This is a genomic window from Aquaspirillum soli (assembly GCF_054781915.1).
In genome coordinates this window covers 115,344-230,686 of the sequence record NZ_BAAGTM010000002.1, presented here as the reverse complement: position 1 = coordinate 230,686, position 115,343 = coordinate 115,344, and the positions used below count along the sequence as shown (strand labels likewise).

The following is a 115,343-nucleotide window of genomic DNA, read 5'->3' as shown; positions in this document are numbered from 1 at the left end:
GTTTCTAATTCTCTGCAAGCCAAACGAACCAAGCAGCATTCGGCTTTGGTGGTTTGGGCGCATAAATCCAACAAACGTTTTTTGAGTTGTAAGCAATCAGGGTGGCTATCTTGATCGCGTAAGACAATAAAACGGGCTTGTTGGTTTTGGTAAACCCTGATTTTTGTGACGAGTTGTTTTTCGAGGTCTTGTTTTCCTTCAAAAGGAATCAAACGGTAGCGCGTTTCTGGTTGGAGCAGTCTAGGTAACAAAGACTCCAGCATGGCTTTAGCTGACAGTTCTTCTAGTAAAAAAACCAGCTCTTTCATTCTGGGTCTACCCCATCAAAAAACCCCTGCTTCCACAGGTAACCTAATTGATCACCCTCGGCAACATAAGCGGCAACTTGAACATTATCCTTCGCCCGACGAATTTCAGTGCAGCCTTGTTGTTTGACTAGCCAGCAAACTTCATCTAACTCCAAGGCATTTAAAAAATCTGGGGAGTGAGTAGAAACAAATACCTGGCCACCCCGATTGGAGTAGCTACGAAATTCTTCAGCAAGCTCTCCCATCAATCGAGGATAAAGCTGGTTCTCTGGTTCTTCAACACACAGCAAAGGATGTGGTTTGGGGTCATGCAATAGCACTAGATAAGCAAACATTTTGATAGTGCCGTCAGAAACATACCGATCCAGAAATGGGGTTTTAAATGAGCCATCCTGAAACTTCAGCGTCAGGTAACCATCATCCATTAACTTCGGTTCCACTGATGACACACCCGGTACACGCCGAGCCATCGTTTTTAGGATGCTGTCAAATACAGAGGGATGTTGCTCGTGCAGGTAACGTGCCACCAACGGCAGGTTGTCGCCAGACTCCGACAAGTGTTCTGTCTCACCTGATGCATCCTTGCGCCCACGCGCTGCACTGATATGGAAGTCAGAAACATGCCAATTTTCGATCAGTCGCCGAAACGCATTCGCCGCTTTAAAGCGTTCGAATTGTCCCAGTCCCTTAATAGCAAGGGTATCGGGGGCGACTTGCTCTGTTTCACGCTCTAGCTCTTCATCCGATTTATTGAAGTCTTCTTCGTTGATAATGGCATAACCATGCCCCTTTTCAAAGTCGAGAAAGTGAAAAGGCTTACCATTTTTTCCACGCTTATAGCGAAGTATTTCCCGTTTTACGATGGGAGACCCATTGCGTTCGACAATTTCTAGGAAGTAAGTCACTAAGCGATTGACGCCGCTAATATCCATGCGGTATTGCAGTTCAATCACGATGGAATCTTGTTTGGGGTCACAGCCACGACTTAATACTTCCGAAAATCGGCCACGCTTATCTAAGGCCTGCCGAACATTGCCTTTTAGGCAATCATGCAAAAAACCAAAGACATCAAATAAGGTTGATTTTCCAGAGCCATTGGCACCTACCACCACCATAAAAGATGGAATATTCTTTAAGTGCACAGCTTTGAACGCTTTAAAATTTTGTAACCTGATTGACTCAATTTTCATGTGTCACTCCGTTCTAGTTCTGGCTGTGGCTTTTTTTTCTCTAGATTTCTTCACCGCCCCCAGCGCCGCCCGTTCAGCGCGGATGCGCTCCAACAGCACACTGGCCGGTTCGTCGTTCGGGTCTTGTGGTACGAGTTGGCCGGAGAAGGCAGCGCGCAGGATGTTTTGGCGTTGGGCATTGGATCGCTTGAGGGAAATATCAACGCTCTTTAACTGGTCAGCAATTTCGCTGGTTTGAGAGTGGAGCACTGAGATTATTTCTTGCTGCTCTTTAAACGGCGGAACTGGCACGGCGAGTGCGGATAGTTTGGAACCATTTACATTGGCCTGCCCGACTTGCTGAACCACAACCGATTTAATCCAACGCCTCCCATATGCCGAATTGATAAATGCTGATGCGAGCTCAGAAATGTAGCCGTCAGAAAATCGAACGCTAATCAAATAAGAGGCAAACGAGCAGGGTGAGATTTGCGATCGATACACAGCAGTCTTGCCAACCAGTTCAGGACTGTTTGTTCGATTAAATAGCAAATCACCATCTTGAAGATGGAGGCCAGGAAATTCGTCGTGGTCGACGGGTAAATACTTCAAGTTTGAAAAATCCAGATCACCGTCTTGAATATTCCCCATGCGCAAGACCGGAACGCCGACTGGGTCTTCATTTGTTTTTGACGAAGATCCGTATTTTTTCTCAACGGTAAGCTGATCGATGCTCGCCCAAACCCACCCCTCCGGCAGTTCCGGCAAATCGGTTGTATCTGGTTGCACTGGCTCGGGGTATTTCTTCTGCCAATCCTTGGGCGGGGTTTTGCCTTGTTCTTTGAATTTGGCTAATTGCTTGGTTTCCCAACGGGCGCGGCGCTCGGTCAGGATGCGTTCGAGCAATTGCGCGCCGGTTTCCGATGGCTTGTTGTTTGCTCGCCATTCGGCAGTCAACGCACCTTCGACAGCGGCTTTTAGCAATGATTGGCGGTATTGCTTGAGTTTTTTCTGTGCTGCTTTGAGCTCGGCTACGCCGGCATCGAGGTCGGATAACAGTTCTTCGAGTTTCGCGACGATGCGGGTTTGTTGCGCTGGTGTTTCGAAGGCAAAAGTGAACGCAGCAATGTCTTTCGGTCGCACTGCGGGATACAGCGCGCCCTGCACGAGGGCCGACATCTCGTCGACAAAACGTTGCGATTGGACCAGACGAAGCAAGAACCCCGGGCGCAGCCAACGAGACCGGAGAACATGAAAGCCTGTGGAGCCGATTGCGCCATCAAGCTGCTCGGGAACGAGCGCGACTGCATTCAGATTGGGACGCGTCATTGAAACCAGCACGTCACCAGCGCGAAGAAGCTGCTTGGCTCGACTTGGAGCCTGCGCCAGCGTCAAGGCCTTGGCTTCGGTGATTTTTTTGGTTTCACGGTCGATACTACTGATATCGACATAAAAGAAATCGCTCATTGGCCCAGTCTGTTCTACAGGCTCGTCTGCCAATTCACCAAGGGTAGCGAGGGGGCGTTGATTCAATTCACTCACGCCACCAACTCCCTATTCATTTCATTCATCAACATGGTTAATTCCTTGCGATTCATTTAGATGGCTCCCTTCGACTTCGCTCAGGGAGCGGTTAGGTGCAATGCCCCCTGCTGGCTGAGCGCAGTCGAAGCCAGCACTATCAGCTTTCAAATACGAACTCTCGTTTCTACAGGCTGCCAGTTGGTGCAGTCGGTCAAAATCCCTTGCCATCAACGCTTCCTTTTTCTTTCTACTCCACCCCTGTATTTGTTTTTCACGAAAAAATGCCTCGTCAATTCGTGAATACTCTTCAAAATACAACAATTCAACTGGCAGTCTTTTGGCCGTATGACGAGCTCCTAAACCTTGCTGGTGCTCCCAAAGACGTTTCTCAATATTCCAAGTGCTTCCGGTGTAATAACTGCCATCAGCACAACGCAAGATGTACATATAAGGCATGAAATTTTTTCTCTTTATTAGATACTACCTTCGACTTCGATAATTGCTCCCTTCGACTTCGCTCAGGGAGCAATTAGGTGTACCGCCCCGCTGGCTGAGCATAGTCGAAGCCAGCACTGTCAAAATCAGAGCAACCAGCCCGCTAACTCCCCTCGACTTCGCTCAGGGAGCAATTAGGTGTACCGCCCCCCGCTGGCTGAGCGCAGTCGAAGCCAGCACTGTCAAAGCCAGAGCAACCAACCCACTGACTCCCCTCGACTTCGCTCAGGGAGCAATTAGGTGCAGCGCTTCCCGCTGGCTGAGCGCAGTCGAAGCCAGCACTATCAAAGCCAAAACAACCAACCCACTGACTCCCCTCGACTTCGCTCAGGAAGCAGTTAGGTACAATTTCATTACGCCACCAACTCCATATTCATTTCATTCATCAAAGTGTCCAACTCCTTGCCAAACAAGCCCCAAGCTTTTTGCAATCCACCCTTGTCGGCCAATTCAGCATAATCAAAATCATCACGGCTAATACTACAACTGCTGGCAATGTGCTCTTTCATCAGCCGCAGCCATTCCGTTTGCTCCGGCGTAAAGGCCGTTCCGCGCTGGGCGTTGTGACGAAAAATCCAAGTTTGAAAACGCTTATCCACTTCTTCAGCAAACGGTTTAAGCTCACCATCCAGGCCCAAAGCAAAACGCACAAGCGACACCAAATCAGTAAGCTGGCGCTTACGGTCAGCGCCTTTTACAGCCGCATTCTGCACACGGGCATAAGCACTCCACAGCCGCTCGGTCGTCAACATCAACGGCGGTTTACTCAAATGATCGTACAACTCTTCAAGCATATCGAAGGTAAGTGCACGGAGCTGGTAAGGCTGTTGATAAAAAAATCCCAGTGCAGTGATTTCATCTTTATGCGCGGCAATGTAATCCGCAAAGCTTTGAATCGTTGCTTTGGCTTGTGCTTCAGCATCCGCTGAAAAACCACTGAAAATAACCTGATCAAGGTTGATATGGTCGATAATTTGCTCCCGCTCACGGCGCGCATTCTCAATTTCATCACGCAGCGCGGGATTGTCAAAAGGCGCACAAGCGGTGGCCACGCGCGCGGCACGAGCAGCTTCTATTTCTTCTGGCAAGAGGCTTTCTTCTGAACGAACCATACCTTTGGCTTTTGCAGTTACCAGTGCCGTTTGCACAATGGCATCAGGGTCAACCGCTGTTATCAGCGTTTTACCAAGTTCTCCGATTGGAATACCCCCACTGGCTTTTTCAATCCGTGCCTGAGCTTTATCATCCAGTTGTTTAGCCAACCGTACCAAACGATTCGCAAGAGAAAGCACAGTATCCTCATCACGGCTACCCATCGCCACGCCTTGCAATAGGTCTTTTAACGCCACTGTAGGTTTCTTTTCCAAAGGGCGGCTTTCGGTTTTCAGCGACTTTTCGACACCGACAGCATCAATTAACACAAAGCGCGTCTTATCACCGTCAGCGGATTGACTCACCCGTTTAAGACTTTCACCATTCAAACTACGTACGCCTCGGCCTTTCATTTGTTCGTAGTAACCTTTAGAGCGCACATCACGCATAAACAGCAGCACTTCCAACGGTTTCACATCGGTGCCGGTGGCGATCATATCCACGGTAACAGCGATGCGCGGATTGTAGTCGTTGCGAAAACTGGAAAGGATACTGTCGGCGTCTTCGTCGGCGCGGTAAGTCACTTTTTTACAGAAAGCATTTCCTTGTCCGTAAACTTCGCGCACGATATTGATGATGTCATCAGCGTGGCTGTCGGTTTTCGCGAAAATTAGGGTCTTGGGCGTTTCTTTGCGAGATGGAAAAATTTGTGTTTCCACCGCTGTTTTCATTGCTGAAATCACTTGGCGAATTTGGCTCACATTGACGACAGATTTATCCAACGCCTTGCCACTGTAAGCAATGTCTTCTTCTGTCTCCGCCCAACGCTTTTTGCGAGTGGCCCGATCACGATGATCTACCCATTGTTTAGCTTTGACTTCCGCGCCTTTTTGGGTGATTTCTGTTTCAATGGTATAAACGTCATAGCCGACGTTGACACCATCAGCAACAGACTGCTCGTAAGTATATTCAGCAACAATATTTTCATTGAAAAAGCCGAAGGTGCGTTTATCCGGCGTGGCGGTTAGACCAATTAAACTGGCATCGAAATAATCCAGCACTTGTTTCCACAAGTTGTAGATACTGCGGTGACATTCATCAATGATAATAAAATCAAAGGTTTCCACCGGCACAGTGGGGTTGTAACGCACAAATTTTTCTTGCTTGGCCGTTTGTTGGATTTCGTTGAGGGATATTTCTTCTGCCGATTCATCAATCGGCTCGCCGCTCAGAATCGAATACATCCGCTGGATGGTACTAATACACACCTGTGAATGTGGGTCGATATTTGGTGAAGTAAGACGTTGCACATTATAAAGTTCAGTAAACTTACGAGCATCATCGGGAGGGGTATAAGCCATGAACTCTTGATGTGCTTGTTTACCAAGGTTGCGAGTATCCACTAAAAACAGAATACGTTTAGCACTGCCAAATTTGAGAAGGCGGTAAACCGATGTGATTGCTGTAAAGGTTTTACCTGCGCCCGTCGCCATGTGTACTAAGGCACGCGGCTTGTTCTGCGCCAGTGATTTTTCAAGGCCAGTCACAGCATTAATCTGACAATCACGTAAATTTTGGTTTGGTAACGCAGGCATTTGCTTAGCTAAACGCTGACGTAAGGTGTCTGGCTGAGCTAACCATGTAGCCAGTGTTTCTGGTTTGAAAAAGTGGAAGATTTCGCGTGAACGTGGATGTGGGTCGGCACCATCGGTAAAACGGATAATTTGGCCAGTGGCCTCGAATAGAAAACGCAAAGGGGTGTTGTCTTTGCGCCATTTCAGATTTGACGTAGCATAACGATGTGTTTGTTCTTCAACGACGGTCAAATTTTCGCCAACGCTATCTCTCTTGGCTTCAATCACACCAACGGCTTCACGATTAACAAACAAAACATAATCCGCCGGCCCTGTGTTAGTGGGATATTCGCGCACCGCAACGCCCACCGCCGCACCAAGATTGAGTTGTTTCATATCCTGGATAATCCAGCCGACTTGTTCAAGTTTTTGGTCAATCTGTAAACGTGCTGTAACTTCCTTTGCCATTTTTGCGCCCTCTAATTCGATATTGTGGTTATTTTCTGTTTCAGCATGAAACAGTGACCCAGTTAAGCAATTTTTACCTGTATTCAAAATAGTGAAATTATATCCCGAACATATTCTATGTCAGTAATTTATTAGAAAGAATGTAAATGATTGGTTAACTTGGCTTCAAAATGAGAAATGGCCTCGGATAATTCCGAGGCCATTCTTAACACACTATCCGAATTGTAAGGACTTACATTTCTACAGTGTCAGCCACTTCTTGGAATGCTTCAATCTGGTTGAAGTTCATGTAGCGGTAGATTTCGGATGCTTTCGCATTCACAACCGCCACTTGTGCCAGATATTCCTCTGTTGTTGGGATTTTGCCCATCAAGGCACAAATTGCTGCCAACTCGGCGGAACCCAAGTAAACGCGGGTGTCGAGACCCAAACGGTTCGGGAAGTTACGAGTCGAGGTCGACATGGCGGTCGAGCCTTTGCGGATTTGTGCTTGGTTACCCATACACAGCGAACAACCAGGCATTTCCAAACGTGCGCCGGAACGACCAAGGATACCGTAGTAACCTTCTTCATTCAGGATCATTGCATCCATCTTGGTTGGTGGTGCAATCCACAGACGAGTTGGGATATCCGATTTACCTTCCAGCACTTTACCCGCTGCGCGGAAGTGACCAATGTTGGTCATGCAAGAACCGATGAACACTTCATCAATCTTGTCGCCAGCCACTTCGGACAACGATTTCACATCATCAGGATCGTTCGGGCAAGCAACGATAGGCTCTTTGATGTCGGCCAGATCAATTTCAATCACAGCAGCGTAATCGGCATCGGCATCTGGAGACAACAATTCGCCATTTGCAATCCACTCTTCCATCGCTTTAATACGACGGCGCAGGGTGCGTGCATCTTCGTAGCCATTTGCAATCATCCACTTCATCAGCGTGATGTTGGATTGCATGTACTCAACGATAGGCGCTTTGTTCAGATGCACTGTACAACCAGCAGCAGAACGCTCAGCGGAAGCATCAGACAGCTCGAATGCTTGTTCCACTTTCAGGTCTGGCAAACCTTCGATTTCCAAGATGCGACCGGAGAAGATGTTTTTCTTACCTTTCTTCTCAACAGTCAACAGACCTTGGCGAATTGCGTACAACGGAATTGCATTTACCAGATCACGCAAGGTGATACCTGGCTGCATTTCGCCTTTGAAGCGAACCAACACAGACTCAGGCATATCCAATGGCATCACACCAGTTGCAGCGGCAAACGCCACCAAACCGGAACCCGCTGGGAAGGAAATACCGATTGGGAAACGGGTATGGGAGTCACCACCGGTACCCACTGTGTCAGGCAACAACAGACGGTTTAACCAAGAGTGAATCACACCATCGCCTGGACGCAGCGATACACCACCACGGGTCGAGATGAATGCAGGCAATTCTTTGTGCATCTTCACGTCAACCAGCTTCGGATAAGCAGCGGTATGACAGAAAGATTGCATCACCAAGTCGGCGGAGAAGCCCAAACAGGCCAAATCTTTCAACTCATCACGAGTCATTGGGCCGGTGGTATCTTGCGAACCAACGGTGGTCATGCGTGGTTCACAGTAAGTCCCTGGACGAACGCCTTGACCCTCTGGTAAGCCACAAGCGCGACCAACCATTTTTTGAGCTAACGAGAAACCTTTGCCGCTGTCTTCCGGTGCCACAGGCAGGCGGAACAGGGTCGAAGCTGGCAAGCCCAGTGCTTCGCGTGCTTTTGCCGTCAAACCACGACCGATAATCAGAGGAATACGGCCACCGGCGCGCACTTCATCCAAAATCACTGGGGTTTTCAGTTGTGCTTCAGCAATCACTTCGCCGTTTTTCAGCGCAGTGACTTTGGCAGTCGCGGAATCGATGTTCAGTTCGATTTCATCGCCCATGTCCATTTGGGACACGTCCAGCTCGATTGGCAATGCACCAGCATCTTCCATGGTGTTAAAGAAGATCGGAGCAATTTTGCTACCCAAGCACACGCCACCAAAACGCTTGTTCGGTACGAAAGGAATGTCTTCGCCGGTGAACCACAACACAGAGTTGGTTGCTGATTTACGGGAAGAGCCAGTACCAACCACATCACCCACATAAGCCACCAAGTTGCCTTTGGCTTTGAGGTTTTCTAATTGTTGCACTGGACCACGCACACCCGCTTCTTCTGGCTCGATACCAGGACGTGGGTTTTTCAGCATGGCTAAAGCGTGCAATGGGATGTCTGGACGGGACCAAGCATCAGGTGCTGGCGACAGGTCATCAGTATTGGTTTCACCCGATACTTTGAACACAGTCAGTTTTTGTGTAGCTGGCACTTCTGGGCGGCTGGTGAACCACTCGGCATCGGCCCAAGATTGCAACACAGCTTTGGCGTTGGTGTTGCCTTTGTCGGCCAATTCTTTCACGTCATGGAAAGCATCGAACACCAACAAGGTTTTTTTCAGGCCATCAGCAGCAATCGCACCAACGGCTTCATCAGCCAACAGGTCGATCAATGGCTTGACGTTGTAGCCACCCAACATAGTGCCTAACAACTCGGTGGCTTTTTCGCGGGAAATCAGGGGAGAGGTCACAGAAACTTCTGCAACTGCAGCCAAGAAAGAGGCCTTCACTTTAGCCGCATCATCCACACCAGCAGGCACACGGTAGGTGATCAACTCAACCAGAGTGGCCTCTTCACCAGCAGGAGGATTTTTTAATAATTCGACCAGCGATTCGGTCTGTTTTGCATTTAATGGCAGGGGGGGAATACCTTGAGCAGCACGTTCAGCGACATGGGCACGATAAGCTTCTAACACGGCTTGAATCCTCTCTCTCGAATATAGATATAGCGTCGCTTTTGGGATAACACTTCGCCCGACCGTACGCTGCGAATAAGAGATGCGCCGGCGAAAACGTTCGGGCTGCAAAAAGCTTGCTTATTCTATACGGATGTGGTCCCGCTGTGAAGAAAAGCGTAGGTACTTTGCTAAAAAAGCAGAAAATTGCGAGCCCCTTGCAGATTCCGCACCTGTGGTTATTGCATTAACGCAATGTTGCAAAAGTTTCGCTTAGTCATGGTGTTGTTGCCAATCCGCCAAAATAGATTGCCAAGGTTGTGGCGATGCAGGTGATTGTGGCAAAGGCAGTTGTGGATATTGGCTAAATCGTGGGGCGGGTGCTGCTTGCGCGATGCCATTGACCGAAATGAAAGTCCCTCGCGATTGATTGTGGCTATTTTGAACGGCCTCGGAGGTATTAAGCACCGGTGAAACACAGGCATCCGTTCCCTGAAAAATCTCCCACCACTCATCGCGGGTCTTTTGTAAAAACACCGCAGCCATTTTCTCTTTTAAGCGTGGCCAAGCGTCACGGTTCCATTGTTGTTCAAAATCGGGGTCGTCAATGCCTAACTTTTGTAATAACAACGCATAGAACTGCGGCTCAATCGCTCCGACCGCCACATATTCACCATCCGCACAACGATAAGTGTCATAAAAATGTGCCCCACCATCCAACAGATTGCTGCCACGCATCGGCTGCCATTGTTGCATCGCCATAAGCGTGTGCATCATGGTCATAAGAGTGGCACAACCATCCGTCATCGCTGCATCAACCACTTGGCCTTGCCCAGTCCGTTTTGCATCAAGCAGTGCAGCTAGCACACCAAAGGCGAGAAACATCGCCCCGCCGCCGCAATCAGCGACTAAATTCAGCGGCACCACCGGCTTACCACCATGCTCACCGATGGCATGTAACGCACCAGATAACGATAAATAGTTGATGTCATGTCCGGCGGCGTGGGATAACGCGCCATGCTGCCCCCAACCGGTCATACGGCCATACACCAGTTTTGGATTTTTCTCTAAGCACACCGCAGGCCCTAGCCCTAAACGTTCCATTACCCCGGGTCGAAAACCCTCGATCAAGGCATCGGCTTGGGTAATAAACTCTAGCGCTGTATTTAACCCATCTTGAGATTTCAGATCTAACGTAATCACGCGGCGGTTGCGGTTTAGGATGTCTAATTTTGGATCAAATAGTGCGCCAATATGTTGATTAGCACGCTCAATTCTCACCACATCCGCACCAAGATCAGCTAAAAGCATGGTCGCCATCGGTGCAGGCCCGAGGGCTGCAAACTCAACAACACGAATACCAGTTAGGGGGCCCATCATGTTCTCCTCATTTTTCTGTTTTTTTGATGTTTTTTTGGCATACTAACTGCAAATAGTGGGCTAAGTGAAGTCCTGACAAGGTTTTTCATTTTTGCAACGCAGCGTTCATAGACATATTCGCGTATGATTGGCGGCCATTCTTCCCTTTGCTTCTTTCCTTCGTTTTATGGATGTTTTCCCTTCTGTAACAGTGCCCTGCCACACCGCTAAAACCACAACCAGCGTTTTGATTGCAGACGATCATTTACTGGTTCGAGTTGGTATCACTGCGCTGTTGCAACAATTAGATGAGTTCACCATCTGTGGCGAAGCCTCAAATGGAGCAGAGGCCATTACACAGATTGAAATGCTCAATCCAGATATTGTGTTAATGGATGTGTTAATGCCGGGCATGACAGGCTTATCGGCCGTGCAACACATTAAACAATGTACGACGCATGCGACCTTAAAAATTGTCATGTTATCCAGCGTAGAAGCACCAGAAACGGTGATTGCGGCACTCAACATGGGCGTGGATGGCTATTTGTTAAAAGATTGCCTATTAGCGGAACTGGAACAGGCGCTTTATACAGTCAAGCAAGGGCAACGTTATTTAAGTCCTAAAATTGCGGATTTATCAACACAGCCCCATGCAGAAAAAGAATCCGCACATTTCGTGCTCACATCTCAACAGCAAAAAGTCTTAACTGCTATTGCTCAGGGACTCTCGGCAAAACAAATTGCCAAAAACCTAGAAATTAGCCCGAAAACCGTTGAGTTTCATCGCAATAAAATTGCACAAAAATTGGGATGTCGTGATCTTGCTGGCTTAGTGAAAGCCGCAGTCAAAATGGGCTTGGTGTCTATTTAATTTTTTGAGAATCAAATGGCTATTTTATCAATTGAAAAAGCAAGCTTGGCTTTTGGCCATCATCCTCTATTGGATGAGGTCAGTTTTAGTTTAGAACAAGGTGATAAAGTCGGTTTAATTGGCCGTAATGGTGCGGGCAAATCTTCTTTATTAAAAGCAGTTGCGGGAACGGTTCATCTTGACGATGGTCGGATTGTCTTTCAAGACAACATCAAGACGGCGTGGGTTCCGCAAGAACCAGAGTTTGATCTTAACCATACAGTATTTGAAGCTGTTGCAGAGGGATTAGGTGAGTTAAAAAACTTATTAACCGAATACCATCAACTAACCAAGTTACTACACGATCCTCAACAAGATCACGACGCTTTGTTAGAAAAACTTCACCACTTGCAGCATGAACTTGAAATCCGTCAAGGGTGGCAGTTTGAAAATATGATTGAAAATACCCTTCAGCGTTTAGGCTTAGATGCAGATGCACTGATCAGTTCTTTATCCGGAGGTTGGAAAAAGCGGGTTGCATTAGCGAGAGCTCTAGTCAGTAATCCTGATTTATTATTATTAGATGAACCAACCAACCACCTTGATGTTAATGCAATTGAATGGCTAGAAGAACTGTTAGCACAGTTTAAAGGTACCTTGTTATTTATTACTCACGATCGTACTTTTTTAGATCACGTGGCCAATCGTATTGTTGAGTTAGATCGCGGTTTTGTTCGTAATTACCCGGGTAATTTTGCTGCTTACCAACAGAGAAAAGCACAAGAACTGACCGTTGAGTCTATCCATAATCGTAAGTTTGATAAATTTTGGAAACAAGAAGAAGTCTGGATTCGAAAAGGTATTGAAGCTAGACGAACTCGTAATGAAGGACGAGTTCGCCGTTTAGAAGAACTGCGCCGACAACGCGCTGCGCGCCGAGAGGTACAAGGACGTGTTAATTTATCTGTTTCTATTTCAGAAAAAAGTTCTCAGTTAATTGCTGAATTAGAGCAAGTTTCTAAATCATTCGGCGATAAAAAGCTGATTGATCGCTTTTCAACCAGAATTATGCGCGGTGATAAAATTGGTTTAGTTGGGCCAAATGGTGCTGGTAAAACCACGCTGCTTAAATTGATTCTCGGTGAAATCCAACCAGACAGTGGCACAATCAAACAAGGCGCACGACAAGAAATTGCCTATTTTGATCAATTCCGTACTCAATTAGATGAAGATGCCACGTTGATTGATGTCATCAGCCAAGGCAGTGAATTTATTGATTTACCAACTGGCCGTAAGCATGTCATGAGCTATTTAGAGGATTTCTTATTCCCTCCTGCTCGCGCTCGTAGCCCTGTCCGGTCTTTATCGGGTGGTGAACGCAATCGCCTATTATTGGCTCGACTTTTTACAAAGCCAGCTAATATTCTTGTTTTAGATGAACCCACCAACGATTTAGATATTGATACGCTTGATTTGTTAGAGCAATTATTAAGTGATTATCAAGGTACGCTGTTCTTGGTTAGCCATGACCGCGCCTTTTTAGATAATGTCGTGACACAGGTGATTGCTTTTGAAGGTGAAGGCAAGTTAATTGAATCGCCTGGTGGGTGGTCTGATTGGCAGAATCTTAAGAAAAACCTCAACTTGACTGTGCCCCCTGCTAAGAAGGCACCCGAGGCCACAGTAAAAACCGAAAAAACGGAACGGGTTAAGGAAAGAAAAAACAAACTCACTTATAATGAAAACAAAGAGTTGACGCAATTGCCAGAGGAAATTTCACAGCTTGAAGCCGAACAAGCCGAATTACAAAACCGTTTACTAGACCCTAACGTCTATCGCCAGCAAATTGAACAGGTTAAACAGTGGCAACAAAGGATAGACGAAATTGATCTATTGTTAATGGAGAAATTAGAAAGATGGGAATGGCTAGAAAACAAACGCAGCTTATCACAGTAGCCATCATGGCTTTAGTGCTTGCCGCTTGTAGTTCAACACCGACTAAAACCAGCGGTAAAAAGCCACCAACTAAAATCACCAAAACAAAGCCTAATTTAAGTTTGGCTAATATTGAAGCTTCTGGTGATAGCAGAGAAATTGTGATGTATGCCTTAGGACTATTAGATGTGGGCTATCAATTTGGTGGCAAAAATCCAGAAGCAGGTTTAGATTGCAGTGGCATGGCAGCTTTTATTTATAAAAATGCTGTCGGTGTTTCTTTGCCACATAATGCGGCAGAAATTGCAGCAAGAACACGCCAGATTTCACGCGAAAAATTAAGAGCAGGCGATATGGTTTTCTTTAATACCATGAATCGCCCTTATTCGCACATGGGTATCTATATTGGTGATGGCAAGTTTATTCATGCTCCACGCACAAACAGCACAATTCGAGTGGAAAGTTTACAAAACAGTTACTTTGCCGCCCGTTTTGACGGGGCAAGAACAATTTTCGATTAGAAAGGGATAAAATGATGTCTCGTCGTCGTTGGTTATCTGTGTTGTTGGTGAGTGGATTAGGCTTATTATCAACCCAATTAACACAAGCACAAGCACAAGAACAAGACCAAATCATTGCCTTTTATCTTAAGATGAAGGAATTTGCTTCAAAACTGCCTGGGTTAAATCGGGAAGGGGTGGTTTTACCTAAAAACCTTATTTTGCAGAGACTGCAAAACAGTGTAAAAAGTGAATCACTTATTATCGAAGATATTCAGTTAACACCAGAAAAAGGCATTGTATTTTTGCGAAGCGACAAAGGCATCGCTGCAAAACATCAGCTGGAGTTTCAATTTTTGCCGGTAGATTGGCCGAATCGCACAGTGCATATTTCTTTTAAACAATCGTCGCAAGCAGTATCAGAAAATGCCCTCGTGCGCATTTTAGGTAATATGGCGATTGGTGCGGTGAGTCTTGCAACGGGCGATCAAGTGATGCGAGATTTAGTTGAGAAAATGCCTTATGCGCGGATACAAGGGCAGGTACTATCGATTCGTTTAGACCAAGTGCCTTCCCTTGCTCCGACATTAAATAGCCAGTTATTTGGCTATAATGCTTTTGATTATGTTGGGATCAGTGAATTAAAAACTGGGCAAGATGCCATTTACGTTAAATTGGCAATGCGGAAGCCATAGCAGGTGTTAAAGTCAACCGTAAATCTTGACCCAATGCACGAATATCATTCACCGTAAAACGATATTGTTGGGTCAGCGTAGTAAGCTCAATGCCAGCAAAAAGACCTTGTGCGCTGTCGCCCAAAAAAGTTGGTGCCAGATATAACACGACCTCATCAATCAAACCCGACTGCAATAAAACTGCATTAAGCGTTGCCCCCGCTTCAACCATGACTTCATTCATTCCCTCGGCAGCCAAATGCGTTAACACTTGAGATAAATCGACATGGAATGCTGCAGTTGCCGGTAATGCAATGACTTCTACACCTTGATTGCTAAATGCTTGTTGTTGCGCTGGTGTTTGATTGGTGGTGTAGAGATAAGTTTGTGCAACGTCTTGTTGTTGATAGATTTTTGCTGTTACAGCGGTTTTTAGCTTGCTATCAATGATGACTCTTTTAGGTTGTCTTATTGTTTCAAAATTTCTGACCGTTAATTGCGGATCGTCTGCAATCACAGTACCGCTGCCCGTCATAATGGCGCAATGGCGAGCGCGTAATTGATGCACATCTTGCCGCGCCGCTGGGCCAGTAATCCACTGGCTTTCTCCATTTTTTAATGCCGTTTTGCCGTCTAAACTGGCCGCAATCTTGAGCGTCACCCACGGTTTTTTTCTGGTCATGCGTGAGATAAAGCCACGATTGAGTTGCATCGCGGGTGCTTGTAACACACCCACGGCAACCTCAATCCCTGCCGCCGCTAAACGCGCTAAACCTTGTCCCGCTACCAGTGGATTGGGGTCGGTCATCGCGGCCACCACACGCTTGACCCCAGCCGTGATAAGCGCATCAGCACACGGCGGAGTTCGGCCAAAGTGACTACATGGCTCTAACGTGACATAAGCGGTTGCGCCTTGTGCTAAGTCGGCAGCCATTCGTAGCGCATGTACTTCGGCATGAGGCGTCCCAGCTTGGTGATGCCACCCCTCACCAACACACACACCATCACGCACAATGACACAACCCACGCGGGGATTCGGTGAGGTGGTGTAGATCCCTCGCTCAGCGAGTTGCAATGCCTTTGCCATCCATTTTTCATCGACATCAACAAATGCCATCACATTTTCACCTAGTTTAATTGGTCATGGTGCAATCTAAATGCTCACCTAAATAAGCAATCACAATTTGCTCATGGTCTTGTTCAACTTCAAAATACAAACGTAAATAGCTGTTCAAGCTCAAATGTTTTTGAAATAAACGCTTTTGTCCTTTGAAAAAGAACTCACGTTGTTCACGCATTCTTTTATCGTTTTTTACAGTATCTGATTCTCGCGCACTATAACTTTGTCCAAAGACATTACGTGCCACATTATCACCACCGGCCAGATAATTGGGCAAATACTCCAACGCCAATTTTAGCAAAGACTGCATCAAATCCTGTGGACTATACTCGTTACGCATGTAATTTCTTGCGCTATGGCGGGCACTATCTAAGACCAATAATTTATTTTCACAAAACCGACTGGCTGCATCTAATACCGCCTCTGGGCTTTTATCTGAGCCTAACATTCTGACTAAGCCACTGGCCAAATCAGCCAACGTATTTCCCCCCGGCAGCGTTAAACAAGCAGGGCGGGTTTGTTCAAGTTTGCGGCATTCGCTACGCAATTTCGCTTCAGTTTCTAGCCAATGCCGCTTTTGTTTTTCATATCCTTCAATCGAACGATTGAGGTCATGAATCACTTTATTGGCTTTATCTAATTTTTTCTGAACTTTACGCACTTGCTCTTGGCTATTAGCAGCATTATCTGGTTCAGCAAGTTCGGTGATTTCATTTTCAATGGGTGCCAATGTTTGCAGTGGAAATTGCAACGGTAATTGCACAATTTTTGCTGTTAAATCAGCCAGCGTGTGTGCCCATTGTTGTTGGCGATGATCGGTAATATGGCACAGATGTTGAAAATCTTGGTTGGCCTGTTCAAGTACCGCTTGTAACTGTTCAAGCGAAGGCAATTGCTGCTGTTGCACACGCGCTTGATAATGTTGTTGCCATTGTTGTAATGCACCACGCAATGCGCTGGACAGTTCTGGCCTCGCCAATAAATCGCGTAATTGCTGTTCACTATGCGCTTGATTATCAACGGTTTGTAATTCAGGGAAAAAGGTGCTCAACACGGTTTGACTATGTTCATGTAAAGCAGCCAACGTGGTTTTCAGCTGATTTTTTCTGCGTTCATCCGCTTGGGCATCGTTTTCTTCTGCCGTCAGCTGTTGCAAAGTGTCTAATTTTTCGTGCCATTGTTGTTGCCATTGTGCAAAGCTATGCGCTTGTTTCAAACCAATATAGGCCTGTGCTTGTAACAGCTGCTGCATCAATTGTGTAATCGCGCTGTGGTGTTGATGCTCAGGCAGCAATTTGGTTTGTAAACCAATCAACCCCGCCAAACTTTGCTTTTGCAATGCCAACGTCAAACTTTGTTGTGACCAATCCGAGCAAAAATCGACCACGGCTTGTTGAATGGTCAACACCGCCAATTCTGTCATCCGCAAAACAGCGGGGGCCAGTGCTGTTGCTTCAGTTTGGCCGATGGTGATTTGAATATCATCCGGCGCAATGGCAAACAGTTGGGCAAATTCCACCTCTTCAGCCAAACGCTGCGGCAGTAATTCAGCAAAAGTTTCCGCTAAATGACACACTGCAAAAGAGAAGTAATCGAATAGCGAGGGTAAAAGCGGTTGATCAGTTTGGCTATCAGGAAATAAGGCTTGTTGCAGATAGGCACGTTGGAAACCACCGATTGCACTTGGGAACAGATTGCTGTCGATTTCTAAACAGCAAGCCTCTTCTCCGTGTTCAAAACGCGCTTGTTGTGCGGGATGCAGCGGGGCAAAGTGAAACAATTCAGTGGGATAGACGAGATTATCGCGATACGCTTTTGCAATCTCTTGTGCCTCAGCATACGGCACACCCCATTCGGTTAATAAAATATGTTCGGTGACACCAGACGAGCCATGTGGGGCACATAAGAGTAATAGCGCCCATAAGGCATCAAGGGTGGCGGATTTTTCATCGGTGCAACGTGATGACCAATTTTGTAGGACATCAACGATTTTTTGCAAAGCAAAAATGGCGTAAGGCCAATCGAGGGAATAGCTGTTCAGTAATTCTTGATCAAATTGCTTTCCCCCCCACAGCTGGGTTTGATTATGCAAACTTAACCAGATCTCCATGCCTTGCAAGGCGGTGGTTTGCTCTGCCAGTGGTAATGTGGTCGGGATATCGAGGTAGCGCAGCAACATGCGATGTGGTAGTAACAGCGTATTTGGCTGCTTACCTTTTCCTGCATTCTTATCGCCAGCTTCAACGCTAAATTGAGCGCGGTGCACAAAAGCCAGCTCTTTGTGCATATATGACACATACACTGCGGCATGGCGGAAACGGTGTTGATTGTTACGCTCGGCGAGTTTACCGCGCAGTAAGGCCGCTAATGGACTTTGCTCCAGTGCTTTTTCAATACCGGGACAGGTTTGTTCAAGGCGCGTTGCCTCGATATCAAAGCTATCACACAGCGATCGAAAACCCTCTGCCCCTTGTTCGGCCAAACTGCGAGGCATTCCGCGCACATCGTGAACCAGTAATTGCTTACTTAATGTTTTCACTATTTTTATTTTAGGCGGGGGAGGCATACCAATATCCATTGCAAGAAAAAATAAACACACACATAGCCGTCTTGGCTATGCACCACGCGATAATTCTTCTATCGCCTCGGAGAACTCTGAGACATCCTCAAAACTTCGATACACCGAAGCAAATCGCACATAGGCGACTTTATCTAAACGCCCCAATTCTTTCATCACCATCTCACCAATTAAGCGCGATGTCACCTCGCGTGCGCCGCTGGCCAGTAATTTTTGTTGAATGCGGCGCACTGCCTCATCGACCGATTCAGTGGAAACCGGCCGTTTATGTAACGCGCGCGAAAAACTGACTCGCAATTTTTCTTCTGAAAAATCGGCACGATGACCGCCTTGTTTCACCACTTGTGGCATACGCACTTCGGCAGTTTCAAATGTGGTAAAACGCTTCTCACACGCTAAACATCGACGGCGACGGCGAATAGCGTCTTTTTCTTCGGTCACACGCGAATCAATCACGTGTGTTTCAAGGTGTCCGCAGAACGGGCATTTCATGACGGCGATTTACCCTAATCAAAAAACAGCAAAAGCGGCGGACTCACGCCCGCCGCTTTTTAATCAGTCAATCTGACAAATTAACGGGCATAGACAGGGAAACGACGGCACAACGCTGTCGCTTGTTCTGCCACCCGTGCAGCAACCGCTGCATCTTCCGGCGCATCCAACACATCGGCCACTAAATTCGCTACCAGGATGGCTTCTTCTTCTTTGAAACCACGGGTGGTAATCGCAGGCGAGCCAATCCGAATACCCGAGGTCACAAATGGGCTTTCTGGATCGTTTGGAATCGAATTTTTGTTGACGGTGATATGAGCGCGATTCAGCGCAGCATCAGCCGCTTTACCAGTCAGGCCTTTTGGACGCAAATCGACTAAGAACACATGCGATTCAGTGCGACCCGACACAATACGCAGGCCACGGCTGGCCAATGTATTCGCCATTGCTGCGGCATTTTTCAGCACTTGTTCTTGATAGGCTTTGAATTCAGGTTGCAGTGCTTCTTTGAACGCAATCGCTTTACCAGCGATAACGTGCATCAATGGACCACCCTGTAGGGTTGGGAACACATTAGAATTCAATGATTTTTCGTACTCAGCCTTCGCCAAAATAATCCCACCGCGTGGGCCACGCAGGGTTTTATGGGTGGTCGAGGTGACAAAATCGGCATGTGGCACAGGGTTAGGATACACACCGGCGGCAATCAAACCAGCATAGTGTGCCATGTCAACCATGAAGTAAGCGCCGACTTTTTTCGCAATCTGTCCCATGCGTTCAAAATCAAAACGCAAGGCATACGCAGACGCACCACCAATAATCAGTTTTGGTTTGGTTTCTGTGGCGACACGTTCCATGTCGTCGTAGTCGATTTCTTCGTTTTCGTTCAAACCGTAGGCAACGATGTTGAATAATTTGCCAGATAGGTTAGCAGGGCTACCGTGGGTCAAATGTCCACCATGACCCAAGTTCATGCCCATCACGGTATCACCGGGTTTGAGGATGGAGAAATAGACCGCTTGGTTGGCTTGTGAGCCAGAATGCGGTTGGACGTTGGCGTATTCTGCACCAAACAGTTGTTTGACGCGGTCAATCGCCAGTTGTTCTACCACATCCACATGGTCACAACCACCGTAGAAGCGTTTGCCCGGATAGCCTTCGGCGTATTTGTTGGTCAGTTGTGAGCCTTGGGCTTCCATCACCGCAGGGCTGGTGTAGTTTTCTGAAGCGATCAGTTCGATGTGGTCTTCTTGACGCTGGACTTCTGCCTCGATTGCTGCGGCAAGCTCAGGATCATATTGTGCAATGGTTTGGTCGGCTGCGAACATGGGTCTTTTCCAAGCAAAAAGAGATAAAAACGCCGCCGATTTTACCAGACTTGCCGCCGCTGCGCCCGTTTGCCCCCTGAATCGTTTTCATGTACTCGATTGGTGGTGCGAATCGTGCGCCATCTTGCACTGCATCAGCGTACAATGCCTCGGGTGTGCTTTTTCATTTTGCAAACAAACACCATGCATTCATTTGACGTTCTGATTATTGGTAGTGGGCTGGCGGGAATGACGTTAGCGCTGCATTTAGCCGAAACACGGCGCGTAGCGTTGGTCACCAAACGCAGTTTATTGGAAGGCAGTTCTTCGTGGGCGCAAGGTGGCATTGCGGCAGTATTAGATACTGATGACTCAGTTGAAGACCACATCGGCGACACCCTGATTGCAGGCGCTGGTTTGTGCAACCCCGATACCACCCGCTTCATTGTCGAAAACTCCAAATCCGCCATTGATTGGCTGATCTCACTTGGCGTTCCCTTTACTCGCGATGCCGACAGCGAAGTCAGTAGCTATCGTGGTTTCCACCTCACCCGCGAAGGGGGACACAGCCACCGCCGGATTATTCATGCTGCCGATGCCACTGGCGCGGCGGTTACCTCAACCTTAGGGCAAAAAATCAAAGCCCATCCCAACATCAGCCTATTTGAACACCATCTGGCGATTGACTTAATCACCGCTCGCCGTTTAGGACTCAAAGGAAAACGCTGCTTTGGGGCGTATGTGTTAGACAAACACACCGATAAAGTCATCACCTTATCGGCGGCGCATACGGTATTAGCCACCGGCGGCGCTGGCAAAGTCTATCTCTACACGACCAACCCCGACACCGCGACCGGTGATGGCATTGCCATGGGCTGGCGTGCGGGTTGTCGTGTCGGAAACATGGAATTTATCCAATTCCATCCGACCTGCCTCTACCATCCTCATGCAAAATCGTTTTTGATTTCCGAAGCCGTGCGCGGCGAAGGCGGTATTTTACGGCTGCCAGATGGCACCCGCTTTATGACTGCCCACGATGAACGGGCGGAGTTGGCACCGCGTGATGTGGTGGCGCGTGCGATTGATTTTGAAATGAAAAAACACGGCCTCGACTGTGTTTATCTGGATATTTCTTACAAACCAGAAAGCTTTATCCGCGAACATTTCCCCACCATCCACGCCCATTGCTTGAGCTTAGGCATTGATATTTGCAAAGAACCAATTCCGGTTGTCCCTGCGGCACACTATACCTGCGGTGGTTTAATCACCGATTTGCAAGGCCGTACCGATGTCGAAAGCCTATATGCCGTCGGTGAAGTGTCGTGCACTGGCTTACATGGCGCCAATCGTTTAGCGTCTAACTCATTATTAGAATGTATGGTCATTGGCCGCGCCGCCGCCAGCGCCATCCTCGCCTCTGGCCCGACCTTAATTCCAACGATTCCCGATTGGGACAACAGCCGCGTGACCGACCCCGATGAAGAAGTGGTAATTTCACATAATTGGGATGAACTACGGCGCTGTATGTGGGATTATGTCGGTATCGTGCGAACAACGAAAAGACTCGAGCGCGCATTACATCGTATTGAATTATTGCGGACAGAAATCACGGAATATTACCGTCACTTCCATGTCTCGAATGATTTAATCGAATTGCGTAATTTGGTCGATACCGCAGCGTTAATCGTACGTTCTGCCATGCAACGGCACGAAAGCCGTGGCCTGCACTTTAGCCGCGACTATCCCGATTTATTACCGGAAGCAGAAGAAACTATTCTTGCTGGCCGAGCCGATCATGTCCCGATTGCATAGCGGACTTTCATTTATTTGGGAAGGAAAACGGCGATGATTCAAACAATGAGCACTTCGTGGCAACAACAATTCGACCCGTTCGGCCTACAGGCGATTACCCGCAAGGCGGCACTGGCATGGTGGAAACACCCCGATGAACTGGCGGCAAGTTGGCAAGAATGGTGGCAACAAGTCGGTAAATTAAACAGCTATGCCGCAGCACGTTGTCTCGGCACAGAATTACCGCCGGTTTGTCCACCCCAAGCCGAAGATGAACGCTTTAAAGATCCAGCGTGGCAAGAGCTAGGCTGGGATTTGTTAAAGCAATGGTATCTATTAAACACCCATTGGCTGCAAGATGCGCTCTATCGCACCCCAGAATTAAGCGATAAAGAACGCAGCCGCAGCGCGTTTTGGCTGCGGCAGGGGTTAAATGCGCTTGCCCCCAACAATTTTTTCCTCACTAACCCAGTGGCGCAGCGCAAAGCACAGGAAAGCGGCGGTAAAAGTTTAAGCGAAGGCTGGCGTAATTTCTTACGCGATGCCGCACGCGGTGATATTGCCATGACCGATTTAAGTGCTTTCCAAGTCGGGAAAAATTTGGCTACCACACCGGGGGCAGTGGTATATCGTGGGCGGTTATTGGAAGTTATCCACTACGAGGCCACCACGCCTACGGTAAAACAAATCCCTGTAGTCATCGTATCGCCGTGGATTAACAAATACTATGTTTTAGACTTAGACAATAAAAAAAGTCTGATTCAGTATTTAGTCAGTCAAGGATTTTCGGTCTTTGTGACCAGTTGGAAAAACCCCGGCCCCGACGATAAAGAAGTCGGATTTGACGACTACATCACCGAGGGTATCGACCGCATTGTGCAGGTGGCCAAAGACATTCAGCAAAGTGAACAAGTGTTGCTCACTGGCTATTGCATTGGTGGCACGCTGACTACGGTGTATTTGGCGTGGTTGGCAGCACAAAAACGCGGAGATGAAGTTGCTGGCGCAACCTTGTTAACCACCCTGACCGATTTCTCCCGTCCGGGTGATATTGAAGTTTTCTTAGATGAAGAAGGGCTGTCTTTTGTCGAGCGTAAAATGCAGGCAAAAGGTTATTTAGATGGTAAAGACATGGCGGCCAGTTTCCGCATGTTGCGGGCAAATAGTTTGATTTGGAACTATTGGGTCGAAAACTATTTATTTGGTGAAACACCACAGCCCTTTGATATTTTGTATTGGAATATGGATAGCACACGGATGCCGTGTGCCATGCATTCTTTTTATCTGCGCGAGTTCTATCTCCACAACAAATTGACGCAACCGAATGCCCTGATGATTGCTGGGCAAAAGATTGATTTACGCAAAATCAAAACACCGTTGTTTATGGTATCGGCAGAGGAAGACCATATTGCGCCGTGGAAACAAACTTGGCATCTCACAGAACATACCCCTCATGCACCAGTCAAATTTACTTTGTCGTCTTCGGGGCATATTCTGGGTATTGTGAATCCACCTAAACCCAACTCGAAACGGCGCTATTGGCAAGGCGATGTCAAAGCAGGTGAACCTCATCCGACATGGTTTGCGCGACAAGAACCAGTTAATGGTTCATGGTGGCCATCGTGGGTGAATTGGATGAACGGCAAAGCAGAAACCGACATCAGCCCACAACTGAGCTCTAATCGTTACCCTGCCATTTGCCCTGCACCCGGACGCTATGTGTTAGAACACTAACAGGAGCCACCCATCATGGGCTACAAGACATTGAAAATTGGGATGTCAGCACGTTTATATCATCCAGAGGCGGGTAAAACCGGCTTGATGAGTAAGAGTTTGCAATATCTTGAACAATCGGTAGCCCATTGGGTGATGTCGCGCAATGTGATGGTGTTAATGGTGCCATCTATTTTGCATGACAGCCCCATGTTACGAAGCAATATCAGACTGTCAGACTATGCCGAATTTTTGGATGGTTTGGTGTTACAGGGTGGCGCGGATGTCAGCCCACACACCTATCATGAAGAAGCTATCGACCCGCGTTGGCAAGGCGATGCGGTGCGGGATGCTTATGAGATGGAGTTACTGCATGAATTTGTCGAGGCAGGCAAACCGGTGTTGGGGATTTGTCGTGGGATGCAGCTGATTAACGTGGCCTATGGTGGGACGTTATACCAAGATATTCCAACACAATTACCACAAAGCCTAGCACACGAAACCCCAGCGTATGACCACCATCACCACACCATCAGTTTTCAAGGCAATGGCCGCTTGGCAGGCTGTATGGGACAGGTCAGCGGCGAGGTCATTTCTATTCATCATCAAGCAGTTAAGCAATTAGGGCGCGAGATAGAGATTGAAGCAACATCAGCTGATGGCGTAGTGGAAGCGATTTCACGCAAAGGCCGCAGCTTTGTTTGCGGCGTGCAATGGCACCCAGAGTTTCACGTCTACCACGGCAATCGAGGATTACTCGATTGCACGCCAATTTTAGAAGCTTTTCTCGATGCCGCACGCCGTGCTCGTTAGCTGCGTTTTGGCCGCTTTTCGACAAAGGCGGTAATACCTTCTTTGGTGTCAGGATAGAAAAAGTTTTCTGCCATGATCGCAGCAGCCGTTTGGTAGGCGGTGGCCAAATCTTGTTCAATTTGTTGGTAAAAACCGCGTTTACCAATCGCAATCGCGGCGGCTGATTTAGCGGCGATATTCTGTGCAAGGGTTAGGGTTGTTTGATCGAGCTGGTCAGCAGGCACAACTCGATTGAGCAATCCCCATGCTAATGCGGTTTCTGCATCAATAAATTCGCCGGTAAACAACATTTCTAAAGCACGTTTACGACCAATATTGCGTGATAAAGCCACCGCAGGGGTCGAGCAGAATAAATCCAGTGTAATGCCTGATACGGCAAACCGTGTATGCTCTGCTGCCACCGCTAAATCGCATGCAGCAATCAACTGACACCCTGCCGCAGTCGCCAAACCTTGAACCTTGGCAATCACGGGTTGAGGCAGTTGTGTGAGCTGTAACATCACCGCGCTACATTGTTGGAATAGATCAAGGCAGGTATTTTGATCAGGAAAAGCACACATTTCCTTCAAATCATGCCCAGCACAAAACGCTTTTCCTTCTGCTGTTAACACAATGACTTTGATGTTTTTATCATTTTGAATTTCGGTTAATTGCGTTTGTAGTTCAGTTAGCACCTCACACGATAAGGCATTGAATTGCTGTGGGCGGTTGAGTGTTAGGGTGCAAATCCCATCTTGCTCGTGACGTAATACAAAAGACATGCGATTTCTCCTCTTGTTATTCGCTTAGCGAAAACAGAGGATAACAAAAAACGCCACAACAAAGCGTGGCGTTTTAAACGGAGACTTCGCGACAAGGTCACGATTAAGCACGTTTTTTGAATTCACCGGTACGGGTGTCGATCTCGATTTTGTCACCGATTTCCACGAAAGCGGCCACCGGCAATTCAAAGGTCGTCCCTTTCAAGCGAGCAGGCTTCATCACTTTACCGGAGGTATCACCACGCACGGCAGGTTCGGTGTATTCGACTTCGCGCACGATGGTGTTTGGCAATTCGACAGAGATGGCTTTACCGTCGTAGAAAGTCACTTCGCACTGGTCTTCCATGCCATCAACAATGTAGTTGATCGCATCACCGAGGTTGTCTGCTTCCACTTCATATTGGTTGTATTCAGTGTCCATGAACACATACATTGGATCGGCATAGTAAGAGTAGGTGCACTCTTTCTTATCCAAAATCACCACGTCAAACTTTTCATCGGCTTTGTAAACCGATTCAGTACCCGAGCCGGACAATAAGTTTTTCAGTTTCATTTTCACCACGGCAGCGTTACGACCGGATTTGTTGTATTCGGTCTTCTGCACCACCATAGGTTCGCCACCAATCATAATCACATTACCGGCGCGAACTTCTTGTGCTGTTTTCATGTTGTTTCCTATCGATATCAAGAACAAAACGCGGGACGCCCGCTTGATAGCGGGCGCCACAAAACGGCGAATCATATCGTATTTTATCTTGCTGCGCGACAAGTAAGCCGCAGCTTTCATTGCGAATTGGCTGATAGAGAAACGCGTGTCAAACAACCGTCGAGTTAAGCTAACATTCTCTTGTTACCCACCCAAACCCCACCACATTCCGCTGTTCACGGCTAAACTCAATCCCGATTAAGTGAATCGGTTCACCTCGGCTGCGGTATTTCTCGGCGTACCCTCTGTCCTGTAGTTGTTGTAAGGCTTTGCCTTGTGGTGTCGCTTCAACGACTTTGAATTCAAACAAATAGACTTGTTGATTAAATAACACCGCCATGTCAATGCGGCCTTTGTTGGTGATGTCTTCAAGGCGGATGTCTAAGCCAAGGGCAGCGAAGTAGCTATAGAACACGCTGGCGTAATAGCCTTCGTATTGGGCAATGGCGTTGTTGCGTTGCCAGTCATAGGGAATGCTGGAAAATAGGCTATGGAATAAGGCTTCCATGCCAGCAAAGTCATTTTTCAGTAACAGCTGCCCCAGTTGGTGTTTGGTGCGGCTGCTTTGACCCGCATCGGGTTGGAGTACATACAGCACGCTATTGTGAAAGCTTTGGTAGACCTCACGGTTTGGATAACGCAGTTGATACAGATATTCGCCAAACTGATACTCGCGTTTTGCAATCGTCAGATAACCCGTTTGGAACATCAAAGATTCCGTGAGCATCATGTCAACATCAAACGCTTGCAACAAATCACCACTGACACGCAAAGCGGCCAGTTCTGGCAGCCACACATGATGTGCTTTGATCCAATCGAGTAAGAACGTCGGTGTACCGGTTTCGAACCAATAGGGCCGGAAATCTCTCTCTTGAAATAAAAGTAATACGTCAAATGGGTTGTACACCGACTCACCCAACCAGTTATAACCGTTGTACCACTCGCGAATCTGTTCTCGGTCTAAACCGACTAATTCCGGCGCAAAAACGGTGTCAATATCGTGATCGGTATAGCCACAGATCGCAGAGTATTCTGCCGATAGCGTGATATCGCGGAGGTTGTTCAGCCCAGAGAACAAACTCACCTTGCTGAATTTTGATACCCCAGTCAGAAACACAAAACGAATCGAGGCATCGAGGTCTTTGATCACCGAATACAGATTACGCAATCGATTACGCATGGCCTTTGCCAATTCAGGATCAGTGAGATTGTCGAGAATCGGTTTGTCGTATTCATCAATCAATATCACCACTTTCTGACCGGTTTTCGCTTCTGCTGCACGGATTAAATTAGCAAAACAGGTTTCTGCTTCGCCCAACTCAATATTCAGCCCTAAACGCTCGGCATTGATGCGCATTTGCTCTGCAATTTTATTTGGTAGCTGAGTTTCCACATTCATCATCACCCCACCGCCAAAGCTGATACGAATCACCGGATAGGATACCGACCAGTCCCATTTATCGTGAATCCACAGGCCTTGAAATAACGCTTCATTCCCTGCCCACAGTTCAGCTAAGGTATCGAGGAACAAGCTTTTACCGAAGCGACGTGGACGAGATAAAAAATAATGGCTGCCCTCTGTTACCAGTTGATAAGCCATCGGGGTTTTATCGATGTAGTAATGGTTGTCTTCGCGAATCTTGGCGAAGGTTTGAATACCAATGGGTAGTTTTTTACGTTGCATACCTTCACCTCAAACAGCTAAGCAATCAGCAGTGGCGGCAAACCATGTATTGAGCGTGCCTTATTACAAGCAGGTTCAAATACCCCTAAATCTGTTCTAGCACCAAATTCACGACAGGGACTGGGACGTTCCCGATAGATGCCACAGGAAACCGATTCACCAATTTTGCCAACCAAGGCAATACACCGTGGGCGGGCATAGTCCGTTCCACGCATCCGGCGCGTGGAGTGGGTTTCTTCATCAGCTAAGCGATCAGGCACCATGCCCCCTTCACTTTCTAATTCCGAGACATGAAAACTGACACGAAATGCAGCACAACAAGCACCACATTGCTGACATACATTTACTGCAGCCATTTTTGTTTCTCTTCCTCAAAACACGGCATCACCAGTGCAGGCTCTTTTAGTTGACGGATGGTTAGGCAAAATGCTTTCGCCTCTGGATTATCACGTCCCAACATCGCTAACCATTGTTTTAGACGACTCAGCGCGAAACTAGGCCCTCGATGTGCAGCGCGATGAAAAAAGTCTTCCAACAGTTGTAAAGTATGTTGCCAGCTACAATCAGGCACGGTTTCACCTCGACAATATGCTTGAATTTCTGCTGCCAATGTTGGTCTTGCCAGTAAGCCACGACCTAACATTACACTTGCCTGACCACTTTCTTCGCGACACCGCAAATAGTCGGCAACCGACCAAATTTCTCCATTTGCCATCACCGGCACAGAGACCGATTCGGCAATTTTTGCAATCCATTGCCAATGTGCCGGTGGGCGATAACCCTCAATTTTAGTTCGCGCATGCACCACCAAAGAGGCAGCACCACCTGCCACCAGTGCTTGAGCACAATCAATTGCCAGCGTTTTATCTTCATAGCCTAATCGCATTTTAGCTGTCACAGGGATAGTATTTGGTACAGCCATACGCACCGCCGAGACAATTTCATATAACAAGGCCGGTTCTTGCAATAAAATGGCACCACCACGATGACGGTTTACTGTTGGGGCTGGACAACCAAAATTTAGGTCAATGACAGGCGCGCCCAACTCTGCTAGTCTTTTAGCATTTTCTGCTAGTAAATCAGGATTGGAACCCAGCAATTGGGCACGAACAGGCACGCCGCTAGGTGTCATCGCCCCCAATCTGAGTTCGGGAAGCATTCGGTAGAATTGTCGAGGAGGCAGAACGGTTTGCGTGATTCGAATAAATTCACTCACACACCAATCAATACCAGGGAGCCGCGTTAAAGTATCACGCATGAGGTCGTCAACGACGCCCTCCATAGGAGCAAGCGCAATCTGCACAATGTTGAAAAAGAAAGAATTTATCAAGTCGCCATTGTATGCGACTTTTGCCTCATTGAATCAATCAACCCGCTCAGTTACTTGTAAGGAAAGCCTTTCGCCATGGCCAATGCTGCCCATCAACACTATGAACCGTTACCGGCTGATCTGTTTGCGCAACATAACCTTGCTTTCACTGCGCCAGACCTGTATCGCTTAACCGATAGCGGACGACAGTTATTAAAACCTGAACGCAATGCCCCACCCATTGATACCGGCCAACCGTTATCGGGACATCCTTTTGACATCATTGAACACACCTATCGCACCTTAGCTATTTGGTTAGAAGCGGTTTCGCGAATGCCTGATTTTTATATCAAATTGCCGTTTATGGCGCGGCGGATTGCCAATTTGGTAGAAGAAGAACCTGATGCCGCATTGGCAGCAACTTTATTGGTTCCGATGGTGTCGTATACCGCAGGGCATTCGGTACAAGTTGCTGTGATGTTGGCACGTTTGGCCCCTTTGCTAAATATCTCTCCGGAAGACAAACAGAGCCTGTTATGTGCGGCATTAACGATGAATATCGGGGCAGCTGCGTTACAAAATACGCTTCATGAGCAAACCGATCCCTTAACTTCGGGGCAAAGCCAACATATTCGTTTACATCCATTGTTAAGTTCGGCGTTATTGCGTGAATCGGGTATTACCGATCCGCTATGGCATCGATTGGTCTGTGAACATCACGAGATGCCAGATGGTAGCGGCTATCCGATTGGCTATCCGGCTTCTTATTTACATCCCTTATCTGCTGCGTTGCGGATTGCGGATATCTTGGGTGCGAAACTATGTGGCCGACGTTATCGTAAACGGATGTCGGCAAAGAATGCGTGGTTGAGCCTATATCAACCCGGAGATACATCCAACCCTGATGCCGTTTTGGTACAGCGTTTTGTTCGTAGCATTGGGTTATATCCTGCTGGTTCGTTTGTACGGTTAGAGAATAAGAAAGTGGCGCTTGTGGTGGCACAAACTCAGGATTTACGACATCCTAAATTATTGGCTTTTGACCGTGGTGGTGGTTTTATTACCTTAGATCCACAACAAGAGGGGAATGCCATTGTGAGCCCTGCCGAATTTACGATTCCAGATAATGCCTTATTACAATTAGCGAAGGCATGGGATTAGTTGTATTTCTTCCAGCTGTCTGTCATGAAACAGATCGTGTGTGTTATTTAACCCAATTTCAGCAAGGATACATTCAAAATGTCGGTTAATTGCGAAAGAGCCGTTTTTGCCGGTGGCTGTTTTTGGTGTACCGAAGCCGTGTTTCGTGCGGTGAAAGGGGTGAAGACAATTCAGCCAGGTTATATTGGTGGTCAATTGGACCATCCGACCTATGAAGCTATTTGCACTGGTAATACCGGCCACGCCGAAGCCATCGAATTGTGGTTTGATCCAAGCGAAGTCGAGTATTCGACACTACTCGCCATTTTCTTTGCCACCCACGACCCCTACAGCCTCAATCGGCAAGGCCATGATATCGGCACACAATATCGCTCGGCGGTTTTTTATTGCTCAGACAAACAAAAACAACGGCTTGCCAGCGCCATCGATCATCTCAATGCACAAGGGTTAGGTACCGTGGTCACAGAACAGGTCGATGCCAGTCAACACACTTTCTGGCCGGCGGAGCGTGAACATCTCGATTACTATACCAATCACCCGTGGCAACCGTACTGCATGGCAGTGATTCGGCCTAAAGTCGAGAAATTGATGATCTCTTTTCCTGCTTATTTACAGGCAATTGAGCGATGATGCCCAGCGATAATCATGATTTATTTGCACAAAGCTATCAAGATTGGCTCAACAATCCGGTGTTAGCTTTCCATTCTTGGTTAAATAGACAAGATCTCAAAAGCAATTCTGCTACCGTTTATCACGCCATGTGGCGCAAATTTATTGAATGGACGGCCAGCAAAGAGATTGCTTTTGCACAGATTGAAGCGCGGCATATTGCGTGGTTCTTAGATGAAAATGGCTTACAAAAACACCATCGTTATCGCTATATCCGACTGATTGAACGCGTGTTTGAACACTTAGCCAGTTTGCGCCCTTGGCAAGAAAACCCAGCCAGCATTGCGGCGCAACAGCGAGTTGGGTTAGGAGAAAACGACCCGACTTCGTTTCTTACCTTTGCCGAGCGCGATGCTTTAATGGCTTTTTTACAACCCGCACCGCAAGCCACCACCACCGCAGCTTATTGGAAGGCCATGCGAGACCGTGCGCTGGTTGCCGTTATGTTAGGCGGAGGGTTAAAAGTATTTGAATTGCAACAGTTAAAAACGACAGACATCGATTTGCATCAGCATACGATTCAGATTATCGACGAGACACGCCAACGCACCCGCCATCTCACACTCCTTCAATTTGCGCACCAGCCGCTGCAAGATTGGCTCACCTTACGTCACGACAGCGCCACCGCCGGTCTGTTTGTTTTTGCCTCTAATCGCAAAGGCGGCATGATGCACGCAGCGTCTTTTTTCCGTCGCACACAGGCAATACTGGAACAAATCGAATTATTTTCCCAACGCCATGAACGCGCCTCACCACAAACCCTACGCAATACCTTTGCGGCCTTACATTACGACCAAGGCGTCGATGATCGTACGGTAGCAGAGTGGCTCGGTTTGATTGAGCCAGCCTCCGCCCGCCGCTTTTACCTCGCTTATCGTGATTGGCAACAACGGCATCTTGTTGCAGGAACACAAACACCTACTCTGCCGTAGTTTGCAATAATCGAAAAAAACGTTGCTCTAATGCTGGCCACCGCTGGGCAGCTTCTTCAGCTGCATTACGCGCTTGTTGGTCTAAATAACGTTGTTCCAAAAGTGGCAACTGTAAAAATTGCCCCAGATGATGAATGTCATATCCTTCTGGGGTCAGTGATAACACCGGCTCATCCATCATTACTTTTTACTCTCGGCTGTCACCCACACTCCATCGGGTGTTCGCATGTGATAACGTTTGTCGTTTGGCTCGGCCATCACGATGGTCTGTTCATTTTGAGCAACCAAAGCAGTCTGAGGCAAATCAGCCGTTAAGCTGGCATTTTGCAAACCCGTTTGTAGTGCATGGTTTTTGATCGTGTTTTCCAACAGCTTCACCAAAGCCAAATAGCTGCTAGGTTCCTTCACCAACACCGGGGCTTGTGGTTGGGTTTGTGGAAAGTTAACCAATTTCACACCAACCGGCACCCGCACAATACCGGGAGAGGGAATTTCCCGTAACCCTGCCATTTGCAACTCATCCCCTTCAACCGCTGCCCCATGCTCTGGTACGAACATCACGACAGCAGGCCGTTGACTGGCAGCAATCAGTTGAATAAATGCTTGCACATCAGTGAGTAAGGTATTTAATCGTTGCGGATAACTTTGCAAACTACTCAAACTGCTATTTGGCAACCGATTACCATCATGTAAAGAAATGGTGTTGTAGTACAACGCCGCCGGCGGCGCCTCTTTCGTTCGCTGATTAAACCAATTAAACAATACCTGACGATCTGACAAAATCGGAGAGTCATCAAACCCTCGCATTGCCACAGCGGCCGTGGTTGGCATCACCGGTTTTAGCCCTGGCACAGCCAAATTTTGACTGACTAATTCGAAGAAATTATCAAAGTGGCCATCATGGTTCATTAAGGCATAGGGTTGTAAACCCAGCTGTTGTAATTGTTGAAACAGATAGCATTGCTGCGGTGCAGCTTGATAGAGCGCAGTATGTTCTTGCTGACCACAGGCCGCACGCAATACGCGAATCGCTGCAGGGCCACTATAGCTGGCACCGGTGCTAAATTGCTCAAATACCACATCGAATTGCTGCCATAGCGGGTGTTTGTCTTGTTTTGCAAAACGCAAATCGTCCCATGCCAATGAACAAATATGCAGCAAGATCACATCAAATGCTGGCTTTTGGCCTAATTGTGTGAGATCAACCACCCGTTTAGCTTCTTGCTGCTGAAATGCAGTGAGCAGTTCTGCCGGTGATTGGGTCGGTGTTTTGGTTGCAGTGGTTTGCGTGGGTGTTGCCTGAGTGGCCACCGGAAGCGCAGCGGCTTTTTGCTGCCATTGCCACAATGGCGTTACTACAATCGCCACCAAAACAAAGCTGGTGATTCTTAACCAACGGTTGAGGACTAAATACAACAATAAAATGACTAAAGCAGCAACCGATAACTCCCAACTGATCACACGGCCTAATAATTCCTGCACATAAATCCAACTAAAACCCTGTAGATTTTCTATTTGTGACCATGCTCTAGCCAATGGTGGTAAGGGTAATTCACTGTATAATAACAAAGTCGCGGCAAGCAGCGCCAAAACAAAACGTAAGCTGCTTAAAAACCAATGGAAACTGGGCAAAATTAAAAATAAGGCTAAAAGCAAGTTCCAGCCCAGATGAAATTGTAGCGTGCCACCCAAAGCAAACAGCAATTTATAGATAAAATATAAATTCCATAAACCCATTATCACAACCTAACAAAAATTATTTTTTAAACCAAGCACTGCTGATTTCTTTAACATGACGGAACAAACGACCATAACCGCGCCATCCCATTCTAAAGACTTCAAACAAAGCAGCCAGTGGTTTATCAACCGGTTGACCTTCATCCCATGCTAACCAAGCATCGGCACGACCAAATGTGCATTGAACCAAGTTTTTTTCTTGTTCTGTTGATAACCCTTCAAACCGAACCCCAATTTGCTTGCCTTTTAGCATGACAATTTCACCGGGGAAACAGAATTCCCGATCACCGCGATTTAAACCAATATGAATGCGATCTTTCATTCTCAGATAGGGCGTTTCCTCTGGCAACACCAACCCTACCCCACCGCTAGAATAGTTATCGGTATAACAGGCCATGGTATAACCTTGCGGCAGATATAGCACCGCTGGAATTCGCATCGGAACACGATGCGATAAACGAATTTGTCGTGCTTCTGTCGCCACTCCGACAGCAGCCCCCAACATAATTAAGTTAAAACCAGTCCAAACCATGTTTAATAAAACAGTCGATAGTTCGTGCTGATTCCAAAACAGCAAACGACCTACACCAATCGCAAAACCAACCAGATTCAAAAACAACAGAATCAGGTAAGGCTTAGAGATATTCCAATCAAAATAGCTCTTTTCAATCAGCCCCCCTTTAGCAGTCACATTAAACTTGCCTAATTTCGGATTGATGAAGGCAATTGTAGTTGGTAATACGATATACCACGCCAAAACAGACTCATATACTTCCGCCCAAAAAGAATGGCGGTATTTTCCTTGCATGGTTGAGTTAGCCAAATTGGCGTGCATAATATGTGGCAAAACATAAGCTGCCAAACTTAAAGCCGCTGCGTTAATCACATGCAGTTCAAAATACAAGTACGAAAGCGGCATAGTGAGAAAGATTAAGCGTGGAATGCCATAGAAAAAGTGCAGCATTGCATTGCTATAACAAAGACGCTGCATGAAAGACAAACCTTTGCCAAGAAAAGGATTATCAGTTCGAAAAATTTGCGCCATACCACGCGCCCAACGGATACGTTGGCCAATATGCCCGGATAAACTTTCTGTTGCCAAACCAGCGGCCTGTACTAATTTCAAATAGGCAGTGGTATACCCTCGGCGGTGCATTTTTAATGCGGTATGGGCATCTTCCGTTACTGTTTCAACCGCAATACCACCCACCTCTAATAAAGGTTGTCGTTTAATAACGGCGCATGAACCACAGAAAAAAGTCGCATTCCATAAATCATTTCCATCTTGTACCAAGCCATAAAATAAACTGCCCTCATTTGGCACTTGTCGAAATGTGCTGAAATTACGTTCAAAGGGATCTGGAGAAAAGAAATGGTGCGGTGTTTGTAACATGGCACACTTCTTATCTTTTAAAAACCAACCCATGGTAGTTTGTAAAAAGGAACGAGTAGGAATATGGTCACAGTCAAAAATGGTGATATATTCACCCTGTGTTTTTTTGAGTGCGTGGTTAATATTACCTGCTTTGGCATGGAAGTTATCAGGGCGGATGATATACTCCACCCCAGCCTGTTCAGCAAATAATTTAAACTCTTCACGTCTTCCATCATCTAAGATATAAATTTTTAATTTTTCGTTTGGCCAGTCAATCCCACAGGCGGCATATACCGTTGGTCGAACCACTGATAACGGTTCATTATACGTTGGGATGTAAATATCAACACTAGGCCATAAATCGGTTTCTTTGGGGAGTGGGACAGGTTTTCGATATAATGGCCAAGCTGTTTGTACAAAACCAAACAATAAAATCAACCAAGTATAACACTCTGCCGCGTATAACAATAAACCAAGAAATTTCTCAATCGGCGTTTCTAAATCTAATGTATGTGTTGTGCGCCACCAAATATAACGAGCAGCGACTAAAATAGACAAACCGATTAACACCAAAATGGGCAATCGGCCCGGAATTCGACGAATACGTAACGCAATCCACCATGTTGCAGTAAAAAATAAGGTTTGTTCAAATAAGCTGAATGGTGTTGTGACAATAAGGGGTAGAACAATCGGCAATGTCACCAAAGTTGTTAGTAAAAATACCTGTGGATAACGCTCAAAAAATTGTTCAACCGATGATAGCGAACGTCCAATTTTTTCATAATTAAATTTAGGCAGCCTTGCAATTAACCAATCATAACAGCGGCGGATGAAAATCAATGGCCACAATATTTTTTCGACAACAGCCAATAGTTCCATGTTAAACCACCCCTTAACGAAAGCTGGAGGTTGAATATTTTGTTCTGGAGACGGAAATCGCCAAAATAAAGCTAGGAAAAACTTAGCGTCAACCCGATCTTTTTCCTCTAAACCCAGCTGAAATCGAAAGAAAAAAGGCAGGAAACACACATACAACCATAATGTGTCAGGTGCATTTTCTTTAGGTGCTCGAAAAAAAATCCGCCATATCATGACGTACCACTTCGTCTCAGATTGCATCTGGAGATGTTGTTTTATCAGACAAATAAAACGATTCATGAATCTAATTTATCTAAGGTTTGCATGATATAGGCACTAATACCATGTAAATCATGTGAGACTTGTGAGGAAGGCGCGTGATCAATCACCAATTTATTATTTGCAAAAGCTTCTGGCACCGCCTCATCTAAGTGTAAGCGATAGGGTAATAGCAGATTTGCTAAGTGGTTCTGGCTCATTAAAACCAAATCGTTATGTAAGGGCCGACGAACATCTAGTTTATTGACTAAAAACAGCGCAGGCTTTTTTATTTTTGCTAGAAAATTACTGACAGCAGACAGTGTCAGATAATGCAGAGGCTCAGGATTCCACACGACTAAAATTAAATCAGCTGCTTCACACGCTTGTTCAACATATAGCGATGGCCACGGTGGAGTATCAATTAAGAATACACTTTCTGGCGGCACCACAATATCGTGCAAGGCTATTTTTAACCATTGCGGATATTTATATAAGGCATGATCAAAAATTTGTTTGGTCATCGCATCCACTGCACCAAATGGCAAAAAAATCACTTGGTCAGCACTTTGATAAGCATGGGTGCACCACTTTTCCCGCTTGGCTAAATGTGCGGCAAAGCCTTGTTCTAATAATTCATTTAAACCAAGAAACAACCCCAAACGATTAGCGGGGTCTAGTTCAATAATGCCTGTTGTCCAATTTTGCCGTTGTAAAATAGTCGCCAGCGAGGCCGTCATGGTTGTTCGGCCTGTTCCGCCACAGGGTGAAATCACTGCAATGACTTTCATGGTGTCCCTTTCCGGTGAGATTTTTTATTTTTCTTATCAGACATCAAGTAACCCATACGGTATAAAGGAGACAGCACACGCCCATTACGTTTGCGCTGTAAACGGTATAAATGCCCTCGCAACCACGACAACTTTTTCAGTGCAAAAAAAACCATAATCAGCAAGGCTGTTAAAAAGAAGGTGGCGATTAAAGCATTAAAAAAGAGACTCTTTAACACTATTGGCCACCTTGTTCGATTTTCACATCGGCCTGTTTTTTCCGATTTTCTGAGCGCAGAGTAAGATCAATAGGACGTGCTTTAGTCATCATTTTTGGCAGCTCTTTATTGACAGCAGAGGAAGAAGCTGGCTCAAAAATATGCTGTAACATAGCAAATTGTCGTGTTGGTGAGGTTGGCGTGGGATTTTCAGCCGGGGCCGGTGTCGTTTGATTCGCAACGGCTTTGTTCTCGCGTTGTTTTTGCAAAAGCTCAGTATAATCTACAGCGGGATCTGATCTTAATTGTTGCTCTAGATCTGCCACCATTTCTAACATCGTCAAATCATCAATCCCTCGAATCTCACCACTAAATAGACTGTCCACTGGCTGTTTAAAAACACGGCTCAGCACACCGGCAATATCAGAGGGACGGCAGGCAAATAAGAATAAGTAAATCTGATTACGATGGGCAGTAACAATATCACCAGAACGAGAGAGTACACAGACTTGCAACGCATCTAAAATTGGAATGTGTGGCAATAAAGGCAATTGAATCAATGCCTGAGACAAACCCAGTTCTCGACTTTTTGCAATACTGACTCGCGCATGTTCAATAAACTGTGACACAGCCACATAACCCGAAATATCACTATTCATAGCAGCGGTCAGAACGCCTTCTAAATCGGCTGGCAAACTACGCTGAAACAGTTGGCCGCGTAATGATTCAATCGCAGAAGCAAGGCGAGAGAAAGAAGGATTTTGGCTGACAACTAAATTTGCCCCTACTCGCAATAATAATAATTCATAGTGATAACGCAGAGCGTGTTTTCCTTCACGCACCAGAATTTTTAATGCTTTACCACATTGTTTACGCAGTAAATAAATGGTTTTAGCGAGTTCTTGAATCTGATCACGATTGGCATGCAAAATCACCGTGGCAGTATGCAAAGTTTGGCATTTTTCTAAAATAGCTTCATAGTTTGCAACCGTTGTCCAATGAGGTGGCAACCACGACTCATCTTGCACAGCAATTTGTGTAGCGATCACCCATTCACTATCATGGGCAACTTTTTCATTTTCTTCATACTTAAAATAAGGACGGAAAGCATCTAACGCTAAATAGCCTGATTCATTTAACAGCAGTGGGTAATCATGGCCAAGCGCGACACCGTCTTCCGTGCGCCAAAATTCAACTTTCCATAGAAATTGGCGTTGATTTTCCTCGACCAATTCGGCCATACCCGCTAACTCGCCCCGCCAAGTTTCTGCCAACACCGGTAATTGTTGTGTTTCATCTGGCAACGGTTCACACAACAACACACCACAATGGCCACGTTCGCGAAACCAGCGAGATAATGTTTTTAACTGCTCACGTAGCAATTCACGGTCTTGTAATTGAAATAGCTTTTCGGCCCCTTCCAGCAAACAGAGGGATTGTGGTGGTAGGTGATAGCTTTCTAATTCGTTCAAAATCGCTTTGATGCCGAATTTTTTCACTAACTCAACAAAATCTGTCGGCAAAGAAAAGATATTTAAATGTTTTTGCGTGACTTCATCATCCAGCATCACATTATGTAATACCAAACTTTTTAATACCTGCTCTGGTTTAGCATCAGATATAGCGACAACTGTGCCCGTTTTTAAGTTACGTTGAATTGCTTCAAAGAAAATACTGTCGCGTGCCAGCCCTTTCATCGCAAAAACCATGTATAAGCGATGAGGTAATAGCGCATTCAAATGATTAGGCAACCCAGCGATACCAAGCTGATAGGTTTTTTTCTCTTTTTTCAACCATGATTGAATTGGCCGAACTAATTGCTGGATCATTTTATTCATAATGTGATTCACCTCATCATCAATATTGTGAATAAGGACGTGCCGAACCTAAACTTGGATAGCTCATCTTATCTTTTTGTGGTGAGAAATGATAACGTAGATAAATACCAGCCCGATTAGGCTCATAATCTTTTGAACGATCTATTTCTGCTGTTGCACCAATGGTTAAAGCCTCATTGACACGATATTCGATAGCACCGCGTACTGAATAACCAAAACCCCCACCTTTGCCCCCACTATGGCGAGGAGGAGAAAAGTTTTCAACACTGGCACGTTGCGCGGCCAATTGTTGTAATGTGGCGTGATTTGGAAAAAAGGGCGCTTCTTTTTCATTATTATTGGAATAGGAGAGACTGCCACCAATGCGATATGACCAATTATCTCCCCTCGCTTGCCATTCAACAGGCAAGGCTAAAGAAACATAGCGTTGTGGGCTGTAATACCCACCGTGGCCGAATTGATAATGACGCAAGTTTTTCTGGAATTGCCAATAGGTTAAAGTCGCGCCAGTGGATAAGGTATAAAAGGGATGGTCAATGACGTCCCAATTGATCCCAGAACGGATATTCAATTCCCGATTATCTGGGATATTTTTTCCGGTTAACTTTGCTGCTGTAACATCCGTAAATAGCCGAATATCACCACTGCGCCACCCCACCCCACCGGCCACACCCTGCCGCACCACACCGCCCCACGTTTCACCGGTAATCGGATCGGTTTTACCCGCAAAAGATAAAACACTGCTGGTCACCGGACGGCGGAATGCCTCAGCTTGCCACGACCAAGGCCCCTGTTGATTTTGGTAACGCACCCCGCCTAACCAAGATGCCACGGGGAAATCACTCGGCAACTTGCCAATATCCACACGCCAATGGTCATTTTGATAGCCAAGCGCAAACACTGTCCCGCGATACACTTGGCGTAATGGACCCGCCAAACGATCGGCACCAAAAGCAGCGATGGTGGCAAAGTCGCGGGTTTTGCGATTATCAGCACGGTCTAATTGCCCCCCATCCAGCACCACCTGATCGGCGTGGGCAAAAACATGGCCATCATAGCCAAGTGGGAACTGCATATAGATCGGCGTTTCTTGCAGTGAGAAATCCGAGGCCCCCGCATCACCGGCCTTACGGTTAACTTGAAACGCTGTCGCTACCAGTGGTTGGCGGCGTTTTTCTAAATCGGCAAGGGCATTTTCTGCAGCAGTCAGCCCAACTGGATTATTCACACCTTGCGCCAGCTCATACGCTCTTGCTTGTTGATAATGTGCCAGCGCGGTTTGATAAGCGCCTTGTTGCTGTTGAGCACGGCCTTGTTGAATCACCACTTCCGGTTCAGTTGGGAAAGTCTGCTGCAGTTCTTGAAGCAGCGATTCGGCCTGTTGGGTATCCGACAAGGCCAATAGACGACGCGCAACTGACAGCCGATTTTGTAAATCGGTAGGAGAAAGTTCGGGTAACAGATTGGCCAATACCTGTTGCGCTTGTTCCGCTTTGCCGCGCTCTTGCCACAACCGCGCTTGTAATAACTGCGCATCGGTGTGTTTTGGCTGTTGCTGCAACACTTGTTCAATCATTTGTTGTGCTTGCGGATAACAGCCTTCTGCCAACCACAGTTCGGCACGCGCCAGCTTTAACTCATCTTGCGTGTCAGTTGCTAATGCAGGATCGGCTTGCACTGTGTCGAGGCTAGCATGTGCTTGGCGAAAATCCCCTTTTTCACGGGCCTGACGTGCTTCGCGTAAACTTAAATCAACCTGTAACTGTTGCAGGGTCTTTTTTTGTTCGCTGGTCAACGGCCGTTCGGCCAATTTTGCCAGCCACGGTTTGAGTTGTTGATCGCGCTCGACCTGCGCCAACAATCGCGCATAACGAATCTCTAATTCGTCACGCGCTGGACTGGCCGGTGTTTGCACAATGGTGTTAAGCAACAAGGTTAAACCCTGCTCAATCTCACCTGCCCCCACCCGACGATCAGCCAATTCAGCAAGCCAATCAGGATGATGTTGGGCCAGCGTTTCGGCCTGTTGTCGGTGTTGTTTGGCAGATACGTCCTCACCTGCTTGCGCTAATAAATTGGCTTGCTCATGGTGATAGCGCATATCCAATGCCTGCGCCAATTCACGCGCCGCTGCGGTTTGTTGCGCCTTTGGAAACACGGTCAATGCCGCACGCGCTTGTTCGATGTCGCCCTGACCGTTTAAGAATAAAGCTTGCGCATAGCGCAGTTCGGCACTGTCAGCAAGGCGCACCCCTTCTTCGAGGACATCGCGCCCCAGCTCTGGCATCTGTAGACGCTCGTAGAGCCGCGCCAACGAAAAGCGTGTCCATGCGGCTTGGGGATTGAGTTTGACTGCTTGCTCTAATAATTGGATAGCGGGACTGGTTTCGCCCTGTGCCAGATGTTTTTCTGCTTCTTGTGACAGAAAATCGGCCTCGATCATATCAATGTCTTGTCGGGAAGCCGTAAATTGCTGCCGCAAGTTTTCTAACAGTCCATTGGCCTCGGCCAAACGCTGCTGTGCCAGAAACACCGTCAACACACCACGCAAGGCGGTTTGATTCAGCGTCGGTTTGCCCTTATTCCCTTCGGCATTATCCGCAGCAACAGGCGCAGAGAGCGCCAAGCGAAACAGTCGCTCTGCCTCGGCATATTCTTTCATCCCGAGGTGAATGCTGGCTTTTTCAGTGAGCGCATCGACATCGTGCGGCCGCATGGCCAAGGCTTTACTCGCATGTTGCGCCGCGCTCGCCCAATCACCCGCATTACGCGCCCGTTCTGCCTCTTTTAACGCACCCCAAAAACCAGCGGTTTCAATCAACCCTTGCCATTTGTCGGTTTGATCGGGCTGTTGTTTTGCTCCTCGGACAAACCACGATTTTGCCTCAGCATGGCGGCCTTGCCGCATCCGCAACAGACCAAGCCCCTGTAACAAATCAGGGTCATGTTGGCGCGTTTTTAAGGCTCGTTCAAACTCGCGCTCGGCAATATCCAGTTTGTCTTTGTCCAGCGCAGCCAAACCCCGCTGTTGGGCTTGCCACGCGGGATCAGCTTCGAGCTTGCGTTGTTCCTCGGCCCGTTGTTGTACCCGTTGTAATTGATCTTTCAGCGACGCATCATCGGGATTGTCTTTGAGAAAAGCCTGTAAAACCGCTTGGCCCTCAGGTTCGTCGCCGAGTAAGACTAAGCCACGCCGCCAGACCTGTAACGCGCGTTCATGATCGACGTCAGGGCGTTTTGCCAGTGCCTGTGCCAGTTGCACCCCTTTGAGGCGATGATCTGGACTGTCGATATACACATCAGCCAACGTCAGCCGGACAGACATATTCTTTGGTTCGGTCCGCGCCCACCGTTCCAACCCACGCCGCGCCCGCTGCATCCCCGTGCCGGTACTGGCAAGGATGCGGTAATACTCTAGGCCAAGCTCGCCCTTAGGGACACCATGTGGAAATAAGGCTTGTAAACGAATCCAAGCTTCTTGCGTTTTGCCCGTCCGCGCCAGCAAGCGCACCATGGCCATTGCTTTTTTATCACGGGTCGCAAGACGGTAGCTGTCTTGTAACCGCGCTGTGGCCGGATGTTTTGGGTGCTCACGTTGCAGAAACAGCAAATGGGCTTCAGCTTTTTCTGGTTCGTTCGAGCGCAGCTCAAGCTCAGCTAAAGCTTCTCTGACCTCGGGATCGACCGGATCTAACAACAAGGCCTTATTTAATAACTGTCGTTCTAAATCACCGCGATTTTTCTGTGCCCACATACGGGCATTGGCCAGCAATTGGACAATTTCATCCGGCTGTTCAGCGGCATGTTGTTCCGGTGGTTCCCATTCTGCAGTTTGACCATAGGCCACGCCACCAAATAAGAGCCCCATGCCTCCGGCAAGCAGAGGCGCGCGCCGTGTCATTCGGACAGGGCGAAACATGTTGCATTCCCTTTAGGATGGCCACGCCACGCTGGTAGCAAACGACCATTGACAGCAAAGCGGTAATACCCCTGATACCAGCCTTGTGCAAACAAGGTCAGCACCTGACCGTAATAACCAGAACGCTGTTCTGTCTCTAATTTTTGCGAACGTTGCCACTGTTGTTGTGCCAATTCTGGCGCTTTCGCAGCAAACAGAAACGGCACCACCGAAGCCGAGAAGCTGGCATTGCCTAGATTGCCGTTGGTGGTGAGGTTTTGAATATGAATACGCTCGGGCGGCGCACCGTGTTGTGCCACATAGTCACGCATCGGTCGATACGTGGCGATCAAAGTCGCCAGCGAGGGATCGTCGCGGTGCATCAACCCTAGCCATAAATAGACACGGATGGCGTTATAGCTGCCCTCGGCTTTGCTTTCATCGTCAATTAAAAAACCATTTTTGGCATGCCATTGCACCCACTCGCCAGCAAACCCCTTTGGTGCAGATTCATGCAGCAAGCGCAGCGAGCTTTTTAATAATCCTGTCCATTGGGTTTGGGTGGGAAAACGATCGACAAAACGACGAAAAACTTGCGGCGGCACATAGCTTGGATTCAGCCGCCACACCTCCGGCTTCGGATGAAAACCCTTGGGAGCAGGCAGCAAGGTGAGCCCAAGTCCGGGCAAAGTGGCCGTTTCTTGGCGCAAAATATTACGCAACAATAATTGACCCAATGCAGTGTAGCGGCGTTCTTGCCACAGATCACCGGCTTCAAGTAGCGCATACGCAATCCAAATATCGGCATCCGAGGCCGGATTGCTATCAATCACCCCCCACTTTCCTTGGTCGTTTTTTCCCCAAATCCAAGCGGGCAAATGTTTGCTTAAATCACCTTGGGCAAGATTGTCTTCCGTCCAACGCAACAGGCGTTCAAATTGTGGTTTGTCATTGGCCACCATCGCAAAAAACATGGCATAAGCCTGCCCTTCCGAGACGGTATGTTCTTGCGGCGAACCCACATCAATCACTCGACCGTCGGCACTGACAAAATCACGCTTAAACTGTTGCCATTGCGGCCATACTGCACAGGTGTTGGCGCTGGCGGAAGCCGGCACACATAGACTCAACACCGCCATCATCTGCCAAAAACGTTTTTGCATCGTACTTATTCTCCCAAACGCTGACGAGCAATGCGTTTCAGCGCCATAAACATGCCAATGGCGATTAACAAACCTGAAAATCCCCCTGCGACAGCCATCAACAGCGGATAGCGCGAAAGCACAAACCAAATCTGCATCCACCATGACAGGTCGCCAACATAGTACGGTTCATTGAGGCGGAAACTGGCGACTTGTTTTTCACGCAATAACACCAAATCACCCCGCATCAAGCCAACACGGGCACGGTCTTCTAGGGCATCGGCCACCCACGGCAATTGCGCTTCATCATTGGCGGTGACCACTAACACACTGCGCGCTGATTGCAAGGGCGACTCAAAGCCAAATAAAGCAGCCAGTCCACCCTGACCTTGTAATAGCAAGCGGGCATTTTTATCCGGCACAATGTCGGCTGGATCGGCCAGCCATTGATGCCAAAATGGTGTTTCACGGTTGACATCCCCCACCTCACGCTGACCTTGTTTCAGCCACAACGGCAATGATTGTCCGTATTGTTCCAACCAAGGTTGTGCCCCTGCTGCACCAATCACCAACCAATCGCGTTCTTTGACGCTATCACGTTGAGCCGCCGTGCGAACTGCCACCCGCAAAGCAGGAAATCCCGTCCATTTTCCCATTTGCGCCATCATCGAGGCAAACACGGACAAATCAGTATAGCTAGGACGGTCTGGCAAAATCACCGCTGTTTCTGCTAAATCAGCTAAACGGGTAAAGGGAAAACCACTGTTGGCAAAAGCAGCGATATCTGGCAAAGCCATAAAATGTGGCAAACCACTGAAATCAATGGTGGAATCGGGGTCGATAGCAGCGGTAACACCATCGCTAGGTGCGCTGGCACACAAACCTTGTCGTTCTGATACCAAATGGAATTGGAACTGGAGTTGGTTGTCGCTGCCCACGCGGAAGGCAGGCACCAACAGCGCCTCGCTACGGGTGGTTTCACCGCCAAAAATTGGCAAGTTAATGCGGTTTGCTTCACCGGTTTTTTCATCGGGTTTCAGACGATACGAGCGAATCAACTGATCGTTAATTTGCACGTTGAGCAAGGAATCATTCATCTGCCGTGGTGGGGTATAGCGATATTTCAGCTCTAACGGCACCCCACTGCTATTCCATGCCAATAGATCAGGCGGCAAGCGCAGGTTGACATTTAAGTAGCCGGTGTCAAACCCTCGGGTTTGTAGCTGACTTGGGTTGTCAATCAACTCACCCAAACGCACAGGGCGATGTGTCGGCAACCAGTTAGGAGCGTCATAGGGTTGACGAGGCGGGGTTAATTCGACTTTTTTCACCCCAACGGCCTCACCACTCAATGCCGCTTGCCCCATCACCAACCCCAAAGCTGCCTGCTCCATCTCCACCACATTACGGCCACGCAACAGCAGTAGCTTGCGGCCATTGGCCTGTGGATGGTCGATGATGCGTAATTCTGGGCCTTGCAGTGGCGGCAACTTCACTTCGCCAATCGTGGTTGCATCTTGCAACCACACCACCGCATGTTGATCGGCAGGTAAATCGGCTTGCACTGTGACTCGTGTTTCGCGATAGCTGGCAAGAGAACCAAACCACGACGCCACCGCCGCCATCGCTTGTAACCGCGCCGGCTCGGTGAGGCCTTGACCCTGTGGTAAGACCATCACTAAATTTAAACGGCTTTGATCACGGCGGTCGAAAAAGGGCGCGGGCAATAATGCTAAATCGTTTGGCAGTTTAACGGGGGCTAATTTGAGCTGTAATTCACTTTGTGGACTGACTTCGGCCCATAAGCTGGAGTGCAACGGATCTTCACAACCATTGCTATAGTGGGCAATCCATTGCAAACGCAATTGGTTGAAATCGACAAAAAAGCGAGGATCAAGTGGGATTTCATGTGTTACCAACGCCCCTGCTTGTTCAGGCTTTAACGAAATCGTGGCCAGCGTTTCTTTGTTGAGCTGCACTTTCAGGTGTGAAAGTGGAAAAATCAGCGCTGGTGAGTAGCTAAATTGCAGCTTGAGTTTTGCTTCTTTCACCGATTGATCTAAGCGCACGCCAAAGGGAATTTCCCGCGCCACATCAACCCCGCGTAAGCGGATAGGTTGGTAGGCGCCCATTTTTTGAAATGGCAGCACTTGATTTTGCCACGCAGCCGGCAAAGTAGCGGTGGTGGCGGGTGTTTCCAGCAGCGGCGGCAAAGGGGGCGGGGCTTGTTCCACATTCGCCCCAGCCCACATAGGGAATGCCAACAAGCCAACGCAACATAGACCACGCTGTAACAGTCGGTGCCAACGCGGCAGAGAAAGAGAGAACAAGGTCGTGGTTTTCATAGCAGGTTATCAGTTGGCAAACACAAAAAAAACACCCCACTTGTGGCGAGGTGGGGTGCATTTTCTCACAAAAATTAGGTGAGTAAATATTAAAACTGATAACAAACGTCAGAATAAAAGTTTTTTACGCGCAATGAAAAGCAAACTTGGAATATCAGCAGTTATTTTATCCCATAGAATTAAAAATGGGGTCGTACATGCAATAACTCACGAGCGCGCTCGAGTGCAGCAGCCAAATCGGGTTGTAAATTACGTTCGCCCATCTGTAAGGCAATGCGCGAATGGATCAACATTTCTGCCGTTTCTCCACCTGCGCCACATAACACCAGCGTTTTTCCTGCCTCGGTAAAATGTTGATGTAGTGCAGACAACGCCAGCAAACCCGTGGTATCCAATAGCACCAAACGATGCAATTGCAAAATCACAACCTGAGCCTCGCCACTGCGTTCTAACAGATCGTCTAAGCGATCCACCGCCCCAAAAAACAACGCCCCTTCGACCCGAAACGCGATACAGCCGGTGGGAATGTCTTTACCGGCAATAGAATGGCGTTCAAATACATAGCCATATTCTGGTGACAGCTGTTGCACTGAAGTGCTGGTTGCCATGCGCTGAATAAAGAATACCGCAGCCAATAACATGCCGATTTGTACCGCTACAGTAAGATCAAACACCACCGTTAACACAAAGGTCATCACTAAAACAATGGTGTCTTGTTTGGGGAATTGCGCTGCTTTGCGAATATCCCAATCGCCCATTTTCAAACCGACCGCAATTAAAATAGCCGCTAAAGCCGCCAGTGGTATGTATTTAGCCAAAGGCGCCGCCACTAACACCACAACCAATAACAAAGCAGCGTGAACAATGCCGGCTATCGGTGTTTTGCCGCCGTTTTGGATGTTGGCAGCGGTGCGCGCAATCGCGCCTGTCGCCGGAATGCCGCCAAAAAACGGCACCACCATATTGGCAATGCCCTGTGCTAATAGTTCTTGATTGGAGTCGTGGTGATCGTGGGTTTGTGCATCCGCCACCACTGCGCACAGCAACGATTCAATCGCACCCAATAGCGCAATGGTAAACGAGGGCAATAATAGGTCGGATAAATTGGCCAAGTCCAAGGTCAACATTTGAAACTGGGGCAGACCTTGAGGAATGCCACCAAAGCGGCTGCCAATGGTTGCCACCGGCACATCCAACACCAGCACCAACACACTGGCCATCACCAGCACCACAAACGGCGCCGGCAAAAACTTCCCCCACCGTTTTGGCCATAACAAAATCAAGGCGAGGCACGCACTCGATAGCAATAGAGTGGGTAAATCAAAATCGGCAATATGTTGTTCAAGCGTTTGCAGGGTGGCGAAAAAGCCGGACGGCATCGTCACGGTTAGCCCGAGAAAATCTTTTAATTGCGTCAGTAAAATCAGGATGGCGATGCCGTTGGTGAAGCCGGTAATCAATGGCATGGGAAAGAATTTAATAATCTGCCCCATTCGCAGCAAGCCCATTGCCACCAACATTACCCCCGCCATAAAGGTGCAGATCAAGAGATTTTGTAAACCATAGCGCGACACAATCGCGTACAGAATCACAATATAAGCCCCCGTCGGCCCACCGATACAGACGCGGGTTCCACCGAGGGCGGAGATGAGGAAACCGGCAATGATGGCGGTAAAAATGCCGGATTGAGGCGAGACACCGGAGGCAATCGCAAATGCCATCGCCAGCGGCAGAGCAACGATGCCGACTGTGGTACCAGCAAAGAGATCGTTGCGGAAGGCCTGACGATCATAACCACGCAATGCCTCGTATAAACGAGGCCGAAAAGCAAACCAACTCATCATACCCCTCCGCAAATAGAAAGGCCGACAAGCCTAACGCATTTAGCATGAAGGTGACAAATTGTTTCAGCCCAGTTCAGTGTAAGATTCCCCCAATTCAGACAAGGAGTCATGCGATGACAGGACTCATCGAAAAAATGATGAATGATTTTTTCAAAGCCGATCTGCTGAAAGCAAAGCTAGACACCTACCGCCCACTGAATACGCAAGTGGTGAACAACCTACACGACAATCTGGTGTTGCAATGGACTTATCACAGCAATGCGATTGAAGGGAACACGCTCACTCTCAAGGAAACTAAGGTGGCGTTGGAAGGGATTACCATCGGTGGCAAAACCCTACGCGAACACTTTGAGGCCATCAATCACCGTGATGCCATCCTTTTTGTCGAGGAACTGGTCGGCCAGCAGCAAACCCTGAACGAATGGACAATTAAAGCCCTGCATCAGTTGGTATTGAAAAATATCGACAGCCACCATGCTGGATGCTACCGACAAGTGAATGTCTTGATCTCTGGCGCAGAACACCGCCCACCCCATGCCTTGCAGGTGCAGGAGCAGATGGCCGCATTTATCCACTGGTGCAATCATGAGGCTCAGGTATTGCACCCGATCGAACGCGCTGCGCGTGTGCATGGTGAATTTGTAAAAATTCACCCTTTTGTCGATGGCAATGGTCGCACATCGCGCTTATTGATGAATCTTGAGCTGATGAAAGCAGGTTTTCCTGCAACGGTGATCAAGGTGGAACAGCGTTTGGATTATTATCAAGCCTTGGATAAAGCGCATTGTACTGACGACTATGGCGATTTTATTAAGCTGGTGACAAGGGCTGTAGAGAAAAGCTTTGCGCCTTATTGGTGGGCATTGGGAATAGAAGAGGAAGTGCAAAAGTATCTGGACGAACAGATACCCCCGCCCACCCCTTCCTAATCCCTTGTTTTTGCGTATTGCAATCAACACACCTGTGTGGGCGTGACACCCAAGCCCCCCCCGTTTGGGATGCATTAGAGGGTTTCAATCCACGCGCCCGCGTGGGGCGCGACCAATAAGTCCGCCAAACGTGGATTTGGTGCTAAATGTTTCAATCCACGCGCCCGCGTGGGGCGCGACGCGCTAATCTCTCTTGGTTTTGGCTCCATGACCATGTTTCAATCCACGCGCCCGCGTGGGGCGCGACGCTAAACTGCAAGACACTTTCCGCGAAGAAGACGCAGTTTCAATCCACGCGCCCGCGTGGGGCGCGACTTTTACATTTATGGCTCTCTTGTATCTGACAAAGTAGTTTCAATCCACGCGCCCGCGTGGGGCGCGACGAAAGCGGACAACACCACATGGCGCATTTTGCTTGGTTTCAATCCACGCGCCCGCGTGGGGCGCGACCGTCGGCATGGTCAAGTTCCTGATGACCCGCCGTGTTTCAATCCACGCGCCCGCGTGGGGCGCGACAGTATGCCTCGGGTGGCGTGCTGGACAAGCTGGACGTTTCAATCCACGCGCCCGCGTGGGGCGCGACCATTGCGATGCAAAAAGAGATACAGCAGCAGTGGTTTCAATCCACGCGCCCGCGTGGGGCGCGACACGTACCTGTGCCTGAGTCGGTATCTCAGGGCGCGATGTTTCAATCCACGCGCCCGCGTGGGGCGCGACAGTATGATGGTGATTTTGTGTCGGTTCGCGATTATGTTTCAATCCACGCGCCCGCGTGGGGCGCGACGCTTGGTGGGGGGTTAGGCTCTCTCTTTGGTGACAAGTTTCAATCCACGCGCCCGCGTGGGGCGCGACAAATGCGATGATCTCAGCGCGGTACGAATCATCGCGTTTCAATCCACGCGCCCGCGTGGGGCGCGACCCAAAACAGCGCCCAAGGCGGCCATTTCACGTGAAGTTTCAATCCACGCGCCCGCGTGGGGCGCGACAAGGTTTCTTCGACTCTTTCCGCCATTACGTGATGTTTCAATCCACGCGCCCGCGTGGGGCGCGACGTGTTCTCGGGGGCGACAAGCGGTATTAGCTATTTACGGTTTCAATCCACGCGCCCGCGTGGGGCGCGACAGTCGAAATTGATCTAAGGGTTTACGCAAATGAATGTTTCAATCCACGCGCCCGCGTGGGGCGCGACTGTTCGCTTATAACGTATTCATTCCCAAAAGAAAACAGACGTGTTTTTGCGAATCTGTTTTATAAACATCACTAACTGCCCCCTCCTCCCCCATACTGTTAAAAATAAGCATTGAAATTCAAAGCACTATCAATCTGCGAATCGCTCAGGGTTTATTCGGTCGCTTGGGGTTCGCAATTTAGAGAATCAGCGGCCCATTCAGATCAAGCACAGGTTTAGCCCCAATATGCTCAACGCGATCTTGCCAATTTTTCCCCAAAAAATAGAAACGCAAACTGTCCACTTCTGGGTCGATCAGCCCACACAGCCGATTTTTGAGCATCGCCCACTGCGCCGGATCAACCTCGATCTCGAACACTGAATATTGGGCACGTTGGCCATAATCGAGACAAGCACGGGCAACACGGCGTAGGCGGCGGGCGCCGTCGCCTTCGGTACTCACGTCATAACTCACTAAAACCATCATGGGCGGCGCTCACTTCCAAATGAAAGGTGGGTAGGCATCCAAATCACCGCGCAGATGCCGCGCCAGCAACTGTGCCTGAATAAACATGAATAGACCGAGCGGTGCCGCTTCCTCCAGAAACCCATGGCGCAGCGTTTCGCGCTTGCGTTCCTGATAGGCGATCAGCACGGTCTTACGCGCCTCATCGCGCAACAGTACGGCACCGTTGTCCATAAACTGAAAGTCATGGGCAGTCAGTTGCTTGCGATTGATCAATGACAGTGCCAGTCGGTCGGCTAAAACAGGGCGGAATTCTTCGACCAAATCTAAAGCAAGGCTTGGCCGTCCGGGTCGATCACGGTGCAGATAGCCGACAGCAGGGTCAAGGCCAACGGTTTCCAGTGCTGAACGGCAATCGTGGGTTAGCAGCGTGTAAAGAAATGACAGCAAGGCATTGACAGGATCAAGCGGCGGTCGGCGGCTGCGTCCCTTGAAACGTAAGGCAGGATCTGGCACACGGATTAGATGGTCAAATACTTCGAAATAGGCATTCGCCGCTTCACCTTCCAGTCCACGTAGCACATTCACTTCTTGTTCGAACAGCAAACGGTCAGCAATCTGTGCCAATCGCTTGTGAGTGATTTCCAGTGCCGTACGTGCCTCTTGCGCCAACTTGTCACCATGATCGCGCAGAGCACGCCCGATCACAGCACGCTGGTTATACACCTTACCGACCAGAAAATTAGCGACGATGGCGGCACAGCTAGCTGGATTGTCGCTGCGCCGGTACTGCTCGCGGCGCAACAGCACGTTGCCAGATACCGGCCCTTCGACGCGAGCGAGAAACTTACCGTTGGGCGTTAGATAACTGATGCAGATGCCTTGTTCGGCGCAGTAGCCCAGCAGCGGCGGCGATACCAATACCCGACCGATACACACTAGACTTTCGAGCATGTGCACCGGAATCCGGCCGCGAATCTCACCGTCAATTTCCATGACGATGTTGGCACCATCCTTCCGTAACCAAGCCCCTTCTGATGACACGTACAGGGTGTTGAGTTGCCGGCGCATGATTCAATCCTTGAGTTGTTGCCGCAGCCACTGGCCGACGGTCTGTTTGCGCCCCAGCAAACGCGGCTGGCACAGCTCGATCAATGAGCAAGCGTCACAACGTTTAGGCTGGTATTGCGCCACAGGGGTATCCTGCCCGTCCAGCAGATTGCGGGTGGCGGTGATGGTGTCAAGGGTCAGACTGCGTAGGGCAGAATCAAAGGTAACCGCTTTGCGGCGGTGGGTTTGTCCATAAAACAATGCCCCTTCAGGCACAGTCCGTCCCAGCATCTCCTCCAGACACAACGCCTGCGCGCACAGTTGGACCTCATCAGCACGATGCGCCTTCGGCCTGCCACGTTTGTACTCAACAGGGAAGGGCCGTTCACCGTGGAACTCGACCACATCGGCAATGCCGCTGATGCCCAACGCACGGCTCGCCAATGGCATGGCGGTTGCAGTGCGTATTCCATGACGCAGCTCGGTCTGAGGCTGATCGGCACGCTGGTGCAGTAGGCGGCCTTCGGCGGTCTGCCGGTTTTCCTCCCACTGCTGTTCAACATGGATCAGCGCGCACTGGCGCGGACAGTACAAATAATGCTGAAGGGCGGACAGCGGGATTAGGTCATCGTCTTCCATGCCCGCCTCCGCCTTACAAGACTTCCTCAATCGTAACGCCCGTCGGCAAGCCATCACGGTCGATACTGACTTCATAATCAGCAAAGCTGCGTGCTGGTGTATCGGCTTCACCTTCAACACGCTGCACTTTCACCAGATCGAACAGCTTGTGCGCTGGTGCATTGCCCATCGGGTGGTCATGCTTGAACACGATCAGTTTGCGCGCCGCCATCTCGCCACGCGCAGCCGAGCGGTCGTGCTCGAACATATTGATTAGTGCACGCCACAGCAATTCGAGATCACCCTCGGAAAAACCAGTACGCTCGGCCAGCTTGGCAGAGATGAAACCGTGGGCGCGGTACAAGCCATAAGGAATAATATGCTTGCGGCCCATCGTGCGTTCTTTTTCGAGATCTTTCTCATTGGTGACTGCCATGCGAGTAATCGACACCTCCAACGGGATAACCGGATCAATCGAGGTGGCGAAAGCCAGTTGAATCGGGCCGCGCACCTGTCCGGCGTTAACCTCAGTGGTCATCACCGCACCGAAGGCGCGCACATCGAAAAAGTTGGCACACATCCAGCGAGTCAGTTCGTGGGCCTTGGCCTCGTTTTTAGGTAGCTTCTTAGGCTCCGGCTCGATACCAAGCGCGGCATAGGCTTGTTTGTGCTGGTTGTTCAGCACCGACTTTTCTTGCATATAGATGACATAGCCCTGTTCTGGCTTGCCCTCGGCATCAGACTTTTCCAACGCCACATAATTACGAATCTTGCGTTTCAGACAAACATCCGTCACCAAACCTTGGTTGGTTTCTGGGTCGAGACGCGGCATATTGCCGGCATCTGGGTCACCATTTGGGTTGCCATTGGTCACATCAAATAGATAAACAAATTCATAACGGTTAGCGATGGCGCTCATTCTGCTGCTCCTTGCTCGGTGGATTCGGTGGTGTCGGCGTCTTCGTCCTTGCTGTGGCCGAAACGGGCTTGAGACTGGTGGTAATAGCCAATGGCAAAACGGCCCTGATCTTCCAGCCGCAGGCTACGCGGGAACTGTGGCGGCAGGCCGTCGATGATCTCGCTGATTTCCTTCTCCAACGTAACCGCCAGCCCCGGCTTTTCCTTACGCACCTTGGACAGGTGATTCTGCGTATTACGCAGCAACATCGGGAACACGGTCGCAGGGGTGGCGGAAGCCGCTCCGTAATAACGATCACGGATGGTAGCGTTCACCTTACCGCCTAACGCATGATGTTGAGCACTTTCCAGCACCGCAAACAACCGGCCCAGCCGGTAGCCCGGGTTGCTGGCTTCTTTATCAAGACTCATAGGGATCTCCTCGTTAATACCTTTGACACCAAGGCGCAAATCACGCGCCAAAACGGCTTTACAGAGTACGACCCGTGTGCAGGAAATATCGCCGTCGGCACGCAAGCGCATGATGATGGTATTGAGTAAGCTACGCGGATACCGGCTGCCGGTCAGAATGGCACGGGTCAGCTCGCCAGCCAGTTGCGGTGGAATATCTTCCGCTTTGCTCTTGCCATCGCGACTGGGCGCCGTAGCATGTAGCAAGCGCCACATGGCCGGTTCGGTCTTCCAAGGCTGTGGCTGCAGCGCCAGATCTTGGAAGTGCTCAGCTAACCGTAGGGCGAAGCTATGTAGGCTGCCGGTTTCCCAAAAACGGATCGACAGCCGCGAAGCATTGGGGGACAGGCCCAGCACATACAGCCGAGTATCATCGTTCAAATCTGGGCTCAGCTCGCGCAAAGCATATCCTTTGGCTACCATATCCAACGCTCGGCGCAGATTGTTGGTTTCAGAAGCATCATCCGGCGGATTAAACGCTTCCCCGAAAAAAATTTCTGCTGCCTCAGCCTGTGCGGTATTGGCGGCCTCGGCCCAAAACACCACGCTGGCATCACCAATTTGCAAGCGCTGACGGTTGCTTTCGTCGCGGCGCAGCAGGTGGTTAAGCACTGTGGTATAAGCAAATGCGGCCTGTTCAGACACTGGCGCGTTGTCGCCCTGCGCTTTGCCATAGGAGCTGAACGACTCTAAGTTGAAAGAGACGATAGAGGCCCCAGAGCTTTGTGCGCCGTTCACACCTTTGATCGCCGGATGTAGTCGTGCCAGCGGTTGACGCTGTCCAGTGACTAGACACATACCTTCCTTGCTATCCGCACCGGCCTGCAAACGGCTCCAGATTGCTTGTGCTGCTGGTGTGTCGTGTAGGTATTGCATTTGACCATCAAGGCGGAACACCAGATTGCTGTCGAGCATCTCGGCATTGAACCGTGGCGGCTGGAACTGATCGGGTGTCCATTGCGCAAGAAACTTCAGCAGCGCCTGCAGGCTGGGATCATCCGCATCAGCCAGCAACTTCTGATGATGATCCTTAAATGCCGCATGTTCCCCAAGCCTTATATCAACTGGCGACTTTCCGCTGACTTTGTCTTCCTTGCTCAACTTGGCATCAGCGACCCCCAGAACGTAGCTGGTCTTGTCCCAGAACGTAAACGACTTCGGCGTGGTGCCCGGGCGTTTGAAGGAAGCCGGAACCGGCATCTTGCAGGCAAAACACTTCTTGCCTGTCTGCTCACGAAGGTCAACCACATCGACCAACTGTCCCTCTACCGACAGCACCAGCGCGTAACTGATACCCTCCTGACTGTAGCCCGGTAAAGCAACCCCAACATCCTGCGTCCGCAAACGCTGGTAATAGTCATTGAGTGCTTGAAGAATCATGCTTTGATCTCCTCGCTATCCCAAGCAGGCACCTCGATCACCCCATCGCGCATCACAGCACGAAAAAAGCGCGGCGTCATGTCGTGGGCGAAGTCGATGTCGTGCAACATCCAACCTAGCTCACGCTCGCCCAAAAGATCGGCATGTACTGCCGGCAGTGGAGCATCTGGCTCGATCAGCTCGAAATTGGCGGGAAACTCGCGCACCCCCAGACAAGGCGCGTGGAAATACTGCCCCTTGCGCGCACGACGATTGAAAATATCCAAGTGCTTGCCTTCCGAATCGCCAACATCGGCTTTAGCGGTCAGTTCGAAATGGGCTTCAATCACATAGGCGACATCGCGCAATACAGTCGCTGCGCGCTGCTGGCGATCTTCATCCGCTAGGGAGATCAACCCATCTGTGCGGCCAGCTTTTATGGCCTTACTGACACTGGCCGCTGATAACTTACCGCCCACTTCATTACGGCGGATAGATTCAAAGCGGATCGGCTTGAGCACATGAATACGATCCACCACCCAGCGAATCGCCGGTTTCCAGTGGATAGCTTCAAGAATGCCGCGCGCTGCCGAGGGCGTGATGACATCGTAGGAGACACGCTCCACCTTCATTTCTGGCCGAGTGAAGCAAGCACGCTCACCCCAAACTTTCAAGCGAATTCCATAGGCCATGAACCCTCCTTTTTTTGATTAGCATCGAGTCCTCACCAACATGTGCTTTCATCGCACTTAAATGTTGGATTATCCCAACTCAACCCACATTGATTATGATAAATATCAAGATTATCCAAAACCATAAACTGCTCACCATAACGCTCGGGTGCCACCGGCTGAATAGCACCGACTTTCAGTAAGGCTTCATAGCCCTGACGAGGTAACTGCACGATATAGGACTGCAACTGCCGCGCTAGCACTAAGGGCAGTTCACCTCCGTCTTTAGGAGATCTAATATCCTTTAGGACGGCGTTTGCCATCTCATCAAATGGAATAATCACCGGACACTGTACGCTATCAATCATGCGGAATTTATCGGCCAGCATCTCAAACGGAATCCCCTCCAGCCGCTGGTTTTCGATCTGCGCCAGCAAGTCAGCTTTATCCAGTTCGCGTTCACCCTTCTGCCAATACAGTTGCTGAAAATAGCGGGTGATAGCCTCGGGTGCCAACGGATCGCCGCTGGTGTTGCGGAGCACCTCGCGGGCGGCCTGAGCGAACTGCTGTAGCTCTTGCGGAGCCTTCCAATCTGGGTTTTCGGTTTGGAACACCAACACCTCGCTAGCCTCCAGTGCCCGTTTCCCCTCGCGGTTGCAGCGCCCTGCGGCTTGGGCAATCGAATCCAGCCCAGCTTCGGCGCGTAGCACGCAAGGAAAATCCACATCCACTCCAGCCTCAATCAGCGAAGTGGCGACCAACCGACACGGCAAGCCATCACGCAGGCGCTGACGCACTTCGGCCAGCACCTCGCTGCGGTGACGAGCGCACATCAGGGTGGTCAAATGGCGCGCACCGTCCAAACCAGCTATTGACTCGTACAGCGCACGGGCATGACGGCGGTTGTTGACGATACACAGCACCTGTTCACGCGCCGCCATCTGCTGCTGCAACGCCTCATCGCTGAGGATGCCCACCTGCCGAATCTGCACCCGCGCCAGCTGCTGGAACAGTTGAGGGGGATTCGGTGCTAATTCACGCACCCCTTGCAGTCCACCCTTAAATTGCGGTGCCTGCAACGCAGGTTGGGTTGCGGTGCAAAGCACGGGGCTGCAGCGGTAGTTAAGCGCCAGTTCGTCAATGACAGTCATGCAGGGACGTAGCAGTTTCAGCGGCAAGGTCTGCGCTTCGTCGAGGATAATCACACTGCCGGCAATGTTATGCAGCTTGCGGCAACGTGATGGCCGGTCGGCGAACAAGCTCTCAAAGAACTGTACCGCCGTGGTAACGATGATCGGAAAATCCCAGTTTTCCATCGCCAGCCGCAGCTTGTCGCGCGCCTGCCGGTCTTTGCTACGGTCGTCATTGAAGGCGCTGTGATGTTCCAACACCGCCTGTTCGCCGAATTGGCCCAGCGCCTGCTGGAATACAGCGGCGTTCTGTTCAACGATGCTAGTGAAAGGAATCACGTAGATGATGCGGCGCAAGCCGTGACGGATGGCATGGTCCAGCGCGAAGGCCAACGAAGCCAGCGTTTTGCCGCCGCCGGTCGGCACCGTCAGTGAAAACAGCCCCGGTGGACATTCTGCCTGCTGGCGTACATGGGCGAGAATGTCAGCACGAATGCGGTTGACTGAAGAATCAGCGCGAAAGCCTGCTAGATAATCGTCCAGCGCCGCACGTAGTTCGGTCAGCGCCGGCGGTTGGTGGGAACGCAGTGATGAGCGGTGTTCGATGCGGTTGTAGAAGGCTTCGGTATCGAGAAAATCAGCATCGACCAGACAGGAAAACAGCATGCGGGCCAGAAAGGCCTGCTGGAAAGCGACGCGCTCCCTACGCCCGGTGATGGGGGGCAGTTGCAGGCGTTCCGGCAACTGGATTTCCTGCTGCCACTGATCCACCAGCACCGGCAAACCCTTCCCCTTGAGCCGCTCTTCCAACGTGCTGCGCTTACCGAGGTCGCGGCCGTTGGCCAGACCAGCGTGGTGGCCGGCAATGCCATAGGCCAGCAAGCGCCCTACCACCGGGCCATAACGCTCAACCGCCAGCATCGCGCCACGGGTGGAATGATCGACGCGAATCAGGCTGCGATTAATATAGTCTTGGAATTCGTCAGTGTACTTGCCGATGTCGTGCAATAGGCCGGCAATCTGCGCCAACTGCTGACCGCCAAAGGGGGCGGCACGTTCGGCAGCCAGTTGACCGACAGATTGCAGATGCTCATGGAGAAGCTGCCAGTCTGTTTTATTTTTGTCAGAACCAGAATGTGCAAAAAATGGTTTCATTTTTGATGTCAAAGATTTTTCAAAATCTCAACATCATACATTGCCATTCTTTTGACCTCAATATACCAAAAGAGTAGAACAAATAAATACTGTTAAAACAGAGACAAACAGCAAGATGTCATACGGTCAGATGAGTTGGTTTTCTTTTCAAGACCGGAACATAAAATACACTGCCCCCAACATACACAACCCAGCCCAAACAAAATCCCACTTAAATGGCTGATTCATATAAAAAATTGAGAAGGGGATAAACACCAACAGGGTCATGACTTCTTGGATGATTTTTAGTTGGGCTAGGCTCAGGACAGTGAAACCAATGCGATTGGCAGGGACTTGCAACAGGTATTCAAACAAAGCAATCCCCCAACTTGCAAAGGCAGCAATATACCAAGGCGAAGTGGATAAATTTTTTAGATGGCCATACCAAGCGAAAGTCATAAAGACATTCGAGGCTAATAACAACAGTAAAGTGTAGGTAATCGGTGACGACATTTGCGAATTTTGCTCAAAGGCTGTGATAACATCCAGCGCGCAAGTATAACCTTAAGGCTGAGTCCACAATGCGTCGTTTTCTGTTCGCCCTCGGCATTTGCTGTAGCAGCATGGCGTTTTCTGCCCCCACAGTCGAATTCAAAACCAATCAGGGCACTATCCAAGTTGAACTTGATTCAGCGCGTGCTCCGAAAACCGTCGCCAACTTTTTACAATATGTTAAAGAGGGGCACTACAACGGAACTTTGTTCCACCGTGTGATTGACGGCTTTATGATTCAAGGGGGGGGCTTTGATGCGCAATTCCGTGAAAAACCCACCCGCGCCCCCATTGCTAATGAAGCAGCCAATGGCTTAAAAAATGAGCCCGGCACCCTTGCGATGGCCCGCACCCAAGACCCTCACTCCGCCACCGCACAATTTTTTATCAATGTAGCGGGGAACGATTTTCTGAATCATCGGGCCCCTAATGTGCAAGGCTATGGTTATGCGGTGTTTGGCCGAGTCACCAAAGGTATGGACATAGTCAACCGCATTGCCAAGGTCAAAACCGGCCAAAAAGGGATGCACGCCGACGTGCCAGTCAACCCTGTAGTGATTGAACAAGCCCAGATTCTCAAAAGCGAATAATCTGTTTTTGATGACTTTTTTTGATAGGAATACCGATAATGATTCGTCTGACTACTAATTTTGGTGTCATCACCTTGCAACTGTTTGCAGATAAAGCCCCTGCTACCGTCGCTAATTTTGAACAATATGTGAAAGATGGCCACTACGATGGTACCGTTTTTCATCGTGTTATCAATGGCTTTATGATCCAAGGCGGTGGTTTTGAAGCAGGGATGTTGCAAAAACCCACCCGCGAACCGATTGCAAACGAAGCCAACAATGGCCTGAAAAACAAGGCTTATACCATTGCGATGGCTCGCACCAATGCCCCTCACTCGGCTACCGCCCAATTCTTTATCAATGTCGTTGACAATGAATTCTTAGACTTCAAAAACGAATCGTCGCAAGGGTGGGGTTATTGTGTGTTTGGCGAAGTGGTAGAAGGTCGCGACGTGGTGGATAGCATCAAATCGGTGAAAACCTCGCGCAAAGGGATGCACCAAGATGTACCAGTGGAAAATGTGATCATTGAAAAAGCTGAATTGATCGCCGACGCGCCAGCAGCGCAATAACGCCTCGTGCGTACGCTGTTTATCGCAGATCTCCATTTAGGGCCGGATACTCCGGCCCTAAATGCCTTATTCACGGCCTTTTTACAGCGCCATCGTGGGCAGTGTGCCGCGCTGTATATCTTGGGAGACCTGTTTGAATACTGGATTGGTGATGACGACTTAACCCCTTTAAATTGTCAGTTAATTGCTGAAATGGGGAAGTTCGCCTATAACACCCCTCTGTTTATCATGCGTGGTAATCGCGATTTTCTACTCGGGCAACGGTTTAGCGAGTTAACCGGTGCCACCTTGCTAGAAGATCCCAGCGTGATTCAGTGTCAACACCATCGCGTGATGGTGTCCCACGGTGATATTTGGTGTACCGATGATGTCGCCTATCAACGCTATCGACAAAAAATTCGACAGCCGTGGCGATTGGCCTTGTTGCGGCGTCTACCGTTGTCTTTCCGCCAACAACTGGCAGAAAAACTGCGCCAGCGTAGCCAACGCCATAAGCAAGACAGCACCGCCCAGATTATGGACGTCAACACCGCAGCCCTTGAACACAGCTGGCACCAGCAAGCAGCAGACTATCTCATCCACGGCCACACCCACCGCCCGCGCCATCATCGTCATCACATCGGCTCGCGGCTGTTATCACGTTGGGTGATTCCAGATTGGTATGGCAATAAAGGCGGCTATTTAGCAATGGATAACGGGCGTATCACTCGTTATCAAATGACGATGGGCAATGACAAAAAATTATTAGAAACCCTCTTGCCGAGCGAGGATTGCTGATGTCATCATCACCGCATGACAAACCTCTCTTTCATGAAGATCATGCGACGTAAACTACGCCGTATGATTTTAATCCTCTATCGTTTGCCATCACGGTGGCGAATGGTAGCGTTTTTGAGTTGGTTAGTCGGTGGCTTATTGGTGGGAGCTGTCTATGGTTATTGGCAATGGCGCGAGTGGGAAGATCGGTTTGATAAAGAAAGTGAGCTGATTGCCAGCCATATCGAAACCCAACTGCGCCAAAATGAGCATGTACTCAATAGCATTGTTGGCTTGTTCGAGAGTTTGCGGGTAATCGATTTAGAGGACATTCGGCAATACGCCGCCCATCTTTTGAAACCACACCCACAGCTACAGTCGTTTGAATTTATCTCACCGGTGCCCTACCACCTGCGGCCACAGTTTGAAATGTCGTGGTCGATTTTGTACCAACAACCGTTTCATATCCGCGAATTTCATTTTGGTGAAGCACAGCCTTGGCGCATCGCTCCCGACCGTGCCCTGTATGCGCCTATCGTGTTTCGTGAGCCGCCCGAAAAACAATATCCGTTTATTATCGGCTTAGATTTACTGCAACATCCGATCTTGCAACGCACCGTTGCCCGCGCCTTACGCCACCCCAATGCCGTCGCCTCAGGGGGGTTTGTGTCGATTCAAGGGCGCTATTCTTATATGCTGATGCAGGCCATCCGTACCGATAACATCATCCATCCGATGCAAGGGGCGGAACAAGCGATTGTGGTTTTGTTGGTCGATAGCCAAAAATTGATCGATGCCAGTACGCATAAATCCAATTTGGGGGTTACCCTCACCATGCGGCATACGGACGGCAAAGAATCGATGGTACACCCACTGTATCAATCTAAAGCCAACGATCACAGCAGCATTTGGTTACCTCGTTTTCAAAAAACTTTGGGGCTTCCCAGTGAAAGTCAGCCATTTGTGCTGGATATTGCATGGCAAACGCGCTGGCAACATGCACAGTGGACCTATCTATTATTTGGCTGGGCAGTGGTTTGGGCGGCGTGTTTCTTTTTAATGCGTGGGATTTTGCAAAAACAGCGCACACAGCGCCAGCAACAACAAGCCGAAGCCTCACTCCGCCGCCAACGCGAATTAGCAAAGGTCACACTAGAAGCCATCGGTGATGGCGTCATCACCTTTAATCGTCAACAACAAGTTGAATATATCAATCCAATTGCATGTCAGTTGTTACAACTTGACGAAGGCAATGCATTAGGCAAACCGCTACAAGAGCTGTTTACTGTCCGCACCCAATCCGGCGCCTTGCCAGATAATTTATTTGCCTATTGCCTACAAGAGGCAAAGGCAATTGAGTTCGGCGAAAATGCGCGGCTACAACGGCAAGGCCATACCCTATTGCATGTGGAAGGGATGATTTCACCGCTGTTTTCTAATGAAAGACGGGTGCGGGGTGGCGTGCTCACGTTCCGCAACATTGGCCCAGTACGGCAACGTGCGATGGAAGCCCTCGCCGCCAGCGAACAGCGCATTCGTGAACATGAAGTGCAACTGGCCCACGTCGGTCGTCTGCATACGATGGGTGAGATGGCCTCAGGGATCGCCCATGAGATTAACCAACCGCTTTCTGCCATCTTGAGCTATAGCCAAGCCTGTTTGCGGTTGTTAGATGAACCGGAAGAAGACATTGAATTTAATCAGTTACAACGGGCGATGCAGGCAATTGCCAACCAAGCACAACGCGCCGGCAGCATTATTCATCGTCTGCGACAATTTATCACACGCCGCCCAGTCAATATCCAAGCCATCTCAATCAATCAAGTCGTCGGCGATGTTTTAGAATTGGCTGACCATGAATTACAAAGAAAACACGTGAAAGTGCAATGTCACTTAGCGCCCGATTTACCGCTTGTGATGGCCGACTCGATTCAGTTAGAACAAATTGCACTCAATCTATTACGCAATGGCATGGATGCGGTTGAATTTATGGGACATCTCGGCGAACTCACCCTCCACACCAGCAGCGACAGCGGTATGGTGCGTCTTTCTATCGCGGATAACGGCAAAGGGATTGCCAAAGGCGATTTTGAGAAATTATTTCAACCGTTTTTTACCAATAAAGCGAGTGGGATGGGCTTGGGATTGACGATTTGTCAGACTATCGCTCAATCGTTTGGGGGCAGCTTAAAAGCACAAAACTTGCCACATGGCGGCGCAAACTTTATCTTGTCGCTTCCTATTGCCTCTATGAATCAAAACGACTATGGACACCACACCCCACACCCCAACCCCTAGCCAAGCGCAACAGCCAATTGTCTATTTGGTCGATGATGATCCGGCGGTGTTAGATTCGCTGTCGATGTTGTTGCGTTCCAACGGCCTTGAAGTGATTGCCTACGATTCTCCCGAAGTGTTCTTATCCACCTACAACCAGCACCACGATCACCAAATTGCTTGCGTGATCTTAGACTTACGGATGCCTTTGTTTTCTGGGTTAGATGTCCAAAAAATTTTACAGTTGGCCAATGCCGATTTGCCTATCATCTTTATTACTGGGCATGGTGATGTTGAACAATGTGCGGTGGCCTTCAAAAATGGGGCAGTGGATTTCTTAACAAAACCGATTGATGAACGTGCCTTGCTCAAAGCGATTGATACCGCGCTGCAACGCAGCATCGAAAAACATCGCCAAGAAGCCGCCCATCAAGAAGTCGAAACTAAATTATCGCGGCTGTCGCCGCGTGAGCGCGAAGTCTTTAAACAAGTGATGCAAGGCGCTTCGAGTAAGCAAATTGCTTCGGTGTTACAAGTTTCTTCACGCACCATTGAGTCACACCGCGCCAGCTTATTTGACAAACTAGAATGCCATTCGCTTGCCCAGCTGATCCGCACCTATGGCCATGCGCTTGATCTTGCCTAAGACAAAGTAAATCAACTCCCGTCTAAAGACAGAAGCTTTATGGTCAGGAAAACCCGCCACATTCCGGACATTTACAAGGCCGGTTGCACAAACGGCAGTTTGTGCAATCCCCCGTTATTCGGCTTTGCCGCCATGCCACGAGAGGGATACGGGCGACGTACTGACGATAGCGCAATTCCTCCCCTGACTCAAGTCAGGGGTTTCCTCGCGGAGGTTCTATGAAATCGGCGGCAGCCTTATCCTGCCGCCCTAGAACCGATGTTTTACATAGGCGCACGATACTTTTATGAACCGTCTTTTCTCTACGATTGGTCTGATTGCTCGACACAGCCGACCAGAAGTAGCGCAATCTCTTCTGCAACTTGCGGCACACTTAGACCAGCAAGGTTTGCGCGTCATTATCGACCGTGATACTCAACAAGACCCCCTACTTGCTGCCAGCGCCTACCCGCAAGTAGAACGGGCACAACTGGGAAACTGCATTGATGTGGCGGTGGTGTTGGGAGGCGATGGCACAATGCTCTCGGTCGCACGCCATCTGGCCCCCCATAAAGTCCCGCTGATCGGCGTCAATCAGGGGCGTTTAGGATTTATGACTGACATTCCCCTGCATGAAATGCAAACCACTGTCAGTGCCATCTTACGCGGCGAACACTGTCCAGAAGAACGGATGTTATTGTCCTGTACCATTGTGCGCGAGGGACAACAGATTGCACACAGCCTTGCCTTAAATGATGTGGTGTTTAGCCGAGGGGCGACCGGTGCCATGATAGAGTTTGAGGTGTTTGTCGATCAGCAATTTGTCTATAGCCAACGCTCAGACGGGTTGATTGTAACCACACCGACGGGATCGACAGCCTATTCTTTAGCTGCCGGTGGGCCCATTCTCCACCCCACAGTGCCCGCGATTGCTTTGGTGCCAATCTGTCCACAGTCTCTATCAAATCGACCCATTGCCATTAACGATCAAAGTGTAGTCACTGTTATCATGACGCGAACCCAAGATGCGCGGGTACATTTTGATGGTCAAGAACACCATACACTGCAAGACCTCGATCAAGTCGTGATCCAGCGTTACCCTAACACCATGCGTTTTTTACATCCGCTGGATTACAACTACTACGATATGCTGCGGCACAAGCTACATTGGGGCGAACGCCTGTTATAACTTTTCCATCGTTTTTCTGTTTGCTGAAGCCATGCTACTCAATCTTTCTATTCGTCACTTTGTTATTGTCGATCAACTGGAATTGGAATTCGACCGTGGATTCACAGTCTTAACAGGGGAAACCGGCGCGGGTAAATCGATTTTACTCGATGCACTTGGCCTGTTATTGGGCGGGCGCGGCGAGGGCAATTTAGTCCGCCACGGCGCACCCCGCGCTGAATTAGCCGCACGGTTTGATATTCATGGAATAGAGGAGCTGCAACAATGGCTCAAAGAACAGGCGTTAGAGAATGAAGAAAGCGAATTATTGTTGCGGCGGGTTATCGATGCGTCAGGCCGCTCAAAAAGCTTTATCAATGGCCAAGCCGTCACCTTAGCCCAGCTCAAAGCGGCAGGCAGTTTATTAGTCGAAATTCACGGCCAACACGCCCACCAAGGACTATTAAAAAACGATATCCAGCGACAATTACTCGATGCTTACGCCGGCGCACTGGATACCGCCGCCCATTTAAAAAACGTGTGGCAACAATGGCAACACACCAAGGCACAACGCCTTGAAGCCGAACAGCATGCAGCCGATTATGAGTCAGAGCGGGAGCGTTTAGAGTGGCAGTTGCAAGAGCTGGCTGAATTGACCTTGCAAGAAGGCGAATGGGAGCAATTGTCGCAACAACACAGCCGCCTTGCCCATGCAGCCGAGTTATTAGAAAGTGCCGAACATGCTCGTTATACCCTCGCCGAGGGCGAACACAATAGCCTTGATCGGTTGGCACAGGTGCAAACCCGACTAGGCCGCTTGGCCCATTTTGATACCCGTATCCATGATACGCTGTCATTGTTAGCATCAGCAGAAGCAGAATTACAAGAAGCGGTGTATGCCTTGCGAGCTTATGTTGACGAAGTAGAACAAGACCCGTCAGAGCTACAGCGTTTAGAGCGTCGTATCGAAAAGCTGCATGACATGGCACGGAAATATCGCACCCGACCAGAAGAACTGCCTGCCGTTGAACAACGTCTGCAACTCGCTCGCGCTGCCTTAGAACAACGAGCCCAACCGGAGGCCCTGCGTGAAGAGGAAGCAAGACTCGAAAAAGCCTATCAAGAAATTGCAGAACAGTTATCGCGTCTGCGGCAACAAGCCGCCCAGCAGTTAGCCGCACGCGTTGAAACCGAAATGCAAAGCTTAGCGATGGGTGGCGCCCGTTTCGCTATCGAACTCTCCGCCTGTGCCAGCCCAACCGCGTATGGTTTGGAACAAGTGGAATATCTGGTATCTGCCAATGCTGGCATGAGTTTGCGACCGTTGGCCAAAGTTGCATCGGGGGGGGAATTATCTCGCATCAGCTTGGCACTACAAGTGGTGACCAGTCGTCTCGCCGCTGTCCCAACATTGATTTTTGATGAAGTGGATGTTGGCATTGGTGGGCGAGTGGCAGAAATTGTCGGTAAGAAACTGCGCCAGTTGGGACAGCATTATCAAGTGTTATGTGTGACGCATTTGCCACAGGTGGCCGCCTGCGGTGCACAGCATTGGCAAGTGAGTAAACACACCGATCAGGCCGCCACATTTAGCCGAATTCATGTGTTAAACCATGCGGAACGGACACAGGAAATTGCGCGAATGCTAGGCGGTGAACACATTACCGCTGCCACGTTGCAACACGCCGAGGAAATGTTGTTGCAGTCTAGACAACACGCTGAAAATCTCGTATGATGCGCATCTCTTTAGCGGAAGTGTGGCAGAGCGGTTTAATGCAACGGTCTTGAAAACCGTCGAGGGTTTACGCCCTCCGTGAGTTCGAATCTCACCACTTCCGCCACTCAGCCTCAACGAAGGCGTGAAGTAAGCAACACACCACAACAGCAAACCCTGTAAAATCATGGCTTTGCTGTTTTTTTTTGCCTACAAGGACAACAATCTACAACCGTGCGCAACAGAGGCACTCAGCACAGTTGTAGGCATTTTTGTAGGCATCTTAAAAAACGGGGGTGTAGGATGCCTACAAAATCGCTGACAGACGCTCGCTGCAAGGCTTTCAGACCATCGGCCGATAAAGATCAGAAGGTCTTTGATGGGGGTGGTTTGTTCCTGTTTATCTCAAAAACAGGGAGCAAAATTTGGCGCATGGCGTATCGTTTTAACAACAAGCCAAAAACTATCAGCTTTGGTTCTTATCCAGAAATTTCTCTCTCTCTTGCTCGACAACACCGAGACTCTGTCAAGGCTATGATCGCTAATGGGATCGATCCTATGGCCGCTCGACAAGCGGCACCGAAGAAGGTGGTAACTTTTCGGGAGGCTTACACACGATATTGGGATGGGCGGCATGATGTGTCTGATGGTTATAAGACAAATGCGCTTAGAGGGCTTGAGATGCATTTACGGGCGTTGTGCGAAAAGGATGTTGGATCGATCTCACGTCAGGATTTGATGGCAGAGCTGAACAGGATGAATGAGGCTGGCCTGTTTGTGTATGTACGTCGGGTGAGGATGTGGGCAGGGCAGGTTTTTGATTGGGCGGCCGAACAGGGATTGATGGAGTCTAACCCTGCAGCGATGATTGACCCGCGCAAAGCATTTGGTAAAGCAAAGAGCCGGAGTTTTGCCGCACTTGAGTTAAGTGATGTCCCTGCCTTTATGCAGCGTTTGTCTCTTGAAACACCGACTTTGCAGAGTGTGTTGGCTTGCCGGATGTTGGCTTATACGTGGGTACGCACTAATGAGCTGCGGATGATGCGTTGGGATGAGATAGATTTGGATGAGGGTATCTGGTTGATACCAGCGGGAAAGATGAAACGGGCACGGGATCATATTGTGCCGTTGCCTAAACAGGCAGTTGAGATCTTGCGGCACATGAAGATGAGGTGTCGTGGTAGTGTTTATGTGTGGCCGAATGAGCACACGATCACACGTCCGATGTCGGAGAATGCGGTTTTGTATTTGATTCGTCGCATTGGTTTTGGTGGGGTCATGACTGGCCACGGCTGGCGGTCCGTCGGCAGTACGTGGGCGAATGAGCAAGGCTACAATCCCGATGCAATTGAGATGCAGCTTGCTCACACGCCAACGAATAAGACTCGTGCTGTTTATAATCGAGCAAGATATTTGGACGTGCGCCGCGAGATGTTGCAGGCGCACGCGGATTGGTTGGATTTATGCACGGCACGGTGGAATATTGATACCCGCTTTGTGCAGCGTCGAAGTACGCCAGCCTTGGATTTTGAGGCTTAAGTCAATGTCCGGAGGTGGTACTTTGCCATCTCTGATCCAGCGGCGTACTGTGTTTGTTGTGACTCCCATTTTTTTGGTGAAGTCTGTCCGCCAGATGATTTCATCGTCACTTGTAAGCATGGATTTTCCTTTTTGTGGGTTGAACGGTGATGCTGACATCTCCTGAGGTTTCAGGCATCGCAAGTGCCTGCTTGCTGGCATCCGCTGATGTTTCGGCAAATATGGTTTTGGTGATGTAGCGGACGCGGTTTGCGATTGGGCAATGTTTTTGGATTTTTACCTCATACTGTTGCATGGTCGAATTCCCCAGGTTCGAGTAGGACTCCCGCAATTGATTGGGTAAGAATCTCTGTTGCACTGATTGTTTTGCTGTTAAGAGGGGCTAGGCTGGCGAATAGGTGTCCGGTTGGGTATTGGTCAACGATGACACCTAATCGGCCAGCGTGATGGCCCTTTTTAACGCGGATTTTTTGTAGTAATTCTTTGCACATTATTTTTTCCAAAAAAAATCCCCGCGCTTGGCGGGGTTGGTTAAATTGCTTTGCTATTTTTTGCCTGCGTTAAAACGAATCCTTATGAGCGTCCCATCCGCTGCCCTCCCAGTCACCTGCGTCCAAGTCTTGGGCGCTACCGTTTTCGCTGAGGCGGTATCCATGCCGGTCCAGTCTCTTCTCCCTGACATGAGCGGCATGACTCTTGCAGCACGCCTTTGCCCATCCTCGCCGCACATCAGCAGGCTTGGCCATGAACTTTTTGCCACACCAGCAGACCCTTTCAACCAGCGTCATACTGCACCGCCTTTCTGCTCAGCCGCTGGTTCTAGTAGCGGCCTCCAGTGGGTGACTTTTCTGCCGTTGCTAGGCGAGCACCAATCATTAACTTGGTAGGCATCGATTTCCACAAACCGCTCGCCATCTTCTTCTACGGTTACAAGGACTTGAAGGAATCGCTCTGGCAGTCGGTCTAGCACGGAAATCCAGCCGTCGTTGTGGTTTGGTGATTCACCACCTTTCACGCTGGCGATGACCGCTTTCAGTCGTGGCAGCAGATTCACCCCTAACTCGCCGCATTCCGCGCGCAACTCAAGGCTTTCAATCACCTCTTCGAGCGCCTCTAGGTATTCGATTGCCTCTTCGAGCGCCGTCCGCAGTTCGTTCCGCTGCTTTAGCACCGCGTTGTAATCATTCGCAAGCTCGATGATTGGTTTGTTATCTTCGAGGTTTTCGGTGCTGATACCAACACATGAATTTACACATGCCACGATGCGGCGTGCATTGGCTTCAAAATTGCCTGAAGCCAACCCAACCTCCGCAATATGGCAGCCCCACTCCTCAGGCCCAATCCGACCATCCTTTAGCTGGCACTCGGCAAAAATAGTGAAGGCCTTATTGTCACCATCTTGTTGGCACAGTACCCACGGTTCTTTTGTATGACTCATTTGTGATTGCCTTAATTCTTAAATTATTTTTTCAGAATCAGAATAACCAAAAACATAAAGCCCGCTGATTGCGGGCTTTGTGTTTGATTTAGTGGTTTGTAAGTCTGTTAAAACTTACGCTTCTGTATCTGTGAATCGGAAGTCTTCCGCTACTTTTTCTAGCAGTTGCTGATTTTCTGGTGTTAGTGCTGCACGACCACGAGCTAAGACCTGTTCGATTTGCTCGTTGTTGGTAGCGTAAGAGATTTCGGCTGCCAAGTTGTCGAGCGATTCGGGTTTTTCTAGTGTTTGTGATGGCATGTCGTTTCCAACAACATCATTAAGCTGCTTTTGGCGCCGTTTGAATGCTGCTCTTGCTGTGGGGCGATCATCTGGCGCCAACTTGGGACATACGTTCTCACCTACTGCGGTTAGTTCTTCCTGATTCTGAGCCTCCTCAATCTTTTTCAGCGCATCTTCTAGCGACACTGTCTCTATCTTGGCGAGAGCTGCGCGCACGTTATTTGCGCGGCCTTTCTTTGGGGGCAATGGCGTGGATGTCTCTTGGCTTTCCGCTGTGATGTCTTTCTCTGGCGGCTCGTCATGGGCGATTTCTGCGACATGCACCCCGCGCAGCACGTCGGGGAAGACGTCACGCAAAGCAAAGGCACGGGCGCGCATCTGCATCATGCGTTTTGGGTTTTGTTGCCAAGGGCCTTGCTTACCAAGCAGTCCGGCCCGTTTTGCATCTTCAGTTGTAAACTCCCGCACCGCCTCATCTTCTCCTTTGCGCTTCACCCTGCAAACGCACCCGTCTGGTGTGGGATCCTCCTTGATGTACTCCAATAGGCCAGAACCGCGCACGATGGCCAGCATGGCGTCACCCCAGATGCTGGGACGACCATTGATGACGGCAATATTTTGCATGGCCTGCAGCGGCTGCAAGCCGATCTCCATCCCCCACTGCATCGCAATGATGCAGTTTGCCGGATTGCCCTGGTAATCTTTCGGCACCATGCTGCTCTTTGAGAGCATGTCGGCAAAGCGAATCGCCTCATCGAGACTTTGCGGCGACAGCGAAAAGCCGCCTTTTTGTTGGGTTGTGATATTGCTCATGCTAAAACTCCTTGATTATGCGCACAGACGCAACACTCGTGCGCCTGCTTTGGTTTTGGTATGTTTTTCAACCACGGCTTGTACCGCTTCGGCGCCGAATTTCTCGGCCAGTTCGGCCAGCGCCGCTTTGCTGTCCACTGCCAAAGCTGGCTTGTTGCTCTTCCAGGTTGCAATCTTTTCGCCCATAAAAGTGATTACCTCGGCATCTTCGAATGCCGCACAAATCACGTCCCTCAGTTCAGCTTCTTGATACTCAAGCACTTTAATTTCTTGCTTGATTTGCACGAGACGTTCGACAGCATCAGAGACTTGGTAATCGACAATGATTGACTTGCCGCTACTGCTAGACGGCCATCGCCATAGCGCATCTGCCTCGCTTCTCGGGGGTGGCGGGGTGTCTGCTACCACATACTTTTTCCACCACTGATCCACCTTTTCCAGTAGCGGCTCGAAAACGTCCGGCTGGTATTCGATTGTGTACGTCACAAACTTTTGCCCACCAAAAAGCACGGCAAGGTCTGCCGTGGGGAGTTTTGTGATGCCCATATACCACATGCACTGCAGCCAGTAGGATTCTGGCACTTCGTCTGTGCCTGGCTCCCCCCACCCATCACCACGCGCCGCTAATGCGTGCGCAGTTTTGACCTCAAGCACTTTTTCCGCCCCCAGCACTTTGCCCACCGCCGGATCCCATCGCCCCCGCTTGCCATCCTCCAGGACGACGCGATCTAGGTTTGCCATTGCGATATGGCACTCTGGATGGTGGAGGATTTGGTTGATACGCTGCACCTTTTTCCCGCTTTGCTGTGCGTAGTGTTTTGCAACCACGTCCTCAAGTGTGTTTCCCCAGTGCATCCGCTCTTCGGCGTCGGCACTTTGTTGCTGTACCAGTCTCCCTGTTTTTTCCATCCACAGTTCTTGCTGTGTTTTGAATTTCGAGAGCCCCAAAATTGCCGCCACATCACTGCCACCAATACCTTGGCGACGCAGTGCGAGCCATTCTTCTCGAGAAGTTGCTGTCATTTCGACTCCTTGAAATAAAAAACCCGCCAGTGGCGGGTTGGGTTAGATGGCTGCTTCGCGCAGCTCTTTTAGGTATTGGATTTGCAGTCTGACATGCTGCTTTTTGGGGTCTGGCTGCTGCACAATTGCGCTGCCTTTTTTCCAAGATGAGATTTCTGCTGCATGTAAACGCTGTTCTACTCGGTTTCTGATGGCTTTTTTTGCCATGTTTTTCTCCTGTTGTAACAACCCGTTCATGCCCTCAGTAAGGGCATGCACTGGTAGTCACACAAGTTCCAGTAACAGCATTTCGTCGGCCGCATTTTCTGCCAAAGATTCGAGGTTTCTTTCTTTCCAGTCCTTAACGAGCTGAACAGTTAGTGCATCGATAAAAGACGCACTAAGCAAGTCGCAGTCAATGCCGTTGACGGAATGGATGCCGACTTCGTCATCGTCAACACACCATTCGACGGTGTAGGTTTGTGGGCCGAGGCACGTTGCTTTGATTGTTACGCTTTCAGTTCCGGTTATCATTGTTTTGCCCCTTTGCAAAAGCGGTGTTTAGTGCGGTGGCGACTTTTTCGGCCGCCACGCTGGTACCAAAAAAGAGAGCCGCGAAAATTGCGGCTCCGATGACGTTTTTTAATTTCACATGGTTCCCTTTCTAGTTTTTTATCATTCAAAAACCAATTAAAAACCCCATTTGACTGAAATTTGACCAAAAAAAAGACCAGCACGAGGCCGGTCTGTTGAGTGAGAGGAGAAAAATTGAGCTACCGCTTGGCACACCAGACAGGATGAACCTGCTACTGGCCCTAGTGTTGGTGACCCCCGCTTTTACGGGGGTCATGTTGATCTGCACCAAAATCGCTACCTGCTTCTCGGGACTTCGCCCCATACGGGGTAATTGTCAGTAGCGACGGAGCCTCTTGATTGCTTGGCTTTTGGCCTCGCCTGCCCATTTGCCTTTCGGCCTCCGAGTGCTTTCTCAACACGGCGCAGCACTGCGGCAATGCTGCTGCGTGTTGGTAGCCGCTTACGGCGGCTGGTCGGCTCTGCGTCATGTCCTTGGCGAGCAGCCTGTGATTACACCGCATGACAGGGGGCAAGATCGGTATCTGGTTCCCGCTTGCATCCACGCACCCTTTCGAGTGGCCAGATGGAAAAGTTAGTTGTGATTTTTTATGATCAGCACTGGCAGAGCCTAGCAATGGTTTGATTTTCGACATCTTTCGGATGAGTTGAAAAAAGCCAAGCTCTGCTAGTGCTGACACTCTTTCGAGTGTTGCACCATCTCTATGAGATTGTTTGTTGCACTGTGTTACCGAGCGCAATGATAGTTTAGCTACCGCCGCTTTGTTGCGTCGCCCGTCCCTGTTTTTTACTTGGTGCCCTCCAAGCGCCCCGTGCACGGGCGTTTTGTAGATTGTTAGAGATCAATGCTTCGTGTTAATTTGTGTTTAACACGCGTTGTGCTGTTGGACGAATAATCACATTTGTGATTTTCTTTGTCAACACATTTGTGATTTTTTGTGTTAAAAATTTTTTGAGTGGTGTTTATCTGTGGGACGTGAAAAGCTAGAAACGCTGGCTACAACGATTGATCAGGGGGCAGGTATGAAGACAGACAGTGTCAGTCCTATAGGAAGAATCAGACGCAAAAATTTTTCCGTGCTAGTTGATGCTCATAGGCTTGCCGTTGTTGTGCGACGAGCAGGAAAACCGGATAGACAAATCAAAGACATCATTGCTGGCCGAAAATCTTTTGGTGAAAAAATCGCTAGGGCAATTGAGGCTGCTTATGATTTTCTGCAGCAGACAGGGAATTGCTGTCTCGTTACCACAGTGCTGCATCAGAGACTCGTGCAGCTGTTGAGTCTCAATCGCTGTCCGCACTTCGGAAAGTGAAACGTGCCGACACAGAGTCGTCATGACCTAGTAGACAGAGGCACGCACTAAGCCATGACGATATAAGTAATAGGTTTGAGAAATCTGTAAGACAGTTAGGTAGTCTCACGAGTTGATTCGGAGTTCCATCTAACATAAGTTACATTGCCACTCTTATGCAGAACGGGCGTTTTGATTTACTTTCGTTTCAAGCCAACTTTTAGCTTGCTGGATGATTCCCGTTAAACTCAAAGCAATAAGCGGACTCAACCACCCTGATGATGCCCCCTCTTTGAACAGTATTGTCTTTATGACTTCTTGTTCTTCTGGAAGGGCGTTGCGATAAGCTTCGATGATTCTTTTTTCTTCATCTTCTGATGATGAAATGATGCAAAGGTTTGGTGGTGGATTTTCTTGCTCTTGGCTGATGGTTTCTACGACAGGAGCTTCTTTTTCCCCTTGTCCATATTGAAGCCACAAAGGGCGAACCTTTAAGGCTTTTGCTAGCTCAAGCAAGAATCGAGAACCATCATTCCGACCGCTTTCTATGTTTCCAATTCCTGATTGGGACTTCATCCCGACTGCTTTCGCAAGCGTCCCCTGAGTCATTCCCAATTCTGTGCGTCTAGCGCGGACGCGATCACCAAAAGTATCCATGTGTTTAGTTTAGGTCTTTTCAAGAACACAATTGTGTTTTTATGAGATCACGAAACGTGTTTACATAAATCACAAATGTGATTAAAATTATTGAATGGATTGGAAAAAAATCATCAATGACCTGCTACAGGCAGGTTTAACAAAGCAAGAGATCGCGAGAAAAGCCGCTATTAGCCTCTCGTTGATCAACTCAATTCTGTCGGGAGACCGTGGTAGGAGAATTTCTTGGCATGTCGGAAATGCTCTGTTGCTTCTGCATGTAAGGGTGGTTGACAAGACAGAAAACTTGGCTGTGCTGATCGCGAAGGAGTAACCGTTTCATGTGTCAAAGAATCCTTTTATCAAGACAGCTGCCTTTTGGCAGCAAGCGGACTGAGGAAGTGAAGTCTCGCATCACGACGCAAGCAAAAAACGATTTGCTGCGTGCTGCTGAGTTTCATGAGCTGACTGCAAGTGAGTTCGTTGCCGTTTTGATTAACCAGTACCTGTATGGATTTAACTCTAAGCTTTCTCGCGCAGGTAAGCGAGAGGATTGATGTGGCCACTTGGGGATTGAAATGAACGGTATTTATCTGTCTGCCGAGGAGCTGTCACTGCTTGCTGAGTGCAGTTTGGAGGCAATGCGGCTTTACGTATTGGGTTTGCGCCCGTGCATGGACATCAAGACCGGCACTGTGGGTCGTGAGTCGCGGGTAAGTATTAACGGATTAGGCACTGTAGTTGGCTTTTATCCAGCAAGAGGTAGCAAGCGCAAACCTTACTTGCCAAATCATCGCTCGATCAGATGCCAGCTTGATGAGCTAAACCGTGTCGGATTGACGGAGAGAGTTTCCACACCAGAAGAGCAAAAGAATCTCATGCTGGTGGTTGGATTATCAAAGGCAAAAACATCAGAAAACGCTTCATTTTGCCCAAAAGATGAACGTCAAATGAACGTCACGGGTTTTGATGCACATAAAAAACAACAAAAAAACCTTTCAAATCATGATGTTAAAGAGTTTTCGCAGCCTGCTTTTGAAGACATGAACGCTAGCCATGAGCGTCACATATCAGAGAGTCAGAGATATAAAAACAGAGATGATATTACCGCGCGAGGCAATTTTGCTGAGTCGGCGAAAACATCAGGGGTAGCTCGCCTCGCACAATTTGCCCGATTGCTGAAGACAGATGGCTGGAAAGATTCGGAGATCCAACGAGAACTTGAGTTCTTGAAGACGTTGGTTGATAGCGGTTTAACTCCGGAGTTGTTGCAAACCGGTTGCATGATGGCGCGGGAACGCAATGCAACTGCTGTTAGTTATGCCCTTAAGTGTGCGCGGACTGTGTTGTTGAAGGCACGGCAGTCATCTGCACAACCACAGAAACAAAACACAGCAGCACAAAGCAGCTCGGCCCGTGTAAGCCGTTTGAGTGTTGGTGGTAGAGCACAAGAGAAGTTTGATCCTATTGCTTTCGTGAATCGCGGCAGCAGTCATCGTAATAGCAACCATGTTGGAGTTTTTTATGGCACTCAGCAGATTGAATGTGTGGCTTGAACCACATCCAAAACTTGATGGTCTTGCACCGATTGATCACTTGTTCAATCGATTTGATGGGCTTTATCCGCATAAATTCCGCTCGGCTTTTGGGTGTGAGCAAGCGGTGGAGAATTGGCGGTTGGCGTGGGCTGAGGGGTTTGCTCAGGAGGGTTTGACGGTACAGGACGTGAAAACAGGTCTTGATGTTTGCCGCAAGAGATTCGCGTGGCCGCCAAGCTTCGCCGAGTTTCTGGTGGCATGTCGGCCAGTGCTTGAGCCTGAGGCAGCATTTTTTGAGGCGGTGACGCAGCTGCAGTTGCGAGATCGAGGCAAGGATACATGGTCTCATCCAGCTATTTTTTGGGCGGCAACAAAGATCGGGGCTTTTGACATGCGGAATGGTACTTGGGGAAGCATGAAGACGAGATGGACAGCGGCATTGGATGCTGAGATGCAGAAGGGATCTTGGCGGGAAATTCCACCGGCAGCGTTATCTTTACCTGCTCCTGGCAAACAGAGTGTGTCGGTTGCTGATTCGAAAAAGCGTATTAGCGAAGCGATGGCAATGTTGAAAGGTCGTTTTACCAATCGGGTTGCTGCGTGATGAATAAGTCTTTTGCACTGGGCCGTTTGAAAGCTGGTGTGATGAATAAAACGGAGCAGGCTTATGCAGCAGCGTTGGAGGCACAGAAAGTAGCTGGTGAGATTCTGTGGTACCGATTTGAGGGGGTAAAGCTGCGGCTGGCTGATGGATGTTTTTATTCGCCGGATTTTGCTGTGCTGCGTGGTGATGGTCAGATGGAGATGCATGAGGTGAAGGGATTTTGGACTGATGATGCTCGTGTGAAGATTAAGGTGGCAGCTGAGTTATATCCCTTCCGATTTCTGGCCGTGCGTGTTCGAACGAAAAAAGCCGGTGGTGGCTGGGATGTTGAGGAGTTCTGATGTTTTTCTCTGTGCTTGACTTGCTCGGTTGGTCTTTTCAGATGTTTGAGACGGAATCTGTGCAGATTAGCCCATATCATGAACGCACATCACCTGCCTTTGTTGGGATGTCCCAAGGTGAGTTGCGGTGTATGGCAGTTGATGTGCTTGCTAAGGTGGGCCGATTGCCTGCAGATGAGCAGGCGGTGTTGACTGCGTATTTTTTGGGGTCTGCGAAGTCAATTAAGCAGTCGGCACTGTTGGTGTTGCCAAAGGGCTGGCCAATGCCGTTAAAACTTGAGCTGGTGCGGAGGTGGTTGGGTAGAGGAATTAGGAGTCAGCAGTTGATGGCTGAGAGTTATCGTTTAAGCCAACAGACGATCTCACGCCGGATTGCTGATGCGTGTGAGCGTTTAAATGCCGTTTTACGGCGTGGTTGTGCTGTTCTTGAGTTGCAGCTTGCTGATTTGTTAAAACAGCGTTTGGTACACGCCGAGGTGTTGTAAAAACAGGGTGATTTTTCCTACTTTTTTGGCTTGTATTGGTTGCCAGACAACAGTTCAAGACTTTGGGATTTTTGTTGAATTAGTTTAGTCCAGAATGGCATATTTTTAATGTTAATTGACATGGTGTTGTGAGTAAAAATAGAATGAAAACATTAGCGTGGATAACTGCGCCATAAAGCCTTGAAGCTTCTGCTTCAGGGCTTTTTTCGTTTGGGAGCTAGTACATGGGTTTGCTTCGTTCTGGGATGGATAGTCTGGGCGACTGGTCTACTCGGGAGATTAAGACCCGAGGTGACTATGCTGAGTTTATGAATGAGATGGCGCAGAGGCTTGCTGCTGATGAGGCACGTGTTAATGCAGGGTGGTCTGATAGACGTCCGGCACCAAGGCTTGATGATGGGCTGCATGCTGCGATTGATCAGAAGTTAAAGGCTTCTGGGTTTGGGTCTGGTTTGGTGTATGTAACGGGTACTGAGGATTCGGCACCAACGCGTATTGATATTGCTGGGAGTGTTGCGCGTCTGAATTCGATGCCTGATGTGAAGTTTGATGGTCGGGCTGATGTGGATGTGTCTCGTGCTGATCGAGTTGCCGGGGGGGTTTATGGTGACGAGATGGTTAACCGGCGAGGTGGCTGGCGTGGTTGGCTTTCGCCAGAGATGCAGGACAAGATTATCCAGCAGTCTGTCCAAACGAATACGCCGATTGTGAACACACGCGGGATGCCTGCTGATGGTGTGGAGATTGGCGGGGTGAAGTGGGTCAGTATGCCGCTTGATGATGACGCAACGTATACACCGGGGCTCGAAAAGATGTTGCGCTATCACCCGCAATTTGGGTGGCTTGTGCCCGCTGGGTCATGGCGTTATCAGACTAAAAAAGATTGGTCGGATAAGTTGATGGATGGCTTGCAAGTCGCGGCAATGGGGTCTTTGGCAGCGATGACAGGCGGGGCATTGGCACCGGCAATTGGGAGTGCTACGGGTTCTGCTTTGGCTGGAAAGATGGCTGCTGGGGCGGTTGTGGGTGGTGGCATGCCGGCAATGGTGACTGGGAAGTTTGACCCGAAGAATGCACTGATTGGTGCGGCCACGGCTGGGCTGGGCTCGATGTCTCAGGCGGCGAATCTTGGTACAGCTGGGAAGGTAGCTGCAGGGGCTGCAGTTGGTGCTGTGCCCAGTTTGGTGCGATCCGGAAAGGTTGATCCGCTGGCGGCACTGGCTGGTGGGTTGGGCGGTTATTTGTCTTCCGATGCACGTTTTGCACCTTACCGGCAGTCGGCCCAATCGGTGGTGCGTGGCAATTCGTCGGGGATTGGACAGTTGGCAGGTCAGGTTTTGGCACGGGAGGTGTTACAGCTGCCACAGTATTCAACGATGTTTGGCCAGCTCGGCGGACTGATTTCGGGGGCAATGGGTAATGGTAAGAACATCTGGGAAGGTAAAAAAGGTAAAGAAGTCCGTAGGTAGGCAACCGATTTATCACTCTGATTTTGATGAGCAGGCCTATCGTTTGTGCTTGCTGGGTTTGACAGACGCCGAATTGGCGTCTTTTTTTTCGGTGTCTGAAACGACGATTAACAAGTGGAAGAAGGCACATCGATCTTTTGCCAATGCCTTGCGTCGGGGCAAGGTGATGGCGGATGGTGAGGTTGCTCAGGGTCTTTATGCTCGGGCAATTGGGTATGCACATGATGATGTGCATGTGTCGAGCTACCAAGGCTCTGTGACGCTGACGCCAATTGTGAAGTATTACCCGCCAGATACGGCAGCTGCAACGTTTTGGCTGAAAAATCGACAGCCGGACAAGTGGCGTGACAAGTTGCAGCAGGAGGTAACAGGGGCTGGGGGTGGCCCATTGGCGGTTTCTTGGGGAGGTATGCCGCCACGAGCAATTGATGAGGGTGGGCATAGTGGCAGCAATTGAGATGTTGTATGTGCCCCGTTCGCCTTTCCTGAGGTTCCACGCTCGGCGCGAACGTTGGACTGTGCTTGTGGCGCATCGTCGTGCCGGCAAGACAGTGGCAACAGTGAATGACTTACTAGCAGGTGCGATTTCGACGACCAAGCAGAATGCGTTGTATGCCTATATCGCCCCCTATCGAAAGCAAGCAAAAGATATTGCTTGGCGTTATTTGAAGGAGTTTGCAGCGCCGGTTATGGACGATAAGAGCGAATCTGAGCTCTTCGTTGAGTTGGTGAATGGGAATCGGGTCCGCCTGTTTGGGGCGGATAACGCTGAGGCAATGCGGGGTTTGTATTTTGATGGTGCTGTGTTGGATGAGTTTGGCGATTTTCGGCCAGGTGTGTTTGCCGAGGTGATTCGTCCGGCACTGTCTGATCGTAAGGGTTGGGCAGTGTTTGCTGGTACACCCAAGGGCCGTAATGACTTTTACAAAAGATACCAGCTTGCTCAAGCAACAGAGGGTTGGCTTGCTATCACGTTGCGAGCGTCTGAGACGGGGCTGATACCGAAAGACGAGCTGGATGATGCCCTGCGCAGTATGACACCAGATCAGTACCGGCAAGAGTATGAGTGCAGCTTTGAGGCTGCAGTGGCTGGGGCGTATTTCGCTGCAGATATTGATAGGGCTGTGGCAGAGGGCCGTGTAACACGGGTGCCGATTGAGCGTGGTATTCCAGTTAATACGGCGTGGGATCTTGGTATTTCAGACAGTACGGCTATTTGGTTTTATCAGAATTGTGGGCGTGAGGTTCGCGTCGTTGACTACTACGAGAGCAGTGGTGATGCATTAGATGATTATGCGCGGGTGCTGTTTGAGAAGGGGTATCTGTATGGTGACCACACTGGCCCTCACGATTTGCAAGTGCGCGAGCTTGGCACAGGTAAATCACGCATTGAGGTTGCTCAAAAGTTAGGGATTGATTTTCGGATTGCACCACAGATCGGGTTGCAAGATGGCATTCATGCAGTGCGTTTGTTTCTGGATCGATGTTGGTTTGATGCCGAGCGTTGTGCGACAGGCATTGAGGCGCTGAGGCATTACCGTAGGGACACGGACCGCAAAACCAAGGAGTTTAAAGCAAGGCCGTTGCACGATTGGTCTAGCCATGCGGCTGATGCATTCCGTTATCTGGTGGTGGGTCATCGTGATCCGATGGTGAAAAAGATTGTGCACGTCACGGCGGATTATCTGCCTGCTGATAGTTTTTCGGGATATTGATATGGGTGAAGATGAAAGCATGGTGCTTGAGGATGAGCAGGCACAGGCTAGGCGTCGTGATACGTTGCAGTTGTTTGGTGCTCGTCTGCAGTCGCTTGTTGATAATGCTGTTTCTGCAAAGTCTGATATTGAGACACGGTGGTTATCTGATATTCGGCAGTGGCGTGGTGAGTATGATCCGGAAACCATCAGTATGCTCAAGGCTCAGGGACGGTCTCAGGCTTTTGTGAATCTGACGCGAGTTAAGTGTAATGCCGCAGAATCGCGTTTGGCTGAGATGCTGATGCCGACCGATGATCGAAACTGGGATATCAGGCCAACGCCAATTCCTCAATCGGTTGTGGCTGAGGATGCGGCTGTGGCAGCGCAATTGATGCGGCAGAAGATGGCTGATGCCCTTGAGGAGTGTGATTACAACGCACAGTTGCGTGATGTGATCCATAACGCTGTGGTGTTAGGTACGGGCGTGCTTAAGGGCCCCGTGATTCGTAACCGCTTTGCGAAGCAGTGGCAGCGTGATGCTTCTGGAATTAGTCGCCTGACTTTTCGTGAAGATATTACGCCAGCGGCTGAATCAGTGAGCCCTTGGGATGTGTTTGTTGATACAGATGCAAGGGATATTCAAGAAGCAGAGTGGGTGATCGAACGGCATCGTATGACACGGCAGCAGTTGAGAGACTTAGCGCGTTTACCTGCTAGTGCTGGCTTTTTGTCTCATGCGATTGCTGAGCTGCTTGAGTCTGATGCGCGAAAGCGGCAGATGTCTGGCGAGGTTGATAATGCAAGATCAAGTGACAGTCGCGGAGATGGCCGGTTCGAGGTGTGGGAATACCACGGTGAAATTGCTCAGGAGGATTTGATTTCTGCTGGGGTGGAGATCGATGAGAACCCGTTGGATGTGTATCAGGGCATTGTCTGGTTCTGTCACGGTGTGGTGATTAAGGCGATTGTTAACCCGTTGGATACGGGGGAGAAACCCTATTCGTTTTTCGTGTGGGAAAAAGACGATTCGAGCCCGTTCGGCTTTGGTGTCCCTGCCATGTGTCGAGATAGTCAGCGTGTGTGTAATGCGGCGTGGCGGATGTTGCTTGATAACGCATCGATGTCTGTGATGCCTCAGGTTGTCGTTAATTCGGCGATTTTGTCACCGCGTGATGGGTCTTGGGTGTTGCGACCGGGTAAGGTATGGGAGTTGCAGCAGCAGAATGTGCCGGTCAATGCAGCGTTTGGCGTGTTCCCTGTTCAGTCTAATCTTGGTGAGTTGGTGAACTTGTTTTCGATGGCACAGCGTTTTGTGGATGATGAGACTGGCTTACCGCAGATTGCACAGGGGCAGCAGGGGCCAACGGTGACGAAAACGGCTCAAGGCATGGGCATTCTCATGAACTCGGCAAACACAGTGGTGCGGCGTTTGGTGCGGCAGTTCGATGAATGTATTACTCGGCCTTTTTTGATGCGGCTGTACGATTGGTTTATGCAGTTTGATGATGATGAGAGTGCAAAAGGGGATTGTGAAATTGTGCCCCTTGGATCGTCATCTCTACTGGTGCGAGAACAGCAAACCGATGGTTTGTTGAAGTTGTTGCAGTTGTCGCAGTCGAATCCGGTGTTGTCTGAGATTACAAAGGTGCAAGAGTTGTATCGTAAGCTTGTGCAATCGATGAATATCAATGCTGATGGTTTGATTTTGTCTGATGATGAGATTAAATCGATGCAGCAAAGCAAACAGTCAGGGCCACCACAACAGGATCCAAAGATTGCACTTGAGCAGCAGCGGTTGCAGTTGGAACAGCAGAAATTGCAATCGGCACAACAACAGCATCAAGTTGAGATGCAGATGAATGCGCAAAAACTTGCTGCGGATCAGCAGATTGCATCGCGTGAATTGGCATTGCGTGAAGCCGAGGCTGAGAGTAAGGCACAGATGGCACTGTTGAAAGTGCAAACTGATAGTGAATTGACTGCGGCTCAAATCGAAGCTGCGCGGCAGCAAACAGCAATGACCTTGGATAGTAAGCATCAGCTATTTAATGCTGAGGCGGCTTTGCGTATTGGGACAGGTGCGGGGATATGATGATGGTGATTGATCCGAATAGTGATGTCTGGCAGGCAATTGATCGGGAGCTCTGTGAATTGGAAGAGTTGGATATGAAGTCGTTGTTGTCTCCTGCGTTGGATGATCGGCACACGCAATTCGTTCGTGGTCGTCTGTCTTTGATGCGAGATATCCGCCGTTTGGTGTCGGATAAACCGCCGTCGGATTCAATTGAAGATCGTGGGATTTACGTATAAAGCCGCTTCTAATAAGTGGCTTTACTTTTTTCAGAGAGAAAGAAATGACTGACCGAGAACTCGAAAATGAAATCCAAGCCAAGGGCTTGACCGCACCACGCATCACCCCGGCTGACATTGAGGCTAACATTGCCAGCGAGCATTACTTCACTGCCCGAGAGGGTGCGTGGGCCTCTGGCGTTCAGACCGGAGTAGTCATGGAGAAGTTCGACATTCCTGCCGAACTGTCGCTTTTGACGTTCTGCGTGCTGGTGCTGCGCAACGGCTTCACTGTCACCGGCGAGTCGGCCTGTGTCAGCCCAGAAAACTTCGATGCCGAGATTGGCCGCAAGATTGCCCGCGAGAACGCCATTAACAAGGTTTGGCCTCTAATGGGTTATGCACTTCAGGAAAAATTATGTCATCAAGGTGAGAGTTTTTAACCAAATTTACGGATAGCGTAATTTTTGAACTGATATTGATTGCCCAGCAGAGAGTTTTGCTGGGCTTTTTCTTTGGTGGGAATCGATATGGATGATTTTGATGCTTCGTTTGCTGAGTTTTCTGGTGGTGATGATCAGCCGGCAGATGATTTAGCTGTTGATAGTGCGGGCGTACAACCGACTGAGGTGGCGGTTCAACCCGCTACTTCAGTGGAGAACATTGACGATAAGGCACAAGAGGAAAAGTTTAATGCGGCTTTGGCTGAGGTGCAGTTAAAGCAAGAACGTATGAATGCGATGCAAGGGGTGATTGCTCGGCCAGCGGTACAGCCTAGTGTGCCCCCAGTTGCATCCACCAACACGCCGTCTCACGGTAGCCCCACTCTAGCTACACCACCGGCTTTACCAATCGCGCAAAGTCAGGAGGGGGTTGTCCCTGTTGGGATGACACCTGAAGAGTGGGAACGGGTGAAGTTGGATTTGCCTGAAACGGCGAAGATTCTGATGAAAGCTCAGGAAGGGTTCCGTGATGCCTTGTTGCGGGATAGTGCGGCGATTGCTCAGCAGGCTGCTGATGAAGCAGCACAACGTGCCGCTATTCCAGCATTGCAGTTGCAGCAGGAGGAGTTGCGTAAGACACAGATTGCGGCGCTTGAGGCGGTGCATCCTGATTGGGTGCAAACAGTAAACACATCTGATTTCCGTCTGTGGCTATCCAGCCAGCCGCCACGTATCCAGTCAATCATTGAGAGTGATGATCCTCGCGAATCTGCTTGGTTGTTGACCCAGTTTAAGTCTCAGCATCAGGTCGCACGGGCAGCTGTCACGGATGAACGAAAACGGAAGTTGCAGTCTGGTACTGCGATTTCTACACGACGTCCGCCCCCTGTGGTGTCTGGGGTGCCGGATGATTTTGATGCGGCATTTAATTTTTACGCTTCCCGCGTTTGATCACTAAGGAGTATTTATGCCAACAACCACTTATGGTTCGATTAGCCAGCGCACCGCTGCTTGGGCGGCAGCAGATATGCTTGCTCATGCAGAGCCGATTCTTGTCCTTGAACGATTTGGACAAAGCAAGCCCGTTCCAGCGAACAAGTCGGAAGCAGTTAAGTTCCGGCGTCCAGTGCCGTTTGCGCCTGCGACTACGCCACTCACTGAAGGAGTTACGCCGGTTGCCAAGGCGATGGCGTATGAAGATGTGAATGTGCAGTTACAGCAGTATGGGGATTATGTTGAGATCACTGATAAGGTGCAGGATCTGGCAGAAGATCCGGTGCTGAAAGATGCCACGATGTTGTGTGGTGAACAAGCTGCAGAGACGTGTGAGCTGTTGTTGTGGGGTGTGCTGCGCGGTGGCACTAATGTGTTCTTTCAGAATGGCACCGCGCGTAATGCAGTGAATACACCTGTTTCGTTAAACAAGCTTCGTGCTGTCACGCGGATGTTGCATCGTATGCGTGCCAAACCTGTCACAAAAGCGTTGTCGGCAAGTCCGAATTACAAGACTGAGGCTGTGGCAGCAGCCTATATCTGTTTTGCCCACACGGATTGTGAAGCTGACTTGCGCAATTTGCCGAGTTTTACGCCGGTTGAACAATATGGCCAAGCTGTGAAGGCGTTCCCGCATGAAGTGGGTAAAGTTGAAAATATCCGCTTTATTTTATCGCCAGTGCTGTTGCCGTTTTTGGATGCGGGTGGTGCTAAGGGTGCGATGCGTTCGACTTCTGGCACGGCCGCTGATGTGTACCCCATGGTGATTGTTGGGGCCGATAGTTATGGGCTGGTGCCGCTTAAGGGAAAAAATGCCATTGAGCCTAAGGTTCTGCAACCTGGCCAGCCTCGCGGTGGTGATCCGCTGGGTCAACGCGGTTCCGTTGGCTGGAAAACTTGGTGGGCAGGTGCCAGATTGAACGAGGCTTGGATGGCACGACTTGAGGTTGCTGTCACTGAGCTGTGATGTTGTGATTGATTCGGTATTTGCCCCGCCTATGCGGGGCTTTTTGTTTTGGGGGTAGTTATGGCAGCAAAAGAAGTCACTATCACGATTCCTAAGGAAAAGGGGGCCAGTGATGATGTGTTTATTGGTCTGAATGGTAAAAGCTGGCTGATTAAACGCGGGGTACCGGTGACAGTACCCGAGGAAGTATTGGAGCCCTTGCGGCTTGCTGTGTCGGTTGAGTATGACCAGAAAACCATGACAGCATCTGAAGTGCCTTCTTATCCGTTCAGTGTTTTGAAATGACCTTCATCGAGCTGTGCCGAGCTGTACATAGTGAGGCGGGATTGTCGGGGGATGGACCATCGGCGATTGCTGGGCAGGTCGGCATGAATAGGAAGTTAATTGAGTGGGTGCGGTCGGCCTATCAGGACATCATTTTGATGCGTGATTGGGATTGGCTGTGGGTGAAAACTTATATTGATGTGTCCCCCGGTGATGGTGTGCTTGACCTTTCTGGCACATTTGGCTTGCGTGATGTGGGCAAGATTGTCACGGATAGCATCAGTGTGCATGCGGCAGATGGTCGTGTCAGTACAGTAACGTTTGATACTGATTTTCGGAAGTTGGTTCGGTTGTATGGCGGGGCAACACCTGCTGCACCGGTGGTGATGACTCGCTGGCCGAACGGTGGGTTGCAAGTATTCCCTGCTCCAGATGCGTTTTATGAGCTGCATTTCGAGTATTACCGTGACCGGCATGACTTGGAAAATGACACAGCTGAGCCGCTTATTCCTGAGCCTTTCCAGCAGGTTATCGTGTGGAAAGCGTTGATGCGCTATGCGTCCCATGATTCTGCAACTGAGTTGTTGCCCCATGCACAGATGATGTTTGCTGAGGTGTTGCAGCGACTTGAGCAACGTCAACGTCAGTCGGTAACGAGAGGGGTTTATCCGCTCGATGGTTATGTTCCGTTGGGTGATTCTTCTGGGGGGTGGTCGTTGGCTTAGAGGGGGTGGTATGGCGACTGAAGTGCAGTATTTCGCTTTGTCTGGTGGTTTGGACTTGGAGTCGTCTCCATTTTCAATCAAGGCTGGTCGGGCATTGGTTGCTCATAATGTTGAGCAGGTATTCGGGCAAAACGGCTATCGGAGGATTGACGGTTATGAGCGTTTTGATGGCCGGCCATTCCCTTCTTCGGCGTTAACACCAGACGAAAAAATTGAGAGACGAACAGCGATACAAGCAGTGCCAGGCAGTGGGCCTATTCGCGGGGTGGCTGTTTTTAAGGCACGGGTCTTTGCAATGCGAAATACGGCAGATGGAAAGGCGGCGGCGTTGTATGGATCGTCTAAAGAAGGATGGCAGAAGATCACCGATAAGTTATTGCCAGATGGTCGTTTGGAGGCCATTGCACATAATTTTGGTGGTGCAAGCTATACGCAAAGTTTGTATGGCTGTGATGGCAAGAATCGGCCTTGGCGGTTTGATGGTCAGGAGTTGAAGTTTTTCCCTGTGATTTTTGGCAGTGAGGCAGACAGTACGTCTAGCCTTGCTCCTGCGCTGGGTGATAAGACTTTTACCATCACGCAAGCTAATCGATCTTGGAAAGTGGATGATGAGCTGTTTGTTTATGATCCGGACAATCCTACGTGTTGGATGAAAGGGAAGGTTAAAAGTTATTCTGGTTCATCATTGGTGCTGACAGTCACGGCTATGGATGGTACCGCCACCGTATCAAAATGGGCTATTTGTCGGGCTGATTTTGCTGATCGTCCGTATTTGGTGCAGGCATTTAAGAGCCATTTGTTTTTGGCTTATCCAAATGGGCAGCTGCAACACAGCAATCTTGGTGATCCGATGGTGTTTGATTCTACTGCTGGTTTGCTTGGCACTGGGGATGACATTACAGGTTTGTGTCCGCTTAAGGGGGATTTGCTGGCGGTATTTTGTTCTAGCCGGATTTATCTTTTGGCGGGTGCATCGGTTGATGATTGGCAGCTGAAAACTCACGCTCAGGATATTGGTGCTCGGCGTGGCACGGCGGTTGAAACAGCGGGTAATGCTTTGTTTCTTGATGATCGCGGTGTGACTTCGCTGAATGCTACCCAAGCTTTCGGGGACTTTGAATCTGGTGTCTTGTCACGCGAGATTAAACGACTATTGGATCCGTTACTCACGCAGGTGTTATTTGCAAGAAGTTCTCGCCAGAAAAATCAGTATCGGCTTTATCTGCGTGGTGGGCGTGGAGTGACATGCACAGTACATCGTCCCGCCACGATGGTGGAACCAGCAGTGATGGCTTTTTCTGTGTTTCAGTATCTACATAGCCCAACTTGTGTTGCCCGTGGTGAAGATGCTGATGGCGAGGAAACGGCTTTCTTTGGTACAGATAACGGTTATGTGATGATGGAGGATGTGGGCCATAGTTTTGATGGCCTGCCGATTGAGATGCGGCTTTTGCTGCCGTTTAATCATTTTCGATCCCCATCGACGAAGAAGCGGTTTCATCGGGTGCAGTTTGAGATGGAGTCGCCAACCTCGGTACGCTTGCATTTTAAGCAGCTGTTTGATTTCGACAGTCCAGAGTATGCGTCTGGCCTGAATTTGCCAATTGTGACTCAGCGTGCCCCGGGGGTGTTGGACATAGATCGTTTTGGGTCGTTTGAATGGTCGAGTCCTCGGGTGTCTGCGCCATTGCTTACGGTGGATGGTGTAGGTACGAATATGGCTTTGTTGCTGTGGCATCTTGGTGCCGATGTGCCGTCCTTCACTTTTCAGGGGGTGCTTGTTCACTATACGAATAGGGGTCAACGTCGATGACAGCCCCGAATAATGCATTTTTTGATCACCCAACTCGGGCTGATCGTTTGGTTGAAGGTGATGTTGCGCGTGCAGGTGATGTGAATCGGTTGTTTGATGCAGTGAGTTCAGCTTTTACGAGAACGGAATCATTGCTTGGTCGAACGATCATCTTACCTGAGGGTGCAGAGATGACACCCATTGCAGAGGCCCTGTCCGAGAGATCGAACAGGGTTTTTGCTTTTGATGCGTCTGGGAAGTTGTTGTTGTGGCCAACGGTTACGCCGGCAAATCGCGCTGACTCTTTTTTGGGTTGGGGCAGTGATGGGCGTATCAGGCTTTGGCCTGCGGTCACCACTGAACAGTTATCGCAGTTTGTTGAGCAGGCGGTATCGGCAAGGTCTGGGGCTGAGGCGGCACAGCAGGCGGCTGAGGCAGCGCAAATAGCGGCGGAAGATGCAGCCAGTGCTGCAGCAATGGATGCGGCAACTGAAACGGCCAATTTATTGGTTAATCGGTTTGCTGAGGATCGGGCGGTGACTGAGCAAGCGGCAGCGGCTGCAGATGAGGCTGTGTTGTTGGCTCGTGATTGGGCGGAAAAAGTTGATGGGCCGGTGGTTGGTACAGCTGGTTTTTCTTCGCAACGATGGGCGTTATTCGCTCAGAGTTATGCGGAGGGTGCAGCTGGCTCTGCTTTGGCATCGCAACAGGCTACGGTGGCTGCGCGTGGTTTTGCTGAGAGTGCAGCCATCGCACAACAGGCAGCTGAAGCAGCAAAGGAGGAGGTTGAACAAACCGTTTATGGTGTTGCTTCTGTTGCTGCCCAGCAGATTGCGGATTCGGTTTCTGATGACGCCATTCGGGCAGAGGCTGCACGAGAGGATGCTGAACAGGCTAGGGATAAGGCAGTGGCAGCAGCTGGTATTGCAGTTGAGGCCATGCTTAGCCAAGGGGATGTTGTTGGGCCATTGGAGCAGTTTGTTGCTGGCATCGGTGATGGGTTGTTGCTTGGTGGTGGTGAATGGGTTGGAGGTTTAGACCCGAATTTGAATGCATCTGAAATTGGTGCGCTTTTTGATGCCGGCTATAAGTCGGCTTAATTTTTTTAGGGAATTGAAAATATGAATTTGCTTCAACAGATTGGTTTGTTAGTTGGTCAAAAGGATGCTGCTGTTAAGGTTTTTGCTTCTGGTGAAGCCCTTGCCGCCCGTGATGCTGCCCTTAGCACGCTGCGCGGTGCAGTGCCTGCTTCCGGCGATACGCTGGAAAAGCTGTATCAGCTGCTTGCCGGTAACCGTACCGTTCACAAGGTGGACGACATCGCTGGCCGTGATGCGCTGGCCGTGATGCGCTGACCACTGCGCTGGTTGGCGATCAGGTCTTTGTCGAAGATGACGGCGATACCCGCTGGGCGATCTACATGGTGGTTGACGCCATCACCCCGTTGACCTCGGCATCGTTCGTTAAGGTTTCCGACCCCGACATGCTGAATGAAGCGCTCAGCGCTGGTCAGATCAAGGCTCTCTACGAGAGCAACATCGACACCAACGCTTTCACCGACACGGAAAAGGCTTATCTGGCTGCGCTGCTGGCTGGTCTGAGCTCTCTGACTACTACTGATAAGTCTAGCTATGCCGCTGCGATCAATGAGGTAAATGCCAAAGCTTTGGCTAATCAAAGTGCAATTTCGGGTTTGGACAATCGCTTAGCTGCGGTTGAGGCGGTGACTACCAATCTCGGCTCTTTTGCTGATTTTGAAGCTGCGTATCAAGCTGCCACTGTGTAATTGATATTGGGGTGGTGTCGTTAGGGGGTGTCTTTAAGACATCCCTTTTTCATTTATGGAGGACATGATGCCTGAAGTGACAAATCAGCCTTTGTTGTACCAGATGGGTTTGGCGGTTGGGCAGTCTGTTGCTGCAGCAACGGCACAGGTTCGGCAAGAAGTTAGCGAAACGGTTAGCCAAACACTCGATGATGTGACGGGCGATTATGCTGCATTGGCTCGTCGTATCCGAATCATGCGGCTGAATGATCTACTCGGATTAGGGATTTGACTATGAGTATCGCAACACCTCTGCGCACGCAGATTGAAGCGATTAAAGCACGGATTGACGCTCTGGCTGCGACTGCGACGGCAGAAGACATTGTGATGCTGTCCAAGGCGGTTGAGGCTATCGGAGGGCAGGCATCGGTCTTTGATGTGATGGCCGTGGCCGAGGAAAAGGCGGCGGAGATTGAGGCATCTGCTGAAAATGCGGCTGTTGCTGCGACAGCAACGGTGAACACGGCAAAAGACTCTGCGATGACTGCCATCGACCAAGCCAAGAATAACGCTGTGGCTCAAATCAATCCGCTTCCAACTCTTGCTGCTGCACATGCGGCAGTGCTTTCTTTTTAAGGTGCTGAAATGCCGAAGACGAATACTGCTGTTTTTGCTCAGAATCCTAAGACCGCCACGGCGGTAATGACCGCTGCTATCGCCCTGACGGGTGCTGGCTCGATTGCCGATACCGCGAGTGCGGTCAACGGCACCTCTCTGCTGATGACTGCCGGTGCAGAAGGCGCGATTGTGACCCGTCTGCAGTATCTGCCGCGTGGCACGATCAGCGCGACCGTGGCTTATCTGTTCGTGCGTCGTGCGGGGCAGCCTGCTTCTGAGCGCGTGTTGATCGACCAAGTGTCCCTGCCTGCCGTGACGGTATCGACCACTGCTGCCGCTACCAAGTCGGTGAGCACGCTGGCCACCGAAGTGTCTCCGCTGCGCCTTGGTGCAGGCGATGAGCTGTATGTGGGCATGTCTGTGGCTGCCTCTGTGGGCGTGGCCGCTTACGCCGAATTCACTGACTTCTAATCAAGCGAAGGGGCTGCTATGCCTTACAACTACGGCGCAAAGAACGGGCCGAGTATCGGAAAGGCCGCCCCCGGTCTCCCCGTTCCGGCTAAGTACGACGGCTCTCTGAGCATCTCGACCAGCCAGCTGGTGGCTGGCGCTCGGAAGTTTATCAATCCGAATTTCAATGACCGTTCGGACTGGACGAAGGTTACGAACGGTGTTGGCGTTGGCACGGCCACCGTAAGCGCGGTGCAAAATGTGCCCAGTTCAACCAATATTCTTGTTCAGCCAACTGGTGGCGGCTACTTCGCTGGTGGTCTAAAAATCAGCGATACAGCGTTTGTTGCTTTGACTTCTGAAGTTTCTGGGACAGCCAAGACTAACCTGACCCTGTTTGATGTCAGCAATGGTGGATGTGCTGTTAAATCTCAGGTGCCAATCTCGACTGATCCGCAAAATAATTGCGGCAGTGCGCGGGTTATCCCATCGTCTCGCCCTGATTTGATTCTGGTGGCTCACCGTCTGTATACGGAATCAGCGCAGCGGATACAGGTTTTCCGCGTTGACGCCAATTCCGGCGCGATTAGCAATGCAAATACAGGAACGTCTGCTGGCTCGCCGTTGAGTATTTCGTCAAACGAGTGGTGGCTTCCTTGGGTTATTACTCCGCTTGGCTATTTCGGTGGCCGCGAAGTGTGGGTGGCAATCCGCAGCGACCAATCCAATTCGACCTGTTATTTTATTACGCTGGATGATGCAGGAAACCTGAGTTTTGTCAGTACAGCCTTTACCTATGGCACAGGATTCTTGCAGCGTATTGGAGAGGACAACACCCTTATCTACGCTGCAGGTATGGCTCATCCCTCTCTCGGTGGTGGGTATAATGCATCCGCCAGCCCTAACGTGTTTCAGCACTCGCCATTCCGGTTGTACTCGATCAACAAGTCGTCTCTCGCTGTCACTCTCATTACGTCCGCTGGATCAAGCAATGGTGGAGGCGTGACATCTTTTGGTGCCGCTGGACTTTATTTCGCTGGCTTTGAATCTTATGGCTTCAATGGAGAGGGTTTCTTTATTGGCTATAACGCTAATCACGGGAACTCGCCAATGGCAGGTTTTTCTGTAGGAGACCCTTACGGTAGTCCTTTCGTTTGCCGGACAGATTTGAGCAATCCGTCAAAACCTAGCGCGTCAATAATCGGGAATAACGGCAATTCTAGCGCTGCTTCAGCGGCATCGTATGTTGCCGTTAGCCCGAATGTTATTGCTGCACGGTCTCATTCTGGCGGTGTGTTTGGTGGAGTATTGCACGAGAACTATGCTGGATCTCGGACACAGCTAGGCTTTGCTTGGCTGGATGATCTTGGCAACGTTGGTACTGCGATAGTGATGCTATCTGGCCTCGGTTCCGGTGGCGCTGCCCGATCTACTCAAATGGTTCCATTCGGTGATCGATTGCTTGTGCTGGATAAAACTGGCTCTAGCCAAGCGCAATTTGTCTGGGTTTACCCGCGATAGGATGAGTGATGATTAAAGTAACTTTGAAAACATTGGCGTGCTCAAACGAGCCGCTGCCGCCGTTCTTGAGCGGATTGGAGCTGGAATCGCTGCTTGATCTGAGCTGGACAGACAAGGCGCTTGGTGTGCGCGGATTCGGCTGGTGGCCCGTGGAACGTGCGCCTGTGTCGTTTGATGCGGACACGCACCATGAGACGGGGGTGGAATACACCGCCGATGCTGAGCGCCGTGTGGTGATTGCCGTGTCTGTTATCGAGGCGCTCCCTGCCGATGTCGCTGCAGCGAACGTGCAGCGCAAGCTGGATGATATGCGTCAACAGAAGCTGGCCACGGTCAATACTCGCTGCGATGAGCTACTCACCCGTCTCAAGGCCGGTTATCCAGATGGAGAGGTTGTGTCGTGGGATCAGCAAGTCATCGAGGCGCGTGCGTTAGATGTGTCTCCCACGGCGGTCACGCCCCTGCTGTCGGCTATTGCTGCCCAACGCGGCATTGACGTAAATACCTTGGCAGTACGGGTACTCGAAAAAGCTACCGCTTATGCTGTGGCTTCTGGCTCGATTATCGGGGCGCGGCAAAAGCTGGAAGATGCGATTGCAGCGGCCACGACTGCGGAGGAGCTATCCGACATTGACGTTTATGCGGGGTGGTCTGCATGACTTGGCGCTATAAATTAGATACTTTATATCGTTATCAATCCCCGCTGCTGGCGGGGATTTTTTTTGCCAACGATTGGGGAAAAATTGAGGATGAGGCGATTGTGATTTATCCGCCTTATTCATGGGACGGTTGTTCGCCTGCATGGAAAATTGGGACTGTTTGGTTTGGTGTTCCTGACGGTAGGTTGAATCCAGATGGGCGGCCACAGGCATTTTATGCATCATTGGTACATGACTTCTTATGTCAGTTCCGGCCTGAGGTTCCAATTCGGAAAGCAATCACTGTTGAGCTATTTCGCGAAATGCTTGTGAGAAGTGGTTTCTCTCCGTTTCGGGCAAAGATTTACGCGAAAAGCGTTGATTGGTTTGGCCCTCAGGATTGGCCAGCTGACTTTTGTAGTGAGGTCAAAGCATGATCGTAAGACCAGCAACATCGATTTCGTTTACACCTCCCACTGAAACCAATTCAGGGAACAATTCGGGAATTTACAACGGCACATCATCATTCGATCCGTATTCTGGTGTTATTACGTACTTGTCGGGGAGCAAGGCAGGTACAACCGAGACGATCCCCAAACCCTCGACACCTGTTAGCGCACCCTCACCAACGCCAGCCCCGACTAATATGGGTAGTTCAAATTGGTCGGCCAGTCCGGCGCCAACGGCATCTCCATCTGGTTGGTCTAGTGAATTTTATCGTGCGCTAGAGGATCGGAAAAAGGCTAATTCAACACAGCCTTTTGGGTTGCCATCATCTGGGACGTTGTATAACTCAACTGGTAATCCTTCGGATAGAGCTTATGACGTTTATGGGAACCAAATTGATTTTGGTATCTATAACGGTCTTGGGCAAAAGGTTGGGTCTTACGAGGCTGGTCCTATTAAAGCACCACCCCCGATGTCTTTTTCTTTCCCTAGTACGCAAACAGCCAGTCCACCTCCATCACCGGCGCCAAGCCCTTATCAGCCGGTTTTTGATTCTGCAGTCAGTGCGCCAACAGAGACGATAGAGGGTCGAATCAATGGCTTACTTGCTGAGAATAACCCTGTTTTGCGGCAAGCCGCTGATAAGGCAAGAGCAGGGTTTGCAGCACGAGGTTTATTGAATTCTTCTATGGCTGAAACAGCAGCAATGGAAGCAATGATTGCAAAGGCAGTTGAGATTGCTGGCCCTGATGCGCAACGTTATTTTCAAAATCGTTTGAATAATGTTGATTGGAAAAACAAGTTTGCTGGTACAGCGCAGCAGCAAGAATTCGCCATGCAAACACTAGCAATGCAGCATCAATACAACAAGGAGTTGGCAACGATGCAGCAACAGTGGAGATCGACTGATTCGGAGCAATCGTTTAGTTATTCGCTGCGCAACAGTTATTTGCAGATGACGAGTCAAGCAAATGCGATTTATCAGGAAAACGTGGCGCGTATTCAGGGTGCTCAGATGAATCCTGAGGATAAGGCTGTTGCGATCCAAGCTGCCCAGCAGTTGCGTGATAACAATATTGCTCAGTTGAATGCCACTTTTCAGGCACAGCCCGGGTGGGTTCAAGCATGGTCGATTGCTGCAAGTTATTGATTGGGGGGTGTGATGGCTGTGTCTGATGAAGATGTGCGTAATTGGTTTGCTGCGGCACCACGGACTGAGAGAGACATTTACGATGCTGCAAAACAGCACGGCGTGTCTGCTGAACAATTGGAGAGGGTAAAGGGTTGGTCAGCAGGTACGGTGAGTGATTGGACGGCGAAGAATGGCGTTGAGTCACTGCCGGCACAGCCGCAGCCTGAAAAACCTCAGCCAAGTTTGTTTTCGGTTGATTCTTTGGGTGCGTCTCAGCTTGTGGTTGATGAAGCAAATATGGCGCGTTATGGCGGTGGTAAGCCATCAGCAGAGGTCTTTGCTAAGGCTTCTGGCTTGGATTTGTTATCTGCCAAATCTTTGCTGGGGGCACAGCCTCATCGCGACAAGTATGTGAATTGGGCTGCAGTGATGGGGTCTGATAATCCAAGTTTGGCTTATCAGCGGGCGATCAATGTGATTGTGGGTGATGAGGTCGCCAAGACTAAGGCAAACCAAGGGACAGTTAGCCGGACATCTGCTTATGGCGTTAATACAGCCGGTGAGTCGAATCTTCATGGGCAGCGTTTTGGTGGCGTACGGGCTGAAACATGGGGACGTGGTGGTTTGTTGCAGAGTGGGATGGCTGGGTATGGTAATGCGGCGGCAGTTGCGGGGCAGGCTAATCAGCTGTTTCAGTCGGCAATGCGTCAAATAGCACAGTCGAAACTCAGTCAACAGGAAAAGGCGCTTGCTGCCCAACAGGCTCGGCAGCAGTTGTTTACTTTTTTGAATCGGTTGGGAGGGTAAATGGAAGAAGGCATGTGGGGTGATACGGGTGGCTATGTTTTTTCACCTGAGATTTATGGTTTTTCGTCTTTGCCTGACCATGCTGGTTTTGATGCGGAGAGTATAGCGAAATCTAGTTGGGCTGATTATGGGATTGGTGATGATGGGTCTTATGTGGCTCAGCCGATTGGTGAGGGTTATGCCCCGTTCACTGATGATGATGGGCGCTTCTTTGATTTTGATGTGTCGGGTGAGATTAACCCAAGCGATTTTATGTCTTTTGATGGGGGTGATAGTCAGGGTGCATTATCAGCGGCAGTTGGTAATGGAGCATCTTCGTTGTTGTCCGCTTTTGGTAAGGGGTTGGATACGTTACTCAACAGCAAGAATTTGTTGGGCTTGGGTGCAATAGGACTGAATGCCATCGGTGGGTATCAGAGTGCTAAGGCGGGTCAGTTATCGAATGCTGAAGCTTTAGCAGTTAAGAACCGTGAGCTGGACATGCAGTCAAGTCAGTTTGATCAGACGCTGGGGCAGCGGGGGTATGAATTTGAAGCGGGACTTGGCCAGCGTGAAAGTGAGTTTTCACGAAAGCTTGGGCAGGAGGACTATCAGTTTGAATCTAATTTGGGCCAGCGTGAGAGTGAGTTTTCTAGAACGTTGGCACAGCGACAGCAAGAGATTGATGATCAGGTACGCCGTGCGGCTTGGGCAATGGTACCCAAGGAGCGTTGGGGATCGGGTGGTTTGTTAGCTGCAGCAATGCAGGGAGGGGCATGATGGGTTTGCTTCAGCAAGGTATGCGGCAGGATGTGGTGGATCGTCCTGTTGAGAATGGGGTGTCGATTGATGCTTTGGTTCAGCAGTCTGGACAGGCAGCAGTGGGTGGGGGCGACGAGATGTCGCCCTTGTCGTCTGGGGCGCCTGCTGCCGATGGGCAAAACCTGAATTATGAGCGGTTGGTTTTGATGGCGATTGAGCATTTGACTGGTCAAGAGATGTTTATGGCGATGCTGCAACAGGCGCAACAGGGCGATGTGGGTCAGGTGGTGGGTGGGGCGGTGGTGCAGACGTTGTTGGGATTGCAAGGTTCTGCAGCTCAGGCAGGGGTACAGATTGATGATCGGATGTTGAGTGCGGCCAGTATTGATGTAACGAAACAGATTGTGGGGTTGTTTGCTGCGATGGGTGCGACACAGGATCCACAGCAAGCATTCCGAGATGCGATTGAGTATGGCAAGACGTTGGTGCAGGGTGGTGGTCAAGCCAGTCCACCACCGGCCAGTGGGCTCATGCCGCAGGGGGTGGTTATGGATGAGGGGATGTCGGAATGAGCAAGGGGTTGATCGGTGCGGCTTTGGCTCAGGCGGGGGCTCAGGCTTTGGGTATGCTTTATCAGTCTAAGGTTACTGGTGAGGCTGCAGAGCAAAAGCAGCAGGCAGAGGCTTTGGAGTTTACGCGTGAATTAGCACGGGATCGTCACAAGGTAGAGCTGGAAGCAAAGAAACATTTGCTGCCGTTAAATGATCCGACTGTGCAGGATCATGTGGCTATCCACAGTGGCGTGACGGTGCCTGAGTTGCAGCAGAGTCTTGCGGCTATTCGGTCTGGGAAAGTAGATAGTCAGAATTTGTCTTTTGTGGCGGAGACAAATCGACGGGCGAAGCGTGCGTTGGAGATGTTGACCAGTGGAGTTGGGGCAAATCGTCAGGCAATGGCTGGGGCGGATGGTGTGCAGGCTGAGAATATGATGCGAGATCAGATGTTGAAAGGTGGGATGCGGACATCTGATGTGGCGATGGTGCAGGGGGCATTGAAGGGCGGTGCTGCATTTGATACGGGTAGTGGCGTACTGGTGAATCGGTATAACGGGACGTTTAGCCAGTTGCCTGAGTCGCAGTCGGCTGTGCAGGATCATTCTTATCGTCATGACCAGATTCGGACGAATCAGGCAAATACGGTGCAACGTATGTTGGATGGGGTGTTGACGCAGATTCGAGCGAATAATAATGCGGCCTCGAAGGCCTTGCCGAGTGAGCGTGAGGCGATTGTTGCTCAGAATCGGGCGTTGGAGCAGGAGGCAGCCAAGTACCGTCAATTTTTACAGGAACAATTGCTCAAACGACCAGAGCAAAAGCCAGTTCAGAATGGGACTCAGCCACCAATTTGGGATCCAACGGAGTAGTTAACCTCGATTCCGATAGGCTTGTACCATTGATTTTGTGACGTCTTCGTTGTAGCAAAGTGGGGCATAGCCACCACGTCGATTGTAGGCACTGCGCCCACCACAAGATCGGCCATTTCTCATGGTGTTGTACGGACAAGGGCAGTTTCCTGGATAGGCATCGATAGATTGTTGGATGAGGATTTTACGGATCTGTTCGTCTGATAGTTTTTTGGGTGGTGTTTTTGCAAGCACAGAAGGAGACAGGGCAAGGATAGCCAAGGTGCAGGCAACGTAGAGTGTTTGTTTGAGTTTCATGGTATGAGATGGCGTGTTAGTGGACGCTTTATTATTACCATTGACTATGCCTTTTGTGTATTGCAATTGTTGTCAGTGTGTTTGATCAGCAACACCCATCGCATGAGATGGGTTTTATTTTTTGTGCCCCGTGGGTTTTGCTCACGGGGTTTTTGTTTTGGAGCGATGTATGTTGCCAGATGATAGCGGTTTGTATGGTGGATCGGGTGCAGTGACTTATGACCCAGAGGCTTTTGCGAAGGCAAACAGCACGGGGTTGTTGGCTTCTGGTATGGCGGATTTGAGCCCTGTTGCCAGTGCAAAAGCGCATTCTGTTGGTGGCGAACGTCGCGCTGTGCGTGGTACTGAAAATTTGTTGCCTGATGCTCAGACGTTGTCTGTGTTTGAGGAGGCGGCGGTTCGCTATCAGGTGCCGGTGAATGCGTTGTTGGCAATTGGTCATCAGGAGACTCGATTTGATGGCAGTCGCGTGGGGCCGATGACGAAATATGGTCAGGCTGTGGGGATGATGCAATACATCCCTAGCACGGCTAAGGCATTGGGGATTGATCCACGCGATACGCGGCAGTCGGTGTTTGCGGCGGCAATGGAGATGCGGCAGCGTATTGATCGGGGGTTGTCTGTGCCTGATGCGATTGCGGCCCATTTTGCTGGCGATAATGTGGCGCAGTGGGGTGAGAAAACTCGTGCTTATCGTGATGAGGTGACCGCTAAGGCGAAGGCGATTGCAGGGCTTTATAAGTCATTGCACCGTGAACGGTCTGAGATGGCTGTAGAGAATAAGCGATTGTTTAACCAAGCCGAGAATTTTAAGCAGCAGCCAGCCAGTGGAGAAAAGCGGGGTAGTTCTGTCGCGCAGCAGCCAGCTGAAGAGGGAAAGCGGCCTAGTCTTGTTGAGCAGGCAGGGCGTGATTTTGCGCGTGGTGTCGATAATTTGCAGTCGTTGGGGTATGGGCTTGCTGCTGTGGTGGGGGATGTTGCGGGGCTTGATGATGTGAACCGTTGGGGCTTGGAGGGGTATCTGCGTAATAAGAAGGAGGCAGCGCAGAATCCAGCGGTGATTGGGACTTATCAGAATGTGAAGTCTTTTGATGATGCGGTGCGGTATGGGATTGAGGCTTTAGCGGAGAATGCTGCATCGATTGTTCCAGCCTTGGTTACAGGTGGTGGCGGTGGATTTGTTGCCAAAAAGATTGCAGAAAAGTCGGTGACAAATTTGGCAGGCAAAGCGTTGGCCTCGCATGTGGCAAAACGTAGCGCACAGGGGGCAACAGCCGCGATGGTGCCTACTTCGGTTGGGATGAGCACTGGCGGTATTTATGGTGATATTTATGAGCAAACGGGCGAGAAACGTCCCGGTGTTGCTGTTGTTGCTGGGACTGTGGCGGGTTCGCTTGATGCTATTCCGCAGTTGATGGCAATCAAAAAGGCGTTTGGGCCTGTTGTTACTGAGGCGATTCAGGGGCGTGTGTTGGGTCGGCTTGGTAAGGCTGCTGGTGTACAGTTTTTATCTGAGGGTGCAACTGAGTTAGCACAGACTTTGATTGAGCAAGGTGCTGTGCGGTATGTGGATGGCAAGCCTTATTGGAATGAAGGATTACTGCATCAGGCAATTGATGGTTTCTTGAAGGGCGGTATTTCCGGTGGTGCGATGGGGGTTGCTTCGCAGGGGGTGGCCGAGGTTAGGGGTCGAGGGGTTAAGCCAGCAGCGTCAACGACTGAGCCTAAGCCAGATGTGACTTCGACAGATACCAGCACGGCAGGTACGGTTGAGCCTAGTGTGGCGGATTCTGGGCCGAATGACAGTGATTTATTACGCCGAATGGGCATTGATATTGATGCGCCTATGCCGAACATGCCTGTGCCGGCATCGCAGGTTCGCCGTGTGTCCCCTGTGTCGGAAAAGTCTGTGAGTGGTGAGCCTGAAATTACTCGTGTGATTGATGTTGCACCAGATGGTGAGGCCAGTATTCGTTTTCAGGCAGGGCAGCCTATTAGTGGTTTGTTGCCTTTGCAGCAGTCTTCTGTGGTGGTGGATGCTGAGGGGCGAGTGGGTGGGTTGTCGGAGGTGCAGAATGCAGGGCTTGATGCGCGATTGGCAGAGTTGAATTTACCGCGTGCGCTTGATCCGAGCTTGGATACGCCAACAGATATGACTGCTGGTAAGCATCCGGGTTATACGTCTGAGTCGTTGTTGAAGGCGTTAGGCCAGCCTATTGGTTTATTACCTTTGCTACAGCCTTCTGTGGTGGTGGATGCTAAGGGGCGAGTGGGTGGGTTGTCGGAGGTGCAGAATGCAGGGCTTGATGCGCGATTGGCAGAGTTGAATTTACCGCGTGCGCTTGATCCGAGCTTGGATACGCCAACAGGCATCACTGCGGGCAAGCATCCAGGTTATACGCCGGAATCGTTGTTGAAAGCGTTAGATGATGTACGCAATGAAGTAAATCAGGTTGTAGTACCAGAATTGGAGATGCGTCGCTCTGGTTTGGCGAAGGTGGATATTGAGCGTGATGATGCTTTGACGGCGATTGCGAAGTTGGGCGGGATTGATGTTGCTCAGGTGCAATCGGAGTATGGCAATACGATCACGGATGAAGCTAAGCGGGTTAATCGTGGCAGTTTGTTTGGTAAGCCAGTGTTTCGCCGTGAGGGTGGTTTGTCTTTGGATGATATGGCCCATGCGTTGAGTGAGTATGGGTATTTGGGGCAGGATGAGCACGGGAAGGTGGATATTGGTGGGCTGTACGATATTTTATCTTCGGATGGGCCTGTCTATCACCCTGTTGCGCAAGAAAAGTTAGTTCAGTCGCAGATGGCAGCCGTGGCGCGGGATGAGATGTTACGGCCTGAGTCGATTCTGTCGATGGCACAGGCGCGTTTGTTGGCAGATGGGTTTGTTGAGGCTGAGGGTGCTGAGGTGTCTGGATCTCATACTGGGGTTGGTTCATTGGATCAGCCTTCTATTGGTGGCGGTGGTGTTACGGCCGTTAAGGATTCATCGGTACCCAGTCGCCCCCACACGGGCGTGCAAACTTTTGCTGATTTATTTGCTCGCGGCGAAATCGATGTGCCGGAGGATGATCCGATTTTGTTAAGTCGTTCGGCTGGCCGAGGTCAAAATCAAGATAGTGGCTTGGTGGATGGGGCCGTTGATGAGGCTGGGCAAGATGGGGAGTTTGAATCGTTTGGGTTGTCGAGTGATGAGATTGAGTCGGCATTGGCTTCTGAGTTGGCCGCTTTTCGGAATGGTCGTAGCAATGTGAAGGTGGTGGATTATGAGGATGATTTGCCGGCCTCGATTCAGCGTCATTTATTACAGGGTGGGATTACTGGTGTTGAGGGTCTTTGGGATCCGACGCGCAATCAGGTGTATTTGATTGGTGAGAATATTCAGGATGTGGACCGCGCTCGTGAGGTGTTGCTGCATGAGGTGGTGGGCCATGCCAGCATGGAGGAGATGTTAGGCAAGGATTTGATGGATCAGTTTGTGCATCGTGTCACGCGGATGAGTTTGTCGGGAAACCGGTTTGCGGCAGAGGCTGCTGCTTGGGTGGATAAGACACAACCGGATTTACCACCGGAGACTCGGGCTCGTGAGATTGTGGCGGTGATGGCTGAGCGTGGTTACCGTTCGGCTGATGATACGTTGATGAATCGGGTTTTTGAGGCGATTCGGCAGTTTTTGCGGCGGGCTGGGTTTAAGGCTGATTGGGTAACGCGCATTAGTGATGGGGATATTTATCGTTTGTTGCGCGATGCAGATCGGTTTGCGAAAACGCCACGTGGTGAGGTGGTGGCGGTTAATCCGGCAAGTACGTTGTTTTTTTCTGTGGGAGGCTCAAGAGACAGTGCAGATGCAGGTGCAGGGTTTAGTTTGCCTCAGGCAGAGGGCAAGTCTGCGAAGTGGAAACGGGCAGCGAGACGTGCGCGGGAGGTGAACCAAGACCGTTATATCCGTGTGAAGGAAGTTCAGGAGGCGGTTGTTGGGCAAGGGGGTACGCTTGATGATAAGAGCAATGTGTATCAGGCGGAGACGCTATCACATGGCAGAAAACTGGCATTAAGTGAGGATTTTCAGGCGACTGAGGTTGTGCCTTTGCTGCGCGATGTGGGTCGTTCTGGGATTGATTTGGATGATGTGGCGTTGTTGGCGTATGCATTACATGCGCCTGAGCGTAATGCACAGATTGCAAAAATTAACCCACGTTATCCGGATGGTGGGTCTGGGATGACGAATGCGGATGCTCAGCAGAAGGTGGACTTTTTGCGTGATAAGTATGGGGATAAGTTTGCCGAGCTGGAGCAGTTTGTTGGCCGATTGCAGGGGATTGCGCGTAAGACATCTGATTATATGTTTGAGGCTGGTTTGATCGACAGTAATACGGCAGCGACTTGGCAGGGGGTGTATCAAGCTTATGTGCCGCTCAAGGGCTTTGAGCAGATTGATGAAGACACTGGGCAGGCTGTGCAGCCTGCTGCTGTGGTTGAGTCTGGCAAGGTGGGTAATGTGCGAGGGGCTGAATCGAAGCGTGCGATGGGGCGCGGGTCGTTGGCTGGGCAGATTATTGAGAATGTGATTGCTGATCGGTTACGGGCTATCAATCGGGCGGAGAATAATCGGGTTGGTAAGGTGTTGTTGCAGTTTGTTTTGGATAACCCTGACGCGAATCTTTGGGTGTCTGATGTGTTTCAGAAGGGTGCTGCTGGTAAGTGGGGGCGCGTGATTGGGCCGGATGGTCAGGTTTCGTTGCGCAATACATTGAATGTGGCAACTGATCCAGAGGTGTTTACGGTTAAGGTTGCTGGGCGAGAGGTGCATATTCGTTTGAAGGATCGGCAGCTTGCTGAGGCTTTGTCGGGTATTCATGACGAGAAGCAGATGGGTTGGGTGTTGGATACGCTGTCGGCGGCGAATCGTTATCTTGCTGCGGTGTTCACGGGCTATAACCCGACTTTTACTGTGTTGAATGGGATTCGGGATACTCAGGGGGCATTTTTTCAGAACCTTGCAACGTTTGGTTTTAAGGGCGCAGCTAAGGGGGTGGCTTATGCGGCAAGGGCTTTGCCTACGGCTTTCAAGATGAATTTTGCGATGGATCGTGCGAAGAAGGTAGCGCGAGATCAGAACGGTTTGCCTACGGATTGGGAGGGTTATTATCGGGAGATGCGGGCGAATGGTGGGCTCACTGGTTTTATGGATTTTCGGACGTTGACGCAGATTGGTGAGGATGCTGCCCGTCAGGTGGAGGTTGCTGCTGGTAATAAGCGTGCTCAGTTTAAGCAGGCTGGGTTGGGGGTCTTGAAGGCGATTGAGAATGCGAATGCTGCGATTGAGTCGGTGAATCGGTTGGCGGCGTTTCGGCTTGCGCGTGAGAATGGACTTTCGCCTGAGCAAGCGGCAGCGATTGCGAAGGATGTGACGGTGAACTTTAACCGACGTGGTTCGCAGCGCAAGGCCAGTGCTTGGTTTTTGTTTTTTAATCCAGCGATTCAGGGGACTGAGCGATTTTTGCATGCGATGAAGCATCCAAAGGTGGCAATGGCAGCGGCGGCAATGGCGGGTAGTGCGGCATTGTTGGCGGCATTTTCGGCTGAGGCGTTGGGTGAGGATGAGGATGGGCGGCCGATTTGGGACAAGATTCCGGCGAGTGATAAGTCACGGAATTTGATTGTGCCGACTGGTGTGAGTGGTGCTTACGCTAAGGTGCCTTTGCCGTATGGCTGGAATGTGTTTGCTGTGTTGGGTGTGGGGTTGGTGGATGTGTTGCGCAACCGTGATGACCCTGCGCGTGGCATGGATCCCACTCGGGCGGCGGGTTGGATGGCAAGCAGTGCGGTTGATTCGTTTAACCCGATTGGGGGTTCTCGATTGGTTGGGAGTGCTGGTGCTGGTGGGATGTTGGATGCGGTATTACCGGCAGTGTTGCAGCCTTTTTCGCAGAATATCCGTAATGAAAATGGCTTTGGAAATCAGATGAGTCCAACGCCGATGTATGGTCAGAAGGTGGCGAAGTCGGAGCAGTATTTTCCTTCGATGGAGGGGACTGGATGGCAGGTGTTTGCTTCGTGGTTGAATGGGGCGACGGGTGGTAATGCGGTAGAGGATGGTTTGGTTTCGGTTCGTCCAGCGGAGTTGAAAAATGCGGTAACGTTTTTTGGTGGTGGGTCGTTGCGGTTTGTGACGGACATCATGGAGGCGTTGAGCGCGGATGAGCAGGGTTGGCAGCAGGCACCTGTGTTGCGTCAGTTGTCTGGGGCGGATAATGCCCGGAATGATTCGCGGTTGTTTTATGAGGGGTTGGATCGGGTTGAGTCTAAGCATCAGGCTTATGAGGCGTTTCGTGAGGCGGGAAATGAGCGTTTGATGGCTGAGATTGAACGTGATTTTGGGCCTTATATTGCGCTGGGTGAGGCGGTTGATGTTTATAGGCGTCGGCTGTCTGAGTTGCGTGGTTTGGAGGTTCGGGCACGGGAGCAGAATGATGTGAAGACTGAGGAGAATTTGGCTTTGATTGGTCAGGAAAAGGTGCGGGTGATGCGGGCATTTAATGCTGAGTTTGACCGTGCTATTCGTGCAGTTGAGGGTCAGTAGTCGTTTTTTTTGATTGGTTGTTTTTTGTGCCCACCGGTGTGAATCGGTGGGCTTTTTTATTTGGGGGTTTGGAATGTCTGGTATGCCGAAGAATGGGGCTGAAGCAGGGAGTTATGTTGGTGGTGTGGTGTCGGTGGCATCGGCTTTGACGTTGACTGATGTTGGGGTTGTGATTGGTATTGTGACTGCTGTTTTGACGTTTTTGTTGAATGTGTTTTATCAGCGGCGGAAGGATCGGCGCGAGGAGGAGAAGCATCGTTTGGCGTTGGAGTTGATGCGTCGTGGCATTTTGGGGGTGGGTGAGGATGAGTAAGGTTCGTCATGCTGTTGCTGCGTTGGTGTTGTCGGCATCGGCTTTTGTTGGGTTGTTGACTGCGGAGGGGTATCGCAGCGAGGCATATATTCCGATCAAGGGTGATGTGCCAACGATTGGGTTTGGGACAACAGAAGGCGTAAAGCTTGGCGACAAGATTACGCCGGTGCAGGCGTTGGCTAGGGCTGTGGCGGATGTGGGCCAGTATGAGGGGGCATTGAGGCGGTGTGTTAAGGTGCCTCTTTATCAGCATGAGTATGATGCTTACATTAGTCTTTCGTACAATATTGGTGGGGGTGCGTTTTGTGGTTCGACTTTGGTACGCAAGTTGAATGCTTCGGATTATGTAGGTGCTTGTGAGGAAATTTTGCGGTGGAATAAGGCTGGTGGGAAGGTGTTACGGGGTTTGGTGATTCGGCGTGAGGCTGAGTATCGGCAGTGTCGGGGGTGGTGATGGGGGGTGTTTTTAGTCGATTGACATTGGTTGGTTTGGGATGTAGGCTTTGTCTTTGCATAAAAAACCAACCATATTAAGCATTTTCTCTTACTTTTGGGCGGGCAAAAATCATGATGTTACATGAGACTTCTAAGGAAAAAAAAATGACTATAACGATCGTAGAAGTACCAAGAGAAGAACTAATCTCTTTACAAAATATTTTAGAACAGGAAAAAAATTCTAAGCTTAGAGACATCTGGGTAGGTGACGGATACGGCCAACCCATATACTTGGCAGCAAAATATCATGATCAGATTGTTGGTGTAGCTTCTATATCATTATTATTTTCCGATATCGATACTGCAGCAGAAATTTACAAAATCTATGTAGGTCCTAACTATAGGAGAAAGGGTGTCGGCCAAACGCTATTTCAATCGGCCATTGAACTTATTCTTAAAAGTGAGATTAAAAACATAATCATTGAAATAGCAAGCGATGAGGGATACTTATTCATTAATTCTTTAGAATTACCTGTGAATTCAGAATTATTTGATCGTGGTCAAAATAAGTTTGAAATTTGTTTCGCTAAAAGCTAGTAAAATTGGTAATTTTTGTTTTAAATTTGGTTAAAAAACATATACAATGTTCAATCAAATAATTACTATATTTAATTGAAATTTTGTTGAAAGATGTGACGTAAATTTATAGAGATGTAGGTAGATAAATTATTTCAGCTGTAGGAGCTAACATGCCGTTCTTTGGCCTTCACAGTGATACATGGTAGCCTTGCGCCGTTAGAGGTGTTGTGCTTGTTTGTAGCAGTGAGCAGATGACCGCCTGAGCATTTTTTGGAGCGAAAAGTAATGGCACAAGCTGATTTATTAGTGGATTTAGTTAAAAACGGAACAAGCGGTGATCAGCTTGCTTTCCGCAAAGCAGCAGAAGGACTTATTCAAGAGGAAAAACTGAAGGGGCATAGGCTTCTTGCGGAACGGTTGACAAAGGCATTACAACCCAGTTCATCACCATCTGCTCGCCCTCAAGTTACAAAAACAATAAATAACAATTCTTATAAAGACCTTTTCTACGAAATTACCCCAGAACGTGATTTAGCAAGTTTGGTATTACCACAAAAAGTTAAAAGCCAGTTTCAGGAGCTTATCGAAGAACAACATCGAGCAGAAATTCTTCATGCTCATAATCTCAGAGCAAGACACCGAGTTTTGCTTGCAGGGCCTCCCGGAAATGGCAAAACAACTTTGGCCGAAGCATTAGCTTACGAGCTGATGTATCCACTTATCGTCATTCGATATGAAAATTTAATTGGTAGTTATCTTGGCGAAACGTCTTCCCGATTAAAAAATCTACTAGATTATGCAAGAACTCAACGCTGTGTTTTATTTTTTGATGAGTTTGAAACTCTAGGCAAGGAACGGGGGGATACCCACGAAACGGGTGAGATAAAACGTGTTGTGAGTTCTTTGCTATTGCAATTAGATGAAATGCCTGACTATGTAGTTGTAGTTGCGGCCAGCAATCACCCAGAGCTTCTGGATAAAGCTGTCTGGCGACGCTTCCAATTACGTATTGAGTTGCCACTGCCAACCAAGACACAACTGACCCAATATATTACTTCTATTAGTGAACGGTGTAACGTCAACTTTGGATACAGGTCAGGCACTTTAGCAGCGCATCTACTCGGACTCAATTTTGCAGAAACTGAAGAGTTCTGTCTTGGTATTGTTCGTCGTGCTGTTCTTGACATGAAAACAGACAATGCCAAGCAAATAACTAAGCTTAAGCTGGCTCAGTGGAAAAATAGATTGAAGCCGATCAGCAATGAGAACACAGTAACAGTTAAAGAAAAAGAAGGAGTAGATCACTGATGGAAAAGTCTCGTCCCCTTTTGGTATTTCCACAGGCAGCAACCATACCACCATCAAAGGGGACTGGCTTTCCATCTAGTCAGCCCCATTTCCCCAGCCACAAGAAACAGGTTGCTCGCCTATATCCACAATTGACTGCTCTGCAGCAAGAATTTGACCATTACAAAGTTAATATCAGTGGTTCAGTTGCTGGGTTAGAACCTGAAACCGTTTTAGTTATTGAGATCGCAGGCAGCGTTAACGAGTTCCGGCAGGCGGTTGAAGCAATTGGTTTGGAGTGGTTAGGTGAATGGGATATTGATGATATTCCTCCTGATGAGAATTTCTTCGAAAAAAACTCCAAAGGAAAGCCTACAGAAAAATCTGTTAAAGGCAGAATGTTTCTGTCACTTAGCAATGAAGAGGGCATGCGAAAACTCTTGTCACTTTGGGAGCAGTGGAGGGCAAACAAAACTCTACCTGCTGGCAAAACTAAGTGGCGTGATGTGTTCAACCAGATGGTAAATATTCGTCGTTGGGGTATTGAAGAAACTCTAGGCGAAACAGGGATGTTAGATCGATGGCAGGATTTGCTTGACCCTATTAATCCAAATCAACCGATCCGTTGCCAGATAGAGTTGTTTTATCGCAAAACAGAAAATCGACGTGCACACGCAGAGCGTAATGTGGCAACACTGTTAGAAGCTGCCGGAGGGAAAACGTTAGGCAGTTTTATCGACATGCCCGAGATTGCATTTCATGCAGTAAAGGCTGAAATACCAGCAGAAAGTATCCGGCAGTTGTTGAATGATCTGAAATCAGAATCTCACGACACTGCAATTCAGCTCTTCAATTTTCATGGTGTGATGTATTTTCGCCCGACAGGGCAAAGTCTTGCTGTGACAGAAGATAGTGATGGATTTGATGATAGATTTGATCGAGAAATCTCTGAAGCTGTAGTTGATCTGCCTCCCACCGTAGCTATCCTGGATGGTGTACCTAATGTACAGCATGACTTACTGAAGGGACGCTTATTGCTTGATGATCCGGACAATCTTTCCTCTCATTATCAGCCAGGGGAAAGGAAGCACGGCACTTCGATGGCATCTTTGGTTGTACACGGGGAGTTAGATAGCCAGTCTGAACCTTTGTTGCGTCAGGTTTACGTGGCACCGGTCATGCAACCAGACCCTCACTCTAATCCAACAAATCGAAGCGAACATATTCCTGATGATATTTTCTTTGAAGATCGCATCGCACGTGCGGTCAGGCGGATGTTTGAGGGTGAGGGTACAGTACCTGCACAAGCACCTGATATATGCGTTATCAACTTATCCCTTGGCGATTTAACGCGTCCTTTTATTCACACACTCAGTCCTTGGGCACGACTACTTGACTGGTTGTCTTGGAAATACCGAGTGCTTTTCTGTGTAAGTGCAGGAAATTATACAGATAGCATTGACATCGGTTTATCTGTCCCAGTATTCCAGAATTTGAATCAAGAACAGCAGGTCGAGCACGTATTGCAATGTATCCAAAAGAATTTGTCTGAGCGACGAATTTTATCACCGGCAGAATCTATCAATGCTATCTCGGTTGGAGCGATTCATTCGGACAGCAGCGGAAATTATCATGTAGGACAGCGCACAGACTTGTTGCCAGGCACATCTTCATTATTTAGTCCTGCTGCAAGGTTAGGATATGGATTTCGCCGTTCTATCAAACCAGAGATACTCATGCCAGGTGGTCGGCAACTTTATAGAACACCTCTACAAAATAGAGGCACTGTTTATGCGCTGGATCAGTCGATTGGTAAGCCTGGACAAAAAGTTGCTTGGGATAGCAATCAAATAGGTAAGTCATCGAACATTGCCTACACTCAGGGTACTAGTAATGCAACTGCTTTAGCTACTCGGAGTGCTGCACGTATCTACGAGGTACTTGATAAATTGCACACTGAAGACGGGCAAGGCATTCCAAAAGAATTTATCTCATTGGTTATAAAGGCTTTATTGGTGCATGGAGCAAAACAGGATAACAACGCTCGCACAGCAATCACTAATGCACTGAAAACTGCTGGGAATTCACGCAAAATTAAGGAAGTAATAGGTCGATACCTTGGCTATGGACCAGTTGATATTGAAAGAGTCCTAGCATGTACAGAACAGCGCGCTACAGTAATTGGGTATGGCAAAATTCGTGAAAATGAAATTCACGATTATCGGTTCCCATTACCGCCTGCTCTTTCTGGCAGCGATGTATGGCGGCGAATGGTAGTCACATTAGCTTGGTTTAGCCCCGTCAATTCATATCACAAGAACTTCCGCGAAGCAAAACTTGAGGTTGTTCCTATGGGGAACTGGAACAAATCCCACTTAAAACTAACCCGCCAAGATGCAGACCACAACCAAGTGTTAAGGGGCACCGTGCAACATGAAATCGTTGAAGGATCAGAGAAAATCGCTGCTTATCAGGATGGTGACAATATCTGTTTGCATATTATTTGCAAAAAGGATGCAACAGCGAATCTTGATGAGGACATTCCTTACGGGCTTGCTGTTACCCTAGAAGTAGAAGAAGGTATCCAGATTCCAATTTACGATCAAGTCAGTGTTAGACTCCGACCACAAGTGGCAGTCGGTGCGACTGGGGATTTTCGTTAATCATCCAACGAAATAATCTCACTATTTTAATTTTTTCGATTTGACTCAGCAGTATTGTGTAATGATTGGTGAGTGGTTGGAGTAATGACCCCATCCTTTATTGGATGGGGTATTTTTTTGGGTTAGATGTGGGTGAGTTGTGGTTGGGTGGTGATCATTTGGATGGCTTGTTGGTTGATGTTACGGGAGATGGATAGGGCGTTTGGGTCGTAGTGGTTGTTGGTTTGTAGGACTTGGCGGATTGGGTTGGGCATGTCGGTTTTGTGGCCTTCCCATTCTGCGATTACCCACCGTTCGATGTTTGAGCAGAGTAGCCATGCTCGCATGGCGTTGGTGAGTAGGGTTTCGAGTGAGGCAAAGATGAGGTTTGCTTCTGTGGTTGGGATGTGTCTTATTGGTTGACCGTATTTTTGTTGGATGTGGTCTGCGATTGTGGTTGTGATGGTGGTGTCTTGGTGTTTGAGGAGTTGTTTGAGGGCGAGGCTGTATTGTTCGATGAGGTATGATCCAGCTTCACCAAGGGTGTTTTGTGGTGGGGTCTTTTTGTGTGCGCTGGCTTTGAGGGTCATTTCCATGATGTAGGTAATGGCTTCGGCGAATTGGGCGCGGGGGATTTGGCTGTATTTGGCAACGCGGAATTTGTGGCCGAGGCGGCTGTAGATTTCGGCGATGGCTTTGCGGCGGCTGGTTGGGTCGATGTTGGTTGTTTTGTATTGCACTAGCTCTTGGATTGTGCGCTGTTCTGAGGAGGTGAGGGCTTCGGCTGTTTGATTCAGAACATTTGGACTACCTGCGCGGAAATAACATTCAATCAGTTGTTCTTGAATTTTCCACGCCAAGTCATCCGTCAGTGATTTGACCAACAACAAGTAACCATATTCCGTTATAACAATTACATCTTTGCGTTTGCTTGCAGTGGAAATAGCTTTAGGGTTGTTCCGACGAATTTCGTCGGAACTGATTTGAAAGTAATGTTTACTTTCAATCAACCGAGACTTATTTTCACGGAAGTTGCGCCCAGCAGTACCTTCTGGACGTTGGTGAATTTTGTCGATCATCGCCAGAGTCAACACAGGCTGACCATTGATAATGATTGGCTGGATTTCGATGGCGTTGATGGCGATAGGCGCAACAGGAATGTTACTGTCGGAAATAGGTTGAGCATCCATGAAGGACTCCTGTTTGATTTTTTGAGAATTGGCCCTGTAAGAGGGCGGTCAGGTGCTCAAAACCGCAAACAGACGGCGGGCATATTTCCCTTTCGGGTTTTTTATTAGCCGCACACCCGACCAAAGAAGGCGCAATTATCCCTGCTTTGCAGGCACAATGCAAAATCTATGGACGCAAAAAATCCCCGTTTTCGGACGCAATGGGGTTACCGCTGTTTGAGGTGTTTTGAGCACCGTTTTTTACGGTACGGTTTTTTTGGTGGGGTGTCAAGGGGGGAGTTTACTTGGTGTAAATCAGTGATGTATGATTATGGTATTATTGCTTTTTCATAAAAAAGCAGTTTGTCTTTAATCGCACATCTACAGAACAGCCATGAAGCGAATCCGAACTCATTATGATAATTTGAAAGTTGCCCGTAATGCTCCACCAGAGGTTATTCGTGCAGCGTACAAAGCTCTCTCGCAAAGATTTCACCCTGATAAAAATCTTAATGATCCTGAAGCAGAGAGAATCATGGTTATCATTAACGAGGCTTACGATGTTTTGTCGGATCCTGAGAAACGGGCTGAGCATGATTTATGGATAGCCGAAAAGGAAAAGACTTTAGAGGATGAGCCTAGAATTTTTGTTACTCCCAAGAGTCCTCCTCGTGAGCCTAACCCTGAGCCTATACCAGAAAAACCCAGTAAGATTAGTAGATTTTTCAAACATTTATTTAATAATTATCAGTGGTATACTTTAACGATTATTGCTGGATTTATTTCGTTCCTTTGGCTAGATGGCCGTGAGAACGAAACTACACAAGCAAAACTCCCTCCCTATCAGGCTGACCCTAAACCTTATCAGGCTGATTCAAAACCTTACCAAGTAAATCCTCCTACTCCGAAAACTTCTGCCTTTGTTAGACCTGCGACAGCTCCTAATGGTAGTCCTTGGCCAACTACAGCAAACTATATCGTGGGTTACCCAAGACTTAACAATGATGGGTATTCTCGTTTGACTGTGGATAACAGTAATAATGAGTCTGATGTGTTTGTTAAGTTGGTTTCTTTGGATGGCGTGCATGCTCGTCCAGTACGACATTTTTATATTCCTGCATTCAGTCGTTTTACAGCAAAGAATGTAACAGCAGGTAGATATGATATTCGTTATCGGGATCTTAGTTCTGGTGAGCTTTCACGCTCGGAGCTCTTTTCTCTACAAGAGACAAGAACATTTGATGGTATTCAATATAGCGACTTCACCATGACTTTGTATAAAGTCTATAACGGAAACATGACCACTTACAGTTTGTCAGAGTCTGATTTTTAGTGAAGCATGGTTCGACCAGTTAGCACTTTATTAGGGGTAAGCTAATGAGCGTTTTTACTTTTCTACGCAAATTTTCCAAGCGATTTAGCACAGGCCATACGAAATTTGATAGATATGCAATTTCTTTCGCACTGATTATATTGGTTGTTGTTGTTATTTTTTATTTTGCCAATTTCAACCATGGTTTGAGCAAAGATAATGGGGATTGGGGAACCTTTGGCGACTTTATTGGTGGGACATTGAATCCAATATTTTCGCTATTGGCTTTCTTAGCATTGTTAAGAACAATCAGACTTCAGAGCAAGGAGATGGAACTGACTCGAGAGGAAATGGAGTTAACTCGTGATGAGTTGAAGAGAGCAGCAGAAGCACAGGAAAAGACACAGCTTGTTTTAGATGAACAGTTAAAGATTACAGCAGTTCAAAAGTTTGAAGCGACGTTTTTCTTATTGCTTGATCAGCATCATCAAATGCTTGAATCTATTTCACAAAAACAAAAAGGAGGTTTCTCACAGTTAGAAATTACTTCAAGCAGTGTATTCGAACACGGCGATTCTTCTTTGTCATACCAGAAAACAATCTTACAGGATGATTCCCGGCTTGTTAAATATTTAAACTTTCTTCATCTATTTATTGTTTTTTTAAATAAAAACATTCATCTAATTGTAAAAATCGATCAATCCACCCCTGAAGCAAATTTAACACCAAACAATAATGTTTACATTGAGTTAATAAAATATTCTTTATCTTCAGAAGTTTTGCAGCTACTGGCCATATACAGCTTTGATAGCCCTGAACATAAGGCCTTAATTGAAAAGTATTGCCTTCTCGAAAACATAGAAGACCAAAGATTTGAACTTCAATATTTTAAATCAGAGTTTAGCCAAGAAAAAAAACCAATCGATGTAAAAAAAGTGCCTTTGCCAGACACAACCAAAGAAGAAATAGAAGAGATTTATAGCCTGTCAGCATTCAAAAAGAATTGAGAACACTATCTAATAAGCTTCTATATTTTTTGAAAAAAGGCCAGCAGAAACTGGCCTTTTTTTTGATCACCTCTTAACGCCTTCTAGTGTGTGATCTGACATAGGTGCCATCTTTCCTGTAATACCCTCGTACATGAACTGGGCCACAGTAACCCGTCACGCATGGAGCATCTGAGGTGGAAGATCCAGAAGTTGATGGAACAGATGGAGAAGAGTTGTATCGGTACTCATTAGGCAAAGTGAATTTATACTTGCGATAATAATCACTACTATTCTGGGTAGGGATTACCTCTTCATGCACAGTGAACCCTCTTGGCGTATCGAGACAAGTGCATCCACTAATTACAATAGCCAAAGTTGCCAAACAAATAGAAAGATACCTTTTCATTTGATTGAATCCTATTTCTCGCCTTTGCTTTGTTGAACCGACTTCTGAAGGCTGTGGTACAGGTCTGGGTGTGTGTCTTTGATGTATTGGACAATCTCAAAGTCATTACCTTTGACTGTCGATAAATCGATCTTTTCAACGTGGACAATCCGCACAAGTTCGCGTACTGGCCTTGGCATGTTGCGGCCTGATTCGTAGCGAGAACCACCGGATTGGGTCACGCCCACAGCTGCCCAAAATTCGAGTTGGTTCATGTTTAATTCATGCCGAATTTGTCGGACATTCTGAATTTTGTCGAAAGCCATTTGTCCTCCCTTATTGTTTGGGTAGTGTGGCGATGATTGAGCCAATGATAATGTGCCGCATGGTATGTCATCCTCAAGCGATTTGTCATTGAGGAAGGTTAATCAGAGAAATATTCTTTTGCAATACTTTTTCGGCACTGAGTGAATTTGTAGGCATCTTTGTAGGTATTTTTTGTGCAAAAACGCTACAATCCTTATGGTACAAGGTGCTGTGAACTCCACCACTTCCGCCACTCAGCCTCAACGAAGGCGTGAAGTAAGCAACACACCACAACAGCAAACCCTGTAAAATCATGGCTTTGCTGTTTTTTTTGCCTACAAGGACAACTATCTACAACCGTGCGCAACAGAGGCATTCAGCACAGTTGTAGGCATTTTTGTAGGCATCTTAAAACGGGGGTGTAGGATGCCTACAAAATCGCTGACAGCCGCGCGCTGCAAGGCTTTAACTGCCTTCACTAAACAGAAACCGACTTGCCATAGCTGTTTCTGTCCATCTCCACGATTTCCACTGTAACCGAACACTTTTCCAGCGATACACCAGATAAGCGTTGCAAAACGACTTGTGAAAGAGACTGTTTTTGTTCATCTGTCCGACCAGATAAAATTCTCAGTGTGACATGAACAAAATCAGATTTCTCTTTACCGGTCAGATAGTGTTGATAGGCTAAAGCTCGGACTTTAATATCCTGACCGTTCTCGGCAAATAATCCTGACACCAGCGCAGCGTCAAATACAATCGGTACCAAATCTGCACCGTTGAGAGAAATCGAGTGTTCAATAATGCAATGAGGCATGAGCCTTCCCTGTTGTTAAAGGTTTATGTGTAGTGGTACATAAAAAAGTGTAAAATGGCAAGCGCCAGCCGTACCACAGTTGATGAGGAAGTTTTTGATGTCCGAGCAAAACCTACCCGATACCCCAAGCCTCACTCCCTCGGCCAACGGGGTGATTATCTCCAGTTACGAAATGCCAAACCGCGATTGGGATGAAGTGCTGAAAGCGGCAGATATTCTGCGCATGACACCAGAGCACTTCATTAAAATCTCGCCGTATTTTTGGGCCAAGCGGGTCATCATGCTCGAAGAAGAAGCACAAAAAAAGATTGATAATGCGATGAAGCCGTTTTTAAGTCGTGGTTAGCGACTGTTCTGCCCTTCTCCACACCCCACACTGACAGGCAGGTACACTGCCTGCCTGCGCTGTTTTTTACTCCCTCTGCTGTTGCCATTCCTCAGCTAATCGCATGGATCACATCGCCGCTGATCAGCGCGATTGCAGTAATAAGATTTTCGCTTCCGAAAACGCAAATCGGCCCCATGTGTATAATTCTCTTTTTCGCGAGTAAAGTTTAGCTTTGCTCTGTTTATGAGTGCTGTTTTTAACTGATTATTTCAAATTCGCATGAAAAACCTGCTTGCTTATGCCTTAGCCGTGACGCTGGCAACCACATCCGTTTCTGCGGTGGCAGAAGGTGCTTTTGCACCACCGCCACCTGATATCGCGGGACGGGCTTATATTTTGAACGATTTTTATAGTGGTCAAACCCTCGCTGCCCGCGACCCTGATACCCGCATTGAGCCAGCTTCGCTGACTAAATTGATGACGGCCTATTTGACCTTCAAAGCGTTGAAGGAAAAACGGCTCACGTTAGAACAACAGCTGACTGTGTCGCAAAAAGGTTGGCGGACAGAAGGGTCGCGGATGTTTCTTGACCCTCGGATCCCCGTTAGCGTCAATGATCTGATCCACGGCATGATTATCCAATCGGGGAATGATGCGTGTGTCACTTTGGCCGAAGCGATTGCTGGCAGCGAAGAGGTATTTGGTCAGTTGATGACCCGTGAGGCGCGTCGCCTCGGCATGAACGGCACCAACTTCCAAAACGCCACAGGGTTACCGGGGGCACAGCACTACACCACCGTACGCGACTTGGGCATTTTGGCCAATGCGCTGATCCGCGATTTCCCAGAGTTTTATCCCATTTATTCCAAGAAAGAATTCCGCTATAACAACATTACCCAACCAAACCGGAACTTGTTGTTATATCGTGACCCCAACGTGGA

General features: G+C 49.2%; 102 protein-coding genes, 1 tRNA gene, 1 pseudogene and 1 CRISPR repeat array (2 of these 105 cut by a window edge). Of the genes and pseudogenes, 60 read left to right on the top strand and 44 right to left on the bottom strand.

Translation table 11 applies throughout. The features are described 5' to 3' along the window. From ACYVJG_RS03065 to ACYVJG_RS03035, 7 genes are all read right to left on the bottom strand, one after another. Nucleotides 1–308: the 5' portion of a DUF4276 family protein gene (locus tag ACYVJG_RS03065; RefSeq protein WP_460429723.1), read on the bottom strand. Its footprint begins 274 nt before the window's first position; the window shows 308 of its 582 coding nt (coding positions 1–308); the start codon lies at nt 306–308; the stop codon falls past the left edge of the window. Further along, a complete protein-coding gene (locus ACYVJG_RS03060; protein ID WP_460429722.1) occupies nt 305–1,498 on the bottom strand; it encodes an AAA family ATPase in 1,194 nt (397 codons plus the stop codon). The genes ACYVJG_RS03065 and ACYVJG_RS03060 overlap by 4 nt, the downstream gene beginning before the upstream one ends. 3 nt (nt 1,499–1,501) lie before the next feature. Continuing rightward, nucleotides 1,502–3,019: a restriction endonuclease subunit S gene (locus tag ACYVJG_RS03055; RefSeq protein ID WP_460429721.1), complete on the bottom strand. Its 1,518-nt coding sequence runs from the start codon at nt 3,017–3,019 to the stop codon at nt 1,502–1,504. A gap of 21 nt (nt 3,020–3,040) precedes the next feature. Further along, nucleotides 3,041–3,457: a GIY-YIG nuclease family protein gene (locus ACYVJG_RS03050; RefSeq protein ID WP_460429720.1), complete on the bottom strand. Its 417-nt coding sequence runs from the start codon at nt 3,455–3,457 to the stop codon at nt 3,041–3,043. A gap of 392 nt (nt 3,458–3,849) precedes the next feature. Continuing rightward, nucleotides 3,850–6,630: a type I restriction endonuclease subunit R gene (locus ACYVJG_RS03045; protein ID WP_460429719.1), complete on the bottom strand. Its 2,781-nt coding sequence runs from the start codon at nt 6,628–6,630 to the stop codon at nt 3,850–3,852. A 232-nt stretch (nt 6,631–6,862) separates the two neighbouring features. Next, nucleotides 6,863–9,460 carry a bifunctional aconitate hydratase 2/2-methylisocitrate dehydratase gene (gene acnB / locus ACYVJG_RS03040; protein ID WP_460429718.1) on the bottom strand — a complete coding sequence of 866 codons (2,598 nt, stop codon included), beginning with the start codon at nt 9,458–9,460 and terminating at the stop codon, nt 6,863–6,865. Between the two features lie 252 nt (nt 9,461–9,712). Then, entirely contained in the window at nt 9,713–10,819 is a 1,107-nt protein-coding gene (locus ACYVJG_RS03035) for a CaiB/BaiF CoA transferase family protein (protein ID WP_460429717.1), read from the bottom strand. A 127-nt stretch (nt 10,820–10,946) separates the two neighbouring features. Between ACYVJG_RS03035 and ACYVJG_RS03030 the strand changes: the two genes are divergently transcribed. The 4 genes from ACYVJG_RS03030 to ACYVJG_RS03015 are packed head-to-tail and all read left to right on the top strand — an operon-like array spanning nt 10,947 to nt 14,778. Beyond that, complete coding sequence (locus ACYVJG_RS03030) at nt 10,947–11,669, top strand: response regulator (protein ID WP_460429716.1); 723 nt, start codon at nt 10,947–10,949, stop codon at nt 11,667–11,669. Between the two features lie 15 nt (nt 11,670–11,684). Continuing rightward, a complete protein-coding gene (locus ACYVJG_RS03025) occupies nt 11,685–13,604 on the top strand; it encodes an ATP-binding cassette domain-containing protein (RefSeq protein WP_460429715.1) in 1,920 nt (639 codons plus the stop codon). Beyond that, complete coding sequence (locus ACYVJG_RS03020) at nt 13,571–14,104, top strand: C40 family peptidase (RefSeq protein ID WP_460429714.1); 534 nt, start codon at nt 13,571–13,573, stop codon at nt 14,102–14,104. Before ACYVJG_RS03025 ends, ACYVJG_RS03020 begins: the two co-directional genes overlap by 34 nt. Nucleotides 14,105–14,115: 11 nt before the next feature. Beyond that, nucleotides 14,116–14,778 carry a hypothetical protein gene (locus ACYVJG_RS03015; protein WP_460429713.1) on the top strand — a complete coding sequence of 221 codons (663 nt, stop codon included), beginning with the start codon at nt 14,116–14,118 and terminating at the stop codon, nt 14,776–14,778. Here ACYVJG_RS03015 and ribD read toward each other — a convergent pair. The 4 genes from ribD to glyA all read right to left on the bottom strand — a co-directional run bounded on the left by ribD (nt 14,753) and on the right by glyA (nt 20,275). Further along, nucleotides 14,753–15,874, bottom strand: coding sequence for a bifunctional diaminohydroxyphosphoribosylaminopyrimidine deaminase/5-amino-6-(5-phosphoribosylamino)uracil reductase RibD (ribD, locus tag ACYVJG_RS03010; protein ID WP_460429712.1), 1,122 nt, complete (start codon nt 15,872–15,874; stop codon nt 14,753–14,755). The genes ACYVJG_RS03015 and ribD overlap by 26 nt on opposite strands. Nucleotides 15,875–15,890: 16 nt before the next feature. Beyond that, complete coding sequence (locus ACYVJG_RS03005; RefSeq protein ID WP_460429711.1) at nt 15,891–18,443, bottom strand: hypothetical protein; 2,553 nt, start codon at nt 18,441–18,443, stop codon at nt 15,891–15,893. Nucleotides 18,444–18,491: 48 nt separating this feature from the next. Next, nucleotides 18,492–18,947, bottom strand: a complete 456-nt coding sequence (nrdR, locus tag ACYVJG_RS03000) for a transcriptional regulator NrdR (RefSeq protein WP_460429710.1) — start codon at nt 18,945–18,947, stop codon at nt 18,492–18,494. An 80-nt stretch (nt 18,948–19,027) separates the two neighbouring features. Further along, a complete protein-coding gene (gene glyA, locus ACYVJG_RS02995; RefSeq protein WP_022653373.1) occupies nt 19,028–20,275 on the bottom strand; it encodes a serine hydroxymethyltransferase in 1,248 nt (415 codons plus the stop codon). A gap of 183 nt (nt 20,276–20,458) precedes the next feature. Here glyA and nadB point away from each other — a divergent pair, with 183 nt between their 5' ends. From nadB to ACYVJG_RS02980, 3 genes are read left to right on the top strand one after another with little or no spacing between them, the layout of a single operon-like run. Then, nucleotides 20,459–22,066 carry an L-aspartate oxidase gene (gene nadB / locus ACYVJG_RS02990; RefSeq protein WP_460429709.1) on the top strand — a complete coding sequence of 536 codons (1,608 nt, stop codon included), beginning with the start codon at nt 20,459–20,461 and terminating at the stop codon, nt 22,064–22,066. A gap of 33 nt (nt 22,067–22,099) precedes the next feature. After that, nucleotides 22,100–23,779, top strand: coding sequence for a PHA/PHB synthase family protein (locus ACYVJG_RS02985; protein WP_460429708.1), 1,680 nt, complete (start codon nt 22,100–22,102; stop codon nt 23,777–23,779). 15 nt (nt 23,780–23,794) lie between these two features. Further along, a complete protein-coding gene (locus tag ACYVJG_RS02980; protein ID WP_460429707.1) occupies nt 23,795–24,571 on the top strand; it encodes a gamma-glutamyl-gamma-aminobutyrate hydrolase family protein in 777 nt (258 codons plus the stop codon). Here ACYVJG_RS02980 and ACYVJG_RS02975 read toward each other — a convergent pair. The 5 genes and pseudogenes from ACYVJG_RS02975 to ACYVJG_RS02955 all read right to left on the bottom strand — a co-directional run. After that, a pseudogene (locus ACYVJG_RS02975) lies at nt 24,568–25,335 on the bottom strand (enoyl-CoA hydratase); the annotation flags it as partial. The gene ACYVJG_RS02980 and the pseudogene ACYVJG_RS02975 sit on opposite strands and share 4 nt — an antisense overlap. Nucleotides 25,336–25,435: 100 nt before the next feature. Beyond that, a complete protein-coding gene (gene efp, locus ACYVJG_RS02970) occupies nt 25,436–25,999 on the bottom strand; it encodes an elongation factor P (protein ID WP_460429706.1) in 564 nt (187 codons plus the stop codon). Nucleotides 26,000–26,168: 169 nt separating this feature from the next. Further along, a complete protein-coding gene (locus ACYVJG_RS02965) occupies nt 26,169–27,722 on the bottom strand; it encodes an ATP-binding protein (protein WP_460429705.1) in 1,554 nt (517 codons plus the stop codon). 17 nt (nt 27,723–27,739) lie between these two features. Beyond that, nucleotides 27,740–28,078: a YkgJ family cysteine cluster protein gene (locus ACYVJG_RS02960; RefSeq protein ID WP_460429704.1), complete on the bottom strand. Its 339-nt coding sequence runs from the start codon at nt 28,076–28,078 to the stop codon at nt 27,740–27,742. Then, a complete protein-coding gene (locus ACYVJG_RS02955; RefSeq protein ID WP_460429703.1) occupies nt 28,066–29,004 on the bottom strand; it encodes a tRNA dihydrouridine synthase in 939 nt (312 codons plus the stop codon). Before ACYVJG_RS02955 ends, ACYVJG_RS02960 begins: the two co-directional genes overlap by 13 nt. Before the next feature lie 123 nt (nt 29,005–29,127). Between ACYVJG_RS02955 and ACYVJG_RS02950 the strand changes: the two genes are divergently transcribed. The 3 genes from ACYVJG_RS02950 to ACYVJG_RS02940 all read left to right on the top strand — a co-directional run bounded on the left by ACYVJG_RS02950 (nt 29,128) and on the right by ACYVJG_RS02940 (nt 31,793). Then, nucleotides 29,128–30,192: an HD-GYP domain-containing protein gene (locus ACYVJG_RS02950; protein ID WP_460429702.1), complete on the top strand. Its 1,065-nt coding sequence runs from the start codon at nt 29,128–29,130 to the stop codon at nt 30,190–30,192. 78 nt (nt 30,193–30,270) lie between these two features. Beyond that, entirely contained in the window at nt 30,271–30,822 is a 552-nt protein-coding gene (gene msrA / locus ACYVJG_RS02945; protein ID WP_460429701.1) for a peptide-methionine (S)-S-oxide reductase MsrA, read from the top strand. Then, the gene (locus tag ACYVJG_RS02940) at nt 30,819–31,793 is read left to right on the top strand and encodes a tyrosine-type recombinase/integrase (RefSeq protein ID WP_460429700.1); all 975 of its coding nucleotides are present in this window, start codon (nt 30,819–30,821) and stop codon (nt 31,791–31,793) included. The genes msrA and ACYVJG_RS02940 overlap by 4 nt, the downstream gene beginning before the upstream one ends. Here the strand turns inward: ACYVJG_RS02940 and ACYVJG_RS02935 are convergent. The 9 genes from ACYVJG_RS02935 to ACYVJG_RS02895 form a co-directional block, all read right to left on the bottom strand. After that, nucleotides 31,780–31,974 (bottom strand): hypothetical protein, encoded by a 195-nt coding sequence (locus ACYVJG_RS02935; RefSeq protein WP_460429699.1) that lies wholly within the window; start codon nt 31,972–31,974, stop codon nt 31,780–31,782. The two genes, ACYVJG_RS02940 and ACYVJG_RS02935, sit on opposite strands and share 14 nt — an antisense overlap. After that, nucleotides 31,974–33,530, bottom strand: a complete 1,557-nt coding sequence (gene bcsG / locus ACYVJG_RS02930; RefSeq protein WP_460429698.1) for a cellulose biosynthesis protein BcsG — start codon at nt 33,528–33,530, stop codon at nt 31,974–31,976. The genes ACYVJG_RS02935 and bcsG overlap by 1 nt, the downstream gene beginning before the upstream one ends. Before the next feature lie 19 nt (nt 33,531–33,549). Beyond that, nucleotides 33,550–35,784 (bottom strand): UDP-forming cellulose synthase catalytic subunit, encoded by a 2,235-nt coding sequence (bcsA, locus tag ACYVJG_RS02925; protein ID WP_460429697.1) that lies wholly within the window; start codon nt 35,782–35,784, stop codon nt 33,550–33,552. Between the two features lie 275 nt (nt 35,785–36,059). Beyond that, nucleotides 36,060–36,812, bottom strand: coding sequence for a cellulose biosynthesis protein BcsQ (gene bcsQ / locus ACYVJG_RS02920; protein ID WP_460429696.1), 753 nt, complete (start codon nt 36,810–36,812; stop codon nt 36,060–36,062). A 217-nt stretch (nt 36,813–37,029) separates the two neighbouring features. After that, the gene (gene bcsE, locus ACYVJG_RS02915; RefSeq protein WP_460429695.1) at nt 37,030–38,847 is read right to left on the bottom strand and encodes a cellulose biosynthesis protein BcsE; all 1,818 of its coding nucleotides are present in this window, start codon (nt 38,845–38,847) and stop codon (nt 37,030–37,032) included. Nucleotides 38,848–38,866: 19 nt separating this feature from the next. Further along, entirely contained in the window at nt 38,867–42,766 is a 3,900-nt protein-coding gene (locus tag ACYVJG_RS02910) for a cellulose synthase subunit BcsC-related outer membrane protein (protein ID WP_460429694.1), read from the bottom strand. Continuing rightward, complete coding sequence (gene bcsZ, locus ACYVJG_RS02905; protein WP_460429693.1) at nt 42,745–43,908, bottom strand: cellulose synthase complex periplasmic endoglucanase BcsZ; 1,164 nt, start codon at nt 43,906–43,908, stop codon at nt 42,745–42,747. The genes ACYVJG_RS02910 and bcsZ overlap by 22 nt, the downstream gene beginning before the upstream one ends. Nucleotides 43,909–43,913: 5 nt before the next feature. Next, nucleotides 43,914–46,232 carry a cellulose biosynthesis cyclic di-GMP-binding regulatory protein BcsB gene (gene bcsB, locus ACYVJG_RS02900; RefSeq protein ID WP_460429692.1) on the bottom strand — a complete coding sequence of 773 codons (2,319 nt, stop codon included), beginning with the start codon at nt 46,230–46,232 and terminating at the stop codon, nt 43,914–43,916. 179 nt (nt 46,233–46,411) lie between these two features. Then, the gene (locus tag ACYVJG_RS02895; RefSeq protein ID WP_460429691.1) at nt 46,412–48,076 is read right to left on the bottom strand and encodes a SulP family inorganic anion transporter; all 1,665 of its coding nucleotides are present in this window, start codon (nt 48,074–48,076) and stop codon (nt 46,412–46,414) included. Between the two features lie 113 nt (nt 48,077–48,189). Between ACYVJG_RS02895 and ACYVJG_RS02890 the strand changes: the two genes are divergently transcribed. Continuing rightward, nucleotides 48,190–49,005, top strand: coding sequence for a Fic family protein (locus ACYVJG_RS02890; protein ID WP_460429690.1), 816 nt, complete (start codon nt 48,190–48,192; stop codon nt 49,003–49,005). An 81-nt stretch (nt 49,006–49,086) separates the two neighbouring features. Further along, a CRISPR array of direct repeats spans nt 49,087–50,194; the repeat unit is 32 nt; unit sequence GTTTCAATCCACGCGCCCGCGTGGGGCGCGAC. Between the two features lie 178 nt (nt 50,195–50,372). On the opposite strand, the gene cas2 is transcribed toward ACYVJG_RS02890, so the two are convergent. The 8 genes from cas2 to ACYVJG_RS02850 all read right to left on the bottom strand — a co-directional run bounded on the left by cas2 (nt 50,373) and on the right by ACYVJG_RS02850 (nt 58,482). Beyond that, complete coding sequence (gene cas2 / locus ACYVJG_RS02885) at nt 50,373–50,660, bottom strand: CRISPR-associated endonuclease Cas2 (protein WP_460429689.1); 288 nt, start codon at nt 50,658–50,660, stop codon at nt 50,373–50,375. A 9-nt stretch (nt 50,661–50,669) separates the two neighbouring features. Then, on the bottom strand, nt 50,670–51,710 hold the full coding sequence (gene cas1c, locus ACYVJG_RS02880) for a type I-C CRISPR-associated endonuclease Cas1c (RefSeq protein WP_460429688.1): 1,041 nt from the start codon (nt 51,708–51,710) through the stop codon (nt 50,670–50,672). 3 nt (nt 51,711–51,713) lie between these two features. Next, on the bottom strand, nt 51,714–52,358 hold the full coding sequence (gene cas4, locus ACYVJG_RS02875) for a CRISPR-associated protein Cas4 (protein ID WP_460429687.1): 645 nt from the start codon (nt 52,356–52,358) through the stop codon (nt 51,714–51,716). After that, the gene (gene cas7c, locus ACYVJG_RS02870; protein WP_460429686.1) at nt 52,342–53,226 is read right to left on the bottom strand and encodes a type I-C CRISPR-associated protein Cas7/Csd2; all 885 of its coding nucleotides are present in this window, start codon (nt 53,224–53,226) and stop codon (nt 52,342–52,344) included. The genes cas4 and cas7c overlap by 17 nt, the downstream gene beginning before the upstream one ends. Then, the gene (gene cas8c / locus ACYVJG_RS02865; RefSeq protein ID WP_460429685.1) at nt 53,223–55,055 is read right to left on the bottom strand and encodes a type I-C CRISPR-associated protein Cas8c/Csd1; all 1,833 of its coding nucleotides are present in this window, start codon (nt 55,053–55,055) and stop codon (nt 53,223–53,225) included. Before cas8c ends, cas7c begins: the two co-directional genes overlap by 4 nt. After that, complete coding sequence (cas5c, locus tag ACYVJG_RS02860; RefSeq protein WP_460429684.1) at nt 55,052–55,726, bottom strand: type I-C CRISPR-associated protein Cas5c; 675 nt, start codon at nt 55,724–55,726, stop codon at nt 55,052–55,054. Before cas5c ends, cas8c begins: the two co-directional genes overlap by 4 nt. 32 nt (nt 55,727–55,758) lie before the next feature. Continuing rightward, complete coding sequence (locus ACYVJG_RS02855) at nt 55,759–57,990, bottom strand: CRISPR-associated endonuclease Cas3'' (RefSeq protein WP_460429683.1); 2,232 nt, start codon at nt 57,988–57,990, stop codon at nt 55,759–55,761. Between the two features lie 147 nt (nt 57,991–58,137). Beyond that, complete coding sequence (locus ACYVJG_RS02850; protein ID WP_022654261.1) at nt 58,138–58,482, bottom strand: DMT family protein; 345 nt, start codon at nt 58,480–58,482, stop codon at nt 58,138–58,140. Between the two features lie 68 nt (nt 58,483–58,550). Here ACYVJG_RS02850 and ACYVJG_RS02845 point away from each other — a divergent pair, with 68 nt between their 5' ends. The 9 genes from ACYVJG_RS02845 to ACYVJG_RS02805 all read left to right on the top strand — a co-directional run bounded on the left by ACYVJG_RS02845 (nt 58,551) and on the right by ACYVJG_RS02805 (nt 67,741). Then, nucleotides 58,551–59,111, top strand: a complete 561-nt coding sequence (locus ACYVJG_RS02845; protein ID WP_022654260.1) for a peptidylprolyl isomerase — start codon at nt 58,551–58,553, stop codon at nt 59,109–59,111. Between the two features lie 38 nt (nt 59,112–59,149). Next, entirely contained in the window at nt 59,150–59,662 is a 513-nt protein-coding gene (locus ACYVJG_RS02840; RefSeq protein WP_460429682.1) for a peptidylprolyl isomerase, read from the top strand. Between the two features lie 6 nt (nt 59,663–59,668). After that, on the top strand, nt 59,669–60,439 hold the full coding sequence (locus ACYVJG_RS02835; RefSeq protein WP_460429681.1) for a UDP-2,3-diacylglucosamine diphosphatase: 771 nt from the start codon (nt 59,669–59,671) through the stop codon (nt 60,437–60,439). A gap of 42 nt (nt 60,440–60,481) precedes the next feature. Beyond that, the gene (locus ACYVJG_RS02830; RefSeq protein ID WP_460429680.1) at nt 60,482–62,716 is read left to right on the top strand and encodes an ATP-binding protein; all 2,235 of its coding nucleotides are present in this window, start codon (nt 60,482–60,484) and stop codon (nt 62,714–62,716) included. Then, nucleotides 62,685–63,341, top strand: a complete 657-nt coding sequence (locus ACYVJG_RS02825; RefSeq protein ID WP_460429679.1) for a response regulator transcription factor — start codon at nt 62,685–62,687, stop codon at nt 63,339–63,341. The genes ACYVJG_RS02830 and ACYVJG_RS02825 overlap by 32 nt, the downstream gene beginning before the upstream one ends. Nucleotides 63,342–63,627: 286 nt before the next feature. Beyond that, nucleotides 63,628–64,509: an NAD kinase gene (locus ACYVJG_RS02820; RefSeq protein ID WP_460429678.1), complete on the top strand. Its 882-nt coding sequence runs from the start codon at nt 63,628–63,630 to the stop codon at nt 64,507–64,509. A gap of 31 nt (nt 64,510–64,540) precedes the next feature. Next, entirely contained in the window at nt 64,541–66,223 is a 1,683-nt protein-coding gene (gene recN, locus ACYVJG_RS02815; RefSeq protein WP_460429677.1) for a DNA repair protein RecN, read from the top strand. Nucleotides 66,224–66,239: 16 nt separating this feature from the next. Further along, a tRNA-Ser gene (locus tag ACYVJG_RS02810) sits at nt 66,240–66,329 on the top strand. Between the two features lie 176 nt (nt 66,330–66,505). Then, nucleotides 66,506–67,741 carry a tyrosine-type recombinase/integrase gene (locus ACYVJG_RS02805; protein WP_460429676.1) on the top strand — a complete coding sequence of 412 codons (1,236 nt, stop codon included), beginning with the start codon at nt 66,506–66,508 and terminating at the stop codon, nt 67,739–67,741. 106 nt (nt 67,742–67,847) lie between these two features. Here ACYVJG_RS02805 and ACYVJG_RS02800 read toward each other — a convergent pair whose 3' ends face one another. The 7 genes from ACYVJG_RS02800 to ACYVJG_RS02770 all read right to left on the bottom strand — a co-directional run bounded on the left by ACYVJG_RS02800 (nt 67,848) and on the right by ACYVJG_RS02770 (nt 73,820). Continuing rightward, nucleotides 67,848–68,036 carry a hypothetical protein gene (locus ACYVJG_RS02800; protein WP_460429675.1) on the bottom strand — a complete coding sequence of 63 codons (189 nt, stop codon included), beginning with the start codon at nt 68,034–68,036 and terminating at the stop codon, nt 67,848–67,850. A gap of 489 nt (nt 68,037–68,525) precedes the next feature. Further along, nucleotides 68,526–69,179, bottom strand: coding sequence for a DUF551 domain-containing protein (locus tag ACYVJG_RS02795; protein WP_460429674.1), 654 nt, complete (start codon nt 69,177–69,179; stop codon nt 68,526–68,528). Between the two features lie 114 nt (nt 69,180–69,293). Further along, a complete protein-coding gene (locus ACYVJG_RS02790; RefSeq protein WP_460429673.1) occupies nt 69,294–70,274 on the bottom strand; it encodes a recombinase RecT in 981 nt (326 codons plus the stop codon). Nucleotides 70,275–70,289: 15 nt separating this feature from the next. Continuing rightward, a complete protein-coding gene (locus tag ACYVJG_RS02785) occupies nt 70,290–71,297 on the bottom strand; it encodes a YqaJ viral recombinase family nuclease (protein WP_460429672.1) in 1,008 nt (335 codons plus the stop codon). Nucleotides 71,298–71,339: 42 nt separating this feature from the next. Continuing rightward, nucleotides 71,340–71,504, bottom strand: a complete 165-nt coding sequence (locus ACYVJG_RS02780) for a hypothetical protein (protein WP_460429671.1) — start codon at nt 71,502–71,504, stop codon at nt 71,340–71,342. Nucleotides 71,505–71,561: 57 nt separating this feature from the next. Next, nucleotides 71,562–71,810, bottom strand: a complete 249-nt coding sequence (locus ACYVJG_RS02775; RefSeq protein ID WP_460429670.1) for a hypothetical protein — start codon at nt 71,808–71,810, stop codon at nt 71,562–71,564. Between the two features lie 1,527 nt (nt 71,811–73,337). Further along, the gene (locus ACYVJG_RS02770) at nt 73,338–73,820 is read right to left on the bottom strand and encodes a helix-turn-helix domain-containing protein (protein ID WP_460429669.1); all 483 of its coding nucleotides are present in this window, start codon (nt 73,818–73,820) and stop codon (nt 73,338–73,340) included. Nucleotides 73,821–74,140: 320 nt separating this feature from the next. Here ACYVJG_RS02770 and ACYVJG_RS02765 point away from each other — a divergent pair, with 320 nt between their 5' ends. The 30 genes from ACYVJG_RS02765 to ACYVJG_RS02620 all read left to right on the top strand — a co-directional run bounded on the left by ACYVJG_RS02765 (nt 74,141) and on the right by ACYVJG_RS02620 (nt 96,948). Further along, complete coding sequence (locus tag ACYVJG_RS02765) at nt 74,141–74,356, top strand: hypothetical protein (protein ID WP_460429668.1); 216 nt, start codon at nt 74,141–74,143, stop codon at nt 74,354–74,356. A 21-nt stretch (nt 74,357–74,377) separates the two neighbouring features. Next, nucleotides 74,378–75,355, top strand: coding sequence for a hypothetical protein (locus ACYVJG_RS02760; RefSeq protein WP_460429667.1), 978 nt, complete (start codon nt 74,378–74,380; stop codon nt 75,353–75,355). Continuing rightward, nucleotides 75,324–75,941 carry a hypothetical protein gene (locus ACYVJG_RS02755; RefSeq protein WP_460429666.1) on the top strand — a complete coding sequence of 206 codons (618 nt, stop codon included), beginning with the start codon at nt 75,324–75,326 and terminating at the stop codon, nt 75,939–75,941. The genes ACYVJG_RS02760 and ACYVJG_RS02755 overlap by 32 nt, the downstream gene beginning before the upstream one ends. After that, a complete protein-coding gene (locus ACYVJG_RS02750; RefSeq protein ID WP_460429665.1) occupies nt 75,941–76,282 on the top strand; it encodes a DUF1064 domain-containing protein in 342 nt (113 codons plus the stop codon). Before ACYVJG_RS02755 ends, ACYVJG_RS02750 begins: the two co-directional genes overlap by 1 nt. Next, a complete protein-coding gene (locus ACYVJG_RS02745; protein ID WP_460429664.1) occupies nt 76,282–76,767 on the top strand; it encodes a hypothetical protein in 486 nt (161 codons plus the stop codon). The genes ACYVJG_RS02750 and ACYVJG_RS02745 overlap by 1 nt, the downstream gene beginning before the upstream one ends. Nucleotides 76,768–76,991: 224 nt before the next feature. Further along, nucleotides 76,992–78,236 (top strand): hypothetical protein, encoded by a 1,245-nt coding sequence (locus ACYVJG_RS02740; RefSeq protein WP_460429663.1) that lies wholly within the window; start codon nt 76,992–76,994, stop codon nt 78,234–78,236. Between the two features lie 91 nt (nt 78,237–78,327). Then, the gene (locus ACYVJG_RS02735; RefSeq protein WP_460429662.1) at nt 78,328–78,693 is read left to right on the top strand and encodes a hypothetical protein; all 366 of its coding nucleotides are present in this window, start codon (nt 78,328–78,330) and stop codon (nt 78,691–78,693) included. Next, nucleotides 78,680–79,951 carry a terminase large subunit domain-containing protein gene (locus ACYVJG_RS02730; protein ID WP_460429661.1) on the top strand — a complete coding sequence of 424 codons (1,272 nt, stop codon included), beginning with the start codon at nt 78,680–78,682 and terminating at the stop codon, nt 79,949–79,951. Before ACYVJG_RS02735 ends, ACYVJG_RS02730 begins: the two co-directional genes overlap by 14 nt. A gap of 1 nt (nt 79,952) precedes the next feature. After that, nucleotides 79,953–82,025, top strand: a complete 2,073-nt coding sequence (locus ACYVJG_RS02725; RefSeq protein WP_460429660.1) for a portal protein — start codon at nt 79,953–79,955, stop codon at nt 82,023–82,025. Beyond that, a complete protein-coding gene (locus ACYVJG_RS02720; protein WP_460429659.1) occupies nt 82,022–82,243 on the top strand; it encodes a hypothetical protein in 222 nt (73 codons plus the stop codon). The genes ACYVJG_RS02725 and ACYVJG_RS02720 overlap by 4 nt, the downstream gene beginning before the upstream one ends. Before the next feature lie 44 nt (nt 82,244–82,287). Further along, the gene (locus ACYVJG_RS02715) at nt 82,288–82,665 is read left to right on the top strand and encodes a Gp49 family protein (protein WP_460429658.1); all 378 of its coding nucleotides are present in this window, start codon (nt 82,288–82,290) and stop codon (nt 82,663–82,665) included. An 87-nt stretch (nt 82,666–82,752) separates the two neighbouring features. Further along, nucleotides 82,753–83,616 (top strand): hypothetical protein, encoded by an 864-nt coding sequence (locus ACYVJG_RS02710; RefSeq protein WP_460429657.1) that lies wholly within the window; start codon nt 82,753–82,755, stop codon nt 83,614–83,616. 16 nt (nt 83,617–83,632) lie between these two features. Beyond that, nucleotides 83,633–84,625, top strand: coding sequence for a N4-gp56 family major capsid protein (locus tag ACYVJG_RS02705; protein WP_460429656.1), 993 nt, complete (start codon nt 83,633–83,635; stop codon nt 84,623–84,625). 60 nt (nt 84,626–84,685) lie between these two features. Then, nucleotides 84,686–84,910, top strand: a complete 225-nt coding sequence (locus tag ACYVJG_RS02700; RefSeq protein ID WP_460429655.1) for a hypothetical protein — start codon at nt 84,686–84,688, stop codon at nt 84,908–84,910. Then, the gene (locus ACYVJG_RS02695; RefSeq protein ID WP_460429654.1) at nt 84,907–85,614 is read left to right on the top strand and encodes a phage adaptor protein; all 708 of its coding nucleotides are present in this window, start codon (nt 84,907–84,909) and stop codon (nt 85,612–85,614) included. Before ACYVJG_RS02700 ends, ACYVJG_RS02695 begins: the two co-directional genes overlap by 4 nt. A 10-nt stretch (nt 85,615–85,624) precedes the next feature. Further along, a complete protein-coding gene (locus ACYVJG_RS02690) occupies nt 85,625–87,427 on the top strand; it encodes a hypothetical protein (RefSeq protein ID WP_460429653.1) in 1,803 nt (600 codons plus the stop codon). Next, nucleotides 87,424–88,506: a hypothetical protein gene (locus ACYVJG_RS02685; RefSeq protein ID WP_460429652.1), complete on the top strand. Its 1,083-nt coding sequence runs from the start codon at nt 87,424–87,426 to the stop codon at nt 88,504–88,506. Before ACYVJG_RS02690 ends, ACYVJG_RS02685 begins: the two co-directional genes overlap by 4 nt. Nucleotides 88,507–88,527: 21 nt before the next feature. Next, nucleotides 88,528–88,761: a hypothetical protein gene (locus tag ACYVJG_RS02680; protein ID WP_460429651.1), complete on the top strand. Its 234-nt coding sequence runs from the start codon at nt 88,528–88,530 to the stop codon at nt 88,759–88,761. A 65-nt stretch (nt 88,762–88,826) separates the two neighbouring features. After that, nucleotides 88,827–89,192 carry a hypothetical protein gene (locus ACYVJG_RS02675; protein ID WP_460429650.1) on the top strand — a complete coding sequence of 122 codons (366 nt, stop codon included), beginning with the start codon at nt 88,827–88,829 and terminating at the stop codon, nt 89,190–89,192. A gap of 67 nt (nt 89,193–89,259) precedes the next feature. Beyond that, nucleotides 89,260–89,463 (top strand): hypothetical protein, encoded by a 204-nt coding sequence (locus ACYVJG_RS02670; protein ID WP_460429649.1) that lies wholly within the window; start codon nt 89,260–89,262, stop codon nt 89,461–89,463. A 2-nt stretch (nt 89,464–89,465) separates the two neighbouring features. Further along, nucleotides 89,466–89,807, top strand: a complete 342-nt coding sequence (locus ACYVJG_RS02665; protein WP_460429648.1) for a hypothetical protein — start codon at nt 89,466–89,468, stop codon at nt 89,805–89,807. Between the two features lie 9 nt (nt 89,808–89,816). Beyond that, nucleotides 89,817–90,260: a hypothetical protein gene (locus ACYVJG_RS02660; RefSeq protein ID WP_460429647.1), complete on the top strand. Its 444-nt coding sequence runs from the start codon at nt 89,817–89,819 to the stop codon at nt 90,258–90,260. 18 nt (nt 90,261–90,278) lie between these two features. After that, nucleotides 90,279–91,760, top strand: coding sequence for a hypothetical protein (locus ACYVJG_RS02655; RefSeq protein WP_460429646.1), 1,482 nt, complete (start codon nt 90,279–90,281; stop codon nt 91,758–91,760). An 8-nt stretch (nt 91,761–91,768) separates the two neighbouring features. Further along, nucleotides 91,769–92,419 (top strand): hypothetical protein, encoded by a 651-nt coding sequence (locus tag ACYVJG_RS02650; RefSeq protein ID WP_460429645.1) that lies wholly within the window; start codon nt 91,769–91,771, stop codon nt 92,417–92,419. Further along, nucleotides 92,416–92,835 (top strand): hypothetical protein, encoded by a 420-nt coding sequence (locus tag ACYVJG_RS02645; RefSeq protein ID WP_460429644.1) that lies wholly within the window; start codon nt 92,416–92,418, stop codon nt 92,833–92,835. The genes ACYVJG_RS02650 and ACYVJG_RS02645 overlap by 4 nt, the downstream gene beginning before the upstream one ends. A gap of 209 nt (nt 92,836–93,044) precedes the next feature. Beyond that, entirely contained in the window at nt 93,045–93,995 is a 951-nt protein-coding gene (locus ACYVJG_RS02640; RefSeq protein WP_460429643.1) for a hypothetical protein, read from the top strand. A gap of 12 nt (nt 93,996–94,007) precedes the next feature. Beyond that, nucleotides 94,008–94,784, top strand: coding sequence for a hypothetical protein (locus ACYVJG_RS02635; protein WP_460429642.1), 777 nt, complete (start codon nt 94,008–94,010; stop codon nt 94,782–94,784). Continuing rightward, nucleotides 94,785–95,543 carry a hypothetical protein gene (locus tag ACYVJG_RS02630; protein WP_460429641.1) on the top strand — a complete coding sequence of 253 codons (759 nt, stop codon included), beginning with the start codon at nt 94,785–94,787 and terminating at the stop codon, nt 95,541–95,543. Then, entirely contained in the window at nt 95,540–96,097 is a 558-nt protein-coding gene (locus tag ACYVJG_RS02625; protein ID WP_460429640.1) for a hypothetical protein, read from the top strand. The genes ACYVJG_RS02630 and ACYVJG_RS02625 overlap by 4 nt, the downstream gene beginning before the upstream one ends. Continuing rightward, a complete protein-coding gene (locus ACYVJG_RS02620; RefSeq protein WP_460429639.1) occupies nt 96,094–96,948 on the top strand; it encodes a hypothetical protein in 855 nt (284 codons plus the stop codon). The genes ACYVJG_RS02625 and ACYVJG_RS02620 overlap by 4 nt, the downstream gene beginning before the upstream one ends. Here ACYVJG_RS02620 and ACYVJG_RS02615 read toward each other — a convergent pair whose 3' ends face one another. Beyond that, nucleotides 96,949–97,245, bottom strand: coding sequence for a hypothetical protein (locus ACYVJG_RS02615; RefSeq protein ID WP_460429638.1), 297 nt, complete (start codon nt 97,243–97,245; stop codon nt 96,949–96,951). Nucleotides 97,246–97,414: 169 nt separating this feature from the next. On the opposite strand from ACYVJG_RS02615, the gene ACYVJG_RS02610 reads away from it, so the two are divergent. The 6 genes from ACYVJG_RS02610 to ACYVJG_RS02585 all read left to right on the top strand — a co-directional run bounded on the left by ACYVJG_RS02610 (nt 97,415) and on the right by ACYVJG_RS02585 (nt 109,117). Next, nucleotides 97,415–103,840, top strand: a complete 6,426-nt coding sequence (locus ACYVJG_RS02610; protein WP_460429637.1) for an LPD38 domain-containing protein — start codon at nt 97,415–97,417, stop codon at nt 103,838–103,840. A gap of 82 nt (nt 103,841–103,922) precedes the next feature. Further along, the gene (locus ACYVJG_RS02605) at nt 103,923–104,153 is read left to right on the top strand and encodes a phage holin (protein ID WP_460429636.1); all 231 of its coding nucleotides are present in this window, start codon (nt 103,923–103,925) and stop codon (nt 104,151–104,153) included. Further along, nucleotides 104,146–104,607 carry a lysozyme gene (locus ACYVJG_RS02600; protein ID WP_460429635.1) on the top strand — a complete coding sequence of 154 codons (462 nt, stop codon included), beginning with the start codon at nt 104,146–104,148 and terminating at the stop codon, nt 104,605–104,607. The genes ACYVJG_RS02605 and ACYVJG_RS02600 overlap by 8 nt, the downstream gene beginning before the upstream one ends. A gap of 146 nt (nt 104,608–104,753) precedes the next feature. After that, nucleotides 104,754–105,185 (top strand): GNAT family N-acetyltransferase, encoded by a 432-nt coding sequence (locus ACYVJG_RS02595; protein WP_460429634.1) that lies wholly within the window; start codon nt 104,754–104,756, stop codon nt 105,183–105,185. Nucleotides 105,186–105,452: 267 nt separating this feature from the next. Further along, a complete protein-coding gene (locus ACYVJG_RS02590) occupies nt 105,453–106,475 on the top strand; it encodes an AAA family ATPase (protein WP_460429633.1) in 1,023 nt (340 codons plus the stop codon). Continuing rightward, complete coding sequence (locus tag ACYVJG_RS02585) at nt 106,475–109,117, top strand: S8 family peptidase (RefSeq protein ID WP_460429632.1); 2,643 nt, start codon at nt 106,475–106,477, stop codon at nt 109,115–109,117. The genes ACYVJG_RS02590 and ACYVJG_RS02585 overlap by 1 nt, the downstream gene beginning before the upstream one ends. A 122-nt stretch (nt 109,118–109,239) precedes the next feature. On the opposite strand, the gene ACYVJG_RS02580 is transcribed toward ACYVJG_RS02585, so the two are convergent. Next, on the bottom strand, nt 109,240–110,286 hold the full coding sequence (locus tag ACYVJG_RS02580) for an ORF6N domain-containing protein (RefSeq protein ID WP_460429631.1): 1,047 nt from the start codon (nt 110,284–110,286) through the stop codon (nt 109,240–109,242). Nucleotides 110,287–110,659: 373 nt separating this feature from the next. Between ACYVJG_RS02580 and ACYVJG_RS02575 the strand changes: the two genes are divergently transcribed. Further along, complete coding sequence (locus tag ACYVJG_RS02575) at nt 110,660–111,598, top strand: J domain-containing protein (RefSeq protein WP_460429630.1); 939 nt, start codon at nt 110,660–110,662, stop codon at nt 111,596–111,598. A gap of 44 nt (nt 111,599–111,642) precedes the next feature. Continuing rightward, nucleotides 111,643–112,584 (top strand): hypothetical protein, encoded by a 942-nt coding sequence (locus tag ACYVJG_RS02570; protein WP_460429629.1) that lies wholly within the window; start codon nt 111,643–111,645, stop codon nt 112,582–112,584. A 399-nt stretch (nt 112,585–112,983) separates the two neighbouring features. Here the strand turns inward: ACYVJG_RS02570 and ACYVJG_RS02565 are convergent, their stop codons facing one another. Further along, on the bottom strand, nt 112,984–113,277 hold the full coding sequence (locus ACYVJG_RS02565) for a helix-turn-helix domain-containing protein (RefSeq protein ID WP_460429628.1): 294 nt from the start codon (nt 113,275–113,277) through the stop codon (nt 112,984–112,986). Nucleotides 113,278–113,735: 458 nt separating this feature from the next. After that, complete coding sequence (locus tag ACYVJG_RS02560) at nt 113,736–114,074, bottom strand: 5-carboxymethyl-2-hydroxymuconate Delta-isomerase (RefSeq protein ID WP_460429627.1); 339 nt, start codon at nt 114,072–114,074, stop codon at nt 113,736–113,738. A 97-nt stretch (nt 114,075–114,171) separates the two neighbouring features. Between ACYVJG_RS02560 and ACYVJG_RS02555 the strand changes: the two genes are divergently transcribed. Beyond that, the gene (locus ACYVJG_RS02555; protein ID WP_460429626.1) at nt 114,172–114,420 is read left to right on the top strand and encodes a hypothetical protein; all 249 of its coding nucleotides are present in this window, start codon (nt 114,172–114,174) and stop codon (nt 114,418–114,420) included. A 261-nt stretch (nt 114,421–114,681) separates the two neighbouring features. Continuing rightward, nucleotides 114,682–115,343: the 5' portion of a D-alanyl-D-alanine carboxypeptidase family protein gene (locus tag ACYVJG_RS02550; RefSeq protein WP_460429625.1), read on the top strand. It continues 481 nt past the right edge of the window; only the first 662 of its 1,143 coding nucleotides appear in the window; the start codon lies at nt 114,682–114,684; its stop codon lies beyond the right edge, outside the window.

What these genes read in the sequence shown, in the direction of transcription:
- ACYVJG_RS03060 (WP_460429722.1), bottom strand. Translation starts at nt 1,498, where the DNA reads ATGAAAATTGAGTCAATCAGGTTACAAAATTTTAAAGCGTTCAAAGCT.
- ACYVJG_RS03050 (WP_460429720.1), bottom strand. Translation starts at nt 3,457, where the DNA reads ATGCCTTATATGTACATCTTGCGTTGTGCTGATGGCAGTTATTACACC.
- ACYVJG_RS03045 (WP_460429719.1), bottom strand. Translation starts at nt 6,630, where the DNA reads ATGGCAAAGGAAGTTACAGCACGTTTACAGATTGACCAAAAACTTGAA.
- ACYVJG_RS03035 (WP_460429717.1), bottom strand. Translation starts at nt 10,819, where the DNA reads ATGATGGGCCCCCTAACTGGTATTCGTGTTGTTGAGTTTGCAGCCCTC.
- ACYVJG_RS03025 (WP_460429715.1), top strand. Translation starts at nt 11,685, where the DNA reads ATGGCTATTTTATCAATTGAAAAAGCAAGCTTGGCTTTTGGCCATCAT.
- ACYVJG_RS03020 (WP_460429714.1), top strand. Translation starts at nt 13,571, where the DNA reads ATGGCTAGAAAACAAACGCAGCTTATCACAGTAGCCATCATGGCTTTA.
- ACYVJG_RS03015 (WP_460429713.1), top strand. Translation starts at nt 14,116, where the DNA reads ATGATGTCTCGTCGTCGTTGGTTATCTGTGTTGTTGGTGAGTGGATTA.
- ribD (WP_460429712.1), bottom strand. Translation starts at nt 15,874, where the DNA reads ATGGCATTTGTTGATGTCGATGAAAAATGGATGGCAAAGGCATTGCAA.
- ACYVJG_RS03005 (WP_460429711.1), bottom strand. Translation starts at nt 18,443, where the DNA reads ATGCCTCCCCCGCCTAAAATAAAAATAGTGAAAACATTAAGTAAGCAA.
- nrdR (WP_460429710.1), bottom strand. Translation starts at nt 18,947, where the DNA reads ATGAAATGCCCGTTCTGCGGACACCTTGAAACACACGTGATTGATTCG.
- glyA (WP_022653373.1), bottom strand. Translation starts at nt 20,275, where the DNA reads ATGTTCGCAGCCGACCAAACCATTGCACAATATGATCCTGAGCTTGCC.
- nadB (WP_460429709.1), top strand. Translation starts at nt 20,459, where the DNA reads ATGCATTCATTTGACGTTCTGATTATTGGTAGTGGGCTGGCGGGAATG.
- ACYVJG_RS02985 (WP_460429708.1), top strand. Translation starts at nt 22,100, where the DNA reads ATGATTCAAACAATGAGCACTTCGTGGCAACAACAATTCGACCCGTTC.
- ACYVJG_RS02980 (WP_460429707.1), top strand. Translation starts at nt 23,795, where the DNA reads ATGGGCTACAAGACATTGAAAATTGGGATGTCAGCACGTTTATATCAT.
- efp (WP_460429706.1), bottom strand. Translation starts at nt 25,999, where the DNA reads ATGAAAACAGCACAAGAAGTTCGCGCCGGTAATGTGATTATGATTGGT.
- ACYVJG_RS02965 (WP_460429705.1), bottom strand. Translation starts at nt 27,722, where the DNA reads ATGCAACGTAAAAAACTACCCATTGGTATTCAAACCTTCGCCAAGATT.
- ACYVJG_RS02960 (WP_460429704.1), bottom strand. Translation starts at nt 28,078, where the DNA reads ATGGCTGCAGTAAATGTATGTCAGCAATGTGGTGCTTGTTGTGCTGCA.
- ACYVJG_RS02955 (WP_460429703.1), bottom strand. Translation starts at nt 29,004, where the DNA reads ATGGAGGGCGTCGTTGACGACCTCATGCGTGATACTTTAACGCGGCTC.
- ACYVJG_RS02950 (WP_460429702.1), top strand. Translation starts at nt 29,128, where the DNA reads ATGGCCAATGCTGCCCATCAACACTATGAACCGTTACCGGCTGATCTG.
- msrA (WP_460429701.1), top strand. Translation starts at nt 30,271, where the DNA reads ATGTCGGTTAATTGCGAAAGAGCCGTTTTTGCCGGTGGCTGTTTTTGG.
- ACYVJG_RS02940 (WP_460429700.1), top strand. Translation starts at nt 30,819, where the DNA reads ATGATGCCCAGCGATAATCATGATTTATTTGCACAAAGCTATCAAGAT.
- ACYVJG_RS02935 (WP_460429699.1), bottom strand. Translation starts at nt 31,974, where the DNA reads ATGATGGATGAGCCGGTGTTATCACTGACCCCAGAAGGATATGACATT.
- bcsG (WP_460429698.1), bottom strand. Translation starts at nt 33,530, where the DNA reads ATGGGTTTATGGAATTTATATTTTATCTATAAATTGCTGTTTGCTTTG.
- bcsA (WP_460429697.1), bottom strand. Translation starts at nt 35,784, where the DNA reads ATGGAACTATTGGCTGTTGTCGAAAAAATATTGTGGCCATTGATTTTC.
- bcsQ (WP_460429696.1), bottom strand. Translation starts at nt 36,812, where the DNA reads ATGAAAGTCATTGCAGTGATTTCACCCTGTGGCGGAACAGGCCGAACA.
- bcsE (WP_460429695.1), bottom strand. Translation starts at nt 38,847, where the DNA reads ATGAATAAAATGATCCAGCAATTAGTTCGGCCAATTCAATCATGGTTG.
- ACYVJG_RS02910 (WP_460429694.1), bottom strand. Translation starts at nt 42,766, where the DNA reads ATGTTTCGCCCTGTCCGAATGACACGGCGCGCGCCTCTGCTTGCCGGA.
- bcsZ (WP_460429693.1), bottom strand. Translation starts at nt 43,908, where the DNA reads ATGCAAAAACGTTTTTGGCAGATGATGGCGGTGTTGAGTCTATGTGTG.
- bcsB (WP_460429692.1), bottom strand. Translation starts at nt 46,232, where the DNA reads ATGAAAACCACGACCTTGTTCTCTCTTTCTCTGCCGCGTTGGCACCGA.
- ACYVJG_RS02895 (WP_460429691.1), bottom strand. Translation starts at nt 48,076, where the DNA reads ATGATGAGTTGGTTTGCTTTTCGGCCTCGTTTATACGAGGCATTGCGT.
- ACYVJG_RS02890 (WP_460429690.1), top strand. Translation starts at nt 48,190, where the DNA reads ATGACAGGACTCATCGAAAAAATGATGAATGATTTTTTCAAAGCCGAT.
- cas2 (WP_460429689.1), bottom strand. Translation starts at nt 50,660, where the DNA reads ATGATGGTTTTAGTGAGTTATGACGTGAGTACCGAAGGCGACGGCGCC.
- cas1c (WP_460429688.1), bottom strand. Translation starts at nt 51,710, where the DNA reads ATGCGCCGGCAACTCAACACCCTGTACGTGTCATCAGAAGGGGCTTGG.
- cas7c (WP_460429686.1), bottom strand. Translation starts at nt 53,226, where the DNA reads ATGAGCGCCATCGCTAACCGTTATGAATTTGTTTATCTATTTGATGTG.
- cas8c (WP_460429685.1), bottom strand. Translation starts at nt 55,055, where the DNA reads ATGATTCTTCAAGCACTCAATGACTATTACCAGCGTTTGCGGACGCAG.
- cas5c (WP_460429684.1), bottom strand. Translation starts at nt 55,726, where the DNA reads ATGGCCTATGGAATTCGCTTGAAAGTTTGGGGTGAGCGTGCTTGCTTC.
- ACYVJG_RS02855 (WP_460429683.1), bottom strand. Translation starts at nt 57,990, where the DNA reads ATGAAACCATTTTTTGCACATTCTGGTTCTGACAAAAATAAAACAGAC.
- ACYVJG_RS02850 (WP_022654261.1), bottom strand. Translation starts at nt 58,482, where the DNA reads ATGTCGTCACCGATTACCTACACTTTACTGTTGTTATTAGCCTCGAAT.
- ACYVJG_RS02845 (WP_022654260.1), top strand. Translation starts at nt 58,551, where the DNA reads ATGCGTCGTTTTCTGTTCGCCCTCGGCATTTGCTGTAGCAGCATGGCG.
- ACYVJG_RS02840 (WP_460429682.1), top strand. Translation starts at nt 59,150, where the DNA reads ATGATTCGTCTGACTACTAATTTTGGTGTCATCACCTTGCAACTGTTT.
- ACYVJG_RS02830 (WP_460429680.1), top strand. Translation starts at nt 60,482, where the DNA reads ATGCGACGTAAACTACGCCGTATGATTTTAATCCTCTATCGTTTGCCA.
- ACYVJG_RS02825 (WP_460429679.1), top strand. Translation starts at nt 62,685, where the DNA reads ATGGACACCACACCCCACACCCCAACCCCTAGCCAAGCGCAACAGCCA.
- ACYVJG_RS02820 (WP_460429678.1), top strand. Translation starts at nt 63,628, where the DNA reads ATGAACCGTCTTTTCTCTACGATTGGTCTGATTGCTCGACACAGCCGA.
- recN (WP_460429677.1), top strand. Translation starts at nt 64,541, where the DNA reads ATGCTACTCAATCTTTCTATTCGTCACTTTGTTATTGTCGATCAACTG.
- ACYVJG_RS02805 (WP_460429676.1), top strand. Translation starts at nt 66,506, where the DNA reads ATGCCTACAAAATCGCTGACAGACGCTCGCTGCAAGGCTTTCAGACCA.
- ACYVJG_RS02800 (WP_460429675.1), bottom strand. Translation starts at nt 68,036, where the DNA reads ATGCAACAGTATGAGGTAAAAATCCAAAAACATTGCCCAATCGCAAAC.
- ACYVJG_RS02795 (WP_460429674.1), bottom strand. Translation starts at nt 69,179, where the DNA reads ATGAGTCATACAAAAGAACCGTGGGTACTGTGCCAACAAGATGGTGAC.
- ACYVJG_RS02790 (WP_460429673.1), bottom strand. Translation starts at nt 70,274, where the DNA reads ATGAGCAATATCACAACCCAACAAAAAGGCGGCTTTTCGCTGTCGCCG.
- ACYVJG_RS02785 (WP_460429672.1), bottom strand. Translation starts at nt 71,297, where the DNA reads ATGACAGCAACTTCTCGAGAAGAATGGCTCGCACTGCGTCGCCAAGGT.
- ACYVJG_RS02780 (WP_460429671.1), bottom strand. Translation starts at nt 71,504, where the DNA reads ATGGCAAAAAAAGCCATCAGAAACCGAGTAGAACAGCGTTTACATGCA.
- ACYVJG_RS02775 (WP_460429670.1), bottom strand. Translation starts at nt 71,810, where the DNA reads ATGATAACCGGAACTGAAAGCGTAACAATCAAAGCAACGTGCCTCGGC.
- ACYVJG_RS02770 (WP_460429669.1), bottom strand. Translation starts at nt 73,820, where the DNA reads ATGGATACTTTTGGTGATCGCGTCCGCGCTAGACGCACAGAATTGGGA.
- ACYVJG_RS02765 (WP_460429668.1), top strand. Translation starts at nt 74,141, where the DNA reads ATGTGTCAAAGAATCCTTTTATCAAGACAGCTGCCTTTTGGCAGCAAG.
- ACYVJG_RS02760 (WP_460429667.1), top strand. Translation starts at nt 74,378, where the DNA reads ATGAACGGTATTTATCTGTCTGCCGAGGAGCTGTCACTGCTTGCTGAG.
- ACYVJG_RS02755 (WP_460429666.1), top strand. Translation starts at nt 75,324, where the DNA reads ATGGCACTCAGCAGATTGAATGTGTGGCTTGAACCACATCCAAAACTT.
- ACYVJG_RS02750 (WP_460429665.1), top strand. Translation starts at nt 75,941, where the DNA reads ATGAATAAGTCTTTTGCACTGGGCCGTTTGAAAGCTGGTGTGATGAAT.
- ACYVJG_RS02745 (WP_460429664.1), top strand. Translation starts at nt 76,282, where the DNA reads ATGTTTTTCTCTGTGCTTGACTTGCTCGGTTGGTCTTTTCAGATGTTT.
- ACYVJG_RS02740 (WP_460429663.1), top strand. Translation starts at nt 76,992, where the DNA reads ATGGGTTTGCTTCGTTCTGGGATGGATAGTCTGGGCGACTGGTCTACT.
- ACYVJG_RS02725 (WP_460429660.1), top strand. Translation starts at nt 79,953, where the DNA reads ATGGGTGAAGATGAAAGCATGGTGCTTGAGGATGAGCAGGCACAGGCT.
- ACYVJG_RS02720 (WP_460429659.1), top strand. Translation starts at nt 82,022, where the DNA reads ATGATGATGGTGATTGATCCGAATAGTGATGTCTGGCAGGCAATTGAT.
- ACYVJG_RS02715 (WP_460429658.1), top strand. Translation starts at nt 82,288, where the DNA reads ATGACTGACCGAGAACTCGAAAATGAAATCCAAGCCAAGGGCTTGACC.
- ACYVJG_RS02710 (WP_460429657.1), top strand. Translation starts at nt 82,753, where the DNA reads ATGGATGATTTTGATGCTTCGTTTGCTGAGTTTTCTGGTGGTGATGAT.
- ACYVJG_RS02705 (WP_460429656.1), top strand. Translation starts at nt 83,633, where the DNA reads ATGCCAACAACCACTTATGGTTCGATTAGCCAGCGCACCGCTGCTTGG.
- ACYVJG_RS02700 (WP_460429655.1), top strand. Translation starts at nt 84,686, where the DNA reads ATGGCAGCAAAAGAAGTCACTATCACGATTCCTAAGGAAAAGGGGGCC.
- ACYVJG_RS02695 (WP_460429654.1), top strand. Translation starts at nt 84,907, where the DNA reads ATGACCTTCATCGAGCTGTGCCGAGCTGTACATAGTGAGGCGGGATTG.
- ACYVJG_RS02690 (WP_460429653.1), top strand. Translation starts at nt 85,625, where the DNA reads ATGGCGACTGAAGTGCAGTATTTCGCTTTGTCTGGTGGTTTGGACTTG.
- ACYVJG_RS02685 (WP_460429652.1), top strand. Translation starts at nt 87,424, where the DNA reads ATGACAGCCCCGAATAATGCATTTTTTGATCACCCAACTCGGGCTGAT.
- ACYVJG_RS02680 (WP_460429651.1), top strand. Translation starts at nt 88,528, where the DNA reads ATGAATTTGCTTCAACAGATTGGTTTGTTAGTTGGTCAAAAGGATGCT.
- ACYVJG_RS02675 (WP_460429650.1), top strand. Translation starts at nt 88,827, where the DNA reads ATGGTGGTTGACGCCATCACCCCGTTGACCTCGGCATCGTTCGTTAAG.
- ACYVJG_RS02670 (WP_460429649.1), top strand. Translation starts at nt 89,260, where the DNA reads ATGCCTGAAGTGACAAATCAGCCTTTGTTGTACCAGATGGGTTTGGCG.
- ACYVJG_RS02665 (WP_460429648.1), top strand. Translation starts at nt 89,466, where the DNA reads ATGAGTATCGCAACACCTCTGCGCACGCAGATTGAAGCGATTAAAGCA.
- ACYVJG_RS02660 (WP_460429647.1), top strand. Translation starts at nt 89,817, where the DNA reads ATGCCGAAGACGAATACTGCTGTTTTTGCTCAGAATCCTAAGACCGCC.
- ACYVJG_RS02655 (WP_460429646.1), top strand. Translation starts at nt 90,279, where the DNA reads ATGCCTTACAACTACGGCGCAAAGAACGGGCCGAGTATCGGAAAGGCC.
- ACYVJG_RS02650 (WP_460429645.1), top strand. Translation starts at nt 91,769, where the DNA reads ATGATTAAAGTAACTTTGAAAACATTGGCGTGCTCAAACGAGCCGCTG.
- ACYVJG_RS02645 (WP_460429644.1), top strand. Translation starts at nt 92,416, where the DNA reads ATGACTTGGCGCTATAAATTAGATACTTTATATCGTTATCAATCCCCG.
- ACYVJG_RS02640 (WP_460429643.1), top strand. Translation starts at nt 93,045, where the DNA reads ATGGGTAGTTCAAATTGGTCGGCCAGTCCGGCGCCAACGGCATCTCCA.
- ACYVJG_RS02635 (WP_460429642.1), top strand. Translation starts at nt 94,008, where the DNA reads ATGGCTGTGTCTGATGAAGATGTGCGTAATTGGTTTGCTGCGGCACCA.
- ACYVJG_RS02630 (WP_460429641.1), top strand. Translation starts at nt 94,785, where the DNA reads ATGGAAGAAGGCATGTGGGGTGATACGGGTGGCTATGTTTTTTCACCT.
- ACYVJG_RS02625 (WP_460429640.1), top strand. Translation starts at nt 95,540, where the DNA reads ATGATGGGTTTGCTTCAGCAAGGTATGCGGCAGGATGTGGTGGATCGT.
- ACYVJG_RS02620 (WP_460429639.1), top strand. Translation starts at nt 96,094, where the DNA reads ATGAGCAAGGGGTTGATCGGTGCGGCTTTGGCTCAGGCGGGGGCTCAG.
- ACYVJG_RS02615 (WP_460429638.1), bottom strand. Translation starts at nt 97,245, where the DNA reads ATGAAACTCAAACAAACACTCTACGTTGCCTGCACCTTGGCTATCCTT.
- ACYVJG_RS02610 (WP_460429637.1), top strand. Translation starts at nt 97,415, where the DNA reads ATGTTGCCAGATGATAGCGGTTTGTATGGTGGATCGGGTGCAGTGACT.
- ACYVJG_RS02605 (WP_460429636.1), top strand. Translation starts at nt 103,923, where the DNA reads ATGCCGAAGAATGGGGCTGAAGCAGGGAGTTATGTTGGTGGTGTGGTG.
- ACYVJG_RS02600 (WP_460429635.1), top strand. Translation starts at nt 104,146, where the DNA reads ATGAGTAAGGTTCGTCATGCTGTTGCTGCGTTGGTGTTGTCGGCATCG.
- ACYVJG_RS02595 (WP_460429634.1), top strand. Translation starts at nt 104,754, where the DNA reads ATGACTATAACGATCGTAGAAGTACCAAGAGAAGAACTAATCTCTTTA.
- ACYVJG_RS02590 (WP_460429633.1), top strand. Translation starts at nt 105,453, where the DNA reads ATGGCACAAGCTGATTTATTAGTGGATTTAGTTAAAAACGGAACAAGC.
- ACYVJG_RS02585 (WP_460429632.1), top strand. Translation starts at nt 106,475, where the DNA reads ATGGAAAAGTCTCGTCCCCTTTTGGTATTTCCACAGGCAGCAACCATA.
- ACYVJG_RS02580 (WP_460429631.1), bottom strand. Translation starts at nt 110,286, where the DNA reads ATGGATGCTCAACCTATTTCCGACAGTAACATTCCTGTTGCGCCTATC.
- ACYVJG_RS02575 (WP_460429630.1), top strand. Translation starts at nt 110,660, where the DNA reads ATGAAGCGAATCCGAACTCATTATGATAATTTGAAAGTTGCCCGTAAT.
- ACYVJG_RS02570 (WP_460429629.1), top strand. Translation starts at nt 111,643, where the DNA reads ATGAGCGTTTTTACTTTTCTACGCAAATTTTCCAAGCGATTTAGCACA.
- ACYVJG_RS02565 (WP_460429628.1), bottom strand. Translation starts at nt 113,277, where the DNA reads ATGGCTTTCGACAAAATTCAGAATGTCCGACAAATTCGGCATGAATTA.
- ACYVJG_RS02560 (WP_460429627.1), bottom strand. Translation starts at nt 114,074, where the DNA reads ATGCCTCATTGCATTATTGAACACTCGATTTCTCTCAACGGTGCAGAT.
- ACYVJG_RS02555 (WP_460429626.1), top strand. Translation starts at nt 114,172, where the DNA reads ATGTCCGAGCAAAACCTACCCGATACCCCAAGCCTCACTCCCTCGGCC.